This window comes from Acinetobacter sp. 1424608, assembly GCF_000588255.1.
In the GTDB taxonomy this organism is placed as follows: Bacteria; Pseudomonadota; Gammaproteobacteria; order Pseudomonadales; family Moraxellaceae; genus Acinetobacter; species Acinetobacter nosocomialis.
Genome location: NZ_JFXL01000004.1, coordinates 173,015 through 283,806 on the forward strand (window position 1 = coordinate 173,015; position 110,792 = coordinate 283,806).

111 protein-coding genes and 2 pseudogenes (1 of these 113 cut by a window edge) are annotated in these 110,792 nt (G+C 37.3%); 45 read left to right on the forward strand and 68 right to left on the reverse strand.

The genetic code is table 11. The features are described from left to right. The 3 genes from J678_RS10205 to J678_RS10215 form a co-directional block, all read right to left on the reverse strand. A protein-coding gene (locus J678_RS10205) for a SurA N-terminal domain-containing protein (RefSeq protein ID WP_017392835.1) crosses the window boundary here: on the reverse strand, positions 1-1,420 show its 5' portion. The gene continues 446 nt to the left of window position 1, outside the view; 1,420 of the gene's 1,866 nt are visible here — the first part of the coding sequence; the start codon lies at positions 1,418-1,420; its stop codon lies beyond the left edge, outside the window. A gap of 131 nt (positions 1,421-1,551) precedes the next feature. Further along, a complete protein-coding gene (locus tag J678_RS10210; RefSeq protein WP_001043034.1) occupies positions 1,552-1,824 on the reverse strand; it encodes an HU family DNA-binding protein in 273 nt (90 codons plus the stop codon). Positions 1,825-1,993: 169 nt separating this feature from the next. Continuing rightward, the gene (locus tag J678_RS10215; RefSeq protein ID WP_002049921.1) at positions 1,994-2,449 is read right to left on the reverse strand and encodes a phasin family protein; all 456 of its coding nucleotides are present in this window, start codon (positions 2,447-2,449) and stop codon (positions 1,994-1,996) included. 210 nt (positions 2,450-2,659) lie between these two features. Here J678_RS10215 and J678_RS10220 point away from each other — a divergent pair, with 210 nt between their 5' ends. The 8 genes from J678_RS10220 (at position 2,660) to fdx (ending at position 8,773) form a co-directional block, all read left to right on the forward strand. Then, positions 2,660-3,307: a hypothetical protein gene (locus tag J678_RS10220; RefSeq protein ID WP_002050024.1), complete on the forward strand. Its 648-nt coding sequence runs from the start codon at positions 2,660-2,662 to the stop codon at positions 3,305-3,307. A gap of 110 nt (positions 3,308-3,417) precedes the next feature. Beyond that, positions 3,418-3,891 (forward strand): Rrf2 family transcriptional regulator, encoded by a 474-nt coding sequence (locus J678_RS10225; protein ID WP_002050146.1) that lies wholly within the window; start codon positions 3,418-3,420, stop codon positions 3,889-3,891. Between the two features lies 1 nt (position 3,892). After that, complete coding sequence (locus J678_RS10230) at positions 3,893-5,110, forward strand: IscS subfamily cysteine desulfurase (RefSeq protein WP_002050229.1); 1,218 nt, start codon at positions 3,893-3,895, stop codon at positions 5,108-5,110. A 66-nt stretch (positions 5,111-5,176) separates the two neighbouring features. Next, positions 5,177-5,563: a Fe-S cluster assembly scaffold IscU gene (iscU, locus tag J678_RS10235; protein ID WP_002049835.1), complete on the forward strand. Its 387-nt coding sequence runs from the start codon at positions 5,177-5,179 to the stop codon at positions 5,561-5,563. Between the two features lie 30 nt (positions 5,564-5,593). Then, positions 5,594-5,914 carry an iron-sulfur cluster assembly protein IscA gene (gene iscA / locus J678_RS10240; protein ID WP_002050042.1) on the forward strand — a complete coding sequence of 107 codons (321 nt, stop codon included), beginning with the start codon at positions 5,594-5,596 and terminating at the stop codon, positions 5,912-5,914. Between the two features lie 85 nt (positions 5,915-5,999). Continuing rightward, a complete protein-coding gene (gene hscB / locus J678_RS10245; protein ID WP_004709049.1) occupies positions 6,000-6,518 on the forward strand; it encodes a Fe-S protein assembly co-chaperone HscB in 519 nt (172 codons plus the stop codon). A gap of 38 nt (positions 6,519-6,556) precedes the next feature. After that, positions 6,557-8,416, forward strand: a complete 1,860-nt coding sequence (gene hscA / locus J678_RS10250) for a Fe-S protein assembly chaperone HscA (protein ID WP_017392836.1) — start codon at positions 6,557-6,559, stop codon at positions 8,414-8,416. 18 nt (positions 8,417-8,434) lie between these two features. Next, the gene (gene fdx / locus J678_RS10255) at positions 8,435-8,773 is read left to right on the forward strand and encodes an ISC system 2Fe-2S type ferredoxin (protein ID WP_002049779.1); all 339 of its coding nucleotides are present in this window, start codon (positions 8,435-8,437) and stop codon (positions 8,771-8,773) included. A 50-nt stretch (positions 8,774-8,823) separates the two neighbouring features. Here fdx and J678_RS10260 read toward each other — a convergent pair whose 3' ends face one another. The 8 genes from J678_RS10260 to J678_RS10295 form a co-directional block, all read right to left on the reverse strand. Next, on the reverse strand, positions 8,824-10,293 hold the full coding sequence (locus J678_RS10260; protein ID WP_025466097.1) for an adenylate/guanylate cyclase domain-containing protein: 1,470 nt from the start codon (positions 10,291-10,293) through the stop codon (positions 8,824-8,826). A gap of 52 nt (positions 10,294-10,345) precedes the next feature. Continuing rightward, positions 10,346-10,780 carry an HIT domain-containing protein gene (locus tag J678_RS10265; protein WP_000492048.1) on the reverse strand — a complete coding sequence of 145 codons (435 nt, stop codon included), beginning with the start codon at positions 10,778-10,780 and terminating at the stop codon, positions 10,346-10,348. Between the two features lie 201 nt (positions 10,781-10,981). Continuing rightward, positions 10,982-14,443, reverse strand: coding sequence for a transcription-repair coupling factor (mfd, locus tag J678_RS10270; protein WP_017392838.1), 3,462 nt, complete (start codon positions 14,441-14,443; stop codon positions 10,982-10,984). A 134-nt stretch (positions 14,444-14,577) separates the two neighbouring features. Further along, positions 14,578-14,934, reverse strand: coding sequence for a hypothetical protein (locus tag J678_RS10275; protein ID WP_004709057.1), 357 nt, complete (start codon positions 14,932-14,934; stop codon positions 14,578-14,580). A gap of 82 nt (positions 14,935-15,016) precedes the next feature. Next, on the reverse strand, positions 15,017-15,949 hold the full coding sequence (locus J678_RS10280) for a Dyp-type peroxidase (RefSeq protein ID WP_025465737.1): 933 nt from the start codon (positions 15,947-15,949) through the stop codon (positions 15,017-15,019). A 145-nt stretch (positions 15,950-16,094) separates the two neighbouring features. Next, the gene (locus J678_RS10285; protein WP_017392839.1) at positions 16,095-16,874 is read right to left on the reverse strand and encodes a glutathione S-transferase N-terminal domain-containing protein; all 780 of its coding nucleotides are present in this window, start codon (positions 16,872-16,874) and stop codon (positions 16,095-16,097) included. 24 nt (positions 16,875-16,898) lie between these two features. Beyond that, positions 16,899-17,405 (reverse strand): ribonuclease E activity regulator RraA, encoded by a 507-nt coding sequence (gene rraA, locus J678_RS10290; protein WP_000108826.1) that lies wholly within the window; start codon positions 17,403-17,405, stop codon positions 16,899-16,901. An 11-nt stretch (positions 17,406-17,416) separates the two neighbouring features. Next, the gene (locus tag J678_RS10295; RefSeq protein ID WP_016805589.1) at positions 17,417-18,082 is read right to left on the reverse strand and encodes an NAD(P)H-binding protein; all 666 of its coding nucleotides are present in this window, start codon (positions 18,080-18,082) and stop codon (positions 17,417-17,419) included. Positions 18,083-18,294: 212 nt separating this feature from the next. On the opposite strand from J678_RS10295, the gene rpsT reads away from it, so the two are divergent. Further along, a complete protein-coding gene (rpsT, locus tag J678_RS10300; protein WP_000013652.1) occupies positions 18,295-18,561 on the forward strand; it encodes a 30S ribosomal protein S20 in 267 nt (88 codons plus the stop codon). Positions 18,562-18,617: 56 nt separating this feature from the next. Here rpsT and J678_RS10305 read toward each other — a convergent pair whose 3' ends face one another. Both J678_RS10305 and J678_RS10310 read right to left on the reverse strand, forming a co-directional pair. Next, positions 18,618-19,352: a histidine phosphatase family protein gene (locus J678_RS10305; RefSeq protein ID WP_004709064.1), complete on the reverse strand. Its 735-nt coding sequence runs from the start codon at positions 19,350-19,352 to the stop codon at positions 18,618-18,620. 57 nt (positions 19,353-19,409) lie between these two features. Further along, positions 19,410-20,267, reverse strand: a complete 858-nt coding sequence (locus J678_RS10310; RefSeq protein ID WP_017392840.1) for a 3'(2'),5'-bisphosphate nucleotidase CysQ family protein — start codon at positions 20,265-20,267, stop codon at positions 19,410-19,412. Positions 20,268-20,583: 316 nt separating this feature from the next. Between J678_RS10310 and J678_RS10315 the strand changes: the two genes are divergently transcribed. Continuing rightward, on the forward strand, positions 20,584-20,952 hold the full coding sequence (locus J678_RS10315; protein ID WP_002049893.1) for a hypothetical protein: 369 nt from the start codon (positions 20,584-20,586) through the stop codon (positions 20,950-20,952). 53 nt (positions 20,953-21,005) lie between these two features. Here the strand turns inward: J678_RS10315 and J678_RS10320 are convergent, their stop codons facing one another. From J678_RS10320 to J678_RS10350, 7 genes are all read right to left on the reverse strand, one after another. Next, positions 21,006-21,665: an SOS response-associated peptidase family protein gene (locus J678_RS10320; RefSeq protein WP_031944624.1), complete on the reverse strand. Its 660-nt coding sequence runs from the start codon at positions 21,663-21,665 to the stop codon at positions 21,006-21,008. A gap of 107 nt (positions 21,666-21,772) precedes the next feature. Further along, positions 21,773-23,503, reverse strand: a complete 1,731-nt coding sequence (locus J678_RS10325) for an ABC transporter ATP-binding protein (RefSeq protein WP_017392842.1) — start codon at positions 23,501-23,503, stop codon at positions 21,773-21,775. Between the two features lie 12 nt (positions 23,504-23,515). Further along, entirely contained in the window at positions 23,516-24,658 is a 1,143-nt protein-coding gene (locus J678_RS10330) for an ABC transporter permease (protein ID WP_017392843.1), read from the reverse strand. 7 nt (positions 24,659-24,665) lie between these two features. Beyond that, a complete protein-coding gene (locus J678_RS10335) occupies positions 24,666-25,604 on the reverse strand; it encodes an ABC transporter permease (protein WP_004709076.1) in 939 nt (312 codons plus the stop codon). 12 nt (positions 25,605-25,616) lie between these two features. Beyond that, the gene (locus J678_RS10340; protein ID WP_017392844.1) at positions 25,617-27,650 is read right to left on the reverse strand and encodes a M3 family metallopeptidase; all 2,034 of its coding nucleotides are present in this window, start codon (positions 27,648-27,650) and stop codon (positions 25,617-25,619) included. Next, positions 27,651-29,474 (reverse strand): ABC transporter substrate-binding protein, encoded by a 1,824-nt coding sequence (locus tag J678_RS10345; protein WP_079377367.1) that lies wholly within the window; start codon positions 29,472-29,474, stop codon positions 27,651-27,653. Positions 29,475-29,489: 15 nt separating this feature from the next. Further along, positions 29,490-31,280: an ABC transporter substrate-binding protein gene (locus tag J678_RS10350; RefSeq protein WP_079378098.1), complete on the reverse strand. Its 1,791-nt coding sequence runs from the start codon at positions 31,278-31,280 to the stop codon at positions 29,490-29,492. A 776-nt stretch (positions 31,281-32,056) separates the two neighbouring features. Between J678_RS10350 and J678_RS10355 the strand changes: the two genes are divergently transcribed. From J678_RS10355 to J678_RS10375, 5 genes are all read left to right on the forward strand, one after another. Beyond that, on the forward strand, positions 32,057-34,744 hold the full coding sequence (locus J678_RS10355) for a TonB-dependent receptor (protein WP_017392847.1): 2,688 nt from the start codon (positions 32,057-32,059) through the stop codon (positions 34,742-34,744). 110 nt (positions 34,745-34,854) lie between these two features. Continuing rightward, positions 34,855-35,571 carry an energy transducer TonB gene (locus tag J678_RS10360; RefSeq protein WP_002049872.1) on the forward strand — a complete coding sequence of 239 codons (717 nt, stop codon included), beginning with the start codon at positions 34,855-34,857 and terminating at the stop codon, positions 35,569-35,571. Between the two features lie 40 nt (positions 35,572-35,611). Further along, on the forward strand, positions 35,612-36,493 hold the full coding sequence (locus J678_RS10365; RefSeq protein ID WP_004709087.1) for a MotA/TolQ/ExbB proton channel family protein: 882 nt from the start codon (positions 35,612-35,614) through the stop codon (positions 36,491-36,493). 15 nt (positions 36,494-36,508) lie between these two features. Then, complete coding sequence (locus J678_RS10370) at positions 36,509-36,931, forward strand: ExbD/TolR family protein (RefSeq protein ID WP_000525862.1); 423 nt, start codon at positions 36,509-36,511, stop codon at positions 36,929-36,931. A 19-nt stretch (positions 36,932-36,950) separates the two neighbouring features. Further along, a complete protein-coding gene (locus J678_RS10375) occupies positions 36,951-37,364 on the forward strand; it encodes an ExbD/TolR family protein (RefSeq protein WP_004709090.1) in 414 nt (137 codons plus the stop codon). A gap of 73 nt (positions 37,365-37,437) precedes the next feature. Here the strand turns inward: J678_RS10375 and J678_RS10380 are convergent. The 4 genes and pseudogenes from J678_RS10380 to J678_RS10395 form a co-directional block, all read right to left on the reverse strand. After that, positions 37,438-37,563: pseudogene (locus tag J678_RS10380) on the reverse strand (GNAT family N-acetyltransferase); the annotation flags it as partial. Between the two features lie 103 nt (positions 37,564-37,666). Further along, positions 37,667-39,832 (reverse strand): malate synthase G, encoded by a 2,166-nt coding sequence (locus J678_RS10385; RefSeq protein ID WP_017392848.1) that lies wholly within the window; start codon positions 39,830-39,832, stop codon positions 37,667-37,669. Between the two features lie 369 nt (positions 39,833-40,201). Then, positions 40,202-41,344 (reverse strand): cell division protein ZapE, encoded by a 1,143-nt coding sequence (gene zapE / locus J678_RS10390; RefSeq protein ID WP_002050256.1) that lies wholly within the window; start codon positions 41,342-41,344, stop codon positions 40,202-40,204. An 83-nt stretch (positions 41,345-41,427) separates the two neighbouring features. After that, the gene (locus tag J678_RS10395; protein ID WP_017392849.1) at positions 41,428-42,447 is read right to left on the reverse strand and encodes a helix-turn-helix domain-containing protein; all 1,020 of its coding nucleotides are present in this window, start codon (positions 42,445-42,447) and stop codon (positions 41,428-41,430) included. Between the two features lie 121 nt (positions 42,448-42,568). On the opposite strand from J678_RS10395, the gene J678_RS10400 reads away from it, so the two are divergent. Both J678_RS10400 and J678_RS10405 read left to right on the forward strand, forming a co-directional pair. After that, complete coding sequence (locus J678_RS10400; protein WP_079377365.1) at positions 42,569-44,116, forward strand: flavin-containing monooxygenase; 1,548 nt, start codon at positions 42,569-42,571, stop codon at positions 44,114-44,116. 46 nt (positions 44,117-44,162) lie between these two features. After that, positions 44,163-45,074, forward strand: coding sequence for a lysine exporter LysO family protein (locus J678_RS10405; RefSeq protein ID WP_017392851.1), 912 nt, complete (start codon positions 44,163-44,165; stop codon positions 45,072-45,074). Here the strand turns inward: J678_RS10405 and pyrF are convergent. The 28 genes from pyrF to J678_RS10540 form a co-directional block, all read right to left on the reverse strand. Next, entirely contained in the window at positions 45,071-45,769 is a 699-nt protein-coding gene (gene pyrF, locus J678_RS10410) for an orotidine-5'-phosphate decarboxylase (protein WP_025466100.1), read from the reverse strand. The two genes, J678_RS10405 and pyrF, sit on opposite strands and share 4 nt — an antisense overlap. 168 nt (positions 45,770-45,937) lie before the next feature. Continuing rightward, positions 45,938-46,303 carry a lipopolysaccharide assembly protein LapA domain-containing protein gene (locus J678_RS10415; RefSeq protein WP_002049904.1) on the reverse strand — a complete coding sequence of 122 codons (366 nt, stop codon included), beginning with the start codon at positions 46,301-46,303 and terminating at the stop codon, positions 45,938-45,940. A 24-nt stretch (positions 46,304-46,327) separates the two neighbouring features. Further along, the gene (locus tag J678_RS10420; RefSeq protein ID WP_002050043.1) at positions 46,328-46,630 is read right to left on the reverse strand and encodes an integration host factor subunit beta; all 303 of its coding nucleotides are present in this window, start codon (positions 46,628-46,630) and stop codon (positions 46,328-46,330) included. A gap of 156 nt (positions 46,631-46,786) precedes the next feature. Beyond that, positions 46,787-48,460, reverse strand: coding sequence for a 30S ribosomal protein S1 (gene rpsA, locus J678_RS10425; RefSeq protein WP_002050239.1), 1,674 nt, complete (start codon positions 48,458-48,460; stop codon positions 46,787-46,789). A gap of 104 nt (positions 48,461-48,564) precedes the next feature. Further along, positions 48,565-49,251, reverse strand: coding sequence for a (d)CMP kinase (cmk, locus tag J678_RS10430; protein WP_017392853.1), 687 nt, complete (start codon positions 49,249-49,251; stop codon positions 48,565-48,567). Positions 49,252-49,261: 10 nt separating this feature from the next. Next, entirely contained in the window at positions 49,262-49,702 is a 441-nt protein-coding gene (locus tag J678_RS10435) for an SRPBCC family protein (protein WP_002050033.1), read from the reverse strand. A 69-nt stretch (positions 49,703-49,771) separates the two neighbouring features. Further along, entirely contained in the window at positions 49,772-50,275 is a 504-nt protein-coding gene (tadA, locus tag J678_RS10440; RefSeq protein ID WP_031944625.1) for a tRNA adenosine(34) deaminase TadA, read from the reverse strand. A gap of 6 nt (positions 50,276-50,281) precedes the next feature. Beyond that, the gene (locus J678_RS10445) at positions 50,282-51,406 is read right to left on the reverse strand and encodes an enoyl-CoA hydratase/isomerase family protein (protein ID WP_017392854.1); all 1,125 of its coding nucleotides are present in this window, start codon (positions 51,404-51,406) and stop codon (positions 50,282-50,284) included. Then, positions 51,403-52,116 carry a uracil-DNA glycosylase gene (gene ung, locus J678_RS10450; protein ID WP_002049829.1) on the reverse strand — a complete coding sequence of 238 codons (714 nt, stop codon included), beginning with the start codon at positions 52,114-52,116 and terminating at the stop codon, positions 51,403-51,405. Before ung ends, J678_RS10445 begins: the two co-directional genes overlap by 4 nt. 50 nt (positions 52,117-52,166) lie before the next feature. After that, entirely contained in the window at positions 52,167-52,763 is a 597-nt protein-coding gene (locus J678_RS10455; RefSeq protein WP_004887474.1) for a 6-pyruvoyl trahydropterin synthase family protein, read from the reverse strand. 229 nt (positions 52,764-52,992) lie between these two features. Then, a complete protein-coding gene (gene gspK, locus J678_RS10460) occupies positions 52,993-53,952 on the reverse strand; it encodes a type II secretion system minor pseudopilin GspK (RefSeq protein ID WP_004709110.1) in 960 nt (319 codons plus the stop codon). After that, on the reverse strand, positions 53,952-54,767 hold the full coding sequence (gene gspJ, locus J678_RS0104095; RefSeq protein ID WP_017392855.1) for a type II secretion system minor pseudopilin GspJ: 816 nt from the start codon (positions 54,765-54,767) through the stop codon (positions 53,952-53,954). Before gspJ ends, gspK begins: the two co-directional genes overlap by 1 nt. After that, entirely contained in the window at positions 54,767-55,147 is a 381-nt protein-coding gene (gene gspI / locus J678_RS10465) for a type II secretion system minor pseudopilin GspI (protein WP_004709113.1), read from the reverse strand. The genes gspJ and gspI overlap by 1 nt, the downstream gene beginning before the upstream one ends. Beyond that, positions 55,137-55,688, reverse strand: coding sequence for a type II secretion system protein (locus tag J678_RS10470; protein WP_002049902.1), 552 nt, complete (start codon positions 55,686-55,688; stop codon positions 55,137-55,139). The genes gspI and J678_RS10470 overlap by 11 nt, the downstream gene beginning before the upstream one ends. Positions 55,689-55,700: 12 nt before the next feature. Then, positions 55,701-56,309: a TetR/AcrR family transcriptional regulator gene (locus tag J678_RS10475; RefSeq protein WP_000375838.1), complete on the reverse strand. Its 609-nt coding sequence runs from the start codon at positions 56,307-56,309 to the stop codon at positions 55,701-55,703. A 37-nt stretch (positions 56,310-56,346) separates the two neighbouring features. After that, positions 56,347-57,120: a TatD family hydrolase gene (locus J678_RS10480; RefSeq protein ID WP_031956058.1), complete on the reverse strand. Its 774-nt coding sequence runs from the start codon at positions 57,118-57,120 to the stop codon at positions 56,347-56,349. A gap of 17 nt (positions 57,121-57,137) precedes the next feature. Continuing rightward, positions 57,138-57,479: a PilZ domain-containing protein gene (locus J678_RS10485; protein WP_001183024.1), complete on the reverse strand. Its 342-nt coding sequence runs from the start codon at positions 57,477-57,479 to the stop codon at positions 57,138-57,140. Between the two features lie 12 nt (positions 57,480-57,491). Further along, complete coding sequence (locus J678_RS10490; RefSeq protein ID WP_017392857.1) at positions 57,492-58,472, reverse strand: DNA polymerase III subunit delta'; 981 nt, start codon at positions 58,470-58,472, stop codon at positions 57,492-57,494. Between the two features lie 11 nt (positions 58,473-58,483). After that, positions 58,484-59,245 (reverse strand): 3-deoxy-manno-octulosonate cytidylyltransferase, encoded by a 762-nt coding sequence (gene kdsB / locus J678_RS10495; RefSeq protein ID WP_031996916.1) that lies wholly within the window; start codon positions 59,243-59,245, stop codon positions 58,484-58,486. A 9-nt stretch (positions 59,246-59,254) separates the two neighbouring features. After that, complete coding sequence (gene lpxK, locus J678_RS10500; RefSeq protein ID WP_017392859.1) at positions 59,255-60,265, reverse strand: tetraacyldisaccharide 4'-kinase; 1,011 nt, start codon at positions 60,263-60,265, stop codon at positions 59,255-59,257. 2 nt (positions 60,266-60,267) lie between these two features. Next, a complete protein-coding gene (msbA, locus tag J678_RS10505) occupies positions 60,268-61,995 on the reverse strand; it encodes a lipid A export permease/ATP-binding protein MsbA (protein ID WP_031956057.1) in 1,728 nt (575 codons plus the stop codon). Next, on the reverse strand, positions 61,992-62,420 hold the full coding sequence (locus J678_RS10510; RefSeq protein ID WP_000669684.1) for an ExbD/TolR family protein: 429 nt from the start codon (positions 62,418-62,420) through the stop codon (positions 61,992-61,994). Before J678_RS10510 ends, msbA begins: the two co-directional genes overlap by 4 nt. A 15-nt stretch (positions 62,421-62,435) precedes the next feature. Beyond that, a complete protein-coding gene (locus tag J678_RS10515; protein WP_004887494.1) occupies positions 62,436-63,071 on the reverse strand; it encodes a MotA/TolQ/ExbB proton channel family protein in 636 nt (211 codons plus the stop codon). A 49-nt stretch (positions 63,072-63,120) separates the two neighbouring features. After that, positions 63,121-64,008, reverse strand: coding sequence for a ParB/RepB/Spo0J family partition protein (locus J678_RS10520; RefSeq protein WP_004709129.1), 888 nt, complete (start codon positions 64,006-64,008; stop codon positions 63,121-63,123). Continuing rightward, on the reverse strand, positions 64,005-64,787 hold the full coding sequence (locus J678_RS10525) for a ParA family protein (protein WP_002050124.1): 783 nt from the start codon (positions 64,785-64,787) through the stop codon (positions 64,005-64,007). Before J678_RS10525 ends, J678_RS10520 begins: the two co-directional genes overlap by 4 nt. A gap of 21 nt (positions 64,788-64,808) precedes the next feature. After that, positions 64,809-65,441 (reverse strand): 16S rRNA (guanine(527)-N(7))-methyltransferase RsmG, encoded by a 633-nt coding sequence (gene rsmG, locus J678_RS10530; protein WP_017392861.1) that lies wholly within the window; start codon positions 65,439-65,441, stop codon positions 64,809-64,811. Between the two features lie 87 nt (positions 65,442-65,528). After that, positions 65,529-66,218, reverse strand: a complete 690-nt coding sequence (murU, locus tag J678_RS10535; protein WP_017392862.1) for an N-acetylmuramate alpha-1-phosphate uridylyltransferase MurU — start codon at positions 66,216-66,218, stop codon at positions 65,529-65,531. Beyond that, a complete protein-coding gene (locus J678_RS10540) occupies positions 66,218-67,231 on the reverse strand; it encodes an aminoglycoside phosphotransferase family protein (protein WP_017392863.1) in 1,014 nt (337 codons plus the stop codon). The genes murU and J678_RS10540 overlap by 1 nt, the downstream gene beginning before the upstream one ends. A gap of 120 nt (positions 67,232-67,351) precedes the next feature. On the opposite strand from J678_RS10540, the gene J678_RS10545 reads away from it, so the two are divergent. Together J678_RS10545 and J678_RS10550 are read left to right on the forward strand one after the other, a co-directional pair. Continuing rightward, the gene (locus tag J678_RS10545) at positions 67,352-69,796 is read left to right on the forward strand and encodes an LPS-assembly protein LptD (protein ID WP_002049971.1); all 2,445 of its coding nucleotides are present in this window, start codon (positions 67,352-67,354) and stop codon (positions 69,794-69,796) included. Then, positions 69,796-71,106, forward strand: a complete 1,311-nt coding sequence (locus J678_RS10550) for a peptidylprolyl isomerase (RefSeq protein WP_031956056.1) — start codon at positions 69,796-69,798, stop codon at positions 71,104-71,106. The genes J678_RS10545 and J678_RS10550 overlap by 1 nt, the downstream gene beginning before the upstream one ends. 119 nt (positions 71,107-71,225) lie before the next feature. On the opposite strand, the gene fba is transcribed toward J678_RS10550, so the two are convergent. The 3 genes from fba to J678_RS10565 all read right to left on the reverse strand — a co-directional run bounded on the left by fba (position 71,226) and on the right by J678_RS10565 (position 73,936). After that, entirely contained in the window at positions 71,226-72,263 is a 1,038-nt protein-coding gene (gene fba, locus J678_RS10555) for a class II fructose-bisphosphate aldolase (RefSeq protein WP_002049840.1), read from the reverse strand. Between the two features lie 121 nt (positions 72,264-72,384). Then, positions 72,385-72,627 carry a hypothetical protein gene (locus J678_RS10560; RefSeq protein WP_017392865.1) on the reverse strand — a complete coding sequence of 81 codons (243 nt, stop codon included), beginning with the start codon at positions 72,625-72,627 and terminating at the stop codon, positions 72,385-72,387. A 121-nt stretch (positions 72,628-72,748) separates the two neighbouring features. Then, the gene (locus J678_RS10565; RefSeq protein ID WP_017392866.1) at positions 72,749-73,936 is read right to left on the reverse strand and encodes a phosphoglycerate kinase; all 1,188 of its coding nucleotides are present in this window, start codon (positions 73,934-73,936) and stop codon (positions 72,749-72,751) included. 138 nt (positions 73,937-74,074) lie between these two features. Between J678_RS10565 and J678_RS10570 the strand changes: the two genes are divergently transcribed. From J678_RS10570 to putP, 14 genes are all read left to right on the forward strand, one after another. Further along, positions 74,075-74,458: a DUF2237 family protein gene (locus J678_RS10570; protein WP_017392867.1), complete on the forward strand. Its 384-nt coding sequence runs from the start codon at positions 74,075-74,077 to the stop codon at positions 74,456-74,458. Next, positions 74,458-75,051, forward strand: coding sequence for a Maf family protein (locus J678_RS10575; RefSeq protein WP_004709142.1), 594 nt, complete (start codon positions 74,458-74,460; stop codon positions 75,049-75,051). The genes J678_RS10570 and J678_RS10575 overlap by 1 nt, the downstream gene beginning before the upstream one ends. A gap of 30 nt (positions 75,052-75,081) precedes the next feature. Then, positions 75,082-76,245 carry a cupin domain-containing protein gene (locus J678_RS10580; RefSeq protein ID WP_017392868.1) on the forward strand — a complete coding sequence of 388 codons (1,164 nt, stop codon included), beginning with the start codon at positions 75,082-75,084 and terminating at the stop codon, positions 76,243-76,245. 360 nt (positions 76,246-76,605) lie between these two features. Beyond that, positions 76,606-77,172 carry a TetR/AcrR family transcriptional regulator gene (locus tag J678_RS10585; RefSeq protein WP_004709146.1) on the forward strand — a complete coding sequence of 189 codons (567 nt, stop codon included), beginning with the start codon at positions 76,606-76,608 and terminating at the stop codon, positions 77,170-77,172. Positions 77,173-77,647: 475 nt separating this feature from the next. Next, positions 77,648-77,956: an ArsR/SmtB family transcription factor gene (locus J678_RS10590; RefSeq protein ID WP_002050127.1), complete on the forward strand. Its 309-nt coding sequence runs from the start codon at positions 77,648-77,650 to the stop codon at positions 77,954-77,956. Between the two features lie 419 nt (positions 77,957-78,375). After that, positions 78,376-79,578 carry a serine/threonine transporter SstT gene (gene sstT / locus J678_RS10595; RefSeq protein ID WP_002050031.1) on the forward strand — a complete coding sequence of 401 codons (1,203 nt, stop codon included), beginning with the start codon at positions 78,376-78,378 and terminating at the stop codon, positions 79,576-79,578. A gap of 5 nt (positions 79,579-79,583) precedes the next feature. Next, complete coding sequence (locus J678_RS10600; protein WP_017392869.1) at positions 79,584-80,264, forward strand: YoaK family protein; 681 nt, start codon at positions 79,584-79,586, stop codon at positions 80,262-80,264. A gap of 3 nt (positions 80,265-80,267) precedes the next feature. After that, entirely contained in the window at positions 80,268-80,804 is a 537-nt protein-coding gene (locus tag J678_RS10605) for a DUF2058 domain-containing protein (RefSeq protein WP_002050144.1), read from the forward strand. Between the two features lie 373 nt (positions 80,805-81,177). Further along, complete coding sequence (locus J678_RS10610; RefSeq protein WP_004709151.1) at positions 81,178-83,025, forward strand: ABC transporter ATP-binding protein; 1,848 nt, start codon at positions 81,178-81,180, stop codon at positions 83,023-83,025. Further along, entirely contained in the window at positions 83,025-83,465 is a 441-nt protein-coding gene (locus J678_RS10615; protein WP_017392870.1) for a MaoC family dehydratase, read from the forward strand. Before J678_RS10610 ends, J678_RS10615 begins: the two co-directional genes overlap by 1 nt. Positions 83,466-83,573: 108 nt before the next feature. Continuing rightward, positions 83,574-84,599, forward strand: a complete 1,026-nt coding sequence (locus J678_RS10620) for an AraC family transcriptional regulator (RefSeq protein WP_000705529.1) — start codon at positions 83,574-83,576, stop codon at positions 84,597-84,599. A gap of 38 nt (positions 84,600-84,637) precedes the next feature. Further along, positions 84,638-85,012: a glycine cleavage system protein GcvH gene (gene gcvH / locus J678_RS10625; protein ID WP_017392871.1), complete on the forward strand. Its 375-nt coding sequence runs from the start codon at positions 84,638-84,640 to the stop codon at positions 85,010-85,012. Positions 85,013-85,109: 97 nt separating this feature from the next. Then, positions 85,110-85,817, forward strand: coding sequence for an SIR2 family NAD-dependent protein deacylase (locus tag J678_RS10630; protein ID WP_079377364.1), 708 nt, complete (start codon positions 85,110-85,112; stop codon positions 85,815-85,817). Between the two features lie 409 nt (positions 85,818-86,226). Beyond that, positions 86,227-87,717: a sodium/proline symporter PutP gene (gene putP / locus J678_RS10635; protein ID WP_004709158.1), complete on the forward strand. Its 1,491-nt coding sequence runs from the start codon at positions 86,227-86,229 to the stop codon at positions 87,715-87,717. Positions 87,718-87,752: 35 nt separating this feature from the next. On the opposite strand, the gene J678_RS10640 is transcribed toward putP, so the two are convergent. Then, entirely contained in the window at positions 87,753-88,241 is a 489-nt protein-coding gene (locus tag J678_RS10640; protein WP_001014235.1) for an Lrp/AsnC ligand binding domain-containing protein, read from the reverse strand. Between the two features lie 124 nt (positions 88,242-88,365). Between J678_RS10640 and putA the strand changes: the two genes are divergently transcribed. From putA to J678_RS10660, 4 genes are all read left to right on the forward strand, one after another. Further along, complete coding sequence (gene putA, locus J678_RS10645) at positions 88,366-92,118, forward strand: trifunctional transcriptional regulator/proline dehydrogenase/L-glutamate gamma-semialdehyde dehydrogenase (RefSeq protein WP_017392873.1); 3,753 nt, start codon at positions 88,366-88,368, stop codon at positions 92,116-92,118. A gap of 104 nt (positions 92,119-92,222) precedes the next feature. Next, entirely contained in the window at positions 92,223-92,696 is a 474-nt protein-coding gene (locus J678_RS10650; RefSeq protein ID WP_017392874.1) for a GrpB family protein, read from the forward strand. A gap of 106 nt (positions 92,697-92,802) precedes the next feature. Then, entirely contained in the window at positions 92,803-93,888 is a 1,086-nt protein-coding gene (gene trmA / locus J678_RS10655) for a tRNA (uridine(54)-C5)-methyltransferase TrmA (protein WP_004887514.1), read from the forward strand. 248 nt (positions 93,889-94,136) lie between these two features. Continuing rightward, entirely contained in the window at positions 94,137-94,367 is a 231-nt protein-coding gene (locus J678_RS10660; RefSeq protein WP_002050077.1) for a hypothetical protein, read from the forward strand. Between the two features lie 35 nt (positions 94,368-94,402). Here J678_RS10660 and J678_RS10665 read toward each other — a convergent pair whose 3' ends face one another. Further along, complete coding sequence (locus J678_RS10665; RefSeq protein WP_004887516.1) at positions 94,403-95,149, reverse strand: phosphodiester glycosidase family protein; 747 nt, start codon at positions 95,147-95,149, stop codon at positions 94,403-94,405. A 187-nt stretch (positions 95,150-95,336) separates the two neighbouring features. On the opposite strand from J678_RS10665, the gene J678_RS10670 reads away from it, so the two are divergent. Then, positions 95,337-95,927, forward strand: a complete 591-nt coding sequence (locus J678_RS10670; protein ID WP_002050195.1) for a lecithin retinol acyltransferase family protein — start codon at positions 95,337-95,339, stop codon at positions 95,925-95,927. A gap of 45 nt (positions 95,928-95,972) precedes the next feature. Here J678_RS10670 and J678_RS10675 read toward each other — a convergent pair whose 3' ends face one another. Then, complete coding sequence (locus tag J678_RS10675) at positions 95,973-96,563, reverse strand: YceI family protein (protein ID WP_004709169.1); 591 nt, start codon at positions 96,561-96,563, stop codon at positions 95,973-95,975. A 214-nt stretch (positions 96,564-96,777) separates the two neighbouring features. On the opposite strand from J678_RS10675, the gene J678_RS10680 reads away from it, so the two are divergent. Further along, positions 96,778-97,188 carry an OsmC family protein gene (locus J678_RS10680; protein ID WP_031956054.1) on the forward strand — a complete coding sequence of 137 codons (411 nt, stop codon included), beginning with the start codon at positions 96,778-96,780 and terminating at the stop codon, positions 97,186-97,188. A gap of 16 nt (positions 97,189-97,204) precedes the next feature. Here J678_RS10680 and J678_RS10685 read toward each other — a convergent pair whose 3' ends face one another. From J678_RS10685 to tkt, 3 genes are all read right to left on the reverse strand, one after another. Then, on the reverse strand, positions 97,205-97,705 hold the full coding sequence (locus tag J678_RS10685) for a hypothetical protein (RefSeq protein WP_017392877.1): 501 nt from the start codon (positions 97,703-97,705) through the stop codon (positions 97,205-97,207). Between the two features lie 17 nt (positions 97,706-97,722). Beyond that, positions 97,723-98,256: a DUF3916 domain-containing protein gene (locus J678_RS10690; protein WP_025466103.1), complete on the reverse strand. Its 534-nt coding sequence runs from the start codon at positions 98,254-98,256 to the stop codon at positions 97,723-97,725. 74 nt (positions 98,257-98,330) lie between these two features. Further along, on the reverse strand, positions 98,331-100,319 hold the full coding sequence (tkt, locus tag J678_RS10695) for a transketolase (RefSeq protein ID WP_002050084.1): 1,989 nt from the start codon (positions 100,317-100,319) through the stop codon (positions 98,331-98,333). 523 nt (positions 100,320-100,842) lie between these two features. Between tkt and metK the strand changes: the two genes are divergently transcribed. Further along, positions 100,843-102,009, forward strand: a complete 1,167-nt coding sequence (metK, locus tag J678_RS10700; protein WP_002049844.1) for a methionine adenosyltransferase — start codon at positions 100,843-100,845, stop codon at positions 102,007-102,009. 122 nt (positions 102,010-102,131) lie between these two features. Here the strand turns inward: metK and J678_RS23755 are convergent, their stop codons facing one another. Beyond that, positions 102,132-102,380 carry a hypothetical protein gene (locus J678_RS23755; protein ID WP_004702072.1) on the reverse strand — a complete coding sequence of 83 codons (249 nt, stop codon included), beginning with the start codon at positions 102,378-102,380 and terminating at the stop codon, positions 102,132-102,134. A gap of 258 nt (positions 102,381-102,638) precedes the next feature. Between J678_RS23755 and J678_RS0104100 the strand changes: the two genes are divergently transcribed. Then, the gene (locus tag J678_RS0104100; protein ID WP_017392879.1) at positions 102,639-102,827 is read left to right on the forward strand and encodes a hypothetical protein; all 189 of its coding nucleotides are present in this window, start codon (positions 102,639-102,641) and stop codon (positions 102,825-102,827) included. Between the two features lie 71 nt (positions 102,828-102,898). Here the strand turns inward: J678_RS0104100 and J678_RS10710 are convergent, their stop codons facing one another. The 3 genes from J678_RS10710 to J678_RS10720 form a co-directional block, all read right to left on the reverse strand. Beyond that, entirely contained in the window at positions 102,899-103,459 is a 561-nt protein-coding gene (locus tag J678_RS10710) for an FxsA family protein (RefSeq protein WP_017392880.1), read from the reverse strand. Between the two features lie 412 nt (positions 103,460-103,871). Continuing rightward, positions 103,872-104,417, reverse strand: a complete 546-nt coding sequence (locus J678_RS10715; protein ID WP_004709178.1) for a GNAT family N-acetyltransferase — start codon at positions 104,415-104,417, stop codon at positions 103,872-103,874. Beyond that, positions 104,414-105,007 carry a helix-turn-helix domain-containing protein gene (locus J678_RS10720; protein WP_004709180.1) on the reverse strand — a complete coding sequence of 198 codons (594 nt, stop codon included), beginning with the start codon at positions 105,005-105,007 and terminating at the stop codon, positions 104,414-104,416. Before J678_RS10720 ends, J678_RS10715 begins: the two co-directional genes overlap by 4 nt. A 229-nt stretch (positions 105,008-105,236) precedes the next feature. On the opposite strand from J678_RS10720, the gene ruvC reads away from it, so the two are divergent. Then, complete coding sequence (gene ruvC / locus J678_RS10725) at positions 105,237-105,782, forward strand: crossover junction endodeoxyribonuclease RuvC (RefSeq protein ID WP_002050094.1); 546 nt, start codon at positions 105,237-105,239, stop codon at positions 105,780-105,782. Positions 105,783-105,786: 4 nt separating this feature from the next. Here the strand turns inward: ruvC and J678_RS10730 are convergent, their stop codons facing one another. Further along, the gene (locus J678_RS10730) at positions 105,787-107,250 is read right to left on the reverse strand and encodes a bifunctional ADP-dependent NAD(P)H-hydrate dehydratase/NAD(P)H-hydrate epimerase (RefSeq protein WP_017392881.1); all 1,464 of its coding nucleotides are present in this window, start codon (positions 107,248-107,250) and stop codon (positions 105,787-105,789) included. A gap of 29 nt (positions 107,251-107,279) precedes the next feature. On the opposite strand from J678_RS10730, the gene queG reads away from it, so the two are divergent. Together queG and bioB are read left to right on the forward strand one after the other, a co-directional pair. Then, complete coding sequence (gene queG, locus J678_RS10735) at positions 107,280-108,380, forward strand: tRNA epoxyqueuosine(34) reductase QueG (protein ID WP_002049834.1); 1,101 nt, start codon at positions 107,280-107,282, stop codon at positions 108,378-108,380. An 87-nt stretch (positions 108,381-108,467) separates the two neighbouring features. Next, positions 108,468-109,457 carry a biotin synthase BioB gene (gene bioB, locus J678_RS10740; RefSeq protein ID WP_002049782.1) on the forward strand — a complete coding sequence of 330 codons (990 nt, stop codon included), beginning with the start codon at positions 108,468-108,470 and terminating at the stop codon, positions 109,455-109,457. A gap of 46 nt (positions 109,458-109,503) precedes the next feature. On the opposite strand, the gene J678_RS10745 is transcribed toward bioB, so the two are convergent. Together J678_RS10745 and J678_RS10750 are read right to left on the reverse strand one after the other, a co-directional pair. Then, a complete protein-coding gene (locus J678_RS10745; RefSeq protein ID WP_002050123.1) occupies positions 109,504-109,716 on the reverse strand; it encodes a hypothetical protein in 213 nt (70 codons plus the stop codon). Between the two features lie 67 nt (positions 109,717-109,783). Next, positions 109,784-110,134 (reverse strand): hypothetical protein, encoded by a 351-nt coding sequence (locus tag J678_RS10750; RefSeq protein ID WP_002049957.1) that lies wholly within the window; start codon positions 110,132-110,134, stop codon positions 109,784-109,786. A 430-nt stretch (positions 110,135-110,564) separates the two neighbouring features. On the opposite strand from J678_RS10750, the pseudogene J678_RS10755 reads away from it, so the two are divergent. After that, positions 110,565-110,792 (forward strand): annotated as a pseudogene (locus J678_RS10755) (IS3 family transposase); the annotation flags it as partial.

The following is a 110,792-nucleotide window of genomic DNA, read 5'->3' on the forward strand; positions in this document are numbered from 1 at the left end:
GATAATCACGCACCTTAACCCAAACAGTATCACCATTCGCTAATTGAATATTTGATGAAGCGTTACGATCGCCATTTTTCACATCATCATTAAACAATTTAATTTTTACGTTTGGATCGCTTAGTTGTGGATTTTGAGTAGCTAAAGTTACACCATTTAATGATTCAATTTTTGTACCTTTAACTTGCTGTACAACTGCATCTAAAGAATCATTACCTACAATTGTTTCATTCAAACTATTTACTGTATCTGAATAAACAGTAGCAACCTTATTCTTTTCAACTTCGGCAGTTAAACGCGCCTTCTCAGCTTCAAACGAAGGAATTTGATTCGCTGGAGTCTCTGCTTCAATAATATGGTAACCATATTGTGTTTTTACTGGCTGCGAAACTTGACCATTTTTCAGACTTGAAACAGTTTTATCAAATGCATCAGAGAAAACACCAGGTGCATACGCCTCTACTAAACCACCTTTCGTTTTTGAAGTTGGATCTTCTGAGAACTGAGCTGCTGCTTGAGCAAATGAAAGACCGCCTTGAATTTTTGCATATACCTCATTAGCAAGCTTTTGAGCTGCCGCATCATCACGAGCATCTGTCGTAATAAGAATATGCTTCACAACACGTTTAGCATTTTTTTGCTGAGTTTCTACAAATTTAGCATAGGCTTGTTTGAGTTCAGCATCTGTTGCTGGTGCAGGTTTCGCCATTAAGGACGGAGATAAAACAACATAATCTACATCAACAGAAGCAGCCTGTTTAAACTCGTTTTGATGTTTATTGTAGTAGTCAGTCGCTTCTTGATTAGATGCTGTTAAACCCGTTTTATAGGTATCTAACTTAATACTAGCTAAATGTAATGTACGCTGTTCAGTTTGCAAATTCGCAATTTGCATTACATCAACTTTACTCACTAAAGCATAATCAGAAAAAGTTGAAGTCAACATTTTCAAAGCGTGATCTTGACGCAAGCTCGCAATTAAGGCTTGGCTTGTCATACCAATTGAACGCAAATAATTTTCATATAATTTTTGTGAAAACTGACCATTTTCTTGCAAGCTTGGCTGCTGAGCTAACATTTGCTCGATTTGAGCATCACTCAAAGAAATACCCAATTTTTCAGCTTGCTGAATGAGTAAATTACGAGATACCAATATATCGAGAGCTTTTGCTTGAATAACCGGTAAATTAAGTAAACTTTCATCACCTTTTACAGCAGCTAAATATTGTTCTTTATACCTTTGCGTTAAAGTTTCAAGGTCTTTTTTTGATATGTCCTGTCCATTTACAGTTTTTGCGACATCTGCCTTGTTTCCCCTATTAAAATATCCATTAATACCTACAAGCGCTAAAGGGGTCAAAAACAAAATTAAAAGGACTTTGCCGAGCCAACCCTTAATGACTGTACGAAACGATTCCATAAGTATTCCAATATTTTATTTCGAGGAGAATTTTAACTGAAAAACCACAATGAATGAATGAGCAATATTGGTCAATTCAGATTTTTAATAAAAAACGCGCCTATATCGGCGCGTTTAATCATCTTAAAAGATTAAGCAACTGAATCTTTAAGACCTTTACCAGCTTTAAAGCTAGGTACTTTTGTTGCTTTAATTTGAAGCTCTTCACCAGTTTTAGGGTTACGACCAGTACGTGCAGCACGCTCTTTAACACTGAAAGTACCAAAACCAACTAAAGTTACTGTGTCACCTTTTTTAAGTGCTTCAGTAATTGACGCAATTGTCGCATCGAGTGCCTTGCCTGCATCAGTCTTAGATACTCCCCCTTTTTCAGCAATTGCATCGATTAATTCTGATTTATTCATGAATAAAACATCCTCTTAATATCGTTTGTTTAAGGTCCAAGGCTATAGTTTAAAAGGCCATGACGCCTTTATAGCAATGCTTTGGGGGAAAACGCAATACTAGAGCAGAGCTTTTAGCAAAAATAAATGCTAAAAAACTGTTATATATTTGCTAAATCCCTACATTTTTTTACTTTTCATTCAATTTTGCCTTCAATTTTTGATTTTCTTCAATAAGAGCATCAACCTTTATATGCAATTGAACTAACAGTTGTTCAATGTGCTGTAAGTCCTTCGGAGTAACTAAGCCAATTCGATTTAAAGAATGATTTACACTGGTATCTAAAATTTTTTCGACCTTGTCTTTTGTATCAGACACTGACTCTTTCGCCTTTTCGGTTACTTTGCCAACAGTTGTATCGGCTAAATCACCAGTTTTAGACTCAAGTTCTTCCCCTACTTTGACTAGTGAGTCAAATAGTTTATTGCCTTCTTCTTCTGCACGAGAGAAAGCACCTAAACCAGCTAACCATATTTGCTTGGTATACTTTCTAAAATCCAATGCAGACTTTCTAGAACTTTTTGATTTTAATTTGTTTTTATCTCCTTGCTCTTCTGATTGTGTTTCTATATTTGCATTATCCATTGACCTAAGCTCCTGATCGGATGAGACAGATGAAGTCTTATTTAACCACAAAATATTCTTATAATAACAAAGTCAAGACTTGATACATTTATGAAACTGTTCTACAAAACAATCATGTCATGTAAATATATTTAACAGGACAATGTGTTAAGTTTGAGATAGGATGTCTCATTCTCTTAATTAATCTCTAATATTTAAGGATAAACTTTTATGAGTGAAACGCAACAAAGACAAAAACACCCACGTCTGTTGCTGAACATTGTTCTAATTATTTTAGAAACTTTTTTCTCATTTATTCTCACCCACGATGGTGTTCTTCGCTTGCAGGCGAAAAAGTTTATCGCAAATAAAATCACAATCCGTATTAATAGCTACTTGCCATTTTTCAACTTCTATGTGCAATTTACGGAAAAAGGTTTGTTATTTGATATTCATTCTTATGATCGTCGTATTGACTTAGAAATTAATAGTACTCTCATCGACCTTATCAAAATTTTTGCTTTTTCAAATCAACGTAGTTTAAACAATATGCGAATTGATGGAGATGCAGAAACTAAAAAAGAACTCATCGATTTAATCTCACATCTCACTTTACCTAAGCTCCTAGCTGACTGGAAGCAATGGTTCAATACTCCAGATGATGAAGCCGAAGCACTTGCTTCACGTAAAAAAATTGCCCCCTTACTTGAAAAAATTGATCAACAGCGTTCAGAGATAAATTCTTTGAATGTCGAAATTAAACAGTATCAAAATCGAATTTCACGTTTACAGCAGCGCCAACGCAACATTAACTTGTGCTTTGGTATAATTAGCCTAATATTTATTGCTTATTTCATATATAATTTGTGGGTAGCTTAACTTATTTTTTCTATCTTGATCCTGCACTTGAATTAAAAATAAAAAAACTTGACTATTTTAGTCGGGATTCATAAAATCCTATTATCTAGTCTTAACATGTGTATCGAATCATGCGCCTTACAACTCGCGGTCGCTACGCAGTGACTGCTCTACTTGATTTAGCTTTGCAGCCAACTGAACAAACGATCACGCTCGCCGAAATTGCCGCACGTCAATCTATTTCAGTTGCTTATTTAGAGCAGTTGTTCGCAAAACTTAAGCGTCATGGGTTAGTTTCTAGTGTTCGCGGTGCAAATGGTGGTTACCATTTGGCTCGAAACGCTGATGAAATTACTGTGTTAGAAATTATTGAAGCCGTAAATGAAACTGTTGATGCAACACGTTGTGACCATAAAGGTAACTGCCAAAATGGTGCAATGTGTCTTACTCACGATTTATGGCAAGAACTCTCTCATCATATTGCCGACTATTTAGCTAAAATCACTCTTGCCGACCTCATTAGCCGAGACAACGTTCAAACTGTTGCATTACGCCAAAATGTGACTGGCACAGATTCAGCTCTTTTATCGGGTACAGGTATTTGATATGAAACGTCCAATTTATCTTGATTACGCAGCAACCACTCCAGTAGATCCGCAAGTTGCAGAACGTATGATGGAGTGTTTAACTTTCGACGGTACCTTTGGTAATGCTGCATCTCGTTCCCATGCTTATGGCTGGCAGGCAGAAGAAAAAGTTGAATATGCACGTGAGCAAGTCGCAAATTTAATTAAAGCTGACCCACGTGAAATTGTTTGGACTTCTGGTGCAACTGAGTCAGATAACCTTGCTCTTAAAGGTGTTGCTCAATTCTATGCATCTAAAGGCAAACATATCATTACAAGTAAAATTGAACACAAAGCTGTTCTAGACCCTTGTCGTGAATTAGAAGAACAAGGTTTTGAAATTACTTACTTAGAGCCAGAGCCACAAACAGGTTTAATTACTCCTGAGATGGTTAAAGCTGCCCTTCGCCCAGATACTATTCTTGTTTCTCTTATGATGGTAAACAACGAAATTGGTACGGTTACAGATGTAGCGGCGATTGGTGAATTAACACGTGCCAACAAAACATTTTTCCATGTAGATGCAGCACAAGCAGCTGGTAAAGTTGATATCGACTTATCTACTATGAAAATTGATCTTATGAGTTTCTCTGCTCATAAAATTTATGGTCCAAAAGGTATCGGCGCATTATATGTACGTCGTAGCCCACGTGTTCGCTTAAAAGCACAAATTCATGGTGGTGGTCATGAGCGCGGTATGCGTTCTGGTACTTTGGCAACTCACCAAATCGTTGGTATGGGTGAAGCTTTTGAAATTGCAGGCAAAACAATGCATGCTGAACAAGAGCGTATTCGTAAACTTCGTGACAAACTTTGGAACGGTTTACAAGACCTTGAACAAGTGTTCTTAAACGGTCACCCGACTCAAAACGTTGCTAATTATTTAAATGTCAGCTTCAACTTTGTTGAAGGTGAGTCTTTAATGATGTCGCTTAAAGATGCTGCTGTATCAAGTGGTTCTGCTTGTACGTCTGCAACTTTAGAGCCTTCATATGTTCTTCGCGCATTAGGTTTATCTGATGAGCTAGCACACAGCTCAATTCGCTTTAGTTTTGGTAAATACACGACTGAAGAAGATATTGACCACGTGCTTACAATTACCAAAGCCGCTGTTGAGAAATTACGTGAACTTTCTCCGCTTTGGGATATGTACAAAGAAGGTATCGATCTTTCTACAGTTGAATGGGCAGAACACTAATTATTGAAATTAGTGTTTTAACCCTCATATTAATATTAGGCTGACCCCGAGGTTTGGAGAAGCAAAATGGCTTATAGCGAAAAGGTAATTGATCATTACGAAAATCCACGTAATGTTGGTGTTTTAGATAAAAACTCTGAAAATGTTGGTACGGGCATGGTGGGTGCACCTGCATGTGGCGACGTTATGCGTTTACAGATTCAAGTAAATGACAGTGGCGTAATCGAAGAAGCACGCTTTAAAACTTACGGTTGTGGTTCTGCAATTGCATCAAGTTCACTTGTAACTGAATGGTTAAAAGGTAAAACACTTGATGAAGCTCAAGCAATCAAAAATATTGATATTGCGACTGAGTTAGCTCTTCCGCCAGTAAAAGTTCACTGCTCTGTTTTAGCTGAAGACGCGATTAAAGCTGCGATTGAAGATTATCGTAGTAAAAAGTCAAAAGCTTAATTTGTTACCATTATAAACGTTGGAGTTTTCATGATTCATTTAACTGAAAATGCTGCGACTCATATTAGCAATTACCTTAAAAACCGAGGTAAGGGTGAAGGCATTCGCGTTGGTGTGAAAACTTCTGGTTGTTCTGGGTTGGCTTATGTTCTCGAATTTGTAGACGATATCGATGAACATGATCAAGTTTTCGAACAATTCGGTGTTAAGGTTTTTGTAGATCCTAAAAGCTTAGTTTACTTAGAAGGCTTAGAAATGGACTATGTTAAAAATGGCCTTAACGAAGGGTTCGAATTTAACAATCCTAATAAAAAGGGTGAATGTGGTTGTGGTGAGTCTTTCACTGTTTAATCCTCTCCTTTCCTTTTTCTCATTAAAACAGTGTCTTTCAACAGCACTGTTTTAATGTATTTAATTAACGTGGACCCCATTTCTAATGAATCATTTTGAGTTGTTCAATTTACCTGTGGCACTCGATATCGATTTGGCAAGCTTAAAATCAAATTTCTTGAGTTTGCAACAACAATATCATCCAGATAAAGCCGCAGATAAAGATCAAGCATTGATCAAATCAAGTGAAATCAATCAAGCTTTTAAAACGCTTTCACAAGTTGATAGCCGCGCTGCCTATCTTTTAGCTCTTAAAAAGCAAGATCATCATCTTGACCAATCTATTAGTGATTTTGAATTTCTACAATCTGCATTAGAACTTCGTGAACAACTTGATGAAGCGACATCACCTGAACATTTACGTACGTTAAGATTGGAAGTACAACAATGGATTGATGGCTTGGTTCGTGAATTCAAAATTGATTACAACGAAGAAGATTGGGCTGAAGCACGCGATACCGTACGTAAGTTGCGTTTCTTTCAACGTGTTTTAAACGATATTGATAAAGCAGAAGATCAACTGTTAGATGAAGAAGACAGCTTTGATTTAGACGATGATTTTTAATTTTGCTTTCTCTACTTTATTTTCAAGGGATTTAACTCATGGCACTTTTGCAAATTGCTGAACCGGGTCAATCCAGTGCCCCACACCAACATCGCATTGCGATTGGTATTGACCTAGGAACAACACACTCATTAGTTGCGACAGTGTTATCAGGCAAACCTAAAGTACTCAATGATGTTCAAAATAGAAGATTACTTCCTTCTATCGTTCATTATGGGGACAATACAACTCATTATGGTGAAGAAGCTAAACCATTTATCATTGCAGATCCCAAAAATACGATTGTATCTGTTAAAAGATTTATGGGACGCTCAAAAGCAGACATTAAATTTCAGCATCCTTATGAATTAGTAGGCTCTGAAAATGAAATGCCTGCTTTTGAAACACGTGCCGGGCGCAAAACACCAGTAGAAATTTCAGCCGAAATTTTAAAACAATTAAAAGATCGTGCTGAAGACAGCTTACAAAATCCCGTTAATGGTGCTGTGATTACAGTTCCTGCTTATTTTGACGAAGCTCAGCGTCAAGCAACTCGCGATGCAGCTCAACTTGCAGGCTTAAACGTATTACGTTTATTAAATGAACCTACAGCTGCTGCAGTAGCTTATGGATTAGATCAAGAAAGTAATTTAGAGACCGACCGTAATTATGTAATTTACGATTTGGGCGGTGGTACTTTTGATGTATCAATCTTACGTTTTTCACAAGGCGTATTTGAAGTTTTAGCGACCGGCGGCCATACCGCTTTAGGTGGTGATGACTTAGACCGCCTCATTGTGAAATGGGCAAAAAAGCAGCTTAATATTGATGTATTAAGTAATGAAGACTATGCAGTATTTATAGTTGCAGCACGTCAAGCTAAAGAGCAATTATCTACTCAAGATTCAGTTGAATTAAAACTGCTTGATAGAACTCTTACACTAGACCGACCTACATTTGAAAGTATTATTCAAGTTGCTTTAGATAAAACCATCAGTGTTTGTAAGCGTGTATTGCGTGATGCAAAGCTTGATTTGACTGACATTCAAAATGTAGTTTTAGTGGGTGGCTCTACCCGCTCTTATGCAGTTCAAAAAGCTGTACGTGAAGTTTTTGATCAAGAACCTCTTTGCACAATTAACCCAGATGAAGTTGTAGCAATCGGTGCTTCTATTACAGCCAACCAGTTAATTGGTAATAGTCAAGATGGCTCACTTCTTCTAGACGTAACTCCTCTTTCTCTTGGTTTAGAGACAATGGGTGGCCTGGTTGAACGTCTGATCTCGCGCAATACAGCTATTCCTGTTGCACGTCGTCAAGAGTTCACGACCTACCAAGATGGCCAAACTGCCATGTTAATTCATGTGGTTCAAGGTGAACGTGATTTAGTTGAACATTGCCGCTCATTAGGTAGATTTGTACTCCATGGCATTCCACCAATGACTGCAGGTCAAGCCCGTATTGAAGTCACTTTCCAAGTTGATGCCGATGGCTTACTCACCGTTTCTGCTCGTGAAGCAACTTCTGGTGTACAAGCTCATATCGATATCAAACCATCTTATGGTTTATCTGAAGCAGATACAGAACGCTTATTAATTGAAGGTTTCCAACATGCTGAAGAAGACAAAAATCTTCGTCATTTAAAGGAAACTAAAGTTGAAGCAGAACGTGAACTTGAAGCTCTAGAGCAAGCATTAAAAGTAGATGCAGATTTACTTGATGAAACGCAGCTCGCAGAACTCAATTCTGCAAAAGAATCATTAAAAGCTCAACTTGAAGGTAGTGATATCCAAGCGATTGAGCAAGCTGTTCAACAGCTTAAAGTACATAGTGACGCTTTTGCAGCATTACGAATGAATCGACATATTGACCATGCCTTAAAGGGCACGAAGCTCGACGATTGGTCAAAATCAAACTAAAAGGTATAGGTGATCAATATGCCACGTATTAAAGTACTTCCTCATGCTCAGATTTGCCCTGAAGGCGCAGAATTTGAGGTTGAACAAAATGCCAATCTTTGTCAAAGTCTGCTCAATAAAGGTATCAAAATTGAGCACGCGTGTGATATGTCTTGTGCATGTACAACTTGCCACGTGATTGTTCGCAAAGGTTTTGATAGCTTAGAAGAAATGAACGATGTTGAAGCCGATCTTTTAGACCGTGCTTGGGGATTAGAACCTGACTCTCGTCTTTCATGTCAGGTTAAAATTGTAGATGAAGATCTTGAAATCGAGATTCCGAAATATACAATTAACCATGCTTCAGAAAATCATTAAGATTTAATGGTAAAAAAAGCTGCTTAAGCAGCTTTTTTTATTTATATGATTTATACCGAATCTTGCTCTTGATCAATATTTATTGGCTTAACCTCATCTTCGAGTCTAAGCTGAGCAACACCTTGAGTATTAATTAAAGTTTGTTGAACTTTAATACGTTGAATCATCTTTTCAAGCACTTCAACCAACTCAGGGTATTCGTAGTTCTGTACTTCTTCTAAATTCAAGACTAAATGGAAACCTTTATATTCATAATCAAACCATTGCTGATGATCTGACTTGTTCCCTGTATATTTTTCCATGACTTGCCATGTTTTTACTGCACCTTGAATACCTTTTAAATAAATTGGTGTTTTAGGCGCACATAGAAAATCACTTTTAATGAGTTGATAAGTATCATCAGAAATAAGTATTTCATCGATTTCAGCAGCATATTGTAAACGTGCTGCCAAATTTACATCACGACCTACAATTGTATAAGCCATACGATGTGTTGCCCCATAGTTCCCAACGTGGCAATAACCCGTACTAATACCCATACGGATATGTAAGGCTGAATACCCCATCTTTTTCCAACGCTCGCGCAGCAACTTCATTTGCTGACGCATAGCAATTGCCATTTCCACACAAGATTTGGCATCTTGTTCAACACCTTGTGAATTTGGATCTCCAAAAAAGATGAGGATTGCATCTCCCATAAATTTATCGACAGTCGCCTCATATTGCTTCGCAATTTCAGTCATATGACTTAAATAGTCATTAAGCAAGAAGGCCAAGTCATCTGGAATTAAGGTTTCCGACAATTCAGTAAAACCTTGAATATCAGAAAAGAATACGGTCATTTTTTTACGTTTATATTCAATTTTTGCTTCAGCCTCTCCACGCATAATCGACTGCCATAATTGCAATGGAGCATAGCGGCTTAACTGATTAGCAAAAGCGATATAACGCGTCATTTGATCGTAATAATGCTGACGCTGCTGACTAATTTTTTTAACCCAGCGATGTTGGTAGTAATTTCCAATAGTGATGAACATCACTAAACCAAGTAAGGTAATTACCGTTAATTCTTGGCTTGTGGCTTCAAAATATGGATGAAAACCAAATAGAAAAAAAGTACTTAAATAAAAAATAATTGCACCAAGCAGACTCGTTAAACAAATCACTGCAAACGAAATGCGACTATTAATTGCTGAGTAAAATAATGCAAAAAGCGCAATAAATGTAGGAACAAGATTGAGATGTACGCCTGCTAGAGTAACCGCCACCACAATTGCATCTATCGCAAAGAAAACACTTTTTTGGGTTTTCTTGTCAAACTGGTACTGTAACCAGTGCTCTAATTTAGAACTAACAAAAAGTAAAAAAAGAAAGAAAGGAGGAATATAGATTTGATAATTAGTATTTGGTGAGGTAAAGGCATAGATCACTAAAATCAATGACAGAATTGAATACCCCATCAAACGATGAAAATATGCAAACTGCTTAGGTTCCCGATCTATAAACCTCTCTAATTGCACCCTATCCTCCACATTTCAATGTAGCCACACTCACATGTGGCATGACATTGATTTAATCCATGCGCCAATCAAAAGGCATATCACCCTGACCACGTAAAGCAAGCATAAGGGTCTGACGCATGTGAGCTAAAACATCACTTGTGTATGGTACAGCTGGTGTCCCCCACACTGGTTTAGGCCAAGCTACGTCATTTTGATAGCGGACAACATGGTGGAAATGTAATTGAGGTACCATATTACCTAAAGCTGCAACATTCATTTTGTCAGCACGAAAAACGCGAGATAACTGGCTAGATAACCAGCTTGATTCACGTAAAAACTGTTCTTGGTCAGCTTGACTTAATTCGTATAATTCCGTGATTCCTGGTACACGTGGTACTAAAATCAACCAAGGAAATTGCATATCATTCATTAAACGACATGTTGAAAGCGGGAAATCGCCTACAAAAAAAGTATCTTGAGCAAGTTGTGGATGCAAACTAAACATATCTTTTATAAATGACAATAAACAATAATGGCTAATACTATCACATCAGTTTTGATGTGAATATTATTAGTAGTCCGTTTACTTACAAATAACAATGATTTTATGCACTTATTCATATCTCAAGGTATAAAAAAGTACATAAAATCCAATCACAACAAGACAAATGCCCTGATCAGTTATGGCTTATTCAAAAAACTGGACTCAGGCATGTAATTCACTCATCAATTTTTGTAGTAAATCATTGATAAATTGAATTCGTTTTTCATAGTCTTCAAGCTGCACCATCACTTTCAAGCGCTGTCCACCTTCCATACGATAATAGGTCGGGTTCTTTTGCATGAGTTGAATAATACTAATCGCCTGAACTGGAGTATCTGGTGAAAATTCAATGTTGCCGCCTTGAGTATTAATATCAATTTTTGTAATACCCAAATGCTCCGCTTTTAAGCGGATCTGATGCACGCTAAACAAGTGTTTAACTGATTGCGGTGGAATACCAAAACGGTCAATAAGCTCCATGCGAATATTATCCAGTTTTTCTTGAGTATCTGTATTACTAATACGTTTATAGAATAATAAACGTTGATGAACATCACCTAAGTAATCATCCGGAATAAGTGCAGGAATATGTAAGTTAATTTCTGCAGTTAACGACAATGGTGCATCGAAATTCGGTGTTTTACCCTGTTGAATTGCTTTAGTCGCTTTCTCAAGCATTTCCATATACAAGCTATATCCGATCGCCTGCATTGAACCGCTTTGTTGCTCACCCAACAATTCACCAGCACCACGAATTTCTAAATCTTCCGTAGCGAGCATAAAGCCTGCGCCTAATGTAGAAGCTCGTTGAATTGCATCAAGACGTTTTTCAGCATCACCTTTCAAGTGCTTGATTGAAGGCACCAATAAGTAAGCATAAGCTTGGTGATGTGAACGACCTACACGTCCACGCAACTGGTGCAATTGTGCTAAACCAAGCTTATCTGCACGTTCAATTAAAATTGTATTGGCATTTGGAACATCAATACCCGTTTCAATAATGGTTGAACACACCAGCACATTATATTCTTTGTGGTAGAACTGCTGCATAACTTGCTCAAGTTCACGTTCGCGCATTTGTCCATGTGCTACCGCCACGCGTGCCTCGGGCACAAGCATACGAATATTTTCAGCCGCTCGCTCAATGGTATCTACTTCATTATGTAAGAAATAAACTTGTCCACCACGTAATAACTCACGCAAAATCGCCTCTTTGATTGAAGCATCTGTATGTTCTTGAACAAACGTTTTTACTGCTAAACGACGTGCTGGTGGAGTGGCAATGATCGATAAATCACGCATTCCCGAAAAAGCCATATTAAGCGTACGAGGAATTGGAGTTGCGGTAAGGGTCAACATATCAACATCAGCACGCAAAGCCTTAATTCGCTCTTTGTCACGTACGCCAAAGCGATGTTCCTCATCCACGACCATTAAGCCTAGATCTTTAAACTGAACATTCTCTTGTAATAACTTGTGTGTGCCTACCACAATATCGACTTTACCATCCGCCAAGTCTTCAATATTTTTTAAATGAGTTTTGTTCGAACCAAATCGTGATAACACTTCAATACGAACAGGCCAATCAGCAAAACGATCTTTAAAAGACTCATAATGCTGTTGGGCAAGTAACGTGGTAGGAACTAAAACTGCAACTTGTTTACCATTTTGTACTGCAACAAATGCTGCTCGCATGGCCACTTCGGTTTTACCAAAACCTACATCACCACATACCAATCTATCCATTGGTTTTGCTTGCTGCATATCATACAGCGTAGCTTCAATTGCATTGGCCTGATCAAGTGTTTCTTCATACGCAAAGCCACTTGCAAATTGCATATAAAGTGATTGATCCAATTCAAAAGCAAAACCAGGTTTTGACTGACGACGTGCCTGAATATGCAAAAGCTCGGCTGCAACATCATGAATTTGCTCTAATGCTTTACGCTTTGCTTTACTCCAAGCATCAGTACCAATTTTATGTAAAGGTGCTAAATCTGGGTCACCACCACTATAACGGCTAATCAGATGTAAGTTCGTTACTGGGACATAAACTTTGGCATCTTCAGCATAATCTAGTTGCAAGAACTCATAGTCTTGACCTTCGATAGCAAGTGTAATTAAGCCAGCATAACGTCCCACACCATGATCAATATGTACGACAGGAGCACCAATACTTAGCTCAGTTAAGCTTCGAATTAGAAACTCTTCAGAAACTTCCTGTTGACGCTTACGACGACGCTGTACAACTCGGTGTTCATAAAGCTGATTTTCTGAAATAACTGTTAATTGATCAGTTATAAGTAAACCACGGTCTAAAGGTGCATTGGTAATCGCAATTGCAAATTGACTGGTTTTGAATTGCTCAAAATTCTCTACATTCGGAATTTCACCCAAACTTGAACGCAATGCATCTTTTAAACTTTCTCGGCGTCCTGCACTTTCTGCAACCAATAGAACCGGATGATTTGCTTCATCAATATATTTTTTTACGGCACTAAATGGTTTTTCTTTTTTCGGATCGACTGGCAACTTGGGTGGTTGTTCAGTTTTAAGATTAAGTGCACCAGCTTTTTCTTCAATAGTTTCTGCACTTACAAGCATGCGCGGAAACTGATTTAAAGCACTCAGCAAATTATTTGGAGAAATAAATAACTCTTCAGGAGCAAGAATAGGTTGATCAATATTATGACGTCGATCTTCATAACGACGCATAACTTCTTTCCAGAAGTTAGTTAAATCGGTATCAACATCATTAGTTGTAATTACAATGCAATTCTTTGGCAAGTACGTTGTAAACATACTTTGCGATTGCATCTGTTCTTTATTAAAAAATAACGGTAAATAAAATTCAATTCCAGGAGATGCTATGCCATCTAAAACATCTTGATAAATTGGATTTTTCTTAGGATTTGCTGTCGGGAAAAACTCAGAATAACGATCTCTAAAAACTGACCGTGCTTCTTTTAATGGAAACTCTTTAGCGGGTAGAACAGTAAAACTTTTTAACGTTGTGGTTGTTCTCTGGGTTTCAGGGTCAAAGAATTTTAACGAATCAATTTCGTCATCAAATAGGTCTATGCGGATAGGAGCTTCTTGCCCAGATGCAAAAATATCCATAATACTACCACGTACCGCAAATTCTCCATGATCATAAACTGTATCTACTAAATGGTAGCCAGCCTGAACCAATCTTAGTTTTTGCTGTTCTAAATCAAATTTTTGCCCCACTCTTATATCAAAGTGCTTACCCAAAACCCATGAGTAAGGCGCAACCCGTTGAGCCAAAGTACTTGCTGAAATGAGTAATACGCCTTGCTGCGGCATATTCGATAAAATCGCAAGACGTTCCGAGACAATATCTTGATGCGGAGATAACCGATCATAAGGCAAAATTTCCCAATCGGGAAAAATTGTCGGCTTTATTCCATAAAACTCAAGTTCACTTTCTAATTGAGCAACATGTTGGTTATTTCGAGCGACTAAAACTAATAAAGAAGAATGCTGATTCGCAATTTCTTTAAGCAATAAAGCTGCTGATGAACCTAATAATGACCCCACCCAACGCTTTTCACCGGCCTTGAGCTGTTGCAAATTCAATTGAGAGATTTCTTGTTGAAACATGTATATGGCTTTTATGAGCTAAAAAGGTATGAGGTTAATAGTAGCATGATGTTTTTATTGAATTGAGTTATTTTTCTGAAATCAAGCTACTACTTTAAGATACTTTTTTATAGTTCTTAAACAAATGTTTGAACTTATTTATCACGTAGAAACATCACATAATATTGGTTCAATATTTGTATGATTGCTTTAAGTTCAAGCAACTTTTCTTGAGTATTACCTAACCTTTCGACATAGCGTTGATTTGCAATTTCTAAATCAATTTTTTCATTAATTTGTGGTGTGATTTGGAATAACTTACGTAAATCATCAAAGTTCTGTAATTTACGATTTGAAAAATATTCAAGGTGCTCTGACCACTTTTCATTAATCACGACATCTTTAATAACCGGACCACGCTCTGAATCAAAACTGAGCTGATTCTCCTGTAAATATAATTGCTCTGGTGACTCTTTCGAGCCTTGAAAAAGCTGGCTTAACTTTTTGAACATTTCATCACATCTTATTAATTTTCAATTTATATAGTAGAGGTAATCTACTCACCTCTACCATCTAAGTTTATTTTTTTAATGCCTACTCGTCACCCAAGTCATCTAGAAAATCTACTGTCGGTACAAAAAATAAAGTACCTGTTTGGGCAGTACTAAAGTCAAGTAAGCGGTCAAGATGACCTTGCTCATTTCCTAAGAACATATTTTCAAGCATTTGACGGGTTGTACTAAATTTACGCGAGTATCCAATAAAGAAAGTCCCATATTCATTTTTTGAAGGGTTAGAAAAAGGCATATTGGCACGCATAATTTTTAGCTCATTACCTTCCGCATCATGCGCTTTACTTACCACATTATGAGCTGTTAAAGGCTTTTCATCATCACCGAGTTCAATATCATTAAACTTCTTACGACCAATTACTTTTTCTTGTTCTTCATCACTTAAAGCACGCCATTTTTCCATATCATGGGTATATTTTTGAATAAATGCATAACTTCCCCCAATGAATTCGGGATCTTCGCTGCCCACTAGAGCCCACTGCGCTGCAATTACAGGTTCAGGATTTTCTGTTCCATCTACAAAGCCAATAATTGCACGACCATCGAAATAACGAAAACCATGTACTTCATCAATTGGATAAGTCACTTTACCCAACTGTTCATTGATAATACTTCCCAATTCATAGCAGAGAGCTTGTCGATCAGCACGAATATGAAAGAATAAATCACCTGGTGTTGAAACGGCTGTGTACTTTGGACCTTTGATTTCTTGAAATGTTTCTAATTCTTGAGGCTTTGATTGTTCTGGAAATAAGATATCCCACGCATTTGAGCTAAAACCGAATGTGGCATTAAATTTACTTTCTGGATAACGATTAGACAAACTTCTAGTTAACGCTGAAAAATTAGCTGCAAAATCTTTTACTTTTTCTACAACAGAATCACCTTGAGCTAATCCTAATACAATAAATAATGCATTTTCTCCAGGATGACTCGTTACAGGCTGAATTCTCATACATTCCATAAAACAGGCCTTATTTTGGTAATTTACGGTAGTAATTTAGCATATTCATGTTTTTATCGTACGATTTCTTATGGTTCTTAGCTATTAAAAAAGAGATTGAACGATCCCAATCTCTTGTAATTTTTCTAAGTTATATTTAGCCACCATATTGTTGTTTTAAGTATTTTACAATTTGGGCAGATTCAAACATTTTAACGCCTGTATTTGGATCAACTAAATAAGGCACCTGCATTTTTCCTTGCATAATCTGCAACGATTTTTCTCGTTTACCACCCTTTAAGGGCACATATTTTCCCGGTTTTAAGCGAAGAATAGCAGGCCCCATATCTTGCCACCTTTCTTTAGCCACATTATGCAAAATATAAGGAATTTCAAGTTCGCAAAGTACATTTCTTACTACTCTTGAATATGGGCTTGCTTCAAAACTCCATAATTCAAGTTTATGTTCAGGTGCGGTCCGATTTACTATTTTTTTATCAATCCAGACTCCACGAGCACCATTTAATAAGGTTCCAGCAAATGCAACATATGGTTTTTCAGGATAATTTGAAAATTTCTGAGGCGTTTGCCCTGTCTTACCATAATGTTTAAATAAATGATGAATAATATCTTGTGATTCATATAGTTTATCGCCTGTATTTTCATCAATTAAAAATGGAAACTGCAATTTACCGCCTATTTCTTTTACAACTGAACGATATCTTGTTCCTCCTTTGGGACATGGGTAAATTTCCACATCCAAGTTTAAAAGTGTAATCACTTCACGAACACGCCGACAAAATGGTGAACCTTCAAACTCATAAAGTTTTAGAGCGTTAAAAGGCTGATTAGGAAATGCTGTACCTGTAACTCCTCTACCACCTTGAGCAATTGCAGATGCTACTGCTTGCAGCACTTTAATTTGATGATTCACCATTACACGTTCCTTTATATTGTGGAGCTAAACTAATTTTTCCTTAGCAATCACAATTCCATTGTTATCTGCATAAATAAAATCGCCAGATTGAATTGTGACTCCACCAAAATACAAAGGAATATCTACTTCACCAATGCCCTTACGATTACTTTTTTGCGGAATTGCAGCCAATGCATGTACACCTAAATCCAAAGTTGCAAGTGCATCAACATCACGTACACAGCCATAAATAACCACACCATTCCAGTTATTTTTAACTGCTGATTCAGCAATCATATCTCCCATAAGTGCGCAGCGCATTGAAGCACCACCATCTACAACTAATACCTTCCCTGTACCATCTGTAGCCAATAATTCTTTTACACGCGAGTTATCTTCAAAACACTTTACAGTCACAACTTGTCCACCAAAAGTTTGACGTGCACCGTAACTTTTAAAGAACTTACCGTCCATTGAGGGCGTGACCACTTGTAAATCTTTTTCCGGGTTATCATCCAATAAATCACATGTCACAAATGGTACTGTTGACACTTTTATTCTCCCTATCGAGTTTGTTGTATGCTGAGATTATCATATCGTTTAAATGCTTCAATTTGCGTTAGCGCCGCTACAACCATGGTATGAGCCAATTGCTCTGCGGTAACAGGTTTATATTTGAATGGTTTATTCCATTTACTTTCAATGAATTTAAAAAGACTTTGTCCTAAATCTTCCATAAAACGCACATCGCTACGCTTACCAATCAATAGAGATGGCCTGAAAATAGATAATTTTTCGATGCCTAAACTCTGAATATAGTCTTCTAATTGTCCTTTAACCTTATTGTAGAAAATTGGTGAATTAGCATTTGCCCCCAGTGCACTTACAATTAAAAAATGGATATGTTTATCTTGGATCAAGTCTGCAAAATGAGCATTTATCTCATAATCCACTGCATAGAAGCCTTGTTTTGAACCTGCTATTTTTAAAGTTGTTCCTAAACAGCTAAATGCGTGAGTATGACCATTTACGTCTTCATCGTTGAGCAATAAAAAATCGTCTATAACGAGCTGAGTAACTTTTTTATATGTATTAAGTAGTTGTGATTCTTTTCTAACAACAACGGTAATTGCTTCAAATTCCGGTGTTTGTTCAAGCTCTTCAACTAGAGCTAATCCAACGAGTCCTGTAGCACCTATTACAATTGCTTTTTTCGTGCTTATAGTCATTTTTTATCCAACCTTCTTTAAGTTTGTATCAAATTTAACCTTTTCTTACGGTTTTAGCAGCCCCTAAAACGGCTTAAAATGCTCTCAAGGCTTGACTTCACGGTATTGATTCATCACAATATGGCACTTGTTTACGGGCTGGTGATGGTTACACCAGTTTACTGGATTGACCACAGCCCGCCCAGACCAACTTATTTTCAAGGAGTGCAAGAGTGGCAAACTCTGCTCAAGCTAAAAAACGTGCGCGCCAAAACGTTAAAGCGCGTAAACACAACGCAAGCTTGCGTTCTATGGTTCGTACTTACATCAAACGTACTTTAAGTGCAATCGCTGGTGGTGATTATGCTGTTGCTACAGAAGCTTACAAAAAAGCTGTTCCTGTAATCGACCGCATGGCTGATAAAGGCATCATCCACAAAAATAAAGCTGCTCGTCATAAGAGCCGTTTAAATGCTCAAGTTAAAGCTTTAGCTAACTAATTGAAGCATGTAAAAAAAGCCCAACAGGGCTTTTTTTATTACCTATAATTTTATAATTACTCTACTTTATGAAATTTAGAGACATCTAACTCGTAAGCTTCGCCTCGCCAAATCCATTTCAATTTACAATTTGGAAATTCATCCCCTTCAAACCACACAAACAGGCCTTCCATCATTTCTGGCCAATCTGCTTTTTGTATTTGATTGTTGCCTGAAATTACAGCAACTATGGCAGCAATAATTGTGTCATGACTAACAGCTAAACTCAGCCCACTTTTTGTTTTAGGATGAGTCTGATAAATAAGTTCCAACACATCTAAAACCCCGGTAATGGGATGTTTCATACCTGGTAATGCATTGTTCACAAAACTATTAATAAAGCCTAAAGCACCTTGTTTACGAAAATATGGTGCAGCCTGTTGAATATCGAGTACAAAGCTCCCCGGTTCTACCAGTAAGCCTTGTTCAACAATTTCAATTGTATGTGTATTCGGCTCAGGACTTACCCCATCTGCACCTTCAATCATAAGTGCAGCAGTATCTACACAACGTTGAATTGGACTAGAAATACAGTGTTGAATTACACGATCCGTATTTTTGATTAAATAGCTACCCCATTCCTGTGCAAGCTCACGTCCTTGAGGTGTAAGTTGAAGGTCATATCCTGCCAAGCCTTGCCCATCTACCAGCTCTCTTAAGGAGTGACGTGTAAAAAGGGTTACAGGAGTTGAAGCATCAGGCAATAAATCAATTGCTTCAAACATGCTTTTAGGCAATAAATCGAGTGCCATTTTTATCGTGTCATCTTTTCTCAATATTTTGCCACTATAGCATGTCTGCAATAACTCTCAATCCAAAACACCCGATTGAACCAAAGCTTCAAATGCTATTTTTTTGCTTTCTTGATCACGAAATGCGATAAAGCCCCCGTTTAATACAGTATCACGTTGGTTATATTCAAAAGGTTTACCTTTTAGTGTGAGCAAACCTCCACCTATACTTTCTAATAATCCCTGACCTGAGCTAGTATCCCATTCAGATGTAGGATGAAATCTAGGGTAAATATCAATCTCGCCTTCTAACATCATGCAAAATTTATAAGCACTTCCCGCCTCACGTCGAATTACGGTACGGCTCTTTTCAATTGGCTCAATAAACTTCTGATACTTCGGGTTTTTACTACTATGACTTAAGCCAATCTGTACAGGCGCTTGTGTCGAATAAGATTCTTTTTGATATTGGTACCATTGTTGTTGGCTAAAGTTATATTTAAAAGGCAAATGGTTTAAATAACCTAAATAAACAACTTGTTCACACGGTACAACAATTACAGAAAATACAGTTTCACGCCCCTCAATCAAACTCAAATTTATCGTGAACTCATCTCGTTCATGTATAAACTCTTTCGTACCATCAAGAGGATCTAGCATCCAACAAGAAGACCAATCGTGGCGAGCGCTATAGTCGCTTTCTTCGGATAAAACTGGTAACTCCGGTGTGATTTCTGCAAGATGTTTTAATAAAAATTGATTTACTTTTAAATCTGCTTGGGTCACAGGTGAATCATCATGTTTTTCTTGAATATTAAACTCATATCCAGCTGAATAGTTCTGATATTCTTGTAATAAGATCTGACTAGCCTCTTCCAATATTGGTAGTAGCTGTTCAATTAAGACATCATTGGGGCGAGTTGTTGTTATAAACATAAATAAGCTCTATTTACTTTCCTTTTCATTATAAGTGAATTGTGACAAATTCAATATTCACCAACAGTCTAAGTCTAGTATTCTTACAAAAAGCACTTATCTTTAACTAAGAAGTCTTCTATTACCTTAAAAAGTTGATTCTTTATATTTTTACTTACTAAACCACTTATTACTCAAGGGAAAGTAACGTTAAATTTTGTATAAAAAACATATTATAACTTATGAAAAATAAACAACTTAATGCAAAACCAACCATTTCCTTTTCACACATTTCTTGCTATGTTCAATAGCACAATAACAAAATGGAAGACTAAATATGACGCTATATGGATATCACTTTTCAACAATTGAAAATAACTGGGAAGACTTAACCCCATTAAATGAGTTTTTACAAACATTTGCTGATGATGATGGTGATGTCTCCCAGAGAGATAAAGAATCACTGAAAGAAATTATTGCTAAATCCGATACAGCTTTGGCTTTAGCTAAAGAAATGGGTTGGGACGGTAGTTATACGGGTTGCCCTTATTTATTCTGGTTACCAAGTAAGAATACACAATCATTTGAATATGGATTTGTTTTTAAACAAACCTCAGATAATTCGACTTTTGTGATTTCACCAATTGAATTGGCTTATCTGGCCCAAGATGAGCAGGTAGAAACTTTAAGTAAGAATATTGACTAAATAACAAAGGTTATTGACTTAAAAATTAAGCCAATAACCTGACTCTACTGTTGTTATTCAAACATACTTAATTGAGGCGTGGGCTTTATAATCTTCTCTTTGGGAACGTGTAAACATTCAAATTCCTCAATAGGAAAACCTTCAATAAAGCTTGAAATATCTGGTGTTTCTAAACTTAACCATTCCTCTAGACGATCATGCGGAATCACAATGACTGATCGTTTGACATCGCCCGGTTCATGAAAATCTTTCATCATGGGATGATCTATCGCATCCATAGTTAACATACTTGCAGAACGGATAATGGTTTCATTCATTTTGCAAATTTCATAAATTGCGGCAATGAAAAAAGCCTGTCCATCTTTACGGCGGACGCCCCATCGCTCAGGTTTATCATTTATATATTTACTCTCATAAAACTCCGTCACGGGTATTACACCAAACTTACATTTAAGAGCGGCTTCTTGAAAACTCGGTTTTTGGAAAATCGTTTCATGACGGGCGTTATAAGTATGTTTTGCTATATTTGTATCTTCGGCCCATTTAGGAACCAAACCGAACATGACTTCACGCCACTCAAAACCTTGCGGTGATTTGAATAATAGCGGCGTTGTCCCACCCGGATAAACCTCATCGGCATAGCTAAAGCCGACCACAGGCAACTGAAGTTGCTGCAATTGGGCAAGAGTTAAAGGTTTAAAGTTGGCACACATAGCAAGAATAAAATACTGTACTTTTACATCTCTTATTTTATAAGTATTTATTCTATAAACCAAATAAAAAGGCACTCGAAAGTGCCTTTAACGACATAACTTTACGCTTAAGAAATGTGCTGAATTCCTTGCGGAATGGCCTGTAATAGTCGTTTAGTGTAGTCATGTTGAGGATGCGCATAGAGCTCATCTGAGTTAGCGATTTCAACAACTTCACCATGATTCATGACCATGACCTGATCAGAAATATATTTCACAACCGATAAGTCATGTGAAATAAAAATATAACTAAGGCCAAACTCATCTTGTAAGTCTTGTAATAAGTTAAGTACTTGTGCCTGAACCGACACATCTAGTGCCGAAACAGATTCATCACAAATTAGAATTTCAGGCTTTAGCGTTAAACAACGTGCAATCGCAATACGTTGGCGTTGACCACCCGAGAACTCATGCGGATATCGATAATAAGCTTGTTCAGGTAAATTCACTCGCTCAAGTAAACCAAGTGCAATTTGCTTACGTTCCGCATCATCTTTACCAATGCCATGAATTTGCATAGGTTCTAATAAAATCTGCCCAATGGTAAAGCGTGGATTTAGCGAAGCATATGGATTTTGGAAAATGATTTGGATCTTCCTTTGATATTTAGCAAATTCTTTTTCAGTTAATGACAGAATATCTTTACCCTCAATGAAAGCTTCCCCACCCGATGCTTCATGTAAACGCATAAGCAACAAGCCCACAGTGGTTTTACCTGAGCCAGACTCTCCCACTAAACCAAGCGTTTTACCTTTAGCAAGTTTAAAAGAAACGCCTTTTACTGCTTGAAATTCTTCTTTTCCAAACAACCCTTTACGGCTATAAAAGCTTTTTTTCAGATCTTTTACTTCTAAAATAATTTGCTCATCGCCATTTAAACCACGTTTACGCTGTGGAATTTCTGAAACATCAAAACTTTGCTCTACCAATATATTGTCTTCTTGACGCATAAAATCGCTGGTCACAGGCAAACGATAAGGTCGCTGTGACATTTGAGGACGACAATAGAGCAATGCTCGGGTATATACATCTTTAGGTTGTTCTAGAACTTGTTCTGCAAATCCCTGCTCTCTAATTTCGCCATGACGCATTACAATGACTTGATCTGCAATTTCACCCACTAAAGCCAAATCATGCGTAATAAAGAGCATCGACATTTGACGGCGCTGGCGCAACGATTCGAGTAAATCAATAATTTGTTTTTGAATGGTGACATCAAGTGCCGTAGTCGGTTCATCGGCTATTAGTAGCTTAGGTTCACAAGCAATCGCCATTGCAATCATGACACGTTGCTGTTGACCACCAGACAGTTGGTTAGGATAAGCATCAATCTTAGTTTCCGGTGAAGGTATCCCGACCTCTTTAAGTAACTCTAAAACACGTTGACGGGCCTGTTTACGACTCATACCCATGTGTAAACACAACACTTCTGCGATTTGATTACCTACCGTAAAAACGGGATTTAATGATGACATCGGTTCTTGAAAAATCATGGCAATATCTTTACCACAGATTTTTCGCATATCTTTACGGGATAAGCGGAGTAAATCTTGACCTTCAAAAACAATCTTACTTTTTTCATCAATTTTACTTTGGCCTACAGGTAGTAAACCCATGGTTGCCAAAGAAGTAACCGATTTACCACTACCTGACTCACCAACTAAAGCAACAGTCGTATTTGCTGGAATATCAAAGGAGATTCCTTTAACAGTTTCGATATACTGCTTGTCTTCACCTTTAAAACTTACACGTAAGTTTTCAATGTGAAGTAATGGGACATTTTTTTGTTGTTCTGACATTAGCGTTTCCTCTTATTTTAGTTTTGGATCTAATGCATCACGCAGTGCATCAGTAAACATTGAAAATGCCGTAACCAAAACAGCCATTGCAACAGAGGCTGCGACAAGTTGCCACCATTTTCCTAAAAGAAGTTCACTTTGAGCTTCATTTAACATACTGCCCCAAGACACTACACCCACTGGTACACCAAATCCCAAGAAACTTAAAATAACTTCCGATTTAATAAAGGAAACCACCAAAATCGACATTTGAACCAAGGCGATATGGCTGACATTAGGAAAAATATGAATAAACATACGGCGAAAATGTCCAACACCAATTGCCTTGGCCGCCAGAACATATTCACGTGAGGTATGTTTCATATACTCCGCACGAATTAAACGGTAAACACCAGTCCAACCCGTTAAACCTAAAATCAAAACAATAGATAAAATGCCCTTTTGTTGCAGTACGGCAGCTATCGCAAGAACTAATAATAAATATGGAATGGAAGTAAAAATGTTATAAAACCAGTTAAGGATGTCATCTACCCAACCACCAAAGTAGCCTGAAATTGCCCCTAATAATGTGCCTAAGGTCACTGCGAGTAATGCAGAAACTAGCCCTACAATAATTGAAGTTTCAGCACCTTTAATGGTTTTTTTAAGAATATCTTGCCCCCATTTGTCGGCCCCAAATATAAGAGTACTTTTTAGTTCACTCTGCTGATCGAGTAAGTGTCCACCTAGTTGCTGATCAATTGCTTTCATATCATCAGCTAGCGGGTCAACTACACCATAATAATCAATTGCACTTCCAGAGGTCTTTTCTTGTTTAATTTCAGCCTTGAGTTGGTGAATGACATCTTTTAAAGGATCGACTGGATTTTCCGGTAACTCTTCATCTACAGCAGCTGTCTTTTGCAAAGCTTCAGTTGTTTTATCTGCACCAATAAATGTAGGAGGTGCATAACTGACAGCAACTTCTTTGTTCCAGTCTGATGCAATCACACCAGTAAATGATAGTAGCAATACGACCAGATAGAACAGCACAACAATGAGCGATGCGATTGCAATTTTATCAGCCCGAAGACGGCGCATTGCAAGGCGCCATAAACCCGCTGAAGCTGGAGCTGTCTGGGTTTGTAATTTTCTTTTTGTTAGAACACTTAGCATAACCCACCTACTTCAACTGTACACGTGGATCAACCACTTTGTAGACCAAATCGGCAATCAAATTAAAAATCATGGTTGCAGCTGCGATATACACTGTAATTGCTTTAATCACAGGAAAATCACTTCGCTCAACCGCGATAATTACTTCTCGACCAATACCGGGAATACCAAAAAAACGTTCAATTAAAAATGCACCTATGAGCAATGCAGGCAAAGTCGCCATCACATCGGTAATAATAGGAATTGAGGCATTACGTAAAACATGCACACCTAAAATTCGGCTTTCCCCTACACCTTTAGCCCGTGCGGTTCTCACATAATCTTGGTTAATCTCATCAAGCACAAAACTACGGTATAAACGTAAAGTAGGTGCAATACTCACCACCAACATAATTAAAATTGGAAGCAAGGCAAACTTAAATAAATTATCGGTAAAGTTATCGCTCCAGCCCTGCACTGGAAACCAACTTAACTGATATGCCAAAACATATTGAAAAACAATAATATAAACCAAGATACTGATCGACATACCAATAGTACATAACATCATGACCATACGATCTGTTAAAGAACCACGTACTGCCGATACAGCTAGAGCCAAGCCAATTGAAATAACGGTTTGTAAAATAGTGAGTGGAATTAGGAGCGTTAATGAAGGCCCCAAGCGAGTTAAAATAATTTGTGAAACTGGCTCGCCAGTACTCCAACTTGCGCCATAGTCAAAAGTAAGAATCTGCTTAATAAAAATCCAGAGCTGAACGTAATAAGGCTGATCGACACCTAGTTGCTTACGAATGTTTTCAATCTGCTCAGGATTAGACATCTTACCTGCCAGAATATAGGCCGGATCTCCACCGACCCAGTTAAAAAGAATAAAGATAAACAGTACTACTCCCAACATGGTTGGAATCATCTGCCATAACCGCCGAATAACATATGCCAGCATAGTGATAATTCCTTATTTAACCCGTTGTCCGGTAATTTCGTTAAAGAATGCTTTATTGTCAGGATCACGACCAAGGAAATCTTTAACCAACTCAGCTGCCGGTTTTTGGCTACCTTGCGATAAAATGGTCTGGCGATAACGTTGTCCGACTTGTGGGTTATTCAGGTTGTCACCATAAGCAGAAAGCATGTCTAAAGCTAAAACCTCAGACCACATATAACCGTAGTAACCTGCTTGATATCCCCCCATCAAGTGTCCAAACTGACCAGGAAACTCTGTTGTTGGGACATATCCCAAGGCTGTAGCTGCTTCCATTTTTTGCCAAGTTTCTAAAGGTTTTACTTTTAAGGCATCAGCCGTATGAAGCGCCATATCGTACTGTGCATAAAGCGTTTGACGTGCGTAACGTAAACCGCGCCCATAGTTATGTACTGCTTTTAAACGGGCAATTAATTCATCATCAACTCGTGGGCATGCCGGATCACAATAATCGGCCACTTTAGATAAGGTTTCTTTACGGCGTGCCCACTCTTCATACATTTGAGATGGTGCTTCTACAAAGTCACGCTCTACAGATGTTCCAGACTGGCTTGCATAACGGGTATTAGATAAAATGCCATGTAAGGCATGACCAAATTCATGCACAAAAGTTTCAAGCTCATCACTATTTAAACCTTTACGGTTAAAGTTTGTGACTAATGCTGAAACCGGTAAGCGGTTGGTTAAAGTGCTGCCACCATATACTCCCCAAACGGCAGCATGACCATATTTCCCTTCTCGAGGGAATTTATCCATATATAGGCCGCCTAGAAGTTTTCCTGTCTTTTTATCGACTACATCGTAATATTCAACTTCGCTCTGCCATGCTTTCACTTTGACAGGTTTAAAATCAATACCATAAAGATCAGATGAGATAGCAAATAACCATTTTTGTGCTGCTAAAGTCGGGAAATAATCACGAAGCTTTTCCTGATCAATTTGATATTTGCTCTTACGAAGTTTTTCACTCCAATAAGCTTCACTCCAACGTGTTATCTCGGTTTTATCTAATGGTGTTTTTAAAGTTTGTGCTTTAAATGCACGGAGCTCTTCTACTTCTTTGCGCTCAAGTGGTGCTACCGTTTTTTGTACTTCTGCTAAGAATTGATTTACAGTTTCTGGCGTTTTTGCCATACGGTCTTTTAACGCCCAATCAGCATAACTTGCTTTGCCAAATAACTGTGCAAGTTCATAACGTAAATCTATTGCCTGCTTGAGTAATTTTAAGTTTTGTTCAGTACCACGTCGTGTAAAGGCAATCTGGTATCTTTTTCTAGCATCATCATTATCTGCCAGTTCCATAAATGGACGATATTCCGGATACTCAAAACCTAAAAGATAGTTACCTTTGGCATTTTTCTTTAACCCTGAAATATAACTCTCTGGCAGACCTTTCATCTCTTCAGGCGTAAATTCAAGTTTTTCAGGGTTATCACGAATATTGCGGTTATATTCTTGCTCGAGTTTAGTCAATTCATCAAGAATCGCTTTCATTCTTGCGCGTTTTGCTGGTTCTAGCTGAACCCCTGTGTCTTCAAACTGATCCAGAATATCCTGACGGTATTTCTGATCTATCGGATCAGTTGCTTTTGTATTTTTAATTACGCTATACAGTTTTGAGTTTTGGAATATATCAGTATGAAATTGATTAATTTTGATCTCACAATCTTCTGCTGCTTTACGTAATTTCGCATCTGGATCTACATTACTATATAAACCTATGGGTCCTGAAAAATCTTCAAGATGAGCAAAAATTTTATCCCACTTTGCTAATATTGGAGCTGCGGCAGCATCAGTTTTAACAGGTGTTTTTTCAAAGTTTGAAATCTCTTGCTGGATTTTTTTTAAATTAGAATCGCACCATGCTGGGAGTTGTTCTGCCTTAAGTAATGGTAAAGTTGCACGTGTGGTCTCTGCCGATGCAAACTGACTTATACCTATCGTCAACATACATAAACTAGTCATTTTCAGTGTGTTATTTTTCATCGTATCTCCAATTTTTTTCATTTAATGATTAGATTTCGTATTTGTATCAATATCGAAGTACATCCATTCAGCATGTAAAATCGGATGCTTCTTATATCCAATGATTCGAGGTTGAGCCAACATATTTCTATAACGTGCATACAAGACTTGCACTGGCATATAAACTTCTAATAAACGTGTCATTTTTCGATAAATCACGTCTCGTTCTGGTCCTGGCTTGACCTGTTGAGACTGACGGTATAATTGATCAAACTCCGGTATTGAACCGCAAGACCAGTTGGTCATATGAGTATTCGGACCATAAAAATTCTGCATAAAATTATCCCCATCCGGATAATCGGCTATCCATGCAGAGGAGCCAAACATTCCGTCACACTGTTTTTGTGCCCGAATGAGGTCTGAAAAGAGCATTGGCTTGTACACCATACGGATATTCAAACTGTCAAAGTTCTTTTTCCAAAGCTCAGCGCTTTGCTGACCAATACTGTCATTACGCGCCATATATTCAATGACCAGAGGCTTACCATTTGGTTGTGTACGCCATCCTGATGCATCTTTTTTGTAGTTATATTTATCTAATAATAAATTTGCTGCTTTGACCGAATATGGGGTACTGCTTCTATATTGAGGTTCGGCTCCTACTACACCTGGTGGAACTGGAAAATGTAGACGCTCTGCATCACCGTTACGCACTAACTTAATTTCTTGATCTATTGAACGGGACATTGCAATTGCACGGCGTAAAGCGATTTTTTCTTTACTCATTCCTCCAACAACGGGATTTTTAAGATTCCAATAGTTATAACTAATTTCTGGATCGACGATACGTGATAATTGCACGCCTTCTTTTGCAAGCTCGGGTCTTAATTTACCGTCTTTAATGGCTTTCGAGACTAATTGCCCTTCGAGCTGAATGATATCAACTTCACCACGCTGAAATGCCAACCATCTTGACTGGTTTTCCTCCATCACCTGAATATCAATTGTACCAATTTGAGGCATTTGTTTGCCCTTAAGATGCTTCACAACAGCTTGGTCTTCAGGGCTACTGGCGACAAAATTCCAAGTAAAGCCACGATAATCAGGATTCGCTTTTAAAACTATGCGCGAAGCAGGCACCCATTTACTGAGCATATAAGGTCCTGTTCCTACTGGATGCCCCATAACAAAGCCAGCTTTATCTTTATATTTTTCGATAACTTCACGTGCTACAGCCCCTGTAGGGTCATGTGCCAGTAATAAAGGAAAGTTATAATCAGGTTTTATTAATCGAATAACCAAGGTGTACTTATCAGGGGTCTGCAAACCACTCACACTTTGATCATAATTAAATTTTCCTGTTTTATTAGCTGATTGTACTAACGCATCCATACCTTCAATTTTGTTTTCCAGCAACCAGCTATTTGGTGAACGTAAAGTTGGGTCCAATAACCGCTTAAAAGAGTATGCATAATCATAAGCCGTTAACTCTCTAGGTTTGCCTTTAAAAACAGGGTCTGGCGTAAAATAAATACCTTTTTTAATGTGAATAGTATAAGTCAGACCATCTGCACTCACTTCAGGCATAGCAGTTGCGATTTGAGGGATAAGCTTTGCTGGCCTTGCTAAATAGTCATAGGTATATAAAGTTTCAAATATCGAAGTAGTTACATGCGCCGAATATAAATCATGGATATACGCTGGGTCGAAACCTGTTTCAGCTGTCGGGAACGTATAATGTAAAATTTTATTCGGATCGGCTGGACTTTTGGCAAAAATAGTCGTGGTCCCCGTTAATGCCATTCCGGCAAATAATAGGCCTACACTACAGTGCTTGAGCTTTAGTCTTAAATTTTCAGTCATGATGATCTTTATCTAAAATTATTTTTTAACGGGGGTAATATCAAGATATTGCCAGCTTGTATTTATCATCGGGTGAGGTTTAAAACCCTGAACTTGTGGCCGTATCAACCAATTGCGAATTCGAGTTACATGAATAATCCAAGGATTGTCTGCTTCAATCTGGCGATTAAGCTTTTCATAATATGGTAGGCGTTGTTGCGGTGGTAAATGAATGGCCTGAGTATAAAGAGCATCATATGTTTTAGACTGATAACAGGCATGGTTTCCCTGCCCAGCATTTGGTCCATATAATAATTGTGCAAAATTATCTCCTTCGGGATAGTCAGCAATCCATGCCCCACTCCAGATCATATATTTACATTGTGTCGCAGCTTTTAAGTTATCTGCAAAATTACTTACTTTAAAGTCAGCACGAATGCCAATCGCATCTAAATTTTTTTTCCAGAGTTCGGAAAGAATAACTGCAGCTGAGCTATTTTCATTATTAATTTTTAAAACTAAAGGTTTGCCATTTGGTAAGGTCCTATAGCCATCAGCCCCTTTTTTATAACCATAATAATCAAGTAGTTTATTGGCTAACCGAGGATTATATCCTACGCTACTTTTATACTTTGGGTTATACCCGTTTACACCTTCAGGTATAAACATTTCTGCTCTAACTGCCTGACCTTTATATGCCTGTTTTATGCTTTCATTTTGGTCATAGGCCAAAGTAATTGCTCGACGAAGCGCAATTTTTTCAGGACTAAAACCACCAATGACAGGATCATGCATATTCATCATGGTATAGGTCATTTCAGGTTCTTTATATGGAAAGTGTTTAATTCCTTTTTTTTGAAAAGAAGCCTTAAGTTGATTACCATCTAAAGCTTGAGGAACAGCATCTGCTGTAAGTTTGTCAAAATCTAATTGACCCGATTGAAAAGCTAACCACCGTGACTGTTGCTCTTCAATAATACTGACCACCACCTTGCCAACTTGCGGCATTTTTTTTCCAGACATTTCTTTAACAAGCTGGTTATCCCACGGTGTTCCAGTTGACTTAAAATTCCAGACGAAACCACGATAATCAGGATTGGCAACCAACTCGACCTTACTTCTTGGAACATATTTACTTAACATATACGGTCCAGTACCCACTGGATGCATACCAATACGATTACCGTAATAGTCAACAACCTCTTTAGCAACGGCCCCAAAAGCAATATAAGCAAGAATATAAGGAAAATTATAGTCTTGGCGAGTTAACGTAAATTGTAGAGTATATCGATCAATCGCTTTAAGCCCTGCAATTGGCGCGGCATAATCAAACTTTCCAGTTTTCTTTGCTTGAGCTACCACTGCATCGGCACCCAGCAATTTTCCATCCAGAAAAGAAACAGAAGGTGCTCGATTTTTAGGGTCTAAAATACGCTTAATTGAATAAATATAATCTTCGGCCACTAACTCACGGCGTTTGCCTTTAAAAGCAGGATCATCTGTAAAATAAATCCCTGGCTTAATTTTAAATATATAAACTTTACCGTCTTGCTCAACCTTAGGCATGCTTTCAGCCGTATAAGGAACTAATTGTAATGGACGAGCTAAATAATCATATTTGAGTAGTGGTTCAAAAATAGCTTCTGCAATACTAGCACTATAGAAATTGGTGGTTTTAACCATGTCAAAACCGTCATCTGGTGCTTCATAGGCAACATGCAAAATCTTGTTTGGTTGTGCTGGCGTAATTGCATAAGCACATGGAATTGAAGTAATAGCCAAACTTAAAATGGCGAGCTTAAAAAATTTTAATTTCAAGTTCATATCCACATAACTAATTTTTTTAAAAGATATTAACCTTTTGAGTAACATCTAAATCCGCATAAGAAAAGTTCTTTTTTCAGCAGATAGGCCTATTTGGGATTTGGAATTCACTTTCCTTTATCATCTTTTTATTTGATCAAATGGAAAAATAAATTCAAGTACCCAGAGTTTTGTAACTACTGAATATAAAGCGAATTTCATGCCATCTATTGGTATTCATAATAAAATATTTAAGATTATTCGAAATTCATATTTTTATTAGGTACTTAAATCCGTTTGAACTATATAAATAAAAGTTACTTTTTGCCAAATATTATATTTGTATATGTTAATCATTTAACATCTTAAATGCACAAAAAAAATACATTGATGATTCATAATGCATCATATTAATTCATTTGTACCAAATAAAAAATATAAATTTAATTATTTGATATTTAAATAAAATCATGTGAAAAAATCTTACAACAAATAGTATAACATTACATATAGTAAAGTTCTAAAACGATACATTTTTATTTATTAAGTATGTGAAGTGTCCATTAATGTATATTTTTTATACAAATAAATTTGAAACTTTTAGCCAATATAAAAAAATTTGCCAAATGGAAAATTTATTTTTCATCAAAACAAACAAAGACTCTGTCTTCAAACATAATAAAATCAATATTTATCAGTATTTTGCATAAACTAAAAAAAGAAAAATATATAGTTGGCACTTGCTTTGCTTAAAAGCATTACAGCAATATCGCTAACTACAACAAAAAGGGATCAAGTCCACGATGAAAAAAAAATACAATGTTCGATCTCAGGTAACCCCCAAGATCGGCAAGACAATACTTAAATTAAGTACCCTTAGTTTAAGCATGATGTGTCTTACCATGGCACAAGCAGCAGAAACTGAACAAACAAGTAATGATGACAAACCAGCAAAAGTTGTAAAAGTTGCCGTTACAGGCTCTTCAATCAAAGGGGTTGCTGCACAAAGTGCTTCACCAATTACCGTTGTAAAAGTTGATGAAATTTTAAAACAAGGGGTAACTTCAACTGAAGAAGCATTAGCTAAGATTAGTGCAAACCAATCAAACTTCGTAACTGCTAGCAACGTGGGCGCTAGTAAAACTGTGGGGTCAGCAGCAAACCTAAGAGCTTTAGGGGCAAACAAAACTCTTATTTTACTGAATGGTCGTAGATTAGCTGCCAATGCATACGATAGCGGAGTAACCAATTTAAATATTATTCCACTCGCTATGTTAGACCGTATTGAAGTTTTACGTGATGGTGCTTCTTCCATTTATGGAACAGATGCAATCGGTGGGGTTATCAACTTCATTACTAAAAAGCAGTTTACGGGTCTTAACTTAACTGCTGGGTATCAAAAACCAGAAGAAAAAGGTGGAGATCAACAAGACTACAGCATTTTCGGCGGTTTTGGTGACTTAGAGGAAAATGGCTATAACGTTTTTGGAGTTGTCGATTACCGAAAAGGCGATGATGTCATGGCCCAAGACCGTAAAGTCAGTCGACGTGGAGGCATATTACCTGAATTAGGAATCCATAAAACTAGTAGTGGTTCATTCCCTGCCAATGTTCCTGGGTTAGGCAATCCCTATGCATCTACAGGTTGTGGTAATAACCCTCTAGTAGAGACCGATGGTCAAATTTGTAAATATAATAGCCAAGCAGTAATTGGCATTGTTCCAAAAACTGAAGATATTTCAGCTATGGGCCGAGCTACTTTTAAATTGAGCAATAACTTTAATGCGATTGCAGAATACTTATATGCAAGAAATGAAGTTACAACTTCAGTTGCACCAGATGTATTTTTTGATTTGACCCTTGATCCTAGTAGTAAATATTATCCAGGAAATGGCATAACTCCAGCCCTAGCTGGTGTTACGGGGTCTATCCCATTATATCTACGTTCACAATCAGGTAATCGTGTAAGTAATAGTATTAACCAGTCACATAGACTATTTGCCGGTATTGAGGGGGAAACACACGGTTGGGATATTAATTCAGGCGTTACTTATGCACATAGTAGTGCATCGGATGCTGTAGTAAGTGGCTATTTAAACTTTGACAAAACACAAGAAGCTTTAAACAATGGTATTTTAAACCCATTCGGGCCGCAATCCCCTGAAGATGCCAATGTATGGAACCAGTTAGGTGTTGAAGGCAAGTATTTAAAAGCCAACCTAGATACAACTACTGTCGATTTCACAGCAAGTCGACCTATATTTAAATTACCAGCAGGAGATGTTGGATTTGCCATTGGGGCAAGCTATCGTTATGAAGATTGGACTTCAAAAGTCGTTACTGATGTTGCCCGAGTAGCCCCTAGTACTGGCGTTGATCCTGATGAACCAGTAAATAAGGGTGATCGTAATATTAAATCGGTATTTACCGAATTTCATATCCCTCTCCATAAAACTTTAGAGGCTCAAATCGCTGCTCGTTATGATGATTATAGTGACTTTGGCGATACATTTAATCCAAAATTTGCACTTCGTTGGGAACCTATTAAACAATTAATGTTCCGTACCACTTATAGTACAGGTTTCAGAGCTCCAACACTTTGGGAAGTAAATGGACCAAACTCAGTAACCAATACCGGTGGATACTATTATGATCCCGTACTTTGTCCTGGGAATGTCTTAAAACCAGGTGGTGTAAGAGAACGTGATTGTAATATGCAATTTGATAGACAAAATGGGGGAAATAAAACTTTAGATCCGGAAGAGTCAAAGTCTTTTACTGCTGGCTTAGTATTTGAACCAATTAAAAATTTAGCCTTTACTCTCGACTATTTCAATATTGAAGTAGACAAGCAAATTGCTACACTTTCGGAAACTGCTATTTTTGATGACCCAGTGAAATATGCAGACAAATTTGTACGTAATGCTGATGGCTCATTAGATTATATTATTACAACACAACAAAATTTAGGTGGAATTAAAACCTCAGGTTTCGATGTGGGCTTAAGTTGGGTTTCTCCAATGACTGCTACGGGTCGATTTGGTTTCAATATTGATGGTACATATATCACTGACTACAAATATCAAGCAGAACCAGATGGTGACTGGAAAGGTGTTGCAGGCACTTATAGTGGCCTAGACTACCAGGCTATTATTCTTCGCTGGAAACATACAGCCAACCTGAACTGGAACTATGAGAATTGGGCTTTAAACCTACAACAAAATTTTTCACGTGGCTATGAAGATCAGAATTCAAGTTCTACTGTTAAGGCAGGTTATCGAAATCACAAAGTGAGCGACTATACAACCTACAATATTTCAGGCACATATAAAGGCTTTAAAAATCTAGAAGTTACGGCGGGTATTAAGAATATTTTTGATGAAGACCCTCCTGCTTCAAATGTTGGTGACAACTTCCAAATGGGATATGACCCACGTTACGCAGATCCTTTAGGACGTACTTACTTTGTACGAGGTACATATAAGTTCTAAATGGTTGTTCTGCAAATATAACTCTCAAAAGTTAGTTTGCAGAACAAATACTCATTCTTAGCCAAACAGTCATTTTAAAAAATTGTTTGTCTACAGTTTCAGGAGTAACTATGGGCATGACTTTTACAGACATAGAAAATAAATCTGCCAAACGCCTTATTGGTATTGCCGCAGTACTTTTTCTGCATCTTCTTGTTGCCTATATTCTGATGTCAGGTTTAGCAAACAATATTCAAAAACCAGCAGAAAAACCTGTGGAATTACAAATTATTCAGGATATTAAACCGCCTCCTCCACCAAAACCAGAGGAGCCAAAACCTAAGGAAAAACCACCGGAGCCGCCAAAAATGGTCGAAAAGGTTGCCAAGGTTCCTGAGCCGCCTAAACAGGTAGAAAAAGTAACGACACCGGTACAAAAAACTACTCCGGTAGCTCAACCGACTAAAGTCGCTACTCCGGCTCCTGCTGCACCTAGTACTCTTTCTCCGAGCCCTGTTGCTGCACCCGCTCCAGTGGCGGCTGCTGCACCAGCACCTAAACCAACTGGCGTGACTCGTGGCGTTTCAGAAGGTTCCGCAGGTTGTGAAAAACCGGAATATCCTCGCGAAGCACTGATGAATGAAGAACAAGGTACGGTACGTATACGTGTTTTAGTTGATACATCCGGCAAAGTTATTGATGCCAAAGTGAAAAAATCGAGTGGCAGTAAAACCTTAGACAAAGCGGCAACTAAAGCTTACAGCTTATGTACATTCAAACCAGCAATGAAAGATGGCGTGCCTCAGCAGGACTGGTATGAAATTGAATATCCATTCGTAATTGAATAAGCAATTGAATTAGTAAGAAATTAAAAATATTGGAGATAACATGATGAAAAAATCAACTCAACCACTAGTACGTTTCGCTTCTGCAAGTTTAATCGCAGCATGCTCACTGCTCCCATTAAGTACAGTTTTTGCAGAAGAAACCAGTAATACTCCTGTTGCAACAGCAACTACTGAAGCGGCTTCAAACGCAAGTACTCCTACTCCGCCTCCAAAGCCTGCAACGAGTGAAACTGTTAAAAACCCTTATGGTCTAGAAGCTCTTTGGCGTGAAGGTGATTTAGTTGCTAAATCTACCCTATTCATACTCGTACTTATGTCTATTGGTACGTGGTACATCATTGTCTCTAAATTCTTACAACAAGCAAAAGTAAAACGCCAAGGTAAAGAAGCAGAAAAAAGTTTTTGGGAAGCCACTTCTCTTGATAATGCCACTGATGGTTTGGAACAAAGTAGCGCATATCGTTTTATTGCGGAAAAAGGTATTAACTCAACTAAATCACACGGCGGTTCACTACTTGAACGCATTGACTTTAATACTTGGGTCAGCATTTCAATACAACGTGCGATTGAAAAAGTACAAAACCATTTAGGTGGAGGTTTAGCCTTTCTAGCAACGGTTGGATCTACTGCACCTTTCGTGGGTCTATTCGGAACAGTCTGGGGAATCTATCACGCGTTAACTGCTATCGGGATTTCAGGTCAAGCATCTATTGATAAAGTAGCAGGACCTGTTGGTGAAGCACTTATTATGACTGCTATTGGTCTTGCAGTTGCAGTACCGGCTGTACTTGGTTACAACTGGTTGACTCGACGCAATAAAGCAGTAATGGAAAACGTTCGTTCATTCGGTTCAGATTTACATGCAGTTTTATTAAGCGGTGAAATTAATACCAATAATTCAGTTAACCGCAGCATTAAATAATAAGGAGCAAACATTATGGGTATGAGTGTTGGTTCTGAAGATGATGACGAAATGATTGGAACAATTAATACGACCCCTTTGGTGGACGTCATGTTAGTTCTACTTATTATTTTTCTTATTACTATTCCGGTAGTTACTCATACAGTTCCGGTGAAACTACCAGAAGAAAAGAATACGCCGTATGCAACCACCCCTGAAAATATTCAACTCTCAGTTAATAAGAAAGGCGATATTTTCTGGAATGAAAGTTATGTACCAAATAAAGAAATTTTATTAGCAAAATTACAAGCTGTGGCACAAAAAAGACCGCAGCCAGAGGTACATATTCGAGGAGATCAGCTTACCCATTTTGAAGCGATAGATCAGGTCATTAGTACGACCAAACAAGCTGGTATTGGCAAAATTGCCTTTGTTACTACCCCTCCAGCCTCCCCGTAATGATTTTAAGGAGAATTTTATGGGTATGAATGTTGGCTCAAATAATGATGACGATGTAATGCTAGAGGTGAACATGACACCACTTATTGATGTCATGCTGGTACTCATTATTATGTTTATTATTACTATACCTGCACCAAACAATGCGATTAATATTAATTTGCCAAATGGCACACCGCCACCAACAAATGAAAAGCCACCTGAAGTGATTGATGTAAGAATTGATGCAACAGGCAAAGTATTTTGGAATAACCAAGCGGTTTCTGACCGAAAGGCACTAGAGACTTTATTTCAAGGTGTTGTTGCTAAAAAAGATCAAGACCAGATCAAACTTAAACCAGACCAGATGGCTGAATATAAAAATGTAGCGATGGTTATGGCTACAGCACAGCGTTTAGGTGTTACTAAAATTGGAATTGTAAGTAGCAACTAGTATTTCTTTTAATTTATATAGCTCCATTATCTCCAACGCTAACTTGAATTTTCAGTTAGCGTTTTTTTGAAGTATCCTCCACTTTAGACTCAGCAATAGAATATACATTTGGTGCAACATAGTCCTTTTGAGAATCATCTAATGATAATTTTGCGCATAGAAGCCAATTCTCACGATCGAGATTTTTTAAGTTAATCAAACTTGAAATCCTTTATTTATAAATTCACATCTTATCTGTAAGCACAAAATATACCGAAAATAAAAAAAGCCTCCGAAGAGGCTTTTTTTATAACAGGTTTAAATTAGTCACCTGTATAACCTTTTAATTTTAAGCGAGCAGCGTGTAGTAACGGTTCAGTATAACCTGAAGGCTGTTCACAACCTTTAAAGATAAGGTCTGAAGCTGCTTGGAAAGCAATATTCGTTTCAAAGTTAGCTGCCATTGGTTTATACAATGGGTCATTCGCATTTTGCTCATCAACAATTTTTGCCATGCGTTTAAGCACTTCTTCAACTTGTTCACGAGTCACAATACCGTGACGTAACCAGTTCGCAACGTGTTGAGAAGAAATACGTAATGTTGCACGGTCTTCCATTAAACCCACGTTGTTAATATCAGGAACTTTTGAACAACCTACACCTAAGTCAACCCAACGAACAACATAACCTAAAATACCTTGGCAGTTATTTTCAAGCTCATTATTGATCTCTTCTGCTGACCAGTTTGTATCAGGTGCAAATGGAGGTGTTAACAAGTCGTCTAATGACAACATTTCTTCAGCTTTTAGCTGATCTTGACGTGCTTTTACATTTACTTGATGGTAATGCATCGCATGAAGTACAGCACCAGTTGGTGATGGAACCCAAGCACATGAAGCACCAGCATTTGGATGAGCAGCTTTAGTTGCCAACATATCTTTCATGCTGTCTGGTTTTGGCCACATACCTTTACCAATTTGAGCTTTACCTTGTAAACCACATTTCAAGCCAATTGCAACGTTACGGTTTTCGTAAGCAGCAATCCATTTTTGTGTTTTAACAGCTTCTTTACGAACAACTGGTGCAGCTTCCATAGAAGTATGGATTTCATCACCTGTACGGTCCATGAAACCAGTGTTGATAAAGATAGTGCGATCTTTAGCAGCAGCAATACAGTTTTTCAAGTTTACAGATGTACGGCGTTCTTCATCCATAATACCGATTTTTAAAGATTTCGCTGGTAACCCAAGTGCTTGCTCAGCGCGTTCAAATAATTCAACAGCAAAAGCAACTTCTTCTGGACCATGCATTTTTGGCTTAACAATATACATAGACCCTTTACGAGAGTTTTTATTTTCGTTCGTACTACGGATATCTGCAACTGATAACAATGGAGTTACCAATGCATCCATAATACCTTCAAAAATTTCTTCACCATCTACTAAAATCGCTGGGTTCGTCATTAAGTGACCTACGTTACGAAGTAACATAAGTGAACGACCATGAAGTTTTGTTGTTCCACCAATTAAGTTTTTAATCTCGCGGTCTTTGCTTAACGCACGAACAATTGTTTTACCATTCTTTTCGATAGATTCTTGAAGTGTACCCTTCATTAAACCTAACCAGTTACGGTAACCTTCAACTTTTTCTTCTGCATCTACAGCTGCAACTGAGTCTTCAAGATCTTGAATTGTTGTAACCGCCGCTTCGAGTGTTAAATCTTTAACACCTGCTAAATCAGTTTGACCAATTGGGCTATTCGCATCAATTTCAATAATGACATGCAAGCCATTACTTAAAAGTACAACTTCTGAAGGATTTGCTTCTTCACCATTAAAACCAACGAACTGAGCTTCATGAGCTAAACCTGTTTTAGTACCATCTTTCAAAGTTACAACAAGTTTATTTTGCTCAATTGCATATTTAGTTGCATCTGCATGTGAACCTTGAGCAAGCGGGAAAACTTCATTTAAGAAATTCTTAGCGAACTCAATTACCTTAGCACCGCGTACAGGGTTATATCCTTTCCCTTTTTCAGCACCACCTTCTTCTGAAATTACGTCAAAGCCGTAAAGTGCATCATATAAAGAACCCCAACGTGCATTTGCTGCATTTAAGCAATAACGTGCATTACGTACAGGCACTACTAACTGTGGCCCTGCTAATAATGCAATCTCTTCGTCTACGTTTTCGGTTGTAATCTGGAAATCTTCAACTTCTGGTAATAAATATCCAATTTCAGTTAAAAACGCTTTATAAGCACCTAATTCAAATTTGTTATTACGGTGCCACTCATCAATTTTTGCTTGTAATTCATCACGCTTAGCCAATAACGCTTTATTTTTTGGGCTAAGATCGACAACAACTTGCTCAAAGTTCTTCCAGTAAGTTTCACTATCTAAACCAGAACCTGGTAAAGCTTCATTTTCGATAAAATCGTAAAGTTCTTTAGCAATCGCTAACTTGCCTTTTTGAATACGTGCAGTCATTGTCTTTCCTGAAGTTGCTACTTTTTATACCAAGAGAAACCTAGTATACCGATTTAAATTAAGCTGAATACTAATATCACATTCCTAAATAGTAAGCATTTTCCCTTGCAAAACTATTGACAAAGATAAATTTTTCTATACAGGAAAATATTAAAATTCTAACTAGGTTTCCCAACAATTTATTCAATATTGAAAGATACTGAAACTAGACTTTTTGTTAACATACAAAAAGTTTCACTATCTTATTTTTTCTAAAGCGTATTTAGTTATATCAAACTTTGCACAATGAAAAAGTATTATTTAGCTAAATTTATCTATTTTTGTTGTAAAAAAGCGCTCTATTTAGAGCGCTCTTTTATATCTCATTTCTTAAGAAGTTTTAGTAGCATCAATATGACGATGCTCAGAATGCAAATACTCATCTGATTGCATTTCTAACAAACGAGAACGAGTACGCTCAATCTCAAAAGCCAATTTCTCGCCTTGATAGATATCAATGATGCTGTCTTGAGAAGTTAATAGTAACTTCACGCCACGATCATAAAATTCATCGACAAGATAAATAAAACGACGTGTGCCTTCTGACAAGAAGTCAGTTAAGTGCGGAACATTACTCACCAGAACAGTATTATAGATATTGGCAATTTCAATAAAGTCTGCAGGACTACGCGGCTTTAAACAAAGTTCAGAGAACTCACACCATAAAACATCTTCTGTATGACCTAGTGTTTCAACAACACGGTTATTAATCACAATTGGTTCATGAGAATTTGTTTGCGTTTGAGTTAAAGCGCTATAACGCTCTGCGATCCAGTTTTGAGCTTCATTGCCCAGTGGTGATTTAAACAACTGAGCCTGTTTTAAAACACGTAAACGATAATCCACACCTGCGTCTACATTTAAAACGACACAGTTCTTTTTAACCATTTCAATTGTGGGAATAAAACGATCACGGTGAATCCCGTTTTTATATAAACCGTCTGGTGCAATATTTGAAGTTGCAATGAGTGTTACACCGCGAACAAATAACTTCTGGAATAAATCACTCAAAATCATTGCATCTGTTACGTTTGACACGAAAAACTCATCGAAACAAATAACAACAGCATCTTTATAAATTTGATCAGCCACGATATCGAGTGGATTACGTTGACCAGAAAGTTTATTTAATTCTTTATGTACATGTTGCATAAAGTGATGGAAATGCATACGCGTTTTACGGCGAAATGGCACAGACTCATAAAATTGGTCCATAAGCCAAGTTTTACCACGTCCTACACCACCCCACATATATACACCTTTTGGAGAGGTTTGACGGCGAAAACGACGAAAAGCTTTTTTAGAAGCTTTATAACGATTTAAAAGTTCTTTCCATACACGATCTAATTCTTGCACTGCCTGTGCTTGTGCTTCATCTGCCATGAACTGGCCTGAAGCCAATGCCTCAGCATAGCGCTCTGCTGGGGAAGAAGGAGTAAATGCAGTACTATGAGAAGATTTTAAATTTAACATATCATTTTATTTCAATTTTAACTTAAGAGAGTATAGCGAACATTTTGTCCGACCACATTAGCTTTTAGCATCAAGAGTTATGCTCAGTAAAACTCTTTTCCATATTGCCGAGGGCTCTGTCCAAACCATCTTTTAAACGCATGATTAAAAGCGGCAGGTTCAGAATAACCAAGTGCTTCTGCAATAACTTCAATTGAATACTCTTTATATTCCATAAGCTTAAGTGCCTTATTCTTGATAATCTGTTCACGAATTTGTTTATAACTCGTATTAAGCTGCTGCAATTGATGCCTTAATGTCCTTTCAGGCATTTTTAAAGCAAAAGCGGTTTCCGCCATGCTCGGGATAATTCCTTGTTGTAGCTCTAAATAATCTTGCACATATTGAATAATAGGTGGTATTAGATGATCTTGTTCATTTAATCGTTTAATTTCTTTAATACATTTAGCTTCATAGATACGATGAGTAATAATATCTGCTGAAGGAATTTTTATATCAAGTACATTCCTATTTAGGCTAAATGCTGCATGTGTAGAATTAAAATGCAGATCATCTCCATAATATGAGAAATATTGAGCAACAGTATCTGGATTAGTCGGTTTAGGGAATGGCAGATCTATACGCATATTAGGCATTGATAAGCCCATCATGGTGTAAATATCTTGAATAAATTTATAAGTCCCTGAAATTTCACACTGGGCACGAAGTAAACCAATTTCTGTTTTTAAGTCGACTGGTAAATAGTTAAGAATGATATGTTTTTCGGTTTCTTGTAAACTCAAAGTGCCAAATAAATGAGTGAGTTTTTGATACTGTATCCCTTTTTCCAGTGCAGTTTGTATATCTTGACTTGTTACAAGTAGCATTAACAATGGACCATAACCTGCTAATGCATAGTGTTGCCCAATAAACAAACCTTTCTCAGGATCAACATTCTCACTAATAATTTGTTGTATATCCCATTCCAAACTGTCATGAATTGTTGAGCTTGGGTCTAAGGAATCTACTTTTATACCTATATCTGCCAAACGTGAGTCGACATCAATGCCCGCATTGCGCATTCCTTGAATTAAATAGATTAAACCAAGTGCCGATCGTTTCATTCTTCTATCAATTTCCCTAGACTGAAATGTTTTACTATAAAGAAGTAATAAAATTAATTGCCGAATATATCAATTTTCACGTCGGTACAATCATGTTTAAACTGTTCAAAAGAAGTTAGTCTTGCCTGCAATCCTCTTTAGCGCATATGCAGGGTTTCCAATGCTAAATTCAAAACAACATGCTACTCAAAAAACTAAAATCGCAATTATTGGTGCTGGATTCGGTGGCCTTGCAATGGCTATTCGTCTATTACAGAACAAGCAAACAGATTTTCTTATTTTAGAAAAATCCACTGATGTAGGAGGAACTTGGCGAGAAAACAGGTATCCAGGAGCTGCCTGTGATGTACAGTCACACATGTATTCTTTATCTTTTGCACCTAAAACAGACTGGTCAAAACGCTATGCTGAAGCCCCTGAAATTTTTGATTATATTCAAGATATAACTAATAAATATCAAATTAAAAACTACTGTAAGTTTAATCATGAAGTTACACATGCACAGTATGATGAAACGAGACATGTATGGATGTTAGATTTTGCCAACCAACCTTCTCTAGAAGCACAATTTGTAGTATTTGCATCTGGTCCATTACATATTCCACAAATCCCTCATATTCAAGGTATTGAAAAATTTAAGGGTAAAGCTTTTCATTCCTCCCAATGGGAACATAGCTATAGCCTAAAAGGTAAATCAGTTGCTTCGATTGGCACAGGTGGTAGTGCGATTCAATATATTCCAGAAATCGCAAAAGATGTTAAGCAACTATATGTCTTTCAAAGAACAGCAGCATGGGTTATTCCACGTGATGAGCGAAAATACTCCAGTTTAAGTAAAGCTCTATTTAAAACATCTAATCTTTATAGACAAATTCATCGTAGTCGCCTTTATTGGAGTAACGAATCACGCGTTGTGCCAATAGTTCAGCCTCAAATCATGAAATATGGACAAAAACTAGCCGAAGCTTTTATACGCTTCCAAGTAAAAGATAAAGAATTAGCTAAAAAACTTACCCCAGACTTTTTGATGGGCTGTAAACGTATTCTTATTTCAAATAAATACTTCCCGACATTTAACCGTAAAAATGTGGAATTAGTGACGGATAGTATTCAAGAAATTAAAGAACACAGCATTATTACAAAAGATGGAAAAGAAAGATCTATCGATTGTTTGATTTATGGGACTGGCTTTATTACAGATCCCCGAATTTACTTAAAAGATTTTACTTGTATTGGTCGTAACCAAATTGAATTAAAGCAGGCGTGGAAGAACGGTGCAGAAAGTTATTATGGAATAGTGACCAAGAATTTCCCTAACCTATTCCAACTGCTTGGACCAAATACTGTTTTAGGACATAACTCGGTTATTTTTATGATTGAGTCTCAAGTTAATTATATTTTACAACTTATTGAACTCGTAGATAAATCTGGCCAACACGCTATAGAAATTAAACCGGAAGTCCAAGATACTTTCAATGAAGAAATACAGAAACAACTTCAAGGTACCGTATGGCAAGCAGGCGGTTGTAATAGTTGGTATCAGGCTGCTGATGGGAAAAACTTTTCTTTATGGCCAACTTATACTTGGAAGTATTGGTTAGAAACCCGTAAAGTTAACCCCAAAAATTATTTACTGCTAAATAAGTTCTCTAAGAGCTATGCAGCATAAAATGTTCAATACATAATAGATAGGTTAATAACAATCTATCTATTATATGCAATCTGTTAGCCTCATTATTCAAATTTTTATTGTAATAGCTTTTGGTTACTTTGTTGGTCCTAAACTCTCATTAAATATTCGGCAGTTTATTTTTAAAATTCTGCCCTATTTTTCATATATTTTACTAACAAGTGTTGCTTTAGAATTAACACTTGCACTTGATCAAATTAATAACCCATCTACTATATTACCACCAGCTCTATTAATTGCATTTACAACATCTTTTGGTTCTTTTTTTACTTGTTTAATCGCCTACGCAATTTTTGATAAAGAAAGTGTTAAAGGAAAAATTTCACTTCAGCTTTTTATCAATGCTCTAAAAAATATTGCTAAGGCATTTCTAGCTTTAACTGTAGGTATCATTTTAGGTATTCTTTTTACTCGACTAAATGTACATATTTCATTTAATAGTTGGTATCTGTTATTAGTTTTTATTTTTCTAATTGGCATCGAATTAGCTTTTACCCATTTTAACCGAACATGGTTAAGCTGGAAAATTCTTATTGTACCTTTAGCTGCTTTTATAGGTTCATGTATAGCTGGTTTTCTTAACTATTTTATACTAGGCAATCACTTTACACTTAATGAAATGCTGGCTTTAGCCCAAGGCTATGGCTGGTATTCGATGTCAGGTATTTTATTTACACAATTACATTCAGCTGAGTTAGGTGGAATTGCCTTACTTACAGATCTATTTAGAGAAATAGTTGCAATTTTACTCATGTACACCATGGGATGGCGTTTTCCACGTCCAGCAATTTCAAGCGCTGGTGCTACCTCGATGGATGTAACATTAGCAATGGTAAAACAGTCATGTGGTACACATTATGTACCACACGCCATGATGAGTGGCTTACTTCTAAGCCTACTCGCTCCACTTTTAATTACTGTGTTTTTAAACTTTTAAGCAATCGAAGCAAGAATTGACTTCAACATTTGAGTTGGGTCTTCTGCTTTAGTAATTGGACGACCAATAACTAAATGGGTAGAGCCATCAAGCATTGCTTGTTTTGGAGTCACAATACGTTTTTGGTCATCTGCATTACTACCTTCTGGACGTATTCCAGGGGTAACTAAAGAGAAATCTTGTCCAATTAATTCACGGAGAATTTTAGCTTCCTGAGCAGAACAAACTACACCATCTAAACCACTCTCTTTAGTCAGTTTAGCTAATCTTTTAACTTGCTCTACAGGTTCAATATCTAAACCAATATCTTTTAAGTCTTCACGACCCATTGAAGTTAAAACTGTTACAGCAATTAACTGAGTTTGATAATTACCAACCTTTAAACGCTCTACACAGGTTTCCATCATTTTTCGACCACCTGATGCATGTACGTTCACCATCCACACACCTAAGTCTGCCGCAGCACATACAGCTTGAGCAGTTGTATTAGGAATATCATGAAATTTTAAATCTAAGAAAACTTCGAAATTTTCTTCTTGAAGTTTTTTTACAACAGATGGGCCTTCATGAGTAAAAAGCTCTTTACCTACTTTTACGCGGCATAATGTAGGATCAAGTTGTTCAACAATTTTTAAAGCGTCATATTGGCTTTTAGCATCCAACGCAACAATGATACTCAAGAGACTTTCTTCCATCATATAAAATCAGCGCTATTATAATAGACAAGTCAGCTACTAATAAAGAAAACTATGAAGACAAGTTTTTGAATAAAAAAATATTGATTTTAAATTTAATGAATGAGGAGAAATATAGGGAGGAAATACTACTCTCTATAACCAGATAAAGAGTAGTATTATGAATAATTATAAAGGAGTAGAGTTTTTATCTTGAGGATAAACATCTACCACAGTTTTTTCATGTCTTACATTTGCAGCTGCTTCTGCTGCTGCCAATTGAGCACTTTGAATTTGTTCTTTTCTCAAATGGTCAATATCTTTTCTAAGGCGTTTAATTTCCCAACCTTTTTGGAAAACTCGGAAAACTTGTACACCTAATAAAAGTCCAACTACAATTCCAAGCGCCAAGGTAAGCAACAATAATAAACCTAAACGCATTGCAGGAACTTGAGTAAATAATAAATCAACAGGAAGTTCTGTTGGGTTCTGCAAAACAAGTGCTAAAGAATAGCCAAATACAATAATGAGTAATGCAATTAGAATATAACGCATAGGCACCCCACTTATGAGTTTTATTTATTTTCCAGATTCATTCACTGCATCACGGAGTGCTTTACCTGGTTTAAAATGTGGAACAGCCTTCGCTGCAACATCTACTGACTTACCTGTTTTTGGGTTGCGACCAACTCTAGGTTCACGGTGGTGTAAAGCAAAGCTACCAAAACCACGGATTTCAATACGATTGTCAGTCGAAAGAGCTTCGATCATTTGATCAATCATGATTTTAACCGCTTCTTCCACCAATGGCTCAGCCAAGTGTGGATTTTTTAGCGCAATGCGTTCAATCAAATCAGACTTATTAAGAGCTTCAGTAGTCATCTACGACCTCGTTATTTATTACTACTCTAAGTCGTTTGATAATAACCTGTTTAAATACAAAACGGTAGCGCAGTATGTTGAATACTACGCTACCGTTTACAGTAATTTGTATAAAAAGTACAATTTCGTTACATGAAACTGTACTTTGTTAACTTATTACTTCATTTGTGCTTTGATCAAGTCACCAATAGTCTTAGGACCATTTTCTTGAGAAGCTGATGCTGTACGTAAGTTAGCTACTGCTTCTTTCTCTTCAGCTTCGTCTTTCGCTTTGATAGACAAGTTGATAGAGCGAGATTTACGATCAACGTTGATGATTTTAGCTTCAACTTCTTGACCAACTTCTAAGAATTTAGTTGCATCTTCAACGCGGTCACGGTTGATTTCAGAAGCTTTAAGAGTAGCTTCTACTTCGTCAGCTAACTTAACAGTTGCGCCACGAGCATCAACTGCAGTCACAGTACCTTTAACTAAAGCACCACGTTCGTTAGCAGCTAAGAAATCATTGAACGGATCGCTGTTCAATTGCTTGATACCAAGGCTGATACGGTTACCTTCAGCGTCTACAGACAAGATAACTGCTTCAACAGTGTCACCTTTCTTGTAACGACGAATAGCTTCTTCGCCTTGTTCGTTCCAAGAAATATCAGACAAGTGAACTAGACCGTCGATACCGCCATTTAAACCAATGAAGATACCAAAGTCAGTGATAGACTTAATTGTGCCTGAAACTTTTTCGCCTTTCTCATGAGACTTAGCAAACTCTTCCCATGGGTTAGCACGAGTTTGTTTGATACCAAGGCTGATACGACGACGTTCTTCGTCAACTTCAAGAACCATAACATCAACTTCGTCACCGATCTGAACAACTTTAGATGGGTGGATGTTTTTGTTAGTGTGGTCCATTTCAGAAACGTGTACTAAACCTTCAACGCCTTCAGCGATTTCAGCGAAACAACCGTAGTCAGTTAAGTTAGTAACACGTGCTTTAACGATAGAACCTTTAGGGTAACGGCTCATGATCGCTAACCATGGATCTTCGCCTAATTGTTTAAGGCCTAAAGATACGCGGTTACGTTCACGGTCAAATTTAAGTACTTTAACAGTAACTTCTTGACCAACTTCAACAACTTCTGAAGGATGCTTGATACGCTTCCAAGCCATATCTGTGATATGAAGAAGACCATCAATACCGCCAAGATCAACGAATGCACCGTAATCAGTAAGGTTCTTGATAGTACCTGTAACTGTTTGACCTTCTTCAAGTTGAGCAAGTAATGCTTCACGGTCAGCAGAAGATTCAGCTTCCATAACAGCACGACGAGATACAACAACGTTGTTACGTTTAGCATCAAGTTTGATTACTTTAAACTCTAACTCTTTACCTTCAAGGTGAGTAGTGTCACGGATAGGACGAGTGTCAACTAATGAACCTGGTAAGAACGCACGAACAGGACCAATGTCAACAGTGAAACCGCCTTTAACTTTACCAGAGATAACACCAGTAACGATTTCGCCATCTTCAAAGATTTTTTCAAGTTTAGTCCAAGTTTCAGCACGTTTAGCTTTTTCACGTGATAAAACTGTTTGACCCATACCGTTGTCAAGAGCCTCAACAACTACGTCAACAGTGTCACCAACCTGAACTTCAAGTTCACGTTGTTCATTTAAAAATTCAGCACGGTCAACAATGCCTTCTGATTTAAGGCCAGTGTCAACAGTAACCCAGTCGCTATCGATGTTTACAACAACACCTTGGATGACTGCACCCTTTTCAACGTTGAGGTTTAATTCACTTTCTTCAAAGAGGGCTGCAAAAGATTCGGTCATGATATACCTGATAAAGTCAGCGGTCTTGGATCAGACAAGGCCGGTTTAGTTAAGTATCAACATAGTCTTTATAGACTGATCAAGCTATGCGTCAACTGATAATCTTAGTTGCTAATAGTACGGCTATTGACATACTCAACCATTAACTTAAATACTTGATCGATCGTTAATTCCGAACTATCAATAATATAAGCATCTGCGGCTGGCTTGAGAGGAGCTACTTCCCGCTCCATATCTCTTTTGTCACGCGCTTGTATATTAGCTAAAATGTCGTTTATTTTAGCATCTAGCCCCATGCCCTGCAACTGTTTTACTCTTCGCTCAGCACGAGACTCCGCCGAAGCTGTCAGGTAAATTTTTGCATTCGCTTCAGGGAAAATTGATGTTGCCATATCTCGGCCATCTGCCACTAAACCAGGAGTTTGCGCAAAGGCTCTTTGACGCTCAAAAAGTGCTTGTCTAAGCTCTGGTATTGCTGCAACTTTAGAAGCATATTCTCCAACTCGCTCTGTACGGATAGTTTGTGATACATCTTCTCCATCAAGGAAAACCAATGTTCCCTCTGCTGAAGTTTCAAACTTGATATTAAGCTGACGAGCATATTTCACACACTCATCTAAATGGCTATCTAATTTTTCTAACAAATCATGTTTATGTAATGACAACCCTAACAAACGATACAAGGCGCCAGAGTCGAGTAAATGAAATTGATAATAAGCAGCAAGTTTTGCCGCTAGTGTTCCTTTACCCGAACCACTCGGACCATCAATAGTAATAATTTGAACTGTCATTGAACTCTCACTAAGAAGCAAATGCTTTAGCTAATCTCGAAAAGCCTAGTGTAATCGCTAGTTTTAGCTGTGCAAGAATTAATTTACTTACAACAGGAGCTTTTGCCGTTAATTCGATACGATAAGTAACCAAAGTAATATATGGAGTTATTTCAGAAAACTCGATACGACCTAAATGGTGCTTAACTAAGGGATTATCAATCAATTTATATTCAATACGCTTGTTTTCTTCGAGATAAGTGATTTCTTCTTTAAGTGGTTTAATCGTACCAAACCCCATACGACGAACAGAACCAACCCCATCGGGTCTTTCAGGATCTACTGAGTCTTTTACACGTACCACTTGTAATGGAGCAAATGCCTTATTGTAAGTTGCATGTTTAGAAAGCAGGTTAAATACATCACTAAGAGGAGCATTAAATTCTTTTTGTATAGTAATTACATTACGCATGAAAGTTCCTTATTTAAATAAATCATGTCAATGAAACGGCGTTAGTTTGCCATAACCACATGACATTTTTTAATCATTTAAGGACGATTTTTGTTGCTTCTCTTGTTTCTTTTGTTCACGTCTTTGCTTAAAAAAAAGACTTAACTGCTGAGCACATTTTTCATGTAAACATCCCTGCTCAAAAGTAAATTTATGGTTGTAATAACCATTTTCTAATAATTGACGTGTACTCACTAGTGAGCCTGCTTTAGGCTCTACTGTCCCGAATACAACGTGTTTAATTCTTGCATGTACCAAAGCTCCCACACACATTGTGCATGGCTCAAGCGTAACGTATAAAGTCGCGTCTTCAGGTAAACGATAATTTTTTAATAATTGGCAAGCCGAACGAATAGCTTGAACTTCTGCATGCGCTGTAGGATCAGATAAACCAATTGGAGCATTGAAACCAGCTCCAATTAACTTATTTTGGCTTACAATTACAGCCCCAACAGGAATTTCCCCCTGCTCGGCTGCTAATTCAGCTTGCTCGTAAGCAAGCTGCATCCAATACTCATCACTAAATTTAGACATTATTTATTATGACACTACACCATACTGTCTAAGTAATGCATTCCAGCTATCAATAGTCGTAATTGGTGGGTCATCGGCCAAAATGCCTCTTAATGTAAGGTCTTCACATGCTTTCCACTCTGGCGATAAATCTTTATCGACTAAACGTGCACGCACACCTTCCACAAAGTCAGGGTGGCGAATTTTCCATTCAGAAATTTGCGCTTCCAGATCAAAAACTTCGTCCCAAGAATGAACTTGTTTACCCCATTGCCATAACAACCAAGTAATCGCTGCTGTACTTGGCGAACCCTTTTGTAAGTTTTCACTAGCTTGACGCAACCAATCACTGCTTGCATCGCGTAAGCTTACAATCGCCTGATAGTCTTGTTCAAAACTTGAACCACGACAAACGCTATGGATAACGTCTAAAGAATTTTGCAATGGTCCTGCTGCAACCGGACGGTGCAAACTATTTAAAGTATCGTCAATCGCACGGAAATCACCTGCAGGATAGTGAGCCCAATTAATATTCAGTACTTTTTGCAGAACATTATCACGTTGTGCTTCGCAAATATGCGTCGCCCAACCAATGCTGTAGGCCCCAGCGGCAGTCATGATAGAACCCGTCAAACCAGTAAATAAACCAATTTGCCCACGGTCAGCAAGGAAACGGCTTGCACCTACATCTGGGTATAAGCCAATATTAATTTCAGGCATTGCCAAACGTGAATATGGTGTAACTAAGCGGAAAGGTGCAGCCATAAACAAGCCTAAACCGCCCCCCATTACATAACCTTCGCCCCATACAACAACTGGTTTTGCATAATTATGCAAAAGTAAATCCAAAGCATATTCTTGCTGGAAAAACTTATTTGCTGTTTCTACTTCTTGATTAATGACCAGCTGACGTAATTTGCGTACATCTCCGCCTGCACAAAAAGCTTTTGGTGTTGTCGAGTCCAACCAAATTGCTTTCACTCGCTCATCATCACGGAAGTCTTCAAATACTCGTAATAAAGCCGTTACGATTGATTCATCTAAAGCATGTAATGATTTAGGTCGATTCAAACGTACTATACGCCAACCATTTTTCGCTTCTTCAACTACCAAATCCGGATGATAGCTATTTACATTGGGAGATTTCATCATGCGTCCAATTGCCAGTCTATGGGCTCAATGCCATGTTGTTTCAAATATTGATTTGTTTTTGAAAACACTTTGCAACCAAAAAAACCACCACGATTAGCCGCAAGTGGTGATGGATGTGCAGCAGTTAAAACTAAGTGTTTTTCTCTATTTATACGTTGCCCTTTACGTTGTGCATAAGCACCCCATAAAATAAAAACAATGTGCTCGCGTTGTTCATTTAAGACATCAATTACTGCGTCAGTAAACTCTTCCCAACCTTGTTTTTGGTGTGATGTGGGCTGTCCTGCTTCTACAGTAAGTACACTGTTTAATAAAAGTACACCTTGCTCGGCCCATTTGGTTAAATCACCATGACGCGAAATTGGTACACCTAAATCTGTATTTAATTCATGAAAAATATTACGTAAAGATGGAGGTAATGCAACCCCTCTTTGTACAGAGAAACTTAAGCCATTTGCCTGATTCGGTCCATGATATGGATCTTGCCCTAAAATCACGACTTTTACATGATCTAAAGGTGTAATATTTAACGCATTAAAAATTTGTTTACTTGGTGGATATATTGTTTTTTGAGCCTGCTTCTGTTGAAACAGGAAGTCTCGCAAACTATCCATGTAAGGACTCAGCAAAAATGGAGTTAATGATCTTTTCCAGCTTTCTTCTAATTGAACTTTACTGAGTTTGTCTTGCTGTTGCTCAGTTAATTGCATTAATGTCATCCTAGATCAATTTTCATTTCTACAAACAAAAGGACGTTAACTTACACTTCTACTTGTAAGTTAACATATGGATTCTGAAACTTAATCCCTTGTTTTAAATTTTCATACATTTGTGGATCAGTCCATTCAGATTGAACTTGTTCTGAGAAAACAATACCTTCAAGGTTTAGTAGTCCCATTTGTTCATTTTGAATATCTTCAAGAAAACTTTGGGCATACCCTGTATCAGTTTCATGAACAATCACTGAATAAACTTCAACATCACCTTCCCCATTTTGGGTAATGGTTGATTTTAATACTTGCTGAGCTAGATAGAAGAAAATACGAGAAAATTGCTCGGCAGATGGAGACACTGGTAAAGAAATCCAACGTGCACTAAAAGTTTTACAAGCATCGATATATTGTGGATCATCTTTTTCCCAGAAACAAATCGCATGATCAAAACTATCAAAAAGGTCCTTAATCACACCTTTTAATAGTCCAAAATCATATACCATTTGTCCATGATCTAATTTCGAAGCTTTAAGTAATAACTCGACTTTATAACTGTGCCCATGAATCGATCGCTTACAACGATCTGATGTACAGTTACGTACTACATGTGCATTTTCAAACTTAAATAACTTACGAATTAACATGTGCCAAATCGATCATTCCTTCTAAGAACATTATTATAAAGCAAAAGATAAAAACTTCGCACCACTTTTCAAATAGAAACAATTAGCAAAAAGTATGATAAGAGATGTGAAGGAATTTTGAAGATATTGATTTTTACTTTAAATATTGTCTATACAGAAATATGACCTCATCCCTTTTATTAATAAGCTTCAAGTATTACAGACTTAGGAAAAATATCAATAAATTTATTTAGTTAAATGGAGCCAAACTCCTTGAGTAGACATATACTTGCTTATCTTTTCGCATTAAGGCGCTAGTAAACTGGCGCTTCCTATTGTTTAGAACAACTTCAATTTGAGCTTGAAAGAAGTTAGATTTAACATCAATAAGACCACTTGCCTGCTTTTTCTTTTGACTATCAACCGCTGAAAAAGCACTCAATTGCCACAATTCATCAACATTTTGGAAGAACTTTAAATTTTGCTGTCGCGCCTGTAATTCTTTTTCGATCGCTCCAACATCTAGTTTTTCATCAATACTTGCTAAAACCAATGGTGAAGCAGTATTGATGTTTAATTTCGTATTTTCTGGCAAAGCAGAAATATATGGGGCGATCAAATCATATTTTTTCCCATCAAAGCCTCTAACTAGCTTTAACTCTTCAATACGGTGAAATTTAGTATTCGCAGCCATATAGCTAGGATCTAAGCCTTGATAATAACTACTTTCTGCTCCCATTGGTCCAGCTGGCTCATCATTTGGGTCTTGCCAATCAATCACAGCCTGACTTAGCTCAGCAGGTAAACCTACTCGCACAAGCAAACGTTCAAACCAACTTTTAGCATCTTCATTTACCATCCCTTCCCCATTGGTCAAATTATTTAAGTTAAATTTCCCCGACTCATCAAGCAAACGCCCTGAGACAGAACCATCTTCTACTGGGAACGGTGGCATAGGTTGTGCCCATGTCTCTTTTAAATGATCTACTCCACCCGCATTATTTGCATCTTGAATTAATAACTCCGAAAAAAAAGCTTCTGCACTTTTTGCATAGAGCAAAGATTGATTTTGACGCATTAAATAAGCTGTATTTTCCATAGTATTATTTTGATGTTTGGCAATAGAAGCAGCTAAAATTGTAGCCAAGGCAACCATAATAAGTATTGTCAGTAAAGCGACACCCTGTTGGTGCTTATAATTTTTAAACATTATGAGCCACCTTGTGGGGAAAGCGATAAATTACTTTGATTTAAGCTATAGATCCATTCATAACTTACTCCTGCTACAGTAAGTTGAATTTTTATTCCTTTCGGTAATTTTTTCAATTCGTTAGGCTTTGTTGGATCAATATTAACCTCAGGCCACTTTGTTACCTCTTGCGGAGTCAAAACCATAATCTGATATTGGTCAACCTGACTTAGCAAGGTACTCGATAAAGGTTGCTCATTATTCGAAGTATTCAAATTTGTATATTTAAGACGATATAATTTTTTTTTGTCTGCATCATAACGATATTCAATTCGTTCAAACGGTGATAAACCTTGTTTTAAAGGATCCGTTACACCTGCTTTGCTAAAACGCAGAATTTGATTATCAATTTCTAAAGCTGGATGAAGTTGGCCACCTTGATTTGCAGATAAAGGAATAATTTGCAGACTATCACGAAGAATTTGTTGATAAGCATCTTGTAACTCAAACAAATGCACTTCATGTTCAGCATTACGGTCACGAACTTTAAGCAAGTAATCGAAAATTTTCCACCCCAATAAAGATAAGACCGCAAAGATAGCAATCGCAACTAACAATTCAACCAACGTAAATCCTGAGGTGCGAGTTAATCGAGCATTGCTCGATCGCGCCGCAAGACGAGAAACCATGTTTCGAGTGTGAGGCTCTCTAAAGCGAAGCTTTGTCTGAGCGTAAGACGAAGAGCTATGCCCAGAGTAGTCAGTCGGAATAACACCCGACTGAGCTCTAAGATGAGAAGCAATGCTTTGAATTCGAAAATTCTTATTTTTTATCATTATTTTGCTTTCACTGGATAATTAAAAAAGACCATATGAGTAATACCGTTTTGTACTTTTCCCTTATCCGGATCATATAAGCTAACTTGTACATCAATTTTTTGAACATTAGGGCTAACAGTTGATTCAGCTGATTTATCAATCTGCCAAGTCTCACCTTGAGAAGTTACTTGCTTACTTTGAGTACCCTGCAACCACTCTTGATTAATCTCCATCATAGCAATTTCATTCATAGCTACAAATTGAGCTTTAGTTCTTAAAATGGCATTAGAAGTAGACTGAGTGTACTGCATTGCCACTTTAGTTAAAGCAACAGCTGCTACTGCAAAGATTGCCAAAGCAACCATAACTTCTAAGAGGGTAAAGCCTTTAGATTTCATTTATTTTACCCAAATGATCTATTTGTATTTCTGAACCAATCGGTTTTTGCTCTAGATAAAATTGTATTTTAACGGTCTTGGCTTCTCCATTGCCAAACCAGATAAGCTGAGGTGTTTGTCCACCAACCAAATCGGTATTTTTAGCTTTAGAATAATTCTCGCCATCTAAAGGCTGTACTGAAAAAGACACATGCGCAGGAAGTTGTCGTGTTTTAAATTCAGTATATTTCTGCCAGCGATTTTTTAAGTCTTGTACTTGTAAAGTGCTTTGATCGTGATATTCGTATAATTCATAAGAAAATGGTGAGACATCTGTCTCACCATGAGTTTCTAACGCTAATACACGTGATTGGTCTAGTGATTCTTTATTAATTTTCTGTAAATCGAGTAGAAATAACTCTCTTGCCTGCATTGCCTTTTTTTGGTCTATACCACCGATATTCAATACAACAAGTGAAGTCATAATTGTCATAATCACAATGACTACCATCACCTCTATGAGGGTAAAGCCTTTTTGTGATTGAAATGATTTCAATTTCATATTGACCTATTATTAAGCGTATTGTTCAACTGCTTGTTTCGGTAAGGCCAACGCCTGATCAATATAAGCTACTCTCAAAGTGTCTCTTGAACCCAAATAACGTTGGTAAAAACTTGAATTCAGAATTGCCGCAGCTCCATGAGTAAGGGACCAAATTGAAGCCAAGTAATCTCGCGTAGTCATATGACTCTGGATTGATTCTAAATAATGATCAGTCATACGAATAATAATACGTAAGCGCTGTTTTCTTACTTGATACAGTTCATTAAAAAGATGATGCACACCTTGTGCTGTAATCGAAAGCTTTTCTTCAATTTGATGGAACAAAACTGTTCGTTCCGGGTGGTGCAAATGATGCAACATAAAGAAAGCCAAATGCTCTGGAAAAGCTTTCTCAGTGTCTTGGACCATTTCGAGTAGCATGCGCTCATTACGAATAATTAACAGCATGTACAATTCATCTTTGCTTTGAAAATGTTTGTACAAAGTACCTTTTGCCAAATCAAGCTCAGCAGCCAGCACATCAAGTGTCATTCCGGCTTCGCCATTTTCTAACAACAACTGTTCCGCAACTTGAAATATTAACGCTTCTCTTGCTCGGAACTGAGCTTGACGGTCCATCTTCACGCAATTACTCTCTTTGTATAGTTTCTATAAGTTAAATCGCTTTGAGTAAATTTTCGAAATTTTGCGAGGTGATTCTTGCAATTTCCTCAACCGATTTATCATATACCTCACTAAGTGCTTTCGCTACATAGGGTACGTATTTTGGTTCATTTGTTTTACCACGATATGGCACTGGAGCCAAATAAGGACTATCTGTTTCAATTAAAAGTCGATCTAAAGGCACTTGCTTGGCAACATCTCGTAAATCTTGAGCATTTTTAAATGAAACAATACCTGAAAAAGAAATATAGTACCCGCAATCTAATACAGCTTTTGCTGTTTCCCAGTCTTCAGTAAAACAGTGCAAAATACCATGCGTAGATTTTTCAGCTCGAATAATATCTACCGTATCATGTTTTGCTGAACGCGTATGAACAACTACTGGCTTTCTTACATTTTTAGAAGCTTGAATATGTCGAGCAAAACAAGCCTTTTGCTCATTAATAAAATCAGTATTATGGTAATAATCTAGACCTGTCTCACCTAAAGCCCACACTTTTTCTGATTGAGCTAACTCAGTCAAATACTCAGTCGTTGCTCGGGCCATGATATCTACATCCTCACAAGGATGCACACCAACGGTATACCCAACGTCTTCATGACGCTTTGCGATTTCAGCTAAAGCAATATGATCATCAAGGTCAACTGAAATTGCCATAAATTTAGAGACACCTTCTGCTCGCGCAGCAGCAAGGGCAAGATCTAAATCACCATTATAAGGTGTTAAATCTAACATTGTTAAATGGCAATGGGTATCAACAAACACTGTTCTTTCCTATCTGCTTACATGGTATAACTTGGACGATCTAAAGACATACTACCAGCTAAAATCCGTTCAGCCTCAGCTTTATAGTAAATACCTTTATCACCACTTAATTGGATTGCGAAGCCTTGAGGCTTAAAACCACTTTGCTTATGTGAAATCCACACTACTTTACCAGTTAAAGGGATTTTTTGTGATTGTTCTGGTAACGTAGCTAAAATAAAAATTTCTTGCCCCATCTTCACCTTTTGCTTCGATGGCACAAATAAGCCCCCACCTTGTACGTACCCCATATAGCTTGCTTGTAAGGTTGCTCTATCAGGAATATTGACCTGAATAATTCCACCCATTTGTGGTTGCATTATAATTTCCCCTTAAACGTTCATTAATTTTATAAAAAGTTGATCTATGATGAGTTGTGTTTGTACATTTTGTTCAACTAATCTTTTAGATTGCTGCAATTCCTCATAAAGACTGAATAAGCTCTCTAAATTATAGTTTTGCGCCAATTGATCGTACTGTAAATCTATATTTTTCTGTGGTTGATCGAGCTTGACACAAATTAAATCCCCTAACAAGTATTCAAGAAGCATCATAAAATCACTAAAGTTAAGCTCTTTTTGCCATTTAGCCGAATAAAATAAAGGCATGTTTTTTTGATTAACTACCTTAGTCCAGTCTTCTAAAAAGGACTGTCTTTTCGCAAACCAATCACTCGTGGCAATTTCAACTGCTTGCAAAGGCATATCATTAGAAAGACCTAACAATAATTCAGGTGGCACTGACGCAATTTCAGCCAAATGCTCATTTAGATAAGATGTTGCCTGCTCATATGAAATACGGTCTAAAGCAAAATGCTGTAAGCGACTTCGAATGGTAGCTGGTAATTTCAAATAGTGATCAGCCAACAAAATTAAAACAACACGCTCACCGGGTTCTTCTAAAGTTTTTAACAGCGCATTTGATGATGCAAGATTTAAAGCTTCGGCTGGTTCAATAACAATAACACGCCATCCTTCACCAGTTTGCTGGACAAATGGCAATAGATCTCGAATTTTTTCTATTTTAATTTTTGCATTCTGTTTTTTATTTTCTTCATCAGTCGTGATATGAACATAGTTCGGGTGCGTGTCTGATTTTAACCATTGACAGCTACTACACTCACCACAAGCCCCCTGAGGCTGTTTATTTAAACAAAGGACCCATGCTAAAAAATGCTTGGCAAAAGCATGCTTACCACAACCTTGTTTACCATAAAATAATAAGCCATGCCCAATATTAGGAAAACGTGTTGTTAACGTTTCCCACATTGTCTGTTGCCACGGATAAACCTTAGAAGTCACATTCTGATTCATTAAATTAACACTTACTCAAAAGACTCAACAGGCAAATTATTTAGACGGTCAAGATCGGCTTGGGGATCAACACCCGGTGGGAAATTTGCTTCTGCTACAGCAATAGCAATACGGTGCCCGTTTTCTAAAACACGTAATTGCTCAAGACTTTCCAACTTTTCAAGTTTACCCATGTCCCATGTAACATATTCTTGTAACAAGTTCACACGATAAGCATATAAACCTAAATGACGAAATGCTTGGGTATGTAAAGTTGGTTCAGCTTGTTTAGCACCATCTCGATCATAAGGAATAGTTGCACGACTAAAATATAAAGCTTCATTTTGATTAGACATAACCACTTTCACAATGCTATCACGCTGAAATTCATCCAATGCATGAATAGGCTCACATAATGTAGACATTGAGCAATTTGGTTTATCAACCAGAAGCTTGGCAACCTGTTGAACAAGTTGAGCTGGTAGTAAAGGCTCGTCACCTTGTACATTTACAATAATGTCATCAGCATCCCATCCTTTAATACGAGCAACTTCGCTTAAACGGTCTGTCCCCGATGGATGGTCAGCACTTGTTAAAACAACATCAACACCCTCTGCACAGCATATTTCAGCAATACGCTCATCGTCAGTTGCTACACATAAATCATCGAAGCCTTCAACTTTCTTTGCCTGATCTACGACACGTAAAATCATAGGACGATCATGAATAAGTAACAATGGCTTACCTGGCAAACGCGAACTTGAGAAGCGTGCTGGAATAACGATGTGTTTCATTTTTTCTTCCTAAGATATTTGAATATCAAGCTTTTGCAATTGCTGATTTAAAACCTGATAGCACTCTGCTGATAAAACTGCTTTAACAGGTACGACCCAAATAGGCCGTTTAAATTCTGGATACTTTTCAAGTAAAGGTAACAACTTAACCGCATCTTTTTCAGTCGTAATGATAGGCTGATCATCATTAAATACAAGGTCATCAATAACGTAATCATGATGATCACGAAAAGCATGCTCTTGAAATTGATTTACACCTAAACCTTTAAGTGTTTGGTAAAAGCGCTGAGGAAAACCAATACCCACTACTGCATGGTAATTATTTTGTGTATTGAATGATAATTCAATTGCTGAAGAAGGATTCAATAAGTAAGGATGCCCCGCATCTAGATGCATATGCATTGCTGTTGAAGGGGCAAATGCATGTTCGATTACTGTACCCGTTTTTAAACGTTCAGCAGGTTCACGCAAATAGCCTTCTGGTAATAACTTTCTATTTCCAAGACCACGATTTTGATCAAGCACAATCCATTCTATTTGACGACCTAAAGCCCAGTGTTGTAATCCATCATCACTAATAATTAAATCTAGTTTTGTCGATGCCAATAATAATTCGATTGCAGTTTGTCTATTTGGTCCTACTGCCATAGGCACACCAGTTGACTGTACAATCAAAGCAGGCTCATCTCCTGCTTCAACTGCCTGACTGGCCGATGTTACCAACATAGGAAAAGGACCAGCTCCACCATAACCGCGACTAATTACGCCTACTTTTACATTATGCTGTTTTAAGTAATTGACTAGTTCTATTAATAATGGAGTTTTGCCACTACCACCTACTGTAATATTGCCAATTACCATGACTGGTATAGATGCACTATAGGTTTTTTTTAAACCTGAATTATAAAAATAACGATTCAATAAAAACCCAGCACGATACAAACATGACAACGGACGTAAAACAATCAACCAACTTGATTGCTTATTCCATGCGTTTTGTATCAGCTGGGCCAAAGACATGCTTAGTTGTCCTCAAAATTACGCTGATGTAATTGATAATAAGCACCATGCTTAGCAAGTAATTCTTGATGGGTGCCTTGCTCAACAATTTGTCCACGATCTAATACAATAATACGATCTGCATTTTCAATTGTAGATAAACGATGTGCAATCACAATCGTTGTACGGTCTTGCATCGCCTCATCAAATGCTTGCTGAATAAAATGTTCAGATTCATTATCAAGCGCACTTGTCGCTTCATCTAAAATAAGAATTGGTGCATTTTTCAAAATTGCACGAGCAATTGCTATACGTTGACGTTGACCACCAGATAAGTTTAGACCTTGTGCACCTAAAACAGTATCGTAACCATTTGGTAAGTTCATAATAAAGTCATGGGCGTAAGCAGCTTTTGCTGCTGCGATAACCTCTTCATCACTTGCATTATGTAACTGACCATAAGCGATGTTTTCACGTACGGTCCGGTTAAACAAAACAACTTGCTGATTAACCATTGCAATTTGTGTGCGCAAACTTGAAAGTTCTATATCACGTATGGGTAAGTCATCTAAATAAATTTGACCACTTGAGACTTCTTGAAAACGTACCAACATATTCACTAATGAAGTTTTACCAGCACCCGAGCGCCCTACCAATGCAACTGTCTCACCTGGGCGAATATTTAAAGAAAAGTCTTTAATCGCCTGAGTACCATCAGTATAGTTAAGCACAACATGATCAAAACGAATTGCACCTTGCAATCGAGGTTTAAGTTGACCGGTATTTTCTTCTTCAGGTAAATCTAATAATTCGAAAACTGAATGTGCTGCCGCTAAACCACGCTGCAACTTTTCATTAATATCAGTTAAGTTTTTAACAGGTTTAGAAAGAAGTCCTGCTGCTGTAATATACGCAACAAACTCACCAGCACTGGTATTTCCTAAAATTTGTGGTCTTAAGGCTAACCATACAATAAGAGCCATTGCACAAGCCATTACAACTTGAACAACAGGACTATTTAGGTTTTGTACAATCACCATTTTTAAACCGCGTTTTAAGTTCTCTTCAGACGACTTATAAAAACGCTCTTGTTCTGAGTCTTCACCAGCGAAACTTTTAACAACTGCATTACCACTAATACTTTCTTGTACGACATGGTTAACATCGCCCATAGTGTCTTGGACTTGCAGTGAAAGTTTACGCATTCTTTTTGATGCTTTGCGCACCAAAACCCCAATAATAGGTAAGAACACCATAATACAAAGGGTCAAACGCCAATTTGTATAAAACAAATAACCTAGCAGCCCCAATGTAATCATACCATCACGAACAATGGTTTTTAATGATTCAGATGAAGCAGCTGTGAGTTGCTCAACGTTATACATAATTTTAGCTGTAATATGTCCCGAAGAGTTATCGAGATAATATTGAGCCGGCAGTCTTAAAAGCTTTGCATAAACTTCTTGGCGAATACTAAAAACTAAACTACGGGAGATAACAGCAGTATAGTAGCCGCCCATAAATAGGCCTAAGCCACGGAAAAATACTAATAAAATGATTAATAAAGGGAACCAATCCAGATCCGCTCTACTCGCATTTTGAATGGCATCAATAATAAATTTAATGAGCTTAGCAACAGAAACCTCTGTTGCTGAGTTCATACCGAATCCGATAAGAACTAATAAGGCCACGCCCCAATAAGGTTTTAAATAGGATATGAGACGCAAATAAACCTTAAAATCTTGATTCACTCAGAAAAACCTCTAGAAGGAACTTTGGTACTAATATTGATGTTAACAAAACCGAGTTGTCCTGCTACATCCATAACACGAATAACATCCTGATGAGACGCTTTTGCATCTGCAGCGATGATAAACATAAAATCACGGCGCTCTTGAGCAATTTGCTTAATTGCAGTGCTCAAATCAGCGACGTCCTTGGTAGACAATGCTTGACCATTGACAGCGTAATGACCGCTAGAGTCTACCACGACTTCAATTTTATGATCGTACTGTTTTGGTGGGACGCCTTGTGCATCTGGTAAAGTTAGATTGATGCGACTTGGCTGATTAAAAGTGGTAGATAACAATAAAAACACCAGAATGAATAATAAACAATCAATCATGGGCGTTAGATTGATATGAATGTCTTCAACTTGAGAACGTTTAAACTTCATATTGCTACCTACCCATCAACCAACACGGCGATGTTCTTGCACAACAGAAGAACGTTTATAAAACAATGATGCATGAAAGAGTGTAGATTGCTGCTCTAACTCCGCAATGTAATTTTGCACCACTCTCTGAAAATAACGATAAGAAATAAGTGCAGGAATTGCAATAAGCATTCCAACCGCTGTCGTGATCAAGGCCTTTGAAATACCAGGAATCATTAAGCTTGGACTACCTGCCGAACCAAAATCAATCACGAGAAAAGACTCAATAATCCCTACAACTGTTCCAAGTAACCCAAGCAAAGGTGCTATAGCACTTAAAGTTCCCAAGAAGTTAATATTTTTTTCTAAATAAGAAATTTCTTGAGAAGCCATTGCTTCCATTTGAGCCCGAGCAAATTGCTCTCCATGCTCCTGATGCTCAAAACCAGCTTTTAGAATATTTCCTAATGCTGTACTTGAGGCATCAGTATCTTGCTCCAAATTTGTGATGATATGAGAAATATCTGCACTACCATCACTCATCAGTGCTTTAGGCAAAACTTGTGAACGTCTCAAACGTATAAAACGTTCAATACTAATAGCGACCGTTAAAATTGAACACAAAATTAAAGGCAGCATTAACCAGCCGCCCGCTTTCACAAGTTCCCACATATTTTCTTCCCCAAGAATATAAATTAGAAATATATGACCTAACTTAGAATTAATCTGGCAAACAAATATTCAAAATACCATCTAACTCATCGAGTGAATGATAATGAATAACAAGTTTCCCTTTACCTTTCTGGTTATGATCAATTTTAACATTGGCACCAAAACGTTCCGATAATTTCTGAGTTAATTGCTCAATGTCTGGTGCAACAGGAGTTTTTTCCTTTTCCTGTTTAGGTTCGTTCCAATCACGTACTAATTGCTCAGTTTGACGAACGGATAATCCCTTTTCAATGACAATTTTAGCTACTTCAAGTTGCTCTTTACCTTTTAAAGTCAAGATGGCACGAGCATGGCCCATATCAAGCTGGCCTTGTTGCATAAATTCTTTAATGTCATCGGCTAAACTTAATAGACGCAACAAATTACTGACCGTTGTTCTCGCTTTACCTACGGTATCTGCAATTTCCTGATGACTTAAACCAAATTCATCATGAAAACGTTGTAATGCCAAGGCTTGATCAATTGGATTCAAATCTTGACGTTGAATATTCTCAATAAGCGCTAAAGCAATCGCAACTTGGTCATTTAAATCACGAACAATTGCTGGAATTTCAGTTAAACCAGCAATTTGTGCTGCACGCCATCGGCGCTCACCTGCAATGATTTCGTAAGGATGAGCTTCATCATCTACAGGACGAATAACGATTGGTTGCATTACCCCATGCTTTTCAATAGAGGATGCCAACTCTTGCAAATCATGCTCATGAATAAAACGACGTGGCTGATATTCACCTCGCTTCAACAAATTCACATCAATTTGCTTTAACTGACCATGATCAAGTGCTTGAGCTTCTAGTTGTAATTTTTCTTTTTGAATTGAACCAAGTAATGCATCTAAACCACGCCCTTTCGCCAATCCGCGTTTTTTGATGCTCATACTTTACTTCCTTTCTTTACTTTACTTTTCTTTAACATCTCAGCCGCAAGATTTAAGTATGCAACTGCACCTTTCGAACTTTTTTCAAAATAAATCACTGGCAAACCATGCGCTGGAGCTTCAGCCAAACGAACATTACGTGGAATCACAGTGTCATAGAGCTTCTTACCAAAATACTGTTCCAACTCAGCTGATACATCGCGAGTTAAAGCATTACGTGCGTCGTACATCGTACGTAAAACACCGATAATTTCTAAATCAGGATTTAATGCTTTTTGAATACGATCGATTGTTTGGGTTAAATCAGCCAAACCTTCCAATGCGTAGTACTCACATTGCATAGGAATGATTACACTATCTACGGCAGCTAAGGCATTTACCGTAATTAAACTTAAGCTAGGGGCACAGTCAACAATAATGTAGTCAAAAGAATTTCTAATTTCGTTCAGAGCATTCTTTAAAATGAACTCACGACCTTCTTGTTCGGCAATTGCCAGTTCAACACCTGAAAGCTCACGGTTTGAACCCAAAACTTTATATCCAACCTCTGCCTTTTGAATTGCAGTTTCAATTGGCACTTCACCCAATAACACATCAGTGATTGAGTAAAGTAGATCATTCTTTTGAATACCAGACCCCATCGTAGCATTACCTTGTGAATCTATATCAACAAGTAATACACGTTTTTTCAATACAGCAAGTGATGCTGCAAGATTTACTGCAGTCGTTGTTTTACCAACACCACCTTTTTGGTTTGCAATCGCAATAATTTGAGCCATGGTAACCCTAATACTTTTTATTTAAATTCGTTGAAGTAAAAGTAAATGACGTTGTTCATCAAGTCTTGGTACATGCAGTTCAATTACTTTACATGAAAATTCCTGCTTAAGCTCTTCCATTTCTTCAACTGGGATCAATCCTTTCATCGCAGCAATTATACTATGCTCATGTAAATATGGACGTGCAGCTTCAACAAAATCAGTTAAAGAGGCAAATGCACGACTTGTGATCACATCAAATTGACCAAGCTCATCAATTGTATCTTGATTTTCAACACGCGTTTGCACAGCTACTACGTTTTTAAGCTTAAGGTCAGCAATAAACTGTTTCAAAAAACGAATTTTCTTACCATTTGAGTCAAGCAATACACAAGAGCGCTCTGGTTGACATAAAGCAATGATCATGCCTGGCATACCACCACCAGTACCTACATCAAGCAATCGACCTGGTGTTAAATCTTTCAAAATACTTAGGCTATCTAACAAATGCTTCACTAACATTTCTTTAGGATCACGAATCGCTGTTAGATTATAAGCTTTGTTCCAAAGTACCAAAGCATCTTGATACTTTAACAATAATGTCAAAGCTTCATCGCTAAGCGACAAACCTAGTTTTTGACTACCCTGTTGTAACTCTTGAAAAAATGGATGCATAAACAGATAACATCTAAGTAAAATTTAAAACAAAGTATACCCATTTATGCATCGTGGAACACTATTTAACGATTAGGGATTACGCAGTTAATCATAGAAGCCTTCACGAATTTGCAAATCTAGCTCCATTAAACGTTCAGGCGTTCCCACATCCACCCATGCACCCTTAAGCTTTTCAGCAGATACCTTTTGATTTTGCATCGCTTGCTTCAACAATGGTGCTAACGGACGTTTACCAGGCTCCAATCCATCAAAGAGCTTAGGATTGATAACAGATACACCACTAAAAGTGAGATTCTCACCCCTCACATCTTGATCGAATGCAAAAGCACGTCCATCCAATAATGTAAAATCGCCTTCAGGATGTTGTTTAGGATTATCAACCAACACAAGATGAGCTAAATCATCATTTAGCTGAATATCGCGTAGCGCTTCAAAACCCATTGTGGTCCATACATCACCATTCACCAGAATAAATGGATCTGTTCCAAGCAGTGGCAAAGCATTAATAATTCCACCAGCTGTTTCCAGCCCTTCTTCTTCTCGTGTCCAACGGATGTCCACACCAAATTGAGAACCATCGCCTAAGCTACTGATGAGCTTATCAGCCAACCAGGCAGAATTGATGACTATTTCAGTCACACCAATTTTCTTAAGTTTTTCGATATGCCACACAATAAGTGGCTTACCACCCACCTCAAGCAGAGGCTTTGGTGTATATAGCGTAAGTGGACGCATACGATTGCCCAAGCCAGCAGCAAGAATCATTGCTTTCATTATGCTGCTACCTCATAGGGGCCATATTTTTCTATAAACTTAGGCATGACTGAGTTACGAATAAACGTCATGAAGTCATCAAGCTCATGATAACCACGACTCTCTTCAAGTAAATACCACATGACTCGCGGCAAGTCTTTTAAATATCCAGACTTACCATCTCGCTCAAACAGACGAACAAAAATGCCCAAAATCTTGATATGACGTTGAATTGCCATTAAATCGGCATCACGTTTAAATTGCTCAAAAGTTCGGTTTTGTTTAGCAGATGCTGGTAAAAGCTCATAGAAAACTTTAAACCATTGATAAACACGCTCAGCATTCCACTGTACATACGCATCACGTGTAATCGAGATTAAATCATAAGTGTCGGCACCAATAACCGCATCTTGAAAGTCGATTACCCCCAATTCTTCTTCATTAGTAATTTTCATTAAATTACGACTATGAAAATCACGATGCACAATAACTTGCGGTTGAGCCAATGCAGCATTGGCTAAGAAATCAAATGCATCATCAATAGTTTTCTTTTGCTCAGCCATTGGATGTATTCCAAGTGATGGCAACATCCAATCTGTTAGCAACTGCATTTCAGACATAAGCTTTTCATAAGAATAAGCTGGGAAATGATCAATACCATTAATTGATTGCAAATGAGTGAGCTGTTTAAAGCTTTGTTCGTAATATTGATCAACTGTTGCATCATTTAATAATGTCGACAACAGTACATCACCAAAATCTTCTAGCAATAGAAAACCTTGAGTTAAATCTTTTGCAACAATCTGAGGCACGCGAACCCCATGACCTGCAAAAAATTCGTCAATGGTTACAAACGGAACACAGTCTTCTTTTTCAGGAGGCGCATCCATAAGCATATAAGTTTTATTTTGTAACTGGATGCGAGCATAACGGCGAAAGCTGGCATCCCCTGCCAAATAAGCGATCTGAAATTGATCATTTTCAAGAACAGATGTAAGCCATGTATGTATCAATTGTTCACGTTGTGTATTCATTTGCAATAAAATCTAAAACAAGCTGAGATTTTTGAAGGGTTAAGTGTAGCCACTTATAAACTTTTTCTCTATGATGCGACAATAATTAATTGTGAATTAGCATACTTGGTTAATGAGACAATGAAGCATCAGTTTAAATTTAATCCTTTAGCGACCGCTATTTTTACGCTCTTATGTGGCTCCATACAATCAAGTTATGCTGAGTCAGCTGGTGTTGTCTCCAACATAGACAATAATCAACTTAAGGCGAGTATTAAGGAAGCCTATCCTGGGCAGGAATTCTTTCAACAATATTATGTTGATAAATCTGCACCTGAAGCGCAGTTGCGCAATAATAAATATTTGAGTTCGGCATTTTGCCAAGGAACTTGGATTACACCGATTAATCCTGAAACTAAAGCATTAGATGCAGATAAGGCTACATCGGTTGTAACGGCGGATTATGGTCATTACAACCCTGCTGGCGATTCTGAGCTAGAAGGAAACGTAGTAATAGATCAAGAAGGTCGTACTGTACGTGCCGATAAAGTTACCATCGATAAAACTCAAACATTTGCTCATGCACAAGGTCGAGTGCAGTTAGCCCAAGGCGGCTTACTCTCTCAAAGTGATGAAATTAATTACAATTTAAAGACTCAAACTGGTGATTTAAATAATAGTTTTTATATTTCTGAACAGCAGCATGCACATGGTCACGCTGGAAAAATCGAAAGAACCTCTCCAAATGTAATGGTTCTTAACGATGCAAGCTATACCACTTGTCCACCAGGCCAAAAACCTGCTTGGAAAATTCAGGCTAATAAAATTGAGCTAAATCAGGAAACTGGTCGAGGCGTCACTCGTAATGCAAAAATCTATGTTAAAGATGTACCAGTTATAGCAGTCCCATACTTTAACTTCCCAATTGATGACCGTCGAACTACAGGTATTCTTAACCCACAGTTTGGTTTTTCAGGTTTCTCAAATAGTGGTGGTGGCGGTGAACTTTCTGTTCCAATTTATTTAAATCTTGCGCCTAATTATGATGCAACGATTACTCCACGATATCTATCAGAACGTGGAGCCATGCTCAAAGGTGAATTTCGCTATTTAACGGATGGCTTCGGTGCAGGAGTAATATCAGGCGGTATTCTTCCATCTGATAAAGAATATAACGATAAAGACCGTAAAGATTTTAATTTTCTCCACAACTGGAATATTAACGATCAATGGTCGACTAATCTTGAATATCGTTATGCATCGGATAAAGATTATTTTGCGGATTTAGATCACAGTCCAAATACTAAAACTGATGTAAATCTACGAAGAGCTTGGGAACTGAACTATCAACATGGTATTCCGGGTTTAAAAGCTCAGCTTAAAGTTGAAGACTTCCAAACGCTAGATCCTTCAGTTAAGGATGTAAACAAACCTTATGCACGTTTACCACAGTTCTTATTAAATTATGTCACTGGTAACCCACAAGGATTGCAATACGAATTTAATAACGATACAGCATACTTTAAAAAATCAATTAATGACGGTTCTGCTCAGGAAAGTAGCGGCACCCGTATTTATAACCAGTTCGCAACACGTTATAACTATCGAACACCGGCAGCCTTTGTTATTCCTGAAGTTTCTGTACGCTCTATCCAAACATTCTATGATAAAGATACTCAGTTAAATAACCCTGGTGGCTCTGAAAATAAATCAGTCGTTGTACCTCAGTTTACTTTGGATAGTGGTTTAACTTTTGAACGCGAAGGTAAATACCTACAAACGATCACCCCTCGTGCATTTTATGCGTATGCGCCTTACAAGAACCAGGACGGTTATCCAAACTTTGACTCAACTTCAGCATCGGTTAATTACGATCAACTCTTTAACCCATACCGCTTTTATGGGCATGACCGCCTTGAAGACAACAATTTTTTATCACTAGGTGTAAGTTATAGTCTTTTTGACACGGTAGGTTTAGAACGTTTGCGTGCCAGTGTAGGACAAAGTTATTACTTTGAAGATCGACGCGTTACTCTAAACGAACCAGATGAGATTGATACCGAACGTAATACTGGTCCTGTCGTTAGCTTAACAAGCCAACTTAACCAGAACTTTACGATTGCAGCCAATTCGGCATGGATGTCAAATGGTGATAATGCCCAGAGAGACTTCCAAGTTTACTATACAGGCGATAAAGGCAACCTATATAACTTAGGTTACTTCTATCGCAAAGACATTGTTGGTCGTCAACACACTTACGATCAAGTTGTTGCATCGTTTATACAACCAATTAAAGACAACTGGCGTATTATGGGTCTTGTTCAATATGACATGGACAATGATGTGGCTCGTGAGCTGTTATTAGGTGTTAACTATGAATCATGTTGCTGGGGTATCTCAGTCTACGGTCGTTCTTACTATAACGACCTAGATGATCCAAAATCTCCTAATGTTAACGAGAAACGCGCGATTATGGCTGAAGTCACACTTAAAGGTTTAGGTGGTTTAAACAACAAACTTGCATCTATACTTGAAAATCGCGTTTTAGGTTTTAACAAAATTAATCAATCTTGGACACAACGTTAATGAAGGCAAAGCATCTTAAACAGTTTTTTAAAGCAACAACCCTTGCTGTATTAATATCTTCATCAATGCATAGTTTTGCCCAACCCACTGATGAAGTTGTGGCAATTGTGGACAATAGCGTAATTTTAAAAAGTGACCTTGAACAAGGAATGGCAGAAGCTACTCACGAGTTACAGGCACAAAAAAAAGAAGTACCACCCCAACAATACTTACAATTTCAAGTTTTAGACCAACTCATCTTACGTCAAGCTCAACTTGAACAAGTAAAACGTTATGGTATTAAACCTGATGAGAAAAGCCTAAACGAGGCAGTACTTAAAGTAGCAAGTCAATCTGGCAGTAAAAGTTTAGAAGCATTTCAACAAAAATTAGATGCGATTGCTCCAGGAACTTATGAAAATTTACGAGGCCGTATTGCCGAAGATTTAGCAATTAATCGTCTACGCCAACAGCAAGTGATGTCACGTATTAAGATTAGTGATCAAGATGTTGACAATTTCTTAAAATCACCACAGGGTCAAGCTGCTCTCGGCAATCAGGCACATGTGATCCATATGCGAATTTCTGGAGACAATCCTCAAGAAGTTCAAAGTGTAGCTAAAGAAGTTCGTTCAAAGCTGGCTCAAAGCAATGATTTAAATGCTCTCAAAAAACTTTCAACTGCGACAGTAAAAGTTGAAGGTGCAGACATGGGATTCCGTCCCCTTTCTGATATTCCGGCTGAACTCGCTGCCCGTATTACTCCCCTACAAGATGGTCAAACCACTGATCTAATTTCTGTACGAGATGGTGTACATGTTCTAAAACTCTTAGAACGCAAGCAAAATGAACAAAAAGCCTTAGTACCACAGTATCAAACACGCCATATTCTTATTCAGCCTTCCGAGGTAGTAAGTCCTGAAAATGCAAAACAAATCATTGATAGCATTTACAAGCGATTGAAGGCAGGTGAAGATTTTGCCACTCTTGCGGCAACTTATTCAAACGATACAGGTTCCGCGCGTGACGGTGGTAGTTTAGGCTGGGTTAATCCAGGAATGATGGTATCTGAGTTTGATAAAAAAATGCAGGAAATTCCTGTAGGTCAAATTAGTGAACCTTTTCAAACTCAATTTGGCTGGCATATTCTACAAGTGACAGACAAACGCGAAAAAGATATGACTCAAGAATATCAAGAACGTATGGCACGTCAAATTTTAGGTGAACGTCAATTCAATACTGAAATTGATAGCTGGTTACGTGAAGTACGTGCAAATGCTTATGTAGAGATTAAAGATCCAAGTCTCGACAAAAAGAATCTGCAAAAGTAAGTTAATTTTTATTTAATTAAAACCTGTGTTTATCACAGGTTTTTTTATGGATAAGATTTAGATAATAAAAAACCGGTTATATAAATAACCGGTTTCCATAAATCAAACCCTATCGGGAATTATTTATAACGATCTACCATTTTCTCTAATGAAATTGGACGGATCTTGTCAGCATTACCTGCTGTACCAAAGGCTTCATAACGATCGATACAAATTTGTTTCATTGAATCGACAGTTTTAGCGAAGTACTTGCGTGGATCAAATTCAGCTGGATTCTCTGCCATGAAACGACGAATTGCACCTGTTGAAGCTAAGCGTAAGTCAGTATCAATATTGATTTTACGTACACCGTGTTTAATTGCTTCTACAAGCTGCTCAACTGGCACACCATAAGTCTCGCCGATATTGCCGCCAAACTCATTAATTACTTTTAACCATTCTTGTGGTACAGAGCTTGAACCGTGCATTACAAGATGAGTATTTGGCAACGCCGCATGAATTTCTTTAATGCGATCAATTGCTAGAATGTCACCTGTAGGTGGACGTGTAAATTTATAAGCACCATGTGAAGTACCTACAGCAATTGCTAAGGCATCAACATTTGTGTCAGCAACGAATTGCTTCGCTTCATCAACAGAAGTTAAAAGTTGAGAATGATCGAGTACACCTTCTGCACCAACACCATCCTCTTCTCCAGCCATACCTGTCTCAAGGCTACCTAAGCAACCGATTTCGCCTTCAACAGACACGCCACAAGCATGAGCCATTGCTACGACTTGACGAGTTACATCTACGTTGTAATCGTAAGTTGTAGGGGTTTTACCATCAGCACCTAATGAACCATCCATCATCACTGAGCTAAAACCAAGTTGAATAGAGCGTTGGCATACATCAGGGCTAGTACCATGGTCTTGGTGCATTACCACTGGAATGTGCGGCCACTCTTCGATTGCAGCCAAAATAAGATGGCGTAAGAATGGAGCGCCTGCATATTTGCGAGCTCCAGCTGATGCCTGAACAATTACAGGTGAATTGGTTGCATCTGCGGCAAGCATAATTGCACGCATTTGTTCTAAGTTATTTACGTTAAATGCTGGTACGCCGTAGTTATGTTCCGCAGCGTGATCCAAGAGCTGGCGCATTGAAATGAGTGCCATAATATCCTCCCAGGTAGTGCGGCTTATTCTACCTTGTCATTTATTTCAATTCAGCAACAAATCACAGTATTTCAAAAAAAATCCCTGCATTTGCAGGGACTTTTTAACAAAAAACAACAAATTAATGAGTTTCTGAAGCAGCCGACTCGCTAGACGCACTACCTTCAACCACATCTGTATTCTTTTCATCTAAAACTGGCTTATCAAGCGAATCAATTGTAGCTTGCTGTTCAGGAGTTACTTTATCAGAAACTGCTGTAGATGCTGCATCTTGTCCTGCTTTAGAAGACTCTTCTTTTTTCGCACAAGCAGTCAACATCACTGGAACAATTAATAAAGCAGCTAAGGTAAGTTTTAAATTCATCACTATTTTCCACAATTGGTGATTTAGTGCTCATTATTTTATTTCAGTAATATGACAATTTAATGACTTATCAATGAAAAAGGGGTTGAACCCAACCCCTTCTTATTTTTACATATATGTATTATGCACGTTCCAATAAAACAGCCACTGCTGGCAAAGTTTTACCTTCAACAAATTCAAGGAACGCACCACCACCAGTTGAAATATAACCAATTTGGTCAGCAACATCATATTTATCAATCGCAGCTAAAGTATCACCACCACCAGCGATCGAGAATGCATCAGATTGAGCAACTGCAAGAGAAAGTGCCTTAGTACCTTCACCAAATTGATCAACTTCAAACACACCAACGGGACCATTCCAAAGAATCGTTTTTGATGTTGTTAAAATATTTGCAAATGCTTTAGCTGTTTCAGGACCAACATCTAAAATCATATCGTTTGCAGTTACATCCTCAACTTTTTTAACAACTGCTTGTGCAGCCGCCAAAGAACCCAAGAAATCTTCAAAGTTAATTTGAGATGCATCCGCTACAACAACATCTGTAGGAAGTGGAACGCTTACTTTAGCAGCAATTTGTTTTGCTGTTTCCACCAAGTCAGCTTCGTATAGAGATTTTCCAACGTTGTAACCAGCGGCCGCCAAGAAAGTATTTGCGATACCACCACCAACAATAAGTTGATCACAAATAGTAGACAATGAGTTTAAAACATCAAGTTTTGTTGAAACTTTAGAGCCAGCAACAATAGCAACCATTGGTTTTTCAGGTGTTTGCATTGCACGGCCAAGCGCATCTAATTCAGCAGCCAATAAAGGACCAGCAGCTGCAACTGGAGCAAAACGTGCTACGCCCTCAGTAGAAGCTTCTGCACGGTGAGCAGTACCGAATGCATCCATCACAAATACATCACATAAAGCAGCATACTTTTGTGCAAGCTCAGGATTATTTTTCTTTTCACCAGCGTTAAAACGAACATTTTCAAGCAAAACAACTTGTCCAGCCTGAACTTCTACACCATCAAGATAATCAGTAAATAATTTAACTTCTTGGCCTAATGCTTCAGTTAAATATGCTGCAACTGGTGCAAGTGATTGTTCAGGCTTTGGTTCACCTTCAACAGGACGACCTAAATGCGAAAATACCATTACAGCAGCGCCTTTTTCTAAAGCAGCTTTTATTGTTGGAAGTGCCGCACGTAAACGAGCATCGCTGGTAATCACACCATTTTTAACAGGAACGTTTAAATCTTCACGAATAAGTACACGTTTACCTGCTAAGTTAAGGTCAGTCATGCGCTGAAAATTCATGTAAAGCTCTCTTTATGATTTTAAAAACGCGCCAATTTTAAATGATTACATCAAAAAAGGTTAGTTTTTTTGCATAAAAGCTGTAGAAAGCCAAAGTTTTGATTATGATAGAGGTAGTAATTTAATATTTCATCGATTATGTCTATTCATCCCGATCCACAAATCAATCGTTTAAATGTTTTAGGTGAGCCTTTAGCGAGCTGTTGTTTTGATCCTATTACCGGATATTTTCGAAATGGTTTTTGCCATACAGCAATAACAGATCTTGGGCAACACACTGTATGCGCTCAAATGACGTCTGACTTTTTAAATTTTTCGCAAAAAGTTGGCAACGATCTCATTACTCCTTTACCTGAAGCTGGCTTCCCTGGCCTACAGCCAGGGGACTTCTGGTGCATTTGTGTAACTCGTTGGGTAGAAGCATATCAAGCTGGTCAAGCTCCACCTGTCAAACTTCATGCCTGCCATCAAGCAGTATTAAGTTATGTCCCATTAGATGTATTAATGGAATACGCAGTGTAATGAAACACCCCCAAATTATTTTGGCATCGAGTAGTCAAACGCGTAAGGATTTGATGAATCGTTTGGGCATCGAATATATCTGTATTAGTCCAGATATTGATGAAAGTTCTCGTGGCGAGACTCATGCTGATGATTTAGCTAAAAGACTGGCTTTTACTAAAGCTCAGGTTATTGCTCAGAAAAATCCGGAAGCAATTGTAATTGGATCAGATCAGGTTGCATGGCGAGAACATGCACCTCATGATTTTATTGGCAAACCATTGACTATTGAAAATGCTAAAGCTCAGTTAAAAGCAAACTCAGCCAGAACAGTCTTTTTTAGTACAGCCTTAAGTGTTCAATGTCTTGAAAAAAACTTTGAACACACTCTAGTTGAACATTATCAAGTTAAATTTCGCAATTTAAGCGACTCAGAAATTGAAAGATATATCGATTTAGATCAGCCCCTTCATTGTGCTGGAAGCTTTAAGTGTGAAAGTCTTGGCATTAGTTTATTTGAGAAAATGATAGGCCAAGATCAAACCACCCTAATGGGCTTACCCATGATTCAGCTTTGTCAGATTTTAAGACAGCTTGAACTTCAAATTCCTTAATATTTATTAGTTTATTTATAGGTTATCTCCATGACAGAACCTTTAACCGTTTTAGGCGGCATTACTGCTGAACAGTTTTTATCAGAATACTGGCAGAAAAAACCATTACTTGTGCGTAATGCCATGCCTGAAATCATTGGCGTGTTAGAGCCAAATGATGTGAAAGAATTCGCTTTAGAAGATCATGTTAGCGCACGTCTTATTCGTCAAAAAGACAAAAATCCAAATGAGTGGCACGTAAAGTCTTCTCCTCTAACTAAAGGTGACTTTCAAAAATTACCAAAGCTATGGACACTGTTAGTACAAGCAGTTGATCATTACTCATTCGATTTAGCGGAATTATGGAAGAAATTTCCTTTTATTCCTCAATGGCGTCGTGATGACATTATGGTTTCTTATGCACCTAAAGGCGGCTCAGTTGGAAAACATTTTGACTTTTATGATGTATTTCTTGTTCAAGGACATGGACACCGCCGTTGGCAATTAGGCCAAATGTGTGATGCAACCACTGAATTTGTTCCAAATCAACCATTAAAATTATTGCCAGACATAGATGTTCATTTTGACGAAGTTTTAGCTCCTGGTGACTTATTATATGTTCCACCTGGCTTAGCACATTATGGTGTTGCTGAAGATGATTGCTTAACTTTCTCGTTTGGTTTCCGTATGCCTAATATTTCTGGCATGATTGACAGAATTAGTGACCAATTTGCTACCGATGAATTACTACAAAACCCTGTCATAGATATTGCCCGAAAGAGTATTTCTCAAGTTGGTGAAATTAATACAGAAGAATTAGCGTATTTAAGAGGGTTGGTTTTAGCTCAATTGCAAAATTCATCAGTACTTGATGCTGCCATCATGGCATATATGACTGAACCTAAATATCCAGATAATATTCCTGAACCAGACGAGATAGAAGTTGAAGACCTCAATGCTATTTTGTCAGAAGGTTATGAATTATTGCTAGAACCAGCCTCTCGCCTACTTTATACAGAACAAAATGGAGTTTTAAAGTTTTGGGGCAATGGAGAAGATTTAACGATAGTGGAATCTTTTGCCACTCAACTCAAAACAATAGCAGATGGAGAAAGTATTCCATTTAATAACCAGCTAAGCAATGTAGAGATTTTAGAAAACATTGTTCAATTATTGAATGATTCAATTCTTATGTTATTGCCACCGGCAGAATAATATTGACTAAATAGGTTAAAGGGAGAAAATTCTAAAATTTCTCCTTTTTTCTTTTATAAATACATGTTTAAATATACCAATCTATAAATCTATTTTGCGGTTACATTTCTATGGTTTAAAATTATTTTCTAAATTAAAAAATTATCTAGTAAATACGTCTAATTAAGACATAGAAATTTTTTCAGCAAATATAAAATATATACCTAGAGCATCATGCTTTGCCCTTCTATTGTTTTTAAAAAACCTATTTTTTTCTATCAATAACAATCAATACAATGTAAAATTGTGCGTTCTTGCTTTTTATTTATACACTCGACCATTTAGGCTAAGAGCAAATTTTTTGTGTGAGGCTACTAAAATATGTCAAAAAAAGATGACATTATTACCACTGCATTAAGACTTTTTAACTCATATAGTTATAACTCTATAGGGGTTGATCGTATCATCAGTGAGTCTGGTGTAGCAAAAATGACTTTTTACAAATACTTCCCTTCCAAAGAGAAACTAATTGAAGAGTGTTTATTACTAAGAAACTCACTTTTACAAAATTCTCTTACTGCTGCTATATCTAAACAAGACGAAAATGATCCATTAGCCCGTATTAAGGCAATCTTTTTATGGTATGCAGATTGGTTTAATAGCGAAGATTTTAATGGCTGTATGTTTCAAAAAGCCTTAGAAGAAGTATTAAAGCAATACCCTTCAACTCACCAACCTGCGACTTTATACAAAATATGGTTGACTCAGTTAATGCAGGATCTTCTTGTTCAACATGAAATTGAGGAATCTCGTCCTTTAGCATTACTGTTAGTCAATATTTTAGAAGGTATGACCATTCAAGCTCAGGTTGAGCACGGCTCAGTAAAAATTAATGACTACTGGAAACGTGTAGAGAAGCTTATTGAGTTTGAAAAAGTTGCACAGTAAAAAATAAAGCGTGATATTATTCTTCTTATATTGTTGAATCTTCTTCTTATTCATCACGCTGCGTCTGAAAGTCATTCTAGCCTAGAGTTAGACGTTTTTTTTGGACTATCATCCCAAACTAGAATATACAGACCTGTCTGTACAGAATCAATTATATCTTTAAAAAGTAAAAACTCAATCTTTTTTTATTACCCTTTCATAGATAAATCAGAATTAACTATAGATAGAACTTAAAATAAGATTTTTTTCCTTTGACTTTGTTTCATTTATACTTAACAATTACGCTTCTCACACAATGCAACACTTTTGACACAAAACAACTACAAATTATTGTTATACCTTAATAATGTTATATATTTATCAATTACACTTATAAACCTTTTCAACAAAAACAATTGGATTGATTAGTTTTGCTACATTCATTTTCTTAAGATCAATCTATACTATGCCGGCCATATTGATATAGGTATAAAGTATGAAAGATGGACTCCAAATTGAAGAAATGAAAAATGCGGCTGATTCAGTCGTAGGCACATTAAAGTCTTTAGCTAACCCTGACCGTTTATTAATTTTATGTCACTTAGCTCATGAGGAGTTAAATGTCTCTCAAATCGAAGAGAAAACCCAAATCACCCAACCCACTCTTTCACAACAATTGATGATGTTACGTAAAAGTGATGTCGTTTCAACACGTCGTGATGGCAAACAAATTTTCTATTCTATAAAGGATGACAAGATGCACTCAATTTTGAATACGCTTTATCAGTTATACTGTATAGAATAACTGCGCTGAATTTATAAAATTATAATAATATTAATGTATTCCTGAAATATGCGATTTTTCAACTTGGTAGCTGGTAATAAACCGAGCAAAGAGGATTGAAAATTCGCGTAGTTTTTCAAGTATCTAAAGCTATTGAAAACAACAATACACTCTCTTATTTCTTTCTGTCTCTCCCTCCACTATTTTTCAATAGGTTTTTAGACCCCACAGTTAATTTTTTATTGACTGTTATATAAGCAGAATATCTTTTTAATTAATTTAATAATTTAATTTTACTATTTTAAAAACAAATACTTAATATTACCTTTTTTTATTAATCTAATTACTTGATATAAAAAAGCTTAAGATTCACATCACTTAAGTATAAAATACTCCGCTTGTTCAACCTTTAGCCATGAATAGGTTAATAAGGCCTTTATATGCTTGAATTCTTTTCTCGATTAAGCTTAGTCACCAAAATTATTATCGCCATTATTTTAGGAATAGGTGTTGCACTATTATTTCCAACCGTTACACCTTACTTAAGCTTGTTTGGTGAGCTGTTCATTAAAGCATTGAAATCGGTTGCTCCTATTTTAGTTTTCGTACTGGTTCTCTCATCTATTGCTAACTTTCAGGTTGGCCATAGTGCAAATTTACGACCAGTCTTACTATTATATGTAGTGGGTATGCTATTAGCTGCGTTTAGTGCCGTTGTTGCGAGCTTGTCTTTTCCAAGTACTCTTTATCTTAATACTGTTTCACATAACAACCTACAAGCGCCTGGTAGCCTCGCTGATATATTAAAAAATTTGCTTTTAAGTTTTATTGCAAACCCTGTTCAAGCAATTAGTGAAGCGAACTTTATTGGCATTCTGGCATGGGCAATTGGTCTAGGTTTGGCAATGCGTCATAGTTCAGATACGACTAAACAAGTGATGCATGATGTTTCACATGCTGTGAGTGCGATTATTCACAAAGTCATCGCATTTGCACCTGTAGGCATTTTCGGTTTAGTTGCAGTAACCTTTGCCGATGCTGGTTTAGCAACGCTTGAAAGTTATGCGCAATTATTAGCTGTTCTATTAGGAACAATGCTTTTTGTTGCTCTTGTAGTTAACCCAATTTTGGTAGGTTTAACAATTCGTGGCAATCCATACCCACTTGTTTTTAAATGCTTAAAAGAAAGTGGTATTACTGCATTCTTCACACGCAGCTCAGCAGCTAACATCCCAGTTAACCTTGATTTAGCTGAACGTTTAGGTGTTAATCCATCTACTGCAAGTGTTTCTATTCCTTTAGGTGCTACAGTTAATATGGCTGGGGCAGCTGTTACAATCACTGTGCTTACTTTAGCAACTGTGCATACATTGGGGATTCATGTTGATTTGGCAACTATGATTATTTTGTCAGTAGTCGCTACAGTTTCAGCATGTGGTGCGTCTGGTGTTGCCGGTGGTTCTTTACTTTTAATTCCAGTCGCTTGTAGTTTATTTGGTATTTCATCAGAAATTGCGATGCAAGTTGTTGCAGTTGGTATGATTATTAGTGTATTACAAGATTCAACCGAAACAGCTCTTAACTCATCAACTGATGTTTTATTTACTGCCGCTGTTGATATTCGCTCAAGACAAAACTCTTAGAGAACATGCCATTTCAACGTTTACCAAACTGGTTCCAAATTGGCGCCTTTTTACTGGCAATGAATGCCGGAATGATTAATGTATTAGGGTTAATCACCCTTTTACATCAATCGGTGTCGCATATGACAGGTAATGTCAGTATGTTAGCGATGAGTTTGGTAAACTGGCAGTTTGATCACGTCATATATTTGGTACTTGTTATACTATGTTATGTATGTGGATCATTTTATAGTGGTTTTATTTTAGGTAATAGCCATTTCAAATTAGGCCGTCGATATGGCCTCCCTTTAAGCTTAGTTGCCTTCTTTATTTTTCTTTGCTGGTTATTACTGCCTTATTTTCCCAAATATGGATTATTATGGGCTTGTGTCGCCATGGGTTTACAAAATGCCATGGTCAGCCATTATAAAGGGACCATTATTAGGACAACTCACTTATCGGGTGTCTTAACAGATCTTGGCCTTGCACTTGGTTACATAGCACGAGGTTTAAAAGTAGAAAACCGTCGTATTATTTTACATCTACTTATTTTTTCAGGTTTTCTTATTGGTGGTATAATTGCTGCTTCAGTTCACCCCTACTTAAAATTGCAATCATTTTTGCTACCAGCAATTTTAAGCTTAACACTCAGTATTTCATATTGGGCTGTTTATTTTCATCGTTCTTCCTCTTCAGATTCGGATTAAGTCATGGTTAAAAATGCCTTACAAGCTCAGTTACTCAAAGCAGGTTTAGTTGACAATAAAAAAGCAAAAAAACTCACCAAACAAGCTCAGCATGAGCAGCGTACTGGTCAAAGCAATGAAGCAGAAATCAAAGCAAATATTGAAAAAGCTCAACAAGAAAAACTAGCTAAAGACCAAGCTTTAAATCTAGAAAAACAGCAACAACTCGAAGAAAAAGCATTAAAAGCTTCTATTATTCAAATGATTAAACAACACAAAATTGTAGATTTTGCCGGAGATGTGGCTTATCAATTTATTGACGAGAATAAGATTAAAAAGGTATATCTATCTCAACAAGTCTACAATGCCCTTGTTACAGGTAGTTTAGTAATTGCTAAAGATCAAGATCAATACGCTTATCTTCCAAAAGCTTTGGCCGAAAAAATTGATCAAAAAATGCAAGGCTTTATTTTAATTAATAATGCAGAGAAAAATGAACAAACTACTGACGAAGAAGATCCGTATGCAGCATATGTTATTCCAGATGACTTAATGTGGTAATTATTATGAGCCTTTATCAATATTTAGATAAAGGCTCATGCTGCTTAGGCTAAATATCAGTATTTTATCATTTATTAAAAAAACTTATAAAAATTACATTCACATCAAATTCATTCACCACTTCATCTATTATTATCGATATAATGAATAAAACATTTTTTGTCTTTACCATGCCTTTTAGGCTTTTCCCGTTTCCAAATTTATATCTTGACTAAATCTTGTCAGTTTTAGCTAAAGATATACAACATAGACTTTGACGTGTATCCACACACCCAACAGATCAACATCTATATCGAGTTTGATCTAACTGACTTTATTGCAAATTAAATTGCGAAATTTTAATAAAGTAGCTGATGTATAAAGGTAGTCATTCATGCTGAAGTGGTTTGAAAAACTTGTAGATCCTTATCCAACCAAAGGTCTGGATGAGCCCTTACCAACTCGCTTTTTCCCATTTGTTTGGCAAGCTACTGAAGGTGTTCGTCCGTACTTATTATTACTCATTATATGTACAGCGGGTGCAGCCAGCTTTGAAGCTCTACTCTTTTCAAAAATTGGGCAACTTGTCGACTGGCTGAGTAACAGTCAACCAGAAAGCTTTTTAAGCCAACACGCTTCCAATATACTCATTCTTATTAGCGTTTTATTTGCTAATATTTTATTTGTTAATATTCAATCTATTATAAAACACCAAATTTTATATAGTACTTTTCCAATGCGCTTACGGTGGCGTTTTCATAATCTTTTGTTAAAGCAAAGTCTAGATTTTTTCCATAATGATTTTGCGGGTCGCCTTTCAGCAAAAGTCATGCAAACAGCACTAGCTATCCGTGAATTTTGGATTATTTTGGGCGATATGTTGGCTTATGTCAGCATTTATTTTATTACCGTTAGTATCGTTCTTGGTGCAATTTCACCAACTTTACTCATTCCACTTATGGTTTGGTTGGGTTTATTCTTATTAAGCGCTTGGTTCTTTATTCCTCGTTTAAGCAAAGTATCACAGCAACAAGCTGATGCTCGTGCAGTAATGACTGGACGTGTAACAGATGCCTACACAAATATTCAAACGGTTAAATTATTTGCCCATGCTGGTCGTGAGAGCCAGTATGCAAAAGCTTCAATGAAAGAGTTTATGACAACTGTCTATGCACAAATGCGATTAGGTACTCTTTTTGAAGTCAGCATTAATTTACTTTCTGCTGTTTTATTTGTAGGCGTGATTGGAACAGCAGTCTGGCTATGGACACAAGGCCTAGCAGCACTAGGTGTAATTGCAGCAACGACCGCCATGATTTTAAAGCTTAATAGCATGGCTGAGTTTATGATGTGGCATATGTCAGCCTTATTTGAAAATGTGGGTACCATTCAAGATGGTATGCAAACTCTTGGTAAGAAAATCAATATTCAAGACAAACCAGATGCAAAACCACTTACAGTAAAGCAAGGTGAAATCGTATTTAAAGATGTGACCTTTGCCTATAACAATAAAAATGTCATCGATCACTTTAATTTACACATTAAAGCGGGCGAAAAGATTGGTATCGTTGGCCGTTCAGGTGCAGGAAAATCCACTCTCATCCAATTACTTTTACATTTCTACCATCTTAAAGAAGGTGCAATTTTAATTGATGGGCAGAATATTGAAGATGTTACACAAGATAGTTTGAGAGCGAATATTGCTTTAGTTACTCAAGATACTTCTCTACTCCATCGTTCAGTTGCTGAAAATATTAAATATGGCCGTCCGGATGCAACCGATCTGGACATGCAAAGTGCAGTGCATAAGGCAAAAGCAGCTGAATTTATTCCTCAACTTGTCGACTTAAAAGGCCGTTCTGGCTATGAAGCACAGGTTGGTGAACGCGGTGTTAAACTTTCAGGCGGTCAGAGACAACGTATCGCTATTGCACGTGTCTTCTTAAAAGATGCACCAATTTTAATATTAGATGAAGCAACAAGTGCATTAGACTCGGAAGTTGAGGCAGCTATTCAGTCTAGTTTAAATGACCTGATGGTAGATAAAACAGTTATTGCAATTGCTCACCGTTTGTCTACCATTGCTCAAATGGACCGTTTAATTGTTCTTGATGAAGGTAGAATTGCAGAGCAAGGTACCCATGAAGAATTAATTGCTAAAAATGGTATATATGCACAATTATGGAAACGCCAAACTGGCGGCTTTCTTATTGAGCAAAAAGTAGTACAGGGTCAGGATTAATGCTTTATTTAGAAGATTTAAAAATTGGTGATCGTTTTATCAGTCGTGAATATGAAATTACACTAGCTGAGATTAAACAATTTGCAAGCCACTACGACCCTCAGCCTTTCCATATAGATGAAGAATTAGCTAAAGAAGATCCAATCTTTAAAGGTATTGCTGCCAGTGGATGGCATACCTCGGCAATTACTATGCGCTTATGGACAGAATGTATGCCTATTCATGGGGGACTCGTGGGTTCAGAGTCTAGTTTACGTTGGCCTCGCCCGACTCGACCTGGTGACCGTATACATGTTGAAGCTGAGATTTCAGCAATTACACCATCCAAAACAAAATTGGATCGTGGTATTGTAAGCTACGTTACGCAAGCTTTAAATCAACATGGAGATGTTTTACTTATTTCAACGACAAAAATCGTTGTCTTTAAAAAGAATATTTAACGAATCCTTGATATGATTGTCTAACAGTTTTTATAAACTCAAATTATATTTCATGACAAGATGTGTAAGAAATGCACGTAGAAAATTGATGAGAGCAACGGAACGCATATGAAAATTACCTCAGCTCGTCAAGATCAAGGTATTCCAGGAGTCTATGGCTTATTGCTATTAGATGTTGTTTCACGTTGGGGATACAACGATGAGACATTATTTGCCCCTTTTCATCTTACAAGTGAACAATTGGCTGACCCTGAATATCGTATTTCAACACCTGTAGCAAATGAACTGGTTAAACATGCCTTAAATCTCACTGGAGAAAGTACATTGGGTTACCATATTGGCACCCAAATGCGTATTTCAATTCATGGATTTATTGGCTACGCAATAATGACAGCAAAAGATATTACTGAAGCAATTGCTCTCGCTGCTCGTTTTATCCAGTTACGCTTACCTTTTTTACAACTCTATTTTTCTACGTTTGGCCCAAAAGCCACATTACAACTACAATGTGATATTGAGTTAGAACCACTTCGCACCGAAATTGTTTTAGGCTTAACCATTGGCATCATGACAATGGCAAAAGCCATGACAGGTATTGAAGATTTAGCGGGCGATGTCGACTTAGATTTTCCAGAACCAGCAGGCTTTGATAAATATAAGAGCAAACTAAGCAGTACTATTCGGTTTAATCAGCCTCATTTAATTTCTAGTTTTGATAAAAAATATTTAGGTCTTAAATTAATTAATTCAGATCCAATCGCCAGTCAAATTGCTATTAACCAATGTGAGGCTGAACTCTCTGCTTTAGGTGAACGCCGCCGTTTAGCAATGCGTGTACGTGATATTTTAAGTAATTCGGAACAACATTACTTAAGCATAGAAAATGTAGCAGAATACTTACACATGTCAGATCGCACATTAAAGCGACAGTTGGCAGCGGAAGGAACTTCATTTTCAACATTAGTAGATGAAGTCCGCTATCGTCATGCGACTTCTTTACTTTCACGTACAGATTATAGTCTTGAACAAATTGCGGATGAACTGGGTTATTCTGATGTCGCAAATTTCAGCCGGGCATTTAAACGCTGGAGTGGTCGTAGTCCTAGTAACTGGCGCAAAGACCCCTATTTATAATGTTATTAAAATATTGGACACAAGCTTAAGGAGATGTCATGAATCACCCTTCAGAATTGAAGTATGCACGTACACATGAGTGGGTAAAAATTGAAGGTGATCTTGTTATTACTGGGATTACCGACCATGCACAAGATGAGCTTGGAGACTTGGTCTATGTTGAAACTCCAGAAGTGGGCAGCCACGTAACAGCTGGCGAACAAGCTGGAGTAGTTGAATCAGTTAAAACTGCTTCTGATATTCATGCCCCTGTCTCTGGTACAGTAGTGGAAGTAAATACAAACCTTGAAGATGATCCGGATTTTGTAAATGAAGATCCATACGGGAAAGGCTGGATTTATAAAATTAAGCCAGACAACATGGCAGACGTTGAAAAACTTTTAACAAATGAAGAATACGAAGCTGGCTTATAAAATTTAGCATTGCTTTCAATATTTGATAAAAACCAGTTTACTTTTAAACTGGTTTTTTTATATATGTATAAAATAGCTATAAAACTGGATACGTAGGATCAATAACATGACAAGACTTGTTGTATTTTCTGGTGCAGGTATGAGTGCAGAAAGTGGAATTAGTACTTTTCGTGACAGTAATGGCCTATGGGAAAATTATGATATACAGCAAGTTGCTACTCCGGAAGCTTGGGATAAAGACCCTGCGTTAGTCCAACGGTTTTATAACGAACGCCGTAAAAATATTTTAGAAGCTCAGCCAAATGAAGCTCATCAATATATTGCTAAATTACAAAACCATTTCGATGTACAAGTCATTACACAAAATATTGATGATTTACATGAGCGTGCTGGTAGCAAGAATGTGTTGCATCTACATGGTAATATTCGATTAGCGAAAAGCTCTGGACCAAATGCCCAATATACAAATGAATTTTATGAAATTAATGGTTGGAAATTAGATCTAGAGCATGACCTTTGTCCAAATGGCTATCCACTTCGCCCTCATGTGGTTTGGTTTGGTGAAGCAGTTCCAGCATTTGAAGAAGCCATAAAGCAAGTGCATGAAGCAGATATTTTCATTGTTATTGGTTCAACCTTAAGTGTTTACCCTGTTGCTGCTTTAGTTCATGAAATTCCTAACTACACTGAAGCCTACTATATAGATCCCCAAGCAGATCATTCTCGTGTTCCATCTCAATATAAACTATTAAATATGACAGCCACAGAAGGTATGAAAGAGCTATTTTATCAATTGACGAGCTAATATTTCTTTCATTTTTATTGCAAATTTTACCTCTAAAGTTGTCTCTTCACATGAAATTGATGCGAAAACACTCAACTCATGTCAAATTTTTTCTTGAGACATATATTGTCATTGTTAATTTTGTAACCAAACATGCTGATCTATTTTCTAAATTTACTATTTTTATAATTTTCTAAACAATAAATGAATTATTTATAGCACCTAAACTATTGATTAAATTTACTTTAATTTTCATTGTAATTAAAATTACATTGGTTTACATAAAAATACACAAAACACATCACAAAGATAACAGAGCAAAAAAATTCTTTTGTGGTTGAATCTCAACCTCTTGAAATGCCGTACAAGAAAACAGCGACCTGGATTAGGTTACAATCACGGATTATGGATATAAGGACACACATCCATTATGAGTTATTTTGATCCCACCCTCATCATGTTTATGGTGTACATCGTAGCAATGGTACTTATCGGCTTATTTGCCTACCGTGCTACAAGCGACTTCTCTGATTATATTCTTGGTGGTCGTAGTTTAGGCAGTTTCGTTACTGCATTATCCGCAGGCGCATCAGACATGAGTGGTTGGTTACTCATGGGCTTACCAGGAGCGATTTATCTTTCTGGTTTATCTGAAGCGTGGATTGCAATTGGTCTAATTATCGGTGCTTGGCTTAACTGGTTACTGGTTGCTGGTCGATTACGCGTTCATACTGAAATCCAAAATAATGCACTCACTCTGCCCGACTATTTTACAAGTCGATTTGATGACAAGAAAAAGATTCTTCGTATTTTCTCTGCCGTTATTATCTTGGTTTTCTTCGCAATTTACTGTGCCTCAGGTATGGTAGCTGGCGCTCGTTTATTTGAAAATTTATTTGGTATGTCGTATACCACCGCAATCTGGTTAAGTGCTATTGCAACAATCAGTTATGTTTGTATTGGTGGATTTTTGGCAATTAGCTGGACTGATACTTTCCAAGCGGGCTTAATGATTTTTGCCCTTTTGCTCACCCCAATCGTAACTTACCTTGCAATTGGCGACACAACTCAGTTTGTAACGCTTATTGAAACTGCTCGTCCACATGCATTTAACATCGTTTCAGATTTAAGTGTGGTGGCCGTTTTATCTTCAATGGCTTGGGGTTTAGGCTATTTTGGCCAACCGCATATTCTTGTACGTTTCATGGCTGCTGACTCTGTAAAATCAATTCCTGCTGCTCGCCGTATTGGCATGACTTGGATGATTTTATGTTTAGTTGGTGCAGTCGGTGCCGGTTTCTTTGGTATTGCGTATTTCCAGCAACATCCTGAACTTGCAGGTGTTGTAAGTAAAAACCCTGAAACTGTATTTATGGAATTGACTAAAATTTTATTCAATCCATGGATTGTCGGTATCATCCTAGCTGCTATTTTAGCTGCGGTTATGAGTACATTAAGCTGTCAACTGTTGGTATGTTCAAGTGCGCTAACTGAAGATTTGTACAAAGGCTTCATCCGTAAAAATGCTTCTCAAAAAGAGCTTGTATGGGTTGGTCGTATCATGGTACTTGCAATTGCTGTTCTGGCAATTGTGCTCGCTGGTAATCCTGACAGTAAAGTTCTTGGTCTTGTTGCTTATGCGTGGGCTGGTTTTGGTGCCGCATTTGGACCACTCATCATCTTGTCATTGTTCTGGAAACGTATGACTTTAGAAGGTGCTTTAGCAGGTATGATCGTAGGTGCAGTTGTTGTAATTGGTTGGAAAAATCTTTTCGCAAGCACCGGTGTTTACGAAATTATTCCTGGCTTTATCTGTGCATTTATCAGCATCATCGTAGTGAGCTTGATTAGCAAAACTCCAAATACTGATGTAACTGACCGCTTCGAACAAGCTGATAAACTCTATAAAGAAAGTGTATAAAAATGAATAAAATAAAAAGGGGCTTCGGCCCCTTTTTATTTATTTTTAGTTTTGATTTTAATTTTTGAACTATCTTTTACAACTTGCATCACAGGGTAGCTACGCGTTTCTTTCACACCTGGTAATTGCCATAGTACCTGCCCAGCAATACGTCTAAACTCTTCCATACTGCCACTTCGTAATTTAATTAAAAAATCAAATCCGCCACTAACCATATGGCATTCAACGATCTCTGGATAATGCACTACTGCGTCAATAAACTCATCTAAAACATTGGGTGTTGTTTTATCGAGTAAGACTTCAACAAAAACCAAAAAATTTGCATTTAACTTAACTGGATTTAATTTAGCTTCATAACCCAAGATAAATTCATCCTTCGTCAGCTTCTGCACCCGGGCCATAACTGCAGTTGGAGATAGGTTTACAAGTTCAGCCAATCTACTGTTGGAAATACGCCCATCTGTTTGAAGAATATCCAAAATTTTTAAATCTGTACGATCAAGGCTTAATAAGGGGCCATTCATCTGAATTTTCCTCTAAAAAATGGGCAAAATATAGTGAGTTATTCGGTGTTTCTTCTGTAATGATAAATTATCTAAACCTCTCTACTCAAGATGAGTTTACGAGAGCTGGTTGGCGGAAATAGATATGAACACAATGGATACTTTTCATCAAATGGATAAATCTCACCAAGGCTATATCACCGAATTCAACGATAAAAGTGAGTTTGAACAACGCATTAATACAGCTTGGCGTCGTGCCGAACCTGAAGCTGTAGAAGAGCTATTACAAGCTGCTGCGGTATCTGATGATTTAGATCATAAAATTTATGACCTTGCATTTAACCTTGCCCATAATTTACGTGAACGTAAGACCTCTTCGGGTAAAGCGGGTATTGTTCAAGGGTTATTACAAGAATTCTCTCTGTCTTCACAAGAAGGCGTGGCTTTGATGTGTCTTGCTGAAGCTTTGCTTCGTATACCAGACACAGCAACACGTGATTTGCTCATTCGCGATAAAATCAATCAAGGTAACTGGAAAGAACACGTTGGCCAAAGTAGCTTAATGTTTGTAAATGCTGCAGCATGGGGCCTCATGTTAACCGGTAAGCTTATGGAGACACCAAAGCAAACCAGTCTTTCAAGTGTACTTACTGGCCTGTTAGCCCGTAGTGGTCGTGGCATTATTCGTAAAGCAGTTGATGTAGCAATGCGCATGATGGGTGAACAGTTTGTAACTGGTGAAACCATCGAAGAAGCTGTCGACCACGCAAAAGTACTTGAAGATAAAGGTTTCCGCTATTCTTATGACATGTTAGGTGAAGCTGCCTTAACCGAACATGATGCTGAACGCTACTTTAACGATTACACACAAGCCATTCATGCAATTGGTAAAGCGTCTAATGGTAAAGGCGTTTATGATGGCCCTGGTATCTCAATTAAGCTTTCTGCTTTACATCCACGTTACCAACGTGCGCAAATTGAACGTGTTCACAAAGAACTCTACGACAAAGTATTTGAGCTCGCTCGTTTAGCTAAACAGTACAACATTGGTTTAAATATCGATGCAGAAGAATCTGAACGTTTAGAAATTTCTCTTGAGTTACTTGAGCGTCTTTGTTTTGAGCCAGAACTTGAGAACTGGAAAGGTATTGGATTCGTTATTCAAGCTTACCAAAAACGCTGTTTCTTCGTAGTTGATTATATTATTGATCTTGCTAAACGCAGCCAAAAGCGTCTCATGATTCGCCTTGTAAAAGGTGCATATTGGGATAGCGAAATCAAGAAAGCACAAATCGAAGGTATGGATGACTACCCTGTCTTCACACGTAAAGTGCATACAGATCTGTCTTATATTGCTTGTGCTAAAAAATTACTTGCAGCGCCTGAGTTCATCTATCCACAATTTGCGACTCACAATGCTCAAACACTAGCAACAATTTATCATTTAGCTGATCCAAGCAAGTATTATGCTGGTCAATATGAATTCCAATGCTTACATGGCATGGGTGAACCACTTTATGAACAAGTTGTTGGTCCACGTGAGCAAAATAAATTAGGCGTGCCATGCCGTATTTATGCTCCGGTTGGTAACCATGAAACTTTGTTAGCTTATCTGGTTCGTCGTTTACTCGAAAATGGTGCGAATACTTCATTTGTTAACCGTATTGCCGATAAAACACTTAAAGTTGAAGATCTTATCCAGTCTCCAATTTATGATATTCGTAATGCAGCTAAGCTTGAAGGTTCAGTTGGTTTAAAACACCCATCAATTCCTCTTCCTTTAGATATGTATGGAACACTTCGTAAAAATTCTAAAGGATATGATTTAGCAAACGACGCTCCGCTTGCAGCTTTAGATAACACAGCTCAACAGTTACGTAACCGTATTTGGCAGAGTCATCCATTATTAGGAAATAGCGATTTATCGAAACAAGGTCATTCTATTGCAATTACAAACCCAGCACAAAATGATGAAATTGTTGGTTATGTACAAGAAGCTGATCTTAATGATGTAGAAATTGCACTTAATGCAGCTGAACAAATACAAATTGAGTGGGCAAATACACCTAAAGATCAACGCGCTCAATATTTAAAACGTGCAGCTGACCTTATGGAAAGCCGTATCCAAGAGTTAATGGTATTACTTTGCCGTGAAAGTGGTAAAACTTATGCGAATGCCATTGCAGAAGTTCGTGAGGCTGTAGATTTCTTACGTTACTATGCAACTCAGGTTGAAAATCTTCCTAATAATACAACCATTCAGCCACTTGGTACTGTACTTTGTATTAGCCCTTGGAACTTCCCTCTTGCGATTTTCTCTGGTCAAATTGCTGCAGCACTAGTTAGTGGTAACTGCGTTATTGCAAAACCTGCCGAGCAAACACCTTTAATCGCAGCTCAAGCAGTGCAAATTTTATGGGAAGCGGGTATTCCACATAGTGCTGTACAGTTATTACCAGGTCGTGGTGAAACAGTAGGTGCTCAGCTTAGCCAAGATCGACGTATTGATGGCATCATGTTTACCGGTTCAACTGAAGTTGCAAAAATTTTGCAGAAGACAGTTGCAAAACGTTTAGCTGCTAATGGTCAATCTATTCCTCTCATTGCAGAAACTGGTGGCCAAAATGCAATGATTGTGGACTCATCTGCATTAACTGAACAAGTTGTACTTGATGTTGTAAGTTCTGCATTTGATAGCGCAGGTCAACGTTGCTCTGCTTTGCGTATTTTATGTGTACAAGAAGATAGTGCTGCAACCGTTATTAAAATGCTTAAAGGTGCAATGCAACAGTTAATTGTAGGCAACCCTGCTATTTTAAAAACTGACATTGGTCCAGTTATTGATGACGAAGCAAAACAGACGATTGACCAGCACATCCAAAAAATGAAGTCTAAGGGCTATCCAGTACATCAATTGATGTTTGGAGCGACAAGCCAAACTGAATTAGATAAAGGAACTTTTGTTGTACCAACAGCAATTGAGTTACCTAACCTCGATGACTTACAGCGTGAAGTTTTTGGTCCGGTTTTACATATCATTAGCTATAAGTATGGTGAGCTTGAACAACTCATCTCACGCATTAATGCTAAAGGTTATGGCTTAACAATGGGTCTACATACTCGTATTGATGAAACCATCCAAACCGTAATTCAACATGCTGAAGTTGGTAACCTTTATATCAACCGTAATATTGTTGGGGCCGTTGTTGGCGTTCAACCATTCGGTGGTGAAGGTTTATCTGGTACAGGTCCTAAAGCGGGTGGCCCTCTTTACATGTATCGCTTAATGCAGGATTGTTCAAACAAAGTATTAGCAACTCCATTTGCGGTAAAAAATGAGCAAACCATTTTTGAAGGCTTTAACCGTGAAGTTTATCAAAGCTTACAAAACTGGGCGAAACAACATTTACCACAAGCAAGTCGTGAAATTGAACCATTTGGTGTAGGCAAGTTTTATGAGTTACAAGGCCCTACTGGGGAAAGTAACCAATATATTATTTTGCCGCGTCACCGTGTACTTTCAATTGCCGACACTGAACAAAATCAATTACATCAATTGCTCGCAATTTTTGCAGTGGGTAGTCAAGCTGCTGTAATGCCAAATAGTCCATTGTTGGCAAAACATAAACAAACGTTGCCAAAAGATGTACTTGATGCAATTACGACTATCAAAAACATCACTACAGATGATTTTGATGCTGTTTTGCACCATGGTAGCCGTGAAGAGGTTCTCTCATTACAGCAAGAAATTGCAAGCCGCTCTGGTGCAATTGTAGGCATTACACATGTTGAATCAAACGAGTCAATTCCACTTGAACGTTTAGTAATTGAGCGTGCAATTAGTGTGAATACAGCTGCGGCTGGTGGCAATGCAAGCTTAATGACTATGTCGGATTAACAGATAATTTATCGAAAAGCCCAAATTTCAGTATTTGGGCTTTTTTGTTTAATCGAGTAATCTCTTTTTAAATATATAAATGTTATCTATTAGCGAATTTCATAATGATCTTTTTAGAACCAGAACAATATCAACAAAATTGTATTGATCTTTTCAACTCATACAAAAAGAATATCTCCTCCCTTTTACCATTTGCCAAAATTGAGCATATTGGTTCGTCTGCAATTCCAAATGCGATTTCAAAAGGTGATCTAGATATTTATATTGAAGTGATGTCTGATCAATTTGAATTCGCAATAGAACAATTAAAAACACTTAATTTTATAGAAAAACAAAATACCCTTAGGACACATGAGCTTTGCATGCTTGAATCAATGAACGATGATGAAGTTGCATTTCAAATTGTAGTAGCCGATTCAGTATTTACGTTTTTCTTAACATTTAGAAATAAGCTTATAGATTCACCGCGGTTGGTGCATGAATATAATCAATTAAAATTACAGTGTAGCCATTTAGATCCCGATCAATATAGAGCAATAAAATCAGATTTTATTAACCGCGTCTTAAATCATCTTTAATTTAAGTACCCTATTTCTTTATGAATATCTGACTAAAATTGACTCCTGCAAGCTCGATTTTTTTGATACCATTCACTATTTGATTCTGTCTAAATTTTCTTTGTCTATGACCTCTTCTTATCGTCAACAACTTCAAGCTAAAATTGATCGCATTACTACTCAATTTTCTGAATTTACACCGCCTACATTAGAAGTGTTTGAATCACCTGAACAACATTTCCGTATGCGTGCTGAATTTCGGATCTGGCATACAGAAAGTGATATGTTCTATGCCATGTTTGAACGTAACGATGAAGACAAGCAAAAAACAGTTGTCCGCATAGATGAGTTTCCTATTGCAGACAAAAGTATTAACGATTTAATGCCTAGCCTTTTAGCAGAACTCAAAGCTGAGCCTTTACTTTCACAGCGTTTGTTTGAAGTTGATTTTCTCGCAACACTTAGTGGAGAAATGCTAGTTACCCTGATTTATCACCGTAAACTTAATCAGGAGTGGGAACAATCAGCTAAAGCACTTGCTGAAAAATTAAATATTAAAATTATGGGTCGTAGCCGAGGGCAGAAAGTTGTTATTGGCGATGACTTTGTTGTAGAAGAATTTGAACTTTCAAACCGTACATTCAAGTACAAACAAATTGAAAGTAGCTTTACCCAGCCGAACGCACAAGTTTGCAAAAAAATGCTGCAATGGGCATGTGATGCAGCTGAGGGTTCGAAAAAACACTTACTAGAACTTTATTGTGGTAATGGTAACTTTACCCTTCCATTATCACTAAAATTCGAACGCGTACTTGCTACCGAACTTGCAAAATCATCAGTTTATGCTGCTCAATGGAATATTGAACAAAACCAGATTGATAATATTCAGGTAGCACGCCTATCAGCTGAAGAGTTTACTCAAGCTTATCAAGGTGAGCGTGAATTCCGCCGTCTACAAGAAGCAAATATTGATATTCGAAGTTATGACTTTGATACCGTATTTGTAGATCCTCCGCGTGCGGGAATTGATGATGAAACTTTAAAACTTTTGCAAGGATTTGAGCGTATTATCTACATTTCATGTAATCCCGACACTTTATATGAAAATTTAAAAACACTCACAAAAACTCATCGAGTGACTAAGTTTGCTTTGTTCGATCAGTTTCCTTATACACATCATGTTGAGTCAGGTGTATTACTCGAGAAGATTTAAACAAAATTTTTCAATGTAACTCTATTTTATAAGGAGATTAAATATCTCCTTATTTTTCAACACCTTTTAATTAAGTATTTAAATTTAAAAAAAATATCAAGTCATCTATTCGTCATAATTTCGTTTAACTCAACCATTACTATCGAAAATTCTCTAGTTCAACTGGTGGATTTATCACTTATAGAGACTTGTATTTTAATTTAATTTGGCTATATTTCGATCTATGTTAGGTTGTATATGAAGGCTCTATGAGTTTTTGGCAAAAGCTGTTCTTAGCAGATCAACAGCATAACGAGCATAAGAATCAAACTGCTTGTGTTGAAAATGACTGCTCATGTAAAACTAATGAACAACTTCTAAGTGCGCTTGCACAAGCAACAGATGAAGATGTCATTATGGGAATAAAAAAAGTTCTTATTTCCCGTGGGTATAGCCGTAAAGAGTTAAATGAACTCATTCAAAAACCATCTATTCATTAATTATAAAGCCAGTCATGTACTGGCTTTTTTGTATTTTATTTGATTTCACAATTTGTATGGCTGACTAAACCAATAATAGGTCCCATATAAAATTTTCTATCATTACGGTTATTCTTAGGCAAATACAAACTAGAGATAGAACCATCTAGGTATAATGCCTGCTCTACGTTAAGACCTTTTTGGAAAAATTCAGCAAAATTATAAAAATTCACTCTATTTTTAGAGATCACAAAATAAAGTTTATTATTTTTTATACCTACCCCATTACGTATTTTCTTTGAATCGCTATTTGCTAGAAATAAGGGATTTATTTTGCCATTAATCAGCAACATAGGGCCTGATTGAGTTGCATATTCGGGTTGAAAAGCTTTTGCTTTATATTGTTCAGTTGTCAGTATAATAGCTTGTTTGTCATTCCATGCTAGAACTCCATTAGGCTGCAAAAAGAAGTTACCCCATCCATTATCTTCATTTAAAGGTTGGCTCTCTCGCCCATTTTCAATATATAGCCCAACTGGAGAGAAGCCAGAATGAAACATACCTGCATTCATTGCAAAAGTAAGCTGTTCGCATGATTTGAGTTGGCGCTGAATATTATCGAAACTTTTATAATATTGATTCGTTTCTGGATTTTGCAAAAATAAGCGCAATTGATTTAAATTTGAAATTTCAATGACTTCAAATTGATCATCGGTAGCATTTTGCATTTGGCTATACTCTTCTGCTAAAGCAGATTGCCCAAAGACCATAAAATTAATAATACACAGCATGAGTATTTTCATTAATGGCAAACCTCATATGTCATTTTCTGTTCATAGCAATACTTTATTAAATAAAATGCTTTGATGTGATATATACCCGAAAGGCGCTTATTCCACCTAAACAATACACTAGAGCACAACTATATTCGTTATAATAGTGAACAGCTTTTAATAAAAGTGATCAAAACTTTATTGGATCAGCGTGAAAATGCAACAAACAAATAAACGCTACCCTTTAGGGGCTCATCTTATTGTAAAACATCTCGGCTATAGCCATCATGGTATTTACGCTGGGAGAGGTCGAGTTATTCATTATTCAGGCCTAGCACATTTCATCAAAAAACGACCCATTGAAATTACTTCATTAGATGCCTTTTCTCATGGCAAAAAAATTCATGTGCGTTCTTATGATGCGCCACGCTACAAAGGAAAAGTGGTTGTTCGACGTATGCGCTCACGCATGCACGAAAACCACTATCATTTAATCATTAATAATTGTGAACATTTATGCAGTTGGGCAATCACTGGTATTGAAACTAGTACTCAAGTTGAGCGTATGATGCATCGCTTAACTACCATTGGTTACGTAAGTTCGATCATGAGTTATATGAATGGCATGATGCTGACCGTAGCAACCACCTGCTTTGCTCTTGTTCTTTATATTAAAAAGAAATTACGTGATCAGGCAAAAATGAAAGTTCCAACTTATCAATTTTTAAGAGAAAAAGCCGAAAAAAGAAATGTAGATCCTTCTCAACCTTTAGTTTTTATAGAGCCCGATAAAAAAGAACCAATCTAATTAAAAAAGTCCTCATCATTGAGGACTTTTTAGAAGACTTACAACTTATTTTTTAGCTGCACTAGCTGCCGTTGCTTCAGTCGTAATGTTTACAGTGATCTTATCACCTACATTAGGCACATAGTTGCCTAGACCGAAATCAGAACGATTGAATGAAGTTGTCGCATTGAAACCAATCGCTGGAACTTTTGCCATTGGGTGTTCACCCTGTTTGTTTAAAACAGCATCAAGTACAACTGGCTTAGTGACGCCTTTAACAGTTAGGTCACCAGTAATTTTGAAGTGTTTTTTATCTTTAGTTTCTACTTTCGTACTTTTGAAAGTGATATTTGGGTATTTAGCTGCATTAAACCAAGCTTCTTGTTGGAATTCTTTATCTAAAGCAGGTACGTTTGTATTTACACTGCTTAAAGGAATTGTCACATTTACAGAAGAATTTGCTGGTTTAGCATTATCAACTTTAATTACACCTTGGATGTCCGAGAAGTTAGCGCTTGGAGTTGAAAAACCAAAGTGGTTCCATGAGAAAACAGTCGCTGTATGTGTTGGGTCAATTTTATAATCCACTGGTGCAGCTAATGTAACTGTACTTGCCAACGCTACTGCTAAACCGAAGCTTAATGTTTTAAGATGCATTTTTCGTATCCTTTATTGATATAGTCGTTAGTGTATACATCAAGTAATTTAATTCACTATTCTTTATAAAACGATATGTTTCATCCATGCAACAATAAAAGCGTTACAGTTGTTATTCAAAACCCATATTATAAAGTATAGATATTTTTCTATTCGAAACCTTCAGATTTATTGGTTTTTACTTCGATTTTATTGATAAATAACAAGGTAAAACATGGCTAACACTGTTCAAGCACAAAGCACTTCTACTCCGTACCGAGTAACACTTACCGATCCGTCAGGTCATCAATGGTTTGCAGACGAACCAACTGATAAAGGTGGACAAGATACAGCTCCAAATCCAGTTCAGCTTTTACTATCAGCTTTAGGCGCGTGCACTACAATTACACTAGAAATGTATGCAAATCACAAAGGAATTAAGCTTGAGCATGTACAAGTCGATTTAGCTTTAAATCCAAATGGTGATCCGGAAGCTGGTCAAAATAATATTGAACGTAAAATTACGCTAAAGGGTGAATTTACTGAAGATCAACATAAACGACTTTTAAAAGTTGCTGAAAGCTGCCCAATTCATAAGTTATTGACTTCGAATATTTCGATGCAGAGTGAATTAAGTATTGAGTAAGTGGTCCTTCCTTACACTAAATTTCAATCACATCCGTGTGCCATTCCAATGAGCCACTCATTGAAATATCTATTGCTAAGTCGACAATATTTGTGAGCTCATTTGGAATAAATGAATATAAATTTTCCCCATCGAAATGAATCCAAAATTCAGGAGGTGGTGTATCAGAACCATCTATAAAGCCACCTGTTTCTTTTTCACCTAAACAGTCAAACATTGATGAGTGCACATCAAATGCTAATATTTTGCCCTTTAACTTCGCGCAACTTGGTATGTAATGATATTTAACCCGAGCTTGAATAGTCTCTTCAAAATAAGTCTGCACACGATAAGCATAATCGCCACCAAATGCTGAGTCACCATTTTCATGTTTGAAACTTTCCTTTAATGCGCGAAATAAAAAATTATATTGTGCACACTGCCAAAACATTTCTTTTTTATTTAAATTTTTCAAATAGCCATATTTAATATCATTTAAGATTTCTTCAAAAACACGAAGTTCAAATTCTTTTCTCATCACAATATCTTAATCTTTCAAGTTTCAATGAAGTACCAGTGATCAGCGATATAATTCTCCGCTTTATCTTCTAAGTCGGTATTACGGATTTTTACACCTTGTTCATACATGTTATCAGGTATTTGTAGTCTCCAATTTTTGGCCAAACTTAGGTTGTCCGCTAAAAGATATTGGGGATCATAAGAATCTGCGGACAAAGTATGAACATTAAAATAATCTTCATCCAAATATAAGCAAATCTCACTCGCAAACATATCTGGCTGTACAATTATACAGACCACTTTGCAGAATATTAGTCCTTGAGGTTTTGCTTCAATTAAATACTGACATGCATTAATTAAATACTGGACACACTGTGCCTTTATTTCTTGTTGAGCATGCTTCCCCTGAACTAGATTCATAGCTACAGGTATTTTCCAATTATAATATTGCTCTTCATACCCGTCTAAATCAGGGAAATACCCTTTAAAACTTTCACTCCAATATTTAAGATTTCTTAATTTACGTGGAATTCCCCGTTCTTTTTTATTTGATAATGCAAACCTTCTCATTTTTATATTCCATTTAACTATCATAAAAAAAGCGCCCCTATCAGAGCGCTTTTTTCTTCTGCTTAGTTAATTCATTAAGCAGTCAATTCTTTTACTGCAGCTACTACAGCTTCAGTTGTAATACCAAAGAATTGGAACAAGTCTTTCGCTGGTGCTGACTCACCATAAGTTGACATACCAATTACTTTGCCATCAAGACCAACAAACTTCCACCAGTAGTCAACATGAGCAGCTTCTACAGCTACACGTGCACGGATATGGGCTGGCAATACAGCTTCACGGTATGCAGCATCTTGTTTCATGAACTCTTCAGCACATGGCATTGAAACAACTCGAACACCTTCAAGCTGAGCATAAGCTTCCATTGCTAAAGAAACTTCAGAACCAGTAGCAATAATAATTGCTTTCAACTCGCCTTTCTCTTGAGCAAGAACATAACCACCTTTTGCTGCATTCTGAATTTGTTCTTCAGTACGCGTTTGGAATGGCAAGTTTTGACGAGAGAAAATAAGTGCTGTAGGGCCATCTTTACGCTCTAAAGCAGATTTCCATGCAATTGCTGTTTCAACAGTATCAGCAGGACGCCAAGTATTTAAGTTTGGTGTACCACGTAAAGAAGCAATTTGTTCAATTGGTTGGTGTGTTGGACCATCTTCACCTAAACCAATTGAGTCATGTGTATAAACATGAATTACACGTTGTTTCATCAATGCAGACATACGCACTGCGTTACGTGCATATTCCATAAACATTAAAAATGTTGCCACGTAAGGAATGAAACCGCCATGTAATGCAACACCATTTGCAATTGCAGTCATACCGAACTCACGTACACCATAGTACACGTAGTTACCAGCTGGGTTTTCTTGAACACCTTGGCAACCTTTCCAAAGCGTTAAGTTAGAACCAGCCAAGTCCGCAGAACCACCTAATAATTCAGGTAATAAAGGACCAAATGCTTGTAATGTATTTTGACTTGCTTTACGAGTTGCTACAGTTTCAGCTTTAGCATTTGTCTCACGAATAAACGCATCTGCTTGAGCTGAAAACTCTGCTGGTAAATCACCGTTAATACGACGAAGTAACTCAGCTGCTTCTGTAGGATATTTTGCTTGGTATTGAGCAAATACTTCATTCCAAGCTGCTTCAGCTTCATTACCTTTTGCTTTAGCATCCCATGCAGCATATACATCAGCAGGAATAACAAATGCTTCTTCAGTCCAACCTAAAGCTTCACGAGTTAAGGTAATTTCATCTTTACCTAATGGCGCACCGTGACAATCTTCTTTGCCTTGTTTGTTTGGAGAACCTAAACCAATAATTGTTTTACAAATAATAATCGTTGGTTTTTGAGTTTCAGCTTTAGCTTCAACTGTTGCTTGACGAATAGCATCAGCATCATGGCCATCTACACGAAGAACTTGCCAGCCATAAGCTTTGAAACGCTCTTCAGTATCATCACTAAACCAGCCTTCTACTTCACCATCAATCGAAATGCCGTTGTCATCATAATAAGCAATCAATTTACCAAGCTGTAAAGTACCTGCCAATGAACATACTTCGTGAGAAATACCTTCCATTAAACAGCCGTCACCCAAGAAACAATAAGTGAAGTGATCAACTACTTTTAAATCATCTTTATTGAATTGAGCAGCTAAAGTTTTTTCAGCCAATGCAAAACCAACGGCATTTGCAATACCTTGTCCTAAAGGACCAGTCGTTGTTTCAATCCCTGGAGCATAACCATATTCAGGATGACCAGGAGTTTTTGAGTGCAATTGACGGAATTGTTTTAAATCTTCAATTGAAAGATCATAACCTGTTAAATGAAGCAAAGCATATTGCAACATTGAACCATGACCATTTGACAAAACAAAACGGTCACGGTTTGCCCATTGTGGATTAGTTGGGTTGTGATTTAAAAACTCGCGCCAGACGACATCAGCAATATCTGCCATCCCCATTGGAGCACCTGGATGCCCTGAGTTTGCCTGTTGCACAGCATCCATTGCCAATACACGAATTGCGTTTGCAATACGACGTTCGTTTAAAGGGGTCGTCATAGATCAGAATCCAATTTTAATAGATTGATGAAAAGAAGATGATGAATAACCATTCAATGCCGCTATATTGTCTTAAAAAAACGCCTAGGGGTAAACCCCAACACGGTATATTTCTTTATTTTTAACCTTTTCTTGGTTACTCAAAAAACATTTAGATTCTTAAGCTGTGTAAAACAATACTATTTACGGGTACTTCTATCCTCAACATTTGTCGAGATATCCCCCTTTGATCAACATATAAAGTTATATTTATTCTGTTTAATTATAGTCTTTCGCTTCATAGTCTAAAATTTTTGGTTAATATTTAACAAAATCAAATGTTTAAAATTTAGACATTTTTTAAATTTTTTATATAAAAATAATTAATTTTCATCTAGCTATATCAATTTCCCTGATACACTTATCAATTAAAACATAGTAGAAATGAAAGAAATTCATGCTTTTTAGTCAGTATGAACTGGTCCTCAAGCTCAAGTCGATGTAACATATTATGTCTTTTTGAAATAACCAAGATAGGACTTTCATGCGCGAGTACGCTGTTTTTACCTCGGAATCTGTAAGCGAAGGTCATCCCGATAAAATGGCCGACCAAATTAGCGACGCTATTTTGGATGCAATCTTAAAAGAAGACCCATACGCACGTGTTGCTTGTGAAACACTGGTAAAAACAGGCGCTGTTGTACTTGCAGGTGAAATCACAACAACTGCGAATATTGATGTAGAAGCTGTAGTTCGCCAAACTGTTAACGGTATCGGCTATCACCATTCAGATCTAGGCTTTGATGGATCAACTTGTGCTGTAATCAACATGATTGGTAAACAGTCACCTGAGATTGCACAAGGTGTAGATCGCCAAAAACCTGAAGATCAAGGTGCTGGTGACCAAGGTTTAATGTTTGGTTATGCAAGTCGCGAAACTGACGTGCTTATGCCAGCTCCTATTTCTTATGCTCACCGTTTAATGGAGCGTCAAGCTGAGCTTCGTCGTTCAGGTGCATTACCATGGTTACGTCCAGATGCAAAAAGTCAGGTTACTTTTGCGTATGAAAATGGCAAGCCTGTACGTTTAGACGCAGTAGTACTTTCTACTCAACATGATCCTGAAATTACTCAAACTCAGCTTAAAGAAGCTGTAATTGAAGAAATTATCAAACCGATCATCCCTGCTGAAATGTTCCATGCAGCCACTAAATTCCATATTAACCCGACTGGTATGTTTGTTATCGGTGGCCCTGTAGGCGACTGTGGTTTAACAGGTCGTAAAATCATTGTTGATACTTATGGTGGTATGGCTCGTCACGGCGGTGGTGCATTCTCTGGTAAAGATCCATCTAAAGTAGACCGTTCAGCTGCATACGCTGGTCGTTATGTTGCTAAAAATATTGTTGCGGCTGGACTTGCTGACAAATGTGAAATTCAGGTGAGTTATGCAATTGGTGTTGCAGAACCAACTTCTATTTCAATCAATACTTTTGGTACTGCAAAAGTTTCTGATGAGTTAATTATCCAATTAGTACGTGAGCATTTTGATTTACGTCCATTTGGTATTACTCGTATGCTTAACTTAATTCAACCAATGTATAAACAGACAGCTGCTTACGGTCATTTTGGTCGTGAAGGTTCAGATTCTGCATTCACATGGGAAAAAACTGACAAAGTTGAAGTACTTAAAGATGCGGCGGGCCTTTAAGCCCTATATATTAAAAGCCCGCTTAATGCGGGCTTTTTTTATTATTTTTTATATTTTGTTAAAATTAAGCAATAAACTTTCCAACACACATTATTTAAAAGTATGTAGCAAATTAAGCACTACTACTGTTTCGTAGTTTTATCACCTTCATTTAGTACATCTAATAAAGTCGATTGAGTAGGTGTATCCTGATGATTTTGAATATAAATATGGACAACTTTGAATACAACAACTACTGCCAAACAAGCCATCACACAAAACATCCATAATCCATAAGGACTACGAATATGATGTGAACCACAATATGGACATGATTTGTCAGTTGATGCCACAACTTTGTCACAACACGCACAATGATATTGATATAGCATAGGTAACCCTCCTTCCCTCACTTCAACCGTTGTTGTTTTAATAGGTTTGCTACAATTTTTAATTTATACATCCTTTATATTTATCCTATGTGAAATGAAAAGAGAATTCAATCTGAATGAACAATGCGTTCATTTTTAAAAACTTTAGTTTATACAATGAGATAAATTAAATATTATTTTTTCTGTACTATTTTTCTTATTTTGATATTTTGCTGAATTTGTTAAAATACATGAATAGTTCATTTTCTAGGCCAATCCATGTCACACACCCAGCTCATTAATAAAGGTGGCTTTCGTGAAAGAGCCAATAGAAGCCGGAAATATCAACAATCTGAAAACAAGCAGACAGCTCTACCTTCAAACAAGTATCAACCTCAGACGAAGTCAGAAGAAAATTCAACTGTAATAGCTCAAGCTGGAACAGAGAATGCTGATTGTTCAAATTAATAATCGATAGAATATTAAAAAAGGCCTAATCATTTAAGATTTAGGCCTTTTATTTTTATATAAGGAATTAATCAATCCTTATTTTTATGTTCAATTTTCTTATGGTCTGGGGTAACTTCTCTCGCTTCGCCATCAATAATGCTGGAATCACCACGGTATTGACTGCCACCTTGTGAGTTCTGCATATCCTGCATTTGACGCATTAAATCAGCAAATGGGTTTTGACCAGCACCTGCTCCGCCCATGCCACCCATCATTTTTTCCATCATTGCTTGCTGACGCTTTGCAAGTGTTCTCATTGCGATATTACGAAACGCAGTTTGCACGCCTGGAATTAGAATTAAAAGCGCTAACACATCAGATACCAGACCAGGCACCATCAATAAAAAACCTGCAAAAGCATATGCTAGTTTTTTAGTTACTGTCGGATCACTGCCTAATTGCCCGGTCATCTGCATTTGTTGTAATTGCGGCATAATACCAGCCGTACTTTTGCGAATAAGCGTAAGACCAATAAAGAAAGCAATAATGAACCAGAAAAACACATACCATCCACTGATGAACTGTGCTACGCCAATCCATACGGCAATTTCAACAATCGCGCCCAGAACCACAATAAGAAGTAAATTCATGTAAAACTTTATCTATCTCAAAAAGAAAATTCATTGCAGTTTTAGCTATCTAATCCATGAACCATTTTCAGTTGAAAATACGGATTAAAGAGCTTGTAGTGAAGCTTAGGCAATGTTTTCTTTTAACCTAAAAACATGGCTAAACCCAAATGCTGCAATACTATTAATAAGACTGATTTAAATTAATAAAATAGCCATACTTTATTATTAATGAGTGCTATAACAACTTTATCAAGTGTTTTTTCTACAAGATTGTAATTTTTTCATAAATTGAGCTCTTTTATTATATGAAATAAGTGGTTTTACATGAAAAGAGATTAGAACTATTAGGTATTTTATAAATCCATGCTATGACTCAGTTCAAATTTTCTTACTTTGAACTGAGCCGTTGTCTACCCAAAAATTCAATAATTTATCCATCCACTGGTTCAAATGGTGTATTTAAAATTAGCTGATAAAATGCAGCATCTAACCATTGTCCAAATTTAAAGCCTACCTGTTTAAAAGTACCTGCATGTGTGAACCCGAGTTTTTCGTGGAGTCCAATACTGGCTTGATTTGTCGCATCAATACAACCAATCAATACATGAATCTGAGCCTCTTGAGCCCGCTGAATTAACGCTTGCATTAAAACTTTACTTAAACCACAGCCCCGATGTTCATGATGAATATAGATACTATGCTCAACCGTATACTTATAAGCCGGAAAAGCTCTGAAAGCTCCCCAACTAGCAAATCCTAATAACTTACCTGACTCATCTACAGCCCCGATTACAGGAAAACTATTTCCGGTTTTTACCGAAAACCAAGTTTTCATTGAATCAAGCGAACGCGGTACATAGTCATACAATGCTGTAGAATTAACAATTGCCTCATTTAAAATCTCTAATATAGCTGCCGCATGTTCTGCTTCATTACAATCAATTAAACGAAAATTAGAATCGAGGGAATAGTTCATGAAGATTCCTTAAGAGCAGACACGAGTTGATTAGAGACGACTAAAATATAGCGAGCGACTTGTGATGAATTATTGCTATATATGACAGGTTGATCTAATTGCATAGCTAAGCAATCCCCTTCGCCCAATGCATAAGAGTTTTTGCCCAGTTGAATATCAATTTGCCCTTCAACTACCCAAAGTTGCTGTTGTACTACTTTAGAGCTTTCACTAATTTCATACGTAATTCGAGCATGAGGAGGGAATTCAATTTCAACAATTTGAAATGGTAGTTTTAAATTTGGTGGTGAGACAGTACGGCGAACATATCCAGTTTCCGGATCTTGCCACTCAGCTTGTTCATTTCGGCGAATAAATGGTTGAGGAGATGGACTAGTTGTTTCGTTCGTAAAAATTTTAGTTAAAGGTACTTCTAGACCATTGGCTAGTTTTTCAAGAACAACTGCCGTTGGACTCGTTTCCCCTCTTTCAATTAAAGAAATAGCTGAACGGCTAACTTGGCATCGGGCAGCTAGCACATCCAAAGTATATCCACGTGCTAAACGCAGCTCTCGTATTCGATGTGCAATCCTGATGTTGATATCATCCATCGACCAGACTCAATTCCATTTTTATAGATAAGTATTCCATTAAACTAGAATTGTATCAAGTGATCTTAGACCAATTACGATTAAGGTCCAAAAAGTACCTAACAAAATATACATCAGTAGGGTTAGAAATCGAAAAATAACCATTTATATCAGCATTGGTTAAATTACTTATGCAGAACCTTTTTGGCTATGCAACAATACTCTCTAAACTATTTATGTAAGTCTACACATGGCATTGATTATTGGAATTGACCCAGGTTCACGCTTAACAGGTTACGGAATCATTGAAAAAGATGGTAGTAAACTACGTTTTGTCGATGCTGGTACAATCCGAACAGAAACTCAAGAAATGCCTGAGCGCTTAAAACGTATCTTTGCTGGTGTCGAGCGAATTGTAAAATTTCATGGCCCAACTGAAGCTGCGGTTGAACAAGTTTTTATGGCACAAAATCCGGACTCTGCTTTAAAACTAGGGCAAGCCCGAGGAGCTGCAATAGCCGCCTTAGTTAATTTAGATTTACAAGTTGCAGAATATACAGCCCGACAAATAAAACAATCCGTAGTGGGTTATGGTGCTGCCGATAAAGAGCAAGTACAAATGATGGTCATGCGTTTACTCAACCTAACTATTAAACCTCAAGCCGATGCAGCCGATGCTCTTGCTGCTGCGATTTGCCATGCCCATGCTTCAGGAAGTATGAGTAAACTTTCTGTCTTGAATGCTTTAGGTGGTATGGCACGTGGACGCAGCCGTTCGAGTAGCCGTAGACGTTAAAGCTTTATTGATTATTTACTACTCGAGTAATTGCCTGATTCATTTCATAAGCTTGTAAACCACGCATTCCGTTTTTTGCCAGTTGGTCCCCTGCCTGAGCATGAAGAGTTACAATCTCATGTAATGCAATACCTTTGTGGAACTGGGCTTTTAAGCTTGCGATCATACCCGCTAATATGTCTCCCATGCCACCCGTTCCCATACCAGCATTACCTTGGGTACAAATATATAACTTATTCTCTAAAATTAAGCTGCCAGCACCTTTCAGCACCCATTGAGCCGCATATTTTTGTTGCAACGCATAAATAGCAGCAATTCGGTCATTTTCAATTTTCGCTGTAGAACAATCCAATAAAGTAGCGGCTTCTCCGGGATGAGGAGTTGCATAAATATGTGCACCCAATTTTTTAGGTTGTTTGGCAAGAAACCATAGTGCATCTGCATCTAATACAACTTCCAAATGTGAGTCATGATTTAAATAATCGAACCACTGTTGATAGATTTGCTGTGCCCATTCATCACGCCCTAAGCCCATGCCAAAACATACTGCATGAACCTGAGATAAAATCTCTTTAATACTGTTTTCATCGAAATTATTAATGTCACGAAGCATAATATTAGGAGCTCTCGACAAAATAGCCTGATGATGGTTTCGGTGACAAACTACCGTAACTTTGCCTGCTCCTGCATGAAAGGCAGCTTCAGCAGCCATAATGACAGCCCCGCCCATTTGCTCATGACCACCTATCACCAAAACATGTCCATAACTTCCCTTATGACCAAAAGCCAAACGTTTAGGAAGTCTGATATGTGTTGGCGTCAAGTAAGCAAGAGGTTTCAGGTCTTGGTCTACTGGAATTAAATTAATTAAATGAATTTGCCCCGTATACTCTTTACCTTGGCCTGTAAATAATCCAGCTTTAAGCCCTAAAACAGTAAATGTATGATCAGCCCTTACAGCACAAGGTAAGACTCGTCCTGTATTTGCATGTAAGCCACTTGGTATATCAATTGAAATTTTTAACCCAGCTTGCTCGTTAAACTGTTGAATAGAATGTTGCCAATAATCATTTAACTCTCGATTTAAACCAATCCCAAATAACGCATCAATATGACAATCAAATGTTCTATGTACCTCAAAACCTTGATGTATTTGGATGTGATTTGCCTTAGCAAAATGGGCAGCATGGTGTAAATCGGCTGACTCGCCCAATTCGGCCGCAAATATTTCAACATATAACCCTGCTTCCTTGAGATAACTTGCTATAAAGTAGCCATCACCAGCGTTATTACCTTGTCCACACCAAACAGCAATATTCTTAATATCTTGGTTTTGAAAAAGTACAATGAGTTGTTGAGTGATTGACCAAGCTGCTTGTTGCATTAAGCCTAATGATGAGTTTTGCGCAGCAAACCAACGTTGCTCCCATGCCTGGATATCTTGGCTATGGTAAACTACTGCCTGCATATTCTTATCCTCTTGCATTTTTCGGTTTTATGACATCTTCCAACACATCACGCATTGCAGTGCAACAAATTGATCCACATGAATTAAAAGCATGGATCAAAGCTCAAGCATTAGACTTGGGTTTTGCTGATTGTGTCATTGCAAAACCAGATGCTCAAGAGCAAATGCCACGTTTTTTAGAGTACCTTGAACGTGGTTATCATGCAGATATGACATACCTAGAAGAAAATTTGGAAAAGCGGGCTGATCCGACTCTATTAGTTCCTGGCACAAAAAGTATTATTTGCGTGCGTATGAATTATTTGGTGGAATCACCAAAGCCAAGATATGTACCTTTTGAACCCAACTCTGCGATTATCGCCCGTTATGCTCGTGGTCGTGATTACCATAAGGTGATGCGAGGCAGATTAAAAACATTAGCTACACGTATCCGTGAAAAAGTGGGAGATTTTGAATCTCGCCCTTTTGCAGACTCCGCGCCTATATTTGAGAAATCATTAGCTGAAAGTGCTGGAATGGGCTGGACAGGTAAACATACTTTGCTCATTCATAAAAAGTCAGGTTCTTTCTTTGTTTTAGGTGAACTATTTACATCACTCGACTTACCTTTTGATGAACCTGCAACATCTCACTGTGGTTCGTGTAGTGCGTGTATTGATATTTGCCCGACTCAAGCGATTGTCGAACCTTATATGTTAGATGCTAGACGCTGTATTGCTTATTTAACAATCGAATATAAGGGAATTATTGATGAAGAATTACGTGCAGGTATTGGTAACCGAATATTTGGTTGTGATGACTGTCAATTAATTTGCCCGTGGAATAGCTTTGCTAAGACAGCTTCTATTACTGACTTTAACCCTAGACATGGTTTAGATAATATTAGTCTGCTTGATATCTGGCAGTGGGATGAAGCTACTTTTTTAGCCAATACAGAAGGTAGTCCAATACGACGCACAGGTTATCAGTCATTTAAGCGCAATATTGCTATCGGTTTAGGCAATGCACCGTACTCAAAAGAAATTGTAGATCAGCTACACAAAGGCAAAAATTTACATGACGAAATCGTCAATGTGCATATTGATTGGGCAATTGAGCAGCAACTTAATCAACTTCAGCTATCAAATTAAAAAAATGATGTTTTTTGCCCTATAGCTTTAATACGAATTCTGTATGATTATGTACAGTGAATTAATGCCATCATCATGGATATGACAATGACTCTACGTAATGATTGGACTCGTGAAGAAATCCAAGCTCTATATGAACAACCTTTTTTGGATTTAGTTTTTAAGGCTCAGCAAGTACACCGTGAGCACTTCACTGCCAATACAATTCAGGTCAGCACCCTTTTATCGATTAAAACGGGTAAATGTCCTGAAGATTGCAAATATTGCTCTCAATCTGCACATTACGATTCAAAATTAGAAGCAGAAAAACGTATTGCTGTTGAAAAAGTAATTAGCGAAGCAAAAGCTGCAAAAGATTCAGGTTCATCTCGTTTTTGTATGGGTGCTGCTTGGCGTAACCCACATGAACGCGATATGCCATATGTTTTAGAAATGGTACGTGAAGTTAAAGCATTAGGTATGGAAACCTGTATGACATTAGGTATGCTTAACCAATCACAAGCAGAACGCCTAAAAGATGCTGGTTTAGATTATTACAACCATAACCTAGATACTTCTCGTGAGTACTATTCTCACATTATTAGCACACGTACTTTTGATGACCGTTTGAATACTTTGGATTATGTACGCCAAGCAGGTATGAAAGTATGTAGTGGTGGTATTGTTGGTTTGGGTGAAAGCCGTGAAGATCGAATCGGTTTATTACACGAGTTAGCAACCTTACCTATTCACCCAGAATCTGTGCCAATTAACATGCTTGTACCAATTGAAGGTACACCTCTAGCTGATGTTGAAAAACTAGATGTTATTGAATGGATCCGCACCATTGCGGTAGCACGTATTGTTATGCCGCATAGTTATATTCGTTTATCTGCTGGTCGTGAATCTTTAAGTGATTCAGATCAAGCTTTAGCATTTATGGCAGGGGCGAACTCACTGTTTTCGGGTGATAAATTGCTTACTACTCCAAATGCAGGTGAAGGTAAAGACCAAGCATTATTTAACAAACTTGGTTTAACTGCTGAAAAGCCAAAGCCAACTGTTTCTGATTTATCAGTAGATGCAATGAGTGCTTAACAGCACCAAGAATAAAAAAGCCCTGATCATTCAGGGCTTTTTTCATTCATACAGAAGTTACTAATATTCCATAAGTAGCATTCAGGAAAGTTCCAACTCGAATAATATCCCTACCTGCTGCATGTGTAACCGATAATTCTTGGCTCAATACATCAAACTGAAAAGATTCAAAAACATCTTGATGGTTTAAAAGCCATAGAATGGTATCTGAAATATTTTCATCTGCGATATAAGTCAAAGCTTTGTAGTCTTTGCTCATGAATAACTCAAATAAAAAAAACCAAGTAAATTTTATCTGAGATATTCAAAGCTTAAAAGAAATTTCCTTAGGCCGCTTTAGGGTTTACTAATGAGTGACCTGACAATAAGCTATTTAACGCTTTAGGTGAAAACTCTAAAGAAAGTACATGGCTCTTTAAATTAATCGAGTGTCTACTAATCAATGGCAAAAGCCCTTCTTCAGTTTCTAAAACATACTCATCAACAATATTTAAAATACCTTCCAAATTCGTTGTGCTAGATGCTAAGTCATGACTAAAGACATCATAAATTGTTTGTAAGTTAAACGTCGTGTTCTGTTCTGTAGGATGTTTAAGTAAATAGTCCTTTAAGAATAAGACTAATTTATGAGCAAAGAAAAAATAATTCGGTTTATAACTGTATTTCATGCTGTTCATGGAAACAAACTCCAGAAGATCTTTTATTGAATCACAACTAAAACACTAGGAATTAAACCTTAAAAAATTCTTAAAAAATAATTATGTTTATATAAGATACACAAAATAAATTTATTAATAAAAAACAACAAGTTAATTAAACATAATATACATATTTCATAAAGAAAAACTTAAATCAATTAAATTCAATAACTTAAATTAAACTTATTATCAATTTATTTTAAATAAAATAAATTTAATATATTTTACCATATGGTATAAATTAAAATTACAAATCAATTATTCATTAAAAAACAACCAAACAAAATACATAAAAATATAATGTAATTCTTGTTTTTTAATTTAAAGGTGCTAAGAGGTGGATCAGGAAATTTGAACAACACTTATAAGTGATATTTTGCTCCCCAAATGATGTTATAAACATCAATATATGGAGTATTTTATGGCACGTAGACCAAGAAGAAATCATTCAAATGATTTTAAAGCTAAGGTAGCACTTGCTGCGATTAAAGCAGAAAAAACACTTGCTGAATTGAGTGCTGAATTTGATGTTCATCAAAACCAAATTATCGACTGGAAAAATCAACTGATTTCAGCTTCCTCGCAAGCTTTCGATCAATCAAAAGCTCCAACAGAACCACCCATCGATCTAAAAAAA

What these genes read in the sequence shown, in the direction of transcription:
- J678_RS10680 (WP_031956054.1), top strand. Translation starts at nt 96,778, where the DNA reads ATGGCTAACACTGTTCAAGCACAAAGCACTTCTACTCCGTACCGAGTA.
- J678_RS10355 (WP_017392847.1), top strand. Translation starts at nt 32,057, where the DNA reads ATGAAAAAAAAATACAATGTTCGATCTCAGGTAACCCCCAAGATCGGC.
- tkt (WP_002050084.1), bottom strand. Translation starts at nt 100,319, where the DNA reads ATGACGACCCCTTTAAACGAACGTCGTATTGCAAACGCAATTCGTGTA.
- bioB (WP_002049782.1), top strand. Translation starts at nt 108,468, where the DNA reads ATGACTCTACGTAATGATTGGACTCGTGAAGAAATCCAAGCTCTATAT.
- J678_RS10225 (WP_002050146.1), top strand. Translation starts at nt 3,418, where the DNA reads ATGCGCCTTACAACTCGCGGTCGCTACGCAGTGACTGCTCTACTTGAT.
- J678_RS10565 (WP_017392866.1), bottom strand. Translation starts at nt 73,936, where the DNA reads ATGAATTTTCAGCGCATGACTGACCTTAACTTAGCAGGTAAACGTGTA.
- J678_RS10230 (WP_002050229.1), top strand. Translation starts at nt 3,893, where the DNA reads ATGAAACGTCCAATTTATCTTGATTACGCAGCAACCACTCCAGTAGAT.
- J678_RS10665 (WP_004887516.1), bottom strand. Translation starts at nt 95,149, where the DNA reads ATGAAAATACTCATGCTGTGTATTATTAATTTTATGGTCTTTGGGCAA.
- J678_RS10715 (WP_004709178.1), bottom strand. Translation starts at nt 104,417, where the DNA reads ATGAACTATTCCCTCGATTCTAATTTTCGTTTAATTGATTGTAATGAA.
- J678_RS10520 (WP_004709129.1), bottom strand. Translation starts at nt 64,008, where the DNA reads ATGAGCATCAAAAAACGCGGATTGGCGAAAGGGCGTGGTTTAGATGCA.
- iscA (WP_002050042.1), top strand. Translation starts at nt 5,594, where the DNA reads ATGATTCATTTAACTGAAAATGCTGCGACTCATATTAGCAATTACCTT.
- fdx (WP_002049779.1), top strand. Translation starts at nt 8,435, where the DNA reads ATGCCACGTATTAAAGTACTTCCTCATGCTCAGATTTGCCCTGAAGGC.
- rsmG (WP_017392861.1), bottom strand. Translation starts at nt 65,441, where the DNA reads ATGCATCCATTTTTTCAAGAGTTACAACAGGGTAGTCAAAAACTAGGT.
- J678_RS10675 (WP_004709169.1), bottom strand. Translation starts at nt 96,563, where the DNA reads ATGCATCTTAAAACATTAAGCTTCGGTTTAGCAGTAGCGTTGGCAAGT.
- J678_RS10375 (WP_004709090.1), top strand. Translation starts at nt 36,951, where the DNA reads ATGGGTATGAATGTTGGCTCAAATAATGATGACGATGTAATGCTAGAG.
- J678_RS10540 (WP_017392863.1), bottom strand. Translation starts at nt 67,231, where the DNA reads ATGAATACACAACGTGAACAATTGATACATACATGGCTTACATCTGTT.
- putP (WP_004709158.1), top strand. Translation starts at nt 86,227, where the DNA reads ATGAGTTATTTTGATCCCACCCTCATCATGTTTATGGTGTACATCGTA.
- J678_RS10360 (WP_002049872.1), top strand. Translation starts at nt 34,855, where the DNA reads ATGGGCATGACTTTTACAGACATAGAAAATAAATCTGCCAAACGCCTT.
- J678_RS23755 (WP_004702072.1), bottom strand. Translation starts at nt 102,380, where the DNA reads ATGCTATATCAATATCATTGTGCGTGTTGTGACAAAGTTGTGGCATCA.
- J678_RS10545 (WP_002049971.1), top strand. Translation starts at nt 67,352, where the DNA reads ATGAAGCATCAGTTTAAATTTAATCCTTTAGCGACCGCTATTTTTACG.
- J678_RS10550 (WP_031956056.1), top strand. Translation starts at nt 69,796, where the DNA reads ATGAAGGCAAAGCATCTTAAACAGTTTTTTAAAGCAACAACCCTTGCT.
- J678_RS10265 (WP_000492048.1), bottom strand. Translation starts at nt 10,780, where the DNA reads ATGTTTAGTTTGCATCCACAACTTGCTCAAGATACTTTTTTTGTAGGC.
- gspI (WP_004709113.1), bottom strand. Translation starts at nt 55,147, where the DNA reads ATGAAATCTAAAGGCTTTACCCTCTTAGAAGTTATGGTTGCTTTGGCA.
- J678_RS10405 (WP_017392851.1), top strand. Translation starts at nt 44,163, where the DNA reads ATGCAATCTGTTAGCCTCATTATTCAAATTTTTATTGTAATAGCTTTT.
- J678_RS10650 (WP_017392874.1), top strand. Translation starts at nt 92,223, where the DNA reads ATGATCTTTTTAGAACCAGAACAATATCAACAAAATTGTATTGATCTT.
- trmA (WP_004887514.1), top strand. Translation starts at nt 92,803, where the DNA reads ATGACCTCTTCTTATCGTCAACAACTTCAAGCTAAAATTGATCGCATT.
- J678_RS10445 (WP_017392854.1), bottom strand. Translation starts at nt 51,406, where the DNA reads ATGATGAAATCTCCCAATGTAAATAGCTATCATCCGGATTTGGTAGTT.
- J678_RS10370 (WP_000525862.1), top strand. Translation starts at nt 36,509, where the DNA reads ATGGGTATGAGTGTTGGTTCTGAAGATGATGACGAAATGATTGGAACA.
- J678_RS10560 (WP_017392865.1), bottom strand. Translation starts at nt 72,627, where the DNA reads ATGAATTTAAAACTTACCTTAGCTGCTTTATTAATTGTTCCAGTGATG.
- J678_RS0104100 (WP_017392879.1), top strand. Translation starts at nt 102,639, where the DNA reads ATGTCACACACCCAGCTCATTAATAAAGGTGGCTTTCGTGAAAGAGCC.
- sstT (WP_002050031.1), top strand. Translation starts at nt 78,376, where the DNA reads ATGCTTGAATTCTTTTCTCGATTAAGCTTAGTCACCAAAATTATTATC.
- pyrF (WP_025466100.1), bottom strand. Translation starts at nt 45,769, where the DNA reads ATGGAAGAAAGTCTCTTGAGTATCATTGTTGCGTTGGATGCTAAAAGC.
- ung (WP_002049829.1), bottom strand. Translation starts at nt 52,116, where the DNA reads ATGCAATTAACTGAGCAACAGCAAGACAAACTCAGTAAAGTTCAATTA.
- J678_RS10420 (WP_002050043.1), bottom strand. Translation starts at nt 46,630, where the DNA reads ATGACTACTGAAGCTCTTAATAAGTCTGATTTGATTGAACGCATTGCG.
- J678_RS10620 (WP_000705529.1), top strand. Translation starts at nt 83,574, where the DNA reads ATGAAAATTACCTCAGCTCGTCAAGATCAAGGTATTCCAGGAGTCTAT.
- J678_RS10320 (WP_031944624.1), bottom strand. Translation starts at nt 21,665, where the DNA reads ATGTGTGCCAACTTTAAACCTTTAACTCTTGCCCAATTGCAGCAACTT.
- J678_RS10220 (WP_002050024.1), top strand. Translation starts at nt 2,660, where the DNA reads ATGAGTGAAACGCAACAAAGACAAAAACACCCACGTCTGTTGCTGAAC.
- queG (WP_002049834.1), top strand. Translation starts at nt 107,280, where the DNA reads ATGACATCTTCCAACACATCACGCATTGCAGTGCAACAAATTGATCCA.
- J678_RS10385 (WP_017392848.1), bottom strand. Translation starts at nt 39,832, where the DNA reads ATGACTGCACGTATTCAAAAAGGCAAGTTAGCGATTGCTAAAGAACTT.
- J678_RS10475 (WP_000375838.1), bottom strand. Translation starts at nt 56,309, where the DNA reads ATGGACCGTCAAGCTCAGTTCCGAGCAAGAGAAGCGTTAATATTTCAA.
- J678_RS10305 (WP_004709064.1), bottom strand. Translation starts at nt 19,352, where the DNA reads ATGGCACTCGATTTATTGCCTAAAAGCATGTTTGAAGCAATTGATTTA.
- J678_RS10575 (WP_004709142.1), top strand. Translation starts at nt 74,458, where the DNA reads ATGAAACACCCCCAAATTATTTTGGCATCGAGTAGTCAAACGCGTAAG.
- J678_RS10730 (WP_017392881.1), bottom strand. Translation starts at nt 107,250, where the DNA reads ATGCAGGCAGTAGTTTACCATAGCCAAGATATCCAGGCATGGGAGCAA.
- J678_RS10340 (WP_017392844.1), bottom strand. Translation starts at nt 27,650, where the DNA reads ATGAAAAAAATTGGAGATACGATGAAAAATAACACACTGAAAATGACT.
- fba (WP_002049840.1), bottom strand. Translation starts at nt 72,263, where the DNA reads ATGGCACTCATTTCAATGCGCCAGCTCTTGGATCACGCTGCGGAACAT.
- J678_RS10515 (WP_004887494.1), bottom strand. Translation starts at nt 63,071, where the DNA reads ATGTGGGAACTTGTGAAAGCGGGCGGCTGGTTAATGCTGCCTTTAATT.
- J678_RS10415 (WP_002049904.1), bottom strand. Translation starts at nt 46,303, where the DNA reads ATGCGTTATATTCTAATTGCATTACTCATTATTGTATTTGGCTATTCT.
- J678_RS10295 (WP_016805589.1), bottom strand. Translation starts at nt 18,082, where the DNA reads ATGACTATAAGCACGAAAAAAGCAATTGTAATAGGTGCTACAGGACTC.
- J678_RS10285 (WP_017392839.1), bottom strand. Translation starts at nt 16,874, where the DNA reads ATGGTGAATCATCAAATTAAAGTGCTGCAAGCAGTAGCATCTGCAATT.
- gspK (WP_004709110.1), bottom strand. Translation starts at nt 53,952, where the DNA reads ATGTTTAAAAATTATAAGCACCAACAGGGTGTCGCTTTACTGACAATA.
- J678_RS10280 (WP_025465737.1), bottom strand. Translation starts at nt 15,949, where the DNA reads ATGAGAATTCAGCCTGTAACGAGTCATCCTGGAGAAAATGCATTATTT.
- J678_RS10335 (WP_004709076.1), bottom strand. Translation starts at nt 25,604, where the DNA reads ATGCTGGCATATGTTATTCGGCGGTTATGGCAGATGATTCCAACCATG.
- J678_RS10330 (WP_017392843.1), bottom strand. Translation starts at nt 24,658, where the DNA reads ATGCTAAGTGTTCTAACAAAAAGAAAATTACAAACCCAGACAGCTCCA.
- gcvH (WP_017392871.1), top strand. Translation starts at nt 84,638, where the DNA reads ATGAATCACCCTTCAGAATTGAAGTATGCACGTACACATGAGTGGGTA.
- J678_RS10275 (WP_004709057.1), bottom strand. Translation starts at nt 14,934, where the DNA reads ATGTTCAAAAAGTTAAGCCAGCTTTTTCAAGGCTCGAAAGAGTCACCA.
- J678_RS10710 (WP_017392880.1), bottom strand. Translation starts at nt 103,459, where the DNA reads ATGAATTTACTTCTTATTGTGGTTCTGGGCGCGATTGTTGAAATTGCC.
- hscB (WP_004709049.1), top strand. Translation starts at nt 6,000, where the DNA reads ATGAATCATTTTGAGTTGTTCAATTTACCTGTGGCACTCGATATCGAT.
- J678_RS10365 (WP_004709087.1), top strand. Translation starts at nt 35,612, where the DNA reads ATGATGAAAAAATCAACTCAACCACTAGTACGTTTCGCTTCTGCAAGT.
- J678_RS10210 (WP_001043034.1), bottom strand. Translation starts at nt 1,824, where the DNA reads ATGAATAAATCAGAATTAATCGATGCAATTGCTGAAAAAGGGGGAGTA.
- tadA (WP_031944625.1), bottom strand. Translation starts at nt 50,275, where the DNA reads ATGTCTAAATTTAGTGATGAGTATTGGATGCAGCTTGCTTACGAGCAA.
- J678_RS10585 (WP_004709146.1), top strand. Translation starts at nt 76,606, where the DNA reads ATGTCAAAAAAAGATGACATTATTACCACTGCATTAAGACTTTTTAAC.
- J678_RS10490 (WP_017392857.1), bottom strand. Translation starts at nt 58,472, where the DNA reads ATGAATCAGAATGTGACTTCTAAGGTTTATCCGTGGCAACAGACAATG.
- J678_RS10750 (WP_002049957.1), bottom strand. Translation starts at nt 110,134, where the DNA reads ATGAACAGCATGAAATACAGTTATAAACCGAATTATTTTTTCTTTGCT.
- J678_RS10470 (WP_002049902.1), bottom strand. Translation starts at nt 55,688, where the DNA reads ATGAAATTGAAATCATTTCAATCACAAAAAGGCTTTACCCTCATAGAG.
- J678_RS10605 (WP_002050144.1), top strand. Translation starts at nt 80,268, where the DNA reads ATGGTTAAAAATGCCTTACAAGCTCAGTTACTCAAAGCAGGTTTAGTT.
- J678_RS10570 (WP_017392867.1), top strand. Translation starts at nt 74,075, where the DNA reads ATGTCTATTCATCCCGATCCACAAATCAATCGTTTAAATGTTTTAGGT.
- J678_RS10600 (WP_017392869.1), top strand. Translation starts at nt 79,584, where the DNA reads ATGCCATTTCAACGTTTACCAAACTGGTTCCAAATTGGCGCCTTTTTA.
- J678_RS10455 (WP_004887474.1), bottom strand. Translation starts at nt 52,763, where the DNA reads ATGTTAATTCGTAAGTTATTTAAGTTTGAAAATGCACATGTAGTACGT.
- J678_RS10395 (WP_017392849.1), bottom strand. Translation starts at nt 42,447, where the DNA reads ATGAAACGATCGGCACTTGGTTTAATCTATTTAATTCAAGGAATGCGC.
- putA (WP_017392873.1), top strand. Translation starts at nt 88,366, where the DNA reads ATGAACACAATGGATACTTTTCATCAAATGGATAAATCTCACCAAGGC.
- J678_RS10510 (WP_000669684.1), bottom strand. Translation starts at nt 62,420, where the DNA reads ATGAAGTTTAAACGTTCTCAAGTTGAAGACATTCATATCAATCTAACG.
- metK (WP_002049844.1), top strand. Translation starts at nt 100,843, where the DNA reads ATGCGCGAGTACGCTGTTTTTACCTCGGAATCTGTAAGCGAAGGTCAT.
- hscA (WP_017392836.1), top strand. Translation starts at nt 6,557, where the DNA reads ATGGCACTTTTGCAAATTGCTGAACCGGGTCAATCCAGTGCCCCACAC.
- J678_RS10720 (WP_004709180.1), bottom strand. Translation starts at nt 105,007, where the DNA reads ATGGATGATATCAACATCAGGATTGCACATCGAATACGAGAGCTGCGT.
- J678_RS10640 (WP_001014235.1), bottom strand. Translation starts at nt 88,241, where the DNA reads ATGAATGGCCCCTTATTAAGCCTTGATCGTACAGATTTAAAAATTTTG.
- ruvC (WP_002050094.1), top strand. Translation starts at nt 105,237, where the DNA reads ATGGCATTGATTATTGGAATTGACCCAGGTTCACGCTTAACAGGTTAC.
- J678_RS10315 (WP_002049893.1), top strand. Translation starts at nt 20,584, where the DNA reads ATGACGCTATATGGATATCACTTTTCAACAATTGAAAATAACTGGGAA.
- rpsA (WP_002050239.1), bottom strand. Translation starts at nt 48,460, where the DNA reads ATGACCGAATCTTTTGCAGCCCTCTTTGAAGAAAGTGAATTAAACCTC.
- kdsB (WP_031996916.1), bottom strand. Translation starts at nt 59,245, where the DNA reads ATGAAACACATCGTTATTCCAGCACGCTTCTCAAGTTCGCGTTTGCCA.
- mfd (WP_017392838.1), bottom strand. Translation starts at nt 14,443, where the DNA reads ATGTTTCAACAAGAAATCTCTCAATTGAATTTGCAACAGCTCAAGGCC.
- J678_RS10745 (WP_002050123.1), bottom strand. Translation starts at nt 109,716, where the DNA reads ATGAGCAAAGACTACAAAGCTTTGACTTATATCGCAGATGAAAATATT.
- J678_RS10610 (WP_004709151.1), top strand. Translation starts at nt 81,178, where the DNA reads ATGCTGAAGTGGTTTGAAAAACTTGTAGATCCTTATCCAACCAAAGGT.
- J678_RS10215 (WP_002049921.1), bottom strand. Translation starts at nt 2,449, where the DNA reads ATGGATAATGCAAATATAGAAACACAATCAGAAGAGCAAGGAGATAAA.
- J678_RS10325 (WP_017392842.1), bottom strand. Translation starts at nt 23,503, where the DNA reads ATGTCAGAACAACAAAAAAATGTCCCATTACTTCACATTGAAAACTTA.
- J678_RS10670 (WP_002050195.1), top strand. Translation starts at nt 95,337, where the DNA reads ATGCAACAAACAAATAAACGCTACCCTTTAGGGGCTCATCTTATTGTA.
- J678_RS10435 (WP_002050033.1), bottom strand. Translation starts at nt 49,702, where the DNA reads ATGCGTAATGTAATTACTATACAAAAAGAATTTAATGCTCCTCTTAGT.
- iscU (WP_002049835.1), top strand. Translation starts at nt 5,177, where the DNA reads ATGGCTTATAGCGAAAAGGTAATTGATCATTACGAAAATCCACGTAAT.
- J678_RS10690 (WP_025466103.1), bottom strand. Translation starts at nt 98,256, where the DNA reads ATGAGAAGGTTTGCATTATCAAATAAAAAAGAACGGGGAATTCCACGT.
- gspJ (WP_017392855.1), bottom strand. Translation starts at nt 54,767, where the DNA reads ATGATAAAAAATAAGAATTTTCGAATTCAAAGCATTGCTTCTCATCTT.
- J678_RS10485 (WP_001183024.1), bottom strand. Translation starts at nt 57,479, where the DNA reads ATGCAACCACAAATGGGTGGAATTATTCAGGTCAATATTCCTGATAGA.
- lpxK (WP_017392859.1), bottom strand. Translation starts at nt 60,265, where the DNA reads ATGTCTTTGGCCCAGCTGATACAAAACGCATGGAATAAGCAATCAAGT.
- J678_RS10590 (WP_002050127.1), top strand. Translation starts at nt 77,648, where the DNA reads ATGAAAGATGGACTCCAAATTGAAGAAATGAAAAATGCGGCTGATTCA.
- J678_RS10685 (WP_017392877.1), bottom strand. Translation starts at nt 97,705, where the DNA reads ATGAGAAAAGAATTTGAACTTCGTGTTTTTGAAGAAATCTTAAATGAT.
- J678_RS10660 (WP_002050077.1), top strand. Translation starts at nt 94,137, where the DNA reads ATGAGTTTTTGGCAAAAGCTGTTCTTAGCAGATCAACAGCATAACGAG.
- J678_RS10525 (WP_002050124.1), bottom strand. Translation starts at nt 64,787, where the DNA reads ATGGCTCAAATTATTGCGATTGCAAACCAAAAAGGTGGTGTTGGTAAA.
- cmk (WP_017392853.1), bottom strand. Translation starts at nt 49,251, where the DNA reads ATGACAGTTCAAATTATTACTATTGATGGTCCGAGTGGTTCGGGTAAA.
- J678_RS10580 (WP_017392868.1), top strand. Translation starts at nt 75,082, where the DNA reads ATGACAGAACCTTTAACCGTTTTAGGCGGCATTACTGCTGAACAGTTT.
- zapE (WP_002050256.1), bottom strand. Translation starts at nt 41,344, where the DNA reads ATGTTAAATTTAAAATCTTCTCATAGTACTGCATTTACTCCTTCTTCC.
- J678_RS10310 (WP_017392840.1), bottom strand. Translation starts at nt 20,267, where the DNA reads ATGTTTATAACAACAACTCGCCCCAATGATGTCTTAATTGAACAGCTA.
- murU (WP_017392862.1), bottom strand. Translation starts at nt 66,218, where the DNA reads ATGAAAGCAATGATTCTTGCTGCTGGCTTGGGCAATCGTATGCGTCCA.
- J678_RS10615 (WP_017392870.1), top strand. Translation starts at nt 83,025, where the DNA reads ATGCTTTATTTAGAAGATTTAAAAATTGGTGATCGTTTTATCAGTCGT.